Origin of the sequence: Streptomyces sp. NBC_01485, assembly GCF_036227125.1 — a bacterium.
Taxonomy (GTDB): Bacteria; Actinomycetota; Actinomycetes; order Streptomycetales; family Streptomycetaceae; genus Streptomyces.
Map to the genome: position 1 here is coordinate 1 of NZ_CP109435.1, position 115,343 is coordinate 115,343.

Annotated in this window: 74 protein-coding genes and 4 pseudogenes (1 of these 78 running past the window's edge); 34 read left to right on the forward strand and 44 right to left on the reverse strand. The window is 71.7% G+C overall.

Annotation, left to right across the window (positions count from 1 at the left end):
* Positions 1–617 precede the first annotated feature (617 nt).
* The 4 genes from OG352_RS00005 to OG352_RS00020 form a co-directional block, all read right to left on the reverse strand.
* A complete protein-coding gene (locus OG352_RS00005) occupies positions 618–1,037 on the reverse strand; it encodes a hypothetical protein (RefSeq protein ID WP_329212933.1) in 420 nt (139 codons plus the stop codon).
* An 832-nt stretch (positions 1,038–1,869) separates the two neighbouring features.
* Positions 1,870–2,265 (reverse strand): hypothetical protein, encoded by a 396-nt coding sequence (locus OG352_RS00010; RefSeq protein ID WP_329212936.1) that lies wholly within the window; start codon positions 2,263–2,265, stop codon positions 1,870–1,872.
* A gap of 13 nt (positions 2,266–2,278) precedes the next feature.
* Positions 2,279–3,448 carry a nucleotidyltransferase gene (locus tag OG352_RS00015; RefSeq protein ID WP_329212937.1) on the reverse strand — a complete coding sequence of 390 codons (1,170 nt, stop codon included), beginning with the start codon at positions 3,446–3,448 and terminating at the stop codon, positions 2,279–2,281.
* 1 nt (position 3,449) lies between these two features.
* On the reverse strand, positions 3,450–4,415 hold the full coding sequence (locus OG352_RS00020) for a CBASS cGAMP-activated phospholipase (RefSeq protein WP_329212939.1): 966 nt from the start codon (positions 4,413–4,415) through the stop codon (positions 3,450–3,452).
* A 201-nt stretch (positions 4,416–4,616) separates the two neighbouring features.
* Between OG352_RS00020 and OG352_RS00025 the strand changes: the two genes are divergently transcribed.
* Positions 4,617–5,642, forward strand: coding sequence for a helix-turn-helix domain-containing protein (locus OG352_RS00025; protein WP_329212941.1), 1,026 nt, complete (start codon positions 4,617–4,619; stop codon positions 5,640–5,642).
* A gap of 119 nt (positions 5,643–5,761) precedes the next feature.
* Here the strand turns inward: OG352_RS00025 and OG352_RS00030 are convergent, their stop codons facing one another.
* From OG352_RS00030 to OG352_RS00040, 3 genes are all read right to left on the reverse strand, one after another.
* Positions 5,762–6,946 (reverse strand): hypothetical protein, encoded by a 1,185-nt coding sequence (locus tag OG352_RS00030; RefSeq protein WP_329212943.1) that lies wholly within the window; start codon positions 6,944–6,946, stop codon positions 5,762–5,764.
* A 452-nt stretch (positions 6,947–7,398) separates the two neighbouring features.
* Entirely contained in the window at positions 7,399–8,151 is a 753-nt protein-coding gene (locus tag OG352_RS00035; RefSeq protein WP_329212945.1) for an AbiTii domain-containing protein, read from the reverse strand.
* Positions 8,148–9,203: a hypothetical protein gene (locus OG352_RS00040; RefSeq protein WP_329212947.1), complete on the reverse strand. Its 1,056-nt coding sequence runs from the start codon at positions 9,201–9,203 to the stop codon at positions 8,148–8,150. Before OG352_RS00040 ends, OG352_RS00035 begins: the two co-directional genes overlap by 4 nt.
* A 426-nt stretch (positions 9,204–9,629) precedes the next feature.
* Here OG352_RS00040 and OG352_RS00045 point away from each other — a divergent pair, with 426 nt between their 5' ends.
* Complete coding sequence (locus tag OG352_RS00045; protein ID WP_329212949.1) at positions 9,630–9,773, forward strand: hypothetical protein; 144 nt, start codon at positions 9,630–9,632, stop codon at positions 9,771–9,773.
* Between the two features lie 428 nt (positions 9,774–10,201).
* Here the strand turns inward: OG352_RS00045 and OG352_RS00050 are convergent, their stop codons facing one another.
* Entirely contained in the window at positions 10,202–10,840 is a 639-nt protein-coding gene (locus tag OG352_RS00050) for a hypothetical protein (protein ID WP_329212951.1), read from the reverse strand.
* 3 nt (positions 10,841–10,843) lie between these two features.
* Complete coding sequence (locus OG352_RS00055) at positions 10,844–14,191, reverse strand: DnaB-like helicase C-terminal domain-containing protein (RefSeq protein ID WP_329212953.1); 3,348 nt, start codon at positions 14,189–14,191, stop codon at positions 10,844–10,846.
* A gap of 534 nt (positions 14,192–14,725) precedes the next feature.
* Here OG352_RS00055 and OG352_RS00060 point away from each other — a divergent pair.
* Positions 14,726–16,108, forward strand: coding sequence for a DNA-binding protein (locus tag OG352_RS00060; RefSeq protein ID WP_329212955.1), 1,383 nt, complete (start codon positions 14,726–14,728; stop codon positions 16,106–16,108).
* A 170-nt stretch (positions 16,109–16,278) separates the two neighbouring features.
* Here OG352_RS00060 and OG352_RS00065 read toward each other — a convergent pair whose 3' ends face one another.
* Both OG352_RS00065 and OG352_RS00070 read right to left on the reverse strand, forming a co-directional pair.
* The gene (locus OG352_RS00065) at positions 16,279–17,487 is read right to left on the reverse strand and encodes a hypothetical protein (protein ID WP_329223635.1); all 1,209 of its coding nucleotides are present in this window, start codon (positions 17,485–17,487) and stop codon (positions 16,279–16,281) included.
* Positions 17,373–17,999, reverse strand: coding sequence for a hypothetical protein (locus OG352_RS00070; RefSeq protein ID WP_329212957.1), 627 nt, complete (start codon positions 17,997–17,999; stop codon positions 17,373–17,375). Before OG352_RS00070 ends, OG352_RS00065 begins: the two co-directional genes overlap by 115 nt.
* Positions 18,000–18,157: 158 nt before the next feature.
* On the opposite strand from OG352_RS00070, the gene OG352_RS00075 reads away from it, so the two are divergent.
* From OG352_RS00075 to OG352_RS39855, 7 genes and pseudogenes are all read left to right on the forward strand, one after another.
* Entirely contained in the window at positions 18,158–19,024 is an 867-nt protein-coding gene (locus OG352_RS00075; protein WP_329212959.1) for a trypsin-like peptidase domain-containing protein, read from the forward strand.
* Positions 19,025–19,296: 272 nt separating this feature from the next.
* Complete coding sequence (locus tag OG352_RS00080) at positions 19,297–20,133, forward strand: TnsA-like heteromeric transposase endonuclease subunit (RefSeq protein WP_329212961.1); 837 nt, start codon at positions 19,297–19,299, stop codon at positions 20,131–20,133.
* Positions 20,134–20,174: 41 nt separating this feature from the next.
* A complete protein-coding gene (locus tag OG352_RS00085; RefSeq protein ID WP_329212963.1) occupies positions 20,175–22,088 on the forward strand; it encodes a Mu transposase C-terminal domain-containing protein in 1,914 nt (637 codons plus the stop codon).
* On the forward strand, positions 22,082–24,160 hold the full coding sequence (locus tag OG352_RS00090; protein ID WP_329212965.1) for a transposase: 2,079 nt from the start codon (positions 22,082–22,084) through the stop codon (positions 24,158–24,160). The genes OG352_RS00085 and OG352_RS00090 overlap by 7 nt, the downstream gene beginning before the upstream one ends.
* Positions 24,157–25,191, forward strand: a complete 1,035-nt coding sequence (locus tag OG352_RS00095) for a TniB family NTP-binding protein (RefSeq protein WP_329212967.1) — start codon at positions 24,157–24,159, stop codon at positions 25,189–25,191. The genes OG352_RS00090 and OG352_RS00095 overlap by 4 nt, the downstream gene beginning before the upstream one ends.
* A gap of 59 nt (positions 25,192–25,250) precedes the next feature.
* On the forward strand, positions 25,251–26,120 hold the full coding sequence (locus tag OG352_RS00100; protein ID WP_329212969.1) for a TniQ family protein: 870 nt from the start codon (positions 25,251–25,253) through the stop codon (positions 26,118–26,120).
* A gap of 51 nt (positions 26,121–26,171) precedes the next feature.
* Positions 26,172–27,275: pseudogene (locus tag OG352_RS39855) on the forward strand (Wadjet anti-phage system protein JetD domain-containing protein); the annotation flags it as partial.
* 621 nt (positions 27,276–27,896) lie between these two features.
* On the opposite strand, the gene OG352_RS00115 reads toward OG352_RS39855, so the two are convergent.
* From OG352_RS00115 to OG352_RS00135, 5 genes and pseudogenes are all read right to left on the reverse strand, one after another.
* A complete protein-coding gene (locus OG352_RS00115) occupies positions 27,897–30,182 on the reverse strand; it encodes a hypothetical protein (RefSeq protein WP_329212971.1) in 2,286 nt (761 codons plus the stop codon).
* 962 nt (positions 30,183–31,144) lie between these two features.
* Positions 31,145–31,468, reverse strand: a complete 324-nt coding sequence (locus tag OG352_RS00120; protein WP_329212973.1) for a hypothetical protein — start codon at positions 31,466–31,468, stop codon at positions 31,145–31,147.
* A 40-nt stretch (positions 31,469–31,508) separates the two neighbouring features.
* Positions 31,509–31,628, reverse strand: a pseudogene (locus OG352_RS00125) (DNA-binding response regulator); the annotation flags it as partial.
* A 150-nt stretch (positions 31,629–31,778) separates the two neighbouring features.
* Positions 31,779–31,955, reverse strand: a pseudogene (locus OG352_RS39860) (sigma factor); the annotation flags it as partial.
* Positions 31,956–32,299: 344 nt separating this feature from the next.
* A complete protein-coding gene (locus OG352_RS00135; RefSeq protein WP_329212975.1) occupies positions 32,300–33,517 on the reverse strand; it encodes an acyl-CoA dehydrogenase family protein in 1,218 nt (405 codons plus the stop codon).
* Positions 33,518–33,741: 224 nt separating this feature from the next.
* Between OG352_RS00135 and OG352_RS00140 the strand changes: the two genes are divergently transcribed.
* The 6 genes from OG352_RS00140 to OG352_RS00165 all read left to right on the forward strand — a co-directional run bounded on the left by OG352_RS00140 (position 33,742) and on the right by OG352_RS00165 (position 40,632).
* Positions 33,742–34,566 (forward strand): enoyl-CoA hydratase/isomerase family protein, encoded by an 825-nt coding sequence (locus OG352_RS00140; protein ID WP_329212976.1) that lies wholly within the window; start codon positions 33,742–33,744, stop codon positions 34,564–34,566.
* Between the two features lie 127 nt (positions 34,567–34,693).
* Complete coding sequence (locus tag OG352_RS00145) at positions 34,694–35,326, forward strand: hypothetical protein (protein ID WP_329212978.1); 633 nt, start codon at positions 34,694–34,696, stop codon at positions 35,324–35,326.
* The gene (locus OG352_RS00150) at positions 35,323–37,926 is read left to right on the forward strand and encodes a putative PEP-binding protein (RefSeq protein WP_329212980.1); all 2,604 of its coding nucleotides are present in this window, start codon (positions 35,323–35,325) and stop codon (positions 37,924–37,926) included. The genes OG352_RS00145 and OG352_RS00150 overlap by 4 nt, the downstream gene beginning before the upstream one ends.
* Positions 37,923–39,038, forward strand: a complete 1,116-nt coding sequence (locus tag OG352_RS00155; RefSeq protein WP_329212982.1) for an acyl-CoA dehydrogenase family protein — start codon at positions 37,923–37,925, stop codon at positions 39,036–39,038. The genes OG352_RS00150 and OG352_RS00155 overlap by 4 nt, the downstream gene beginning before the upstream one ends.
* Positions 39,039–39,061: 23 nt before the next feature.
* Positions 39,062–39,481 (forward strand): Zn-ribbon domain-containing OB-fold protein, encoded by a 420-nt coding sequence (locus OG352_RS00160; protein WP_329212984.1) that lies wholly within the window; start codon positions 39,062–39,064, stop codon positions 39,479–39,481.
* Positions 39,478–40,632: a thiolase family protein gene (locus OG352_RS00165; RefSeq protein WP_329212986.1), complete on the forward strand. Its 1,155-nt coding sequence runs from the start codon at positions 39,478–39,480 to the stop codon at positions 40,630–40,632. Before OG352_RS00160 ends, OG352_RS00165 begins: the two co-directional genes overlap by 4 nt.
* Before the next feature lie 201 nt (positions 40,633–40,833).
* Here OG352_RS00165 and OG352_RS00170 read toward each other — a convergent pair whose 3' ends face one another.
* Complete coding sequence (locus OG352_RS00170) at positions 40,834–41,487, reverse strand: TetR/AcrR family transcriptional regulator (protein ID WP_329212988.1); 654 nt, start codon at positions 41,485–41,487, stop codon at positions 40,834–40,836.
* Positions 41,488–41,630: 143 nt separating this feature from the next.
* On the opposite strand from OG352_RS00170, the gene OG352_RS00175 reads away from it, so the two are divergent.
* Complete coding sequence (locus tag OG352_RS00175; RefSeq protein ID WP_329212990.1) at positions 41,631–42,245, forward strand: TetR/AcrR family transcriptional regulator; 615 nt, start codon at positions 41,631–41,633, stop codon at positions 42,243–42,245.
* Positions 42,246–42,264: 19 nt separating this feature from the next.
* Here the strand turns inward: OG352_RS00175 and OG352_RS00180 are convergent, their stop codons facing one another.
* The 4 genes from OG352_RS00180 to OG352_RS00195 all read right to left on the reverse strand — a co-directional run bounded on the left by OG352_RS00180 (position 42,265) and on the right by OG352_RS00195 (position 46,414).
* Entirely contained in the window at positions 42,265–43,788 is a 1,524-nt protein-coding gene (locus OG352_RS00180) for a dihydrolipoamide acetyltransferase family protein (protein WP_329212992.1), read from the reverse strand.
* Positions 43,785–44,810 (reverse strand): alpha-ketoacid dehydrogenase subunit beta, encoded by a 1,026-nt coding sequence (locus tag OG352_RS00185; RefSeq protein ID WP_329212994.1) that lies wholly within the window; start codon positions 44,808–44,810, stop codon positions 43,785–43,787. The genes OG352_RS00180 and OG352_RS00185 overlap by 4 nt, the downstream gene beginning before the upstream one ends.
* Before the next feature lie 5 nt (positions 44,811–44,815).
* Positions 44,816–45,826: a thiamine pyrophosphate-dependent dehydrogenase E1 component subunit alpha gene (locus OG352_RS00190; RefSeq protein ID WP_329212996.1), complete on the reverse strand. Its 1,011-nt coding sequence runs from the start codon at positions 45,824–45,826 to the stop codon at positions 44,816–44,818.
* A gap of 105 nt (positions 45,827–45,931) precedes the next feature.
* A complete protein-coding gene (locus tag OG352_RS00195) occupies positions 45,932–46,414 on the reverse strand; it encodes a VOC family protein (RefSeq protein WP_329212998.1) in 483 nt (160 codons plus the stop codon).
* A 247-nt stretch (positions 46,415–46,661) separates the two neighbouring features.
* Between OG352_RS00195 and OG352_RS00200 the strand changes: the two genes are divergently transcribed.
* The 4 genes from OG352_RS00200 (at position 46,662) to OG352_RS00215 (ending at position 50,924) form a co-directional block, all read left to right on the forward strand.
* Positions 46,662–47,936 carry an aromatic ring-hydroxylating oxygenase subunit alpha gene (locus tag OG352_RS00200; protein ID WP_329213000.1) on the forward strand — a complete coding sequence of 425 codons (1,275 nt, stop codon included), beginning with the start codon at positions 46,662–46,664 and terminating at the stop codon, positions 47,934–47,936.
* Entirely contained in the window at positions 47,933–48,757 is an 825-nt protein-coding gene (locus OG352_RS00205; protein WP_329213002.1) for an SDR family NAD(P)-dependent oxidoreductase, read from the forward strand. Before OG352_RS00200 ends, OG352_RS00205 begins: the two co-directional genes overlap by 4 nt.
* A 31-nt stretch (positions 48,758–48,788) precedes the next feature.
* The gene (locus tag OG352_RS00210) at positions 48,789–50,525 is read left to right on the forward strand and encodes a PEP-utilizing enzyme (protein ID WP_329213004.1); all 1,737 of its coding nucleotides are present in this window, start codon (positions 48,789–48,791) and stop codon (positions 50,523–50,525) included.
* An 84-nt stretch (positions 50,526–50,609) separates the two neighbouring features.
* A complete protein-coding gene (locus OG352_RS00215) occupies positions 50,610–50,924 on the forward strand; it encodes a putative quinol monooxygenase (RefSeq protein ID WP_329213006.1) in 315 nt (104 codons plus the stop codon).
* An 83-nt stretch (positions 50,925–51,007) separates the two neighbouring features.
* Here the strand turns inward: OG352_RS00215 and OG352_RS00220 are convergent, their stop codons facing one another.
* The 4 genes from OG352_RS00220 to OG352_RS00235 are packed head-to-tail and all read right to left on the reverse strand — an operon-like array spanning position 51,008 to position 53,994.
* Positions 51,008–52,051, reverse strand: coding sequence for an NADP-dependent oxidoreductase (locus OG352_RS00220; protein WP_329213008.1), 1,044 nt, complete (start codon positions 52,049–52,051; stop codon positions 51,008–51,010).
* Positions 52,052–52,055: 4 nt separating this feature from the next.
* Positions 52,056–52,271: a transposase gene (locus tag OG352_RS00225; RefSeq protein ID WP_329213010.1), complete on the reverse strand. Its 216-nt coding sequence runs from the start codon at positions 52,269–52,271 to the stop codon at positions 52,056–52,058.
* A gap of 5 nt (positions 52,272–52,276) precedes the next feature.
* Positions 52,277–52,603 carry a 2Fe-2S iron-sulfur cluster binding domain-containing protein gene (locus OG352_RS00230; protein WP_329213011.1) on the reverse strand — a complete coding sequence of 109 codons (327 nt, stop codon included), beginning with the start codon at positions 52,601–52,603 and terminating at the stop codon, positions 52,277–52,279.
* Positions 52,588–53,994, reverse strand: coding sequence for an aromatic ring-hydroxylating oxygenase subunit alpha (locus OG352_RS00235; RefSeq protein WP_329213013.1), 1,407 nt, complete (start codon positions 53,992–53,994; stop codon positions 52,588–52,590). The genes OG352_RS00230 and OG352_RS00235 overlap by 16 nt, the downstream gene beginning before the upstream one ends.
* Before the next feature lie 439 nt (positions 53,995–54,433).
* Here OG352_RS00235 and OG352_RS00240 point away from each other — a divergent pair, with 439 nt between their 5' ends.
* Genes OG352_RS00240 through OG352_RS00255 form a run of 4 tightly spaced genes read left to right on the forward strand, consistent with a single transcriptional unit; the run spans position 54,434 to position 59,370 of the window.
* Positions 54,434–55,576 (forward strand): substrate-binding domain-containing protein, encoded by a 1,143-nt coding sequence (locus OG352_RS00240; RefSeq protein ID WP_329213015.1) that lies wholly within the window; start codon positions 54,434–54,436, stop codon positions 55,574–55,576.
* Between the two features lie 38 nt (positions 55,577–55,614).
* Entirely contained in the window at positions 55,615–57,195 is a 1,581-nt protein-coding gene (locus OG352_RS00245; RefSeq protein ID WP_329213017.1) for a sugar ABC transporter ATP-binding protein, read from the forward strand.
* A gap of 1 nt (position 57,196) precedes the next feature.
* Positions 57,197–58,318 carry an ABC transporter permease gene (locus OG352_RS00250; RefSeq protein ID WP_329213019.1) on the forward strand — a complete coding sequence of 374 codons (1,122 nt, stop codon included), beginning with the start codon at positions 57,197–57,199 and terminating at the stop codon, positions 58,316–58,318.
* A gap of 8 nt (positions 58,319–58,326) precedes the next feature.
* Positions 58,327–59,370 carry an NAD(P)-dependent alcohol dehydrogenase gene (locus OG352_RS00255; protein ID WP_329223638.1) on the forward strand — a complete coding sequence of 348 codons (1,044 nt, stop codon included), beginning with the start codon at positions 58,327–58,329 and terminating at the stop codon, positions 59,368–59,370.
* A gap of 57 nt (positions 59,371–59,427) precedes the next feature.
* On the opposite strand, the gene OG352_RS00260 is transcribed toward OG352_RS00255, so the two are convergent.
* From OG352_RS00260 to OG352_RS00270, 3 genes are all read right to left on the reverse strand, one after another.
* Positions 59,428–60,204, reverse strand: coding sequence for a ThuA domain-containing protein (locus OG352_RS00260; RefSeq protein WP_329213021.1), 777 nt, complete (start codon positions 60,202–60,204; stop codon positions 59,428–59,430).
* A 3-nt stretch (positions 60,205–60,207) separates the two neighbouring features.
* On the reverse strand, positions 60,208–60,972 hold the full coding sequence (locus OG352_RS00265) for an SDR family NAD(P)-dependent oxidoreductase (protein WP_329213023.1): 765 nt from the start codon (positions 60,970–60,972) through the stop codon (positions 60,208–60,210).
* A 70-nt stretch (positions 60,973–61,042) separates the two neighbouring features.
* Positions 61,043–62,281 carry an acyl-CoA dehydrogenase family protein gene (locus OG352_RS00270; protein ID WP_329213025.1) on the reverse strand — a complete coding sequence of 413 codons (1,239 nt, stop codon included), beginning with the start codon at positions 62,279–62,281 and terminating at the stop codon, positions 61,043–61,045.
* A gap of 206 nt (positions 62,282–62,487) precedes the next feature.
* On the opposite strand from OG352_RS00270, the gene OG352_RS00275 reads away from it, so the two are divergent.
* From OG352_RS00275 to OG352_RS00295, 5 genes are all read left to right on the forward strand, one after another.
* Positions 62,488–64,023 (forward strand): AMP-binding protein, encoded by a 1,536-nt coding sequence (locus tag OG352_RS00275; RefSeq protein WP_329213027.1) that lies wholly within the window; start codon positions 62,488–62,490, stop codon positions 64,021–64,023.
* A gap of 33 nt (positions 64,024–64,056) precedes the next feature.
* The gene (locus OG352_RS00280; protein ID WP_329213029.1) at positions 64,057–64,662 is read left to right on the forward strand and encodes a histidine phosphatase family protein; all 606 of its coding nucleotides are present in this window, start codon (positions 64,057–64,059) and stop codon (positions 64,660–64,662) included.
* Positions 64,663–64,701: 39 nt separating this feature from the next.
* The gene (locus OG352_RS00285; RefSeq protein ID WP_329213031.1) at positions 64,702–65,889 is read left to right on the forward strand and encodes an acetyl-CoA C-acyltransferase; all 1,188 of its coding nucleotides are present in this window, start codon (positions 64,702–64,704) and stop codon (positions 65,887–65,889) included.
* A gap of 169 nt (positions 65,890–66,058) precedes the next feature.
* Complete coding sequence (locus OG352_RS00290) at positions 66,059–67,072, forward strand: PDR/VanB family oxidoreductase (RefSeq protein ID WP_329213033.1); 1,014 nt, start codon at positions 66,059–66,061, stop codon at positions 67,070–67,072.
* Positions 67,073–67,292: 220 nt separating this feature from the next.
* Positions 67,293–68,003: a hypothetical protein gene (locus OG352_RS00295; RefSeq protein WP_329213035.1), complete on the forward strand. Its 711-nt coding sequence runs from the start codon at positions 67,293–67,295 to the stop codon at positions 68,001–68,003.
* A gap of 381 nt (positions 68,004–68,384) precedes the next feature.
* Here OG352_RS00295 and OG352_RS00300 read toward each other — a convergent pair whose 3' ends face one another.
* Positions 68,385–68,909: a hypothetical protein gene (locus tag OG352_RS00300; protein ID WP_329213037.1), complete on the reverse strand. Its 525-nt coding sequence runs from the start codon at positions 68,907–68,909 to the stop codon at positions 68,385–68,387.
* A 151-nt stretch (positions 68,910–69,060) separates the two neighbouring features.
* Between OG352_RS00300 and OG352_RS39865 the strand changes: the two are divergent.
* Positions 69,061–69,417: pseudogene (locus OG352_RS39865) on the forward strand (HepT-like ribonuclease domain-containing protein); the annotation flags it as partial.
* Between the two features lie 101 nt (positions 69,418–69,518).
* Here OG352_RS39865 and OG352_RS00305 read toward each other — a convergent pair.
* From OG352_RS00305 to OG352_RS00315, 3 genes are all read right to left on the reverse strand, one after another.
* The gene (locus OG352_RS00305) at positions 69,519–70,775 is read right to left on the reverse strand and encodes a cytochrome P450 (protein ID WP_329213039.1); all 1,257 of its coding nucleotides are present in this window, start codon (positions 70,773–70,775) and stop codon (positions 69,519–69,521) included.
* A gap of 83 nt (positions 70,776–70,858) precedes the next feature.
* Positions 70,859–72,337: a class I adenylate-forming enzyme family protein gene (locus OG352_RS00310; protein WP_329213041.1), complete on the reverse strand. Its 1,479-nt coding sequence runs from the start codon at positions 72,335–72,337 to the stop codon at positions 70,859–70,861.
* Between the two features lie 191 nt (positions 72,338–72,528).
* Positions 72,529–72,894 carry a VOC family protein gene (locus OG352_RS00315; RefSeq protein WP_329213043.1) on the reverse strand — a complete coding sequence of 122 codons (366 nt, stop codon included), beginning with the start codon at positions 72,892–72,894 and terminating at the stop codon, positions 72,529–72,531.
* Positions 72,895–73,147: 253 nt separating this feature from the next.
* Between OG352_RS00315 and OG352_RS00320 the strand changes: the two genes are divergently transcribed.
* Entirely contained in the window at positions 73,148–73,741 is a 594-nt protein-coding gene (locus OG352_RS00320; RefSeq protein ID WP_443072114.1) for a YdeI/OmpD-associated family protein, read from the forward strand.
* A gap of 10 nt (positions 73,742–73,751) precedes the next feature.
* Here the strand turns inward: OG352_RS00320 and OG352_RS00325 are convergent, their stop codons facing one another.
* Together OG352_RS00325 and OG352_RS00330 are read right to left on the reverse strand one after the other, a co-directional pair.
* Positions 73,752–74,954, reverse strand: a complete 1,203-nt coding sequence (locus tag OG352_RS00325; protein ID WP_329213047.1) for an NAD(P)/FAD-dependent oxidoreductase — start codon at positions 74,952–74,954, stop codon at positions 73,752–73,754.
* A gap of 122 nt (positions 74,955–75,076) precedes the next feature.
* Positions 75,077–75,682 (reverse strand): TetR/AcrR family transcriptional regulator, encoded by a 606-nt coding sequence (locus OG352_RS00330; RefSeq protein ID WP_329213049.1) that lies wholly within the window; start codon positions 75,680–75,682, stop codon positions 75,077–75,079.
* A 192-nt stretch (positions 75,683–75,874) separates the two neighbouring features.
* On the opposite strand from OG352_RS00330, the gene OG352_RS00335 reads away from it, so the two are divergent.
* On the forward strand, positions 75,875–77,305 hold the full coding sequence (locus OG352_RS00335) for an MFS transporter (protein WP_329213051.1): 1,431 nt from the start codon (positions 75,875–75,877) through the stop codon (positions 77,303–77,305).
* Between the two features lie 117 nt (positions 77,306–77,422).
* On the opposite strand, the gene OG352_RS00340 is transcribed toward OG352_RS00335, so the two are convergent.
* Complete coding sequence (locus OG352_RS00340; RefSeq protein WP_329213053.1) at positions 77,423–78,973, reverse strand: class I adenylate-forming enzyme family protein; 1,551 nt, start codon at positions 78,971–78,973, stop codon at positions 77,423–77,425.
* Positions 78,974–79,114: 141 nt separating this feature from the next.
* On the opposite strand from OG352_RS00340, the gene OG352_RS00345 reads away from it, so the two are divergent.
* On the forward strand, positions 79,115–79,513 hold the full coding sequence (locus tag OG352_RS00345) for a DUF3224 domain-containing protein (protein ID WP_329213055.1): 399 nt from the start codon (positions 79,115–79,117) through the stop codon (positions 79,511–79,513).
* A 92-nt stretch (positions 79,514–79,605) separates the two neighbouring features.
* Here OG352_RS00345 and OG352_RS00350 read toward each other — a convergent pair whose 3' ends face one another.
* The 9 genes in view from OG352_RS00350 to OG352_RS00390 are tightly spaced (at most 3 nt apart) and all read right to left on the reverse strand, a layout consistent with a single transcriptional unit that may run on beyond the window.
* Positions 79,606–80,325, reverse strand: coding sequence for a PIG-L deacetylase family protein (locus OG352_RS00350; protein ID WP_329213057.1), 720 nt, complete (start codon positions 80,323–80,325; stop codon positions 79,606–79,608).
* Positions 80,322–81,116 (reverse strand): thioesterase II family protein, encoded by a 795-nt coding sequence (locus tag OG352_RS00355; RefSeq protein WP_329213059.1) that lies wholly within the window; start codon positions 81,114–81,116, stop codon positions 80,322–80,324. Before OG352_RS00355 ends, OG352_RS00350 begins: the two co-directional genes overlap by 4 nt.
* Positions 81,117–81,119: 3 nt before the next feature.
* A complete protein-coding gene (locus OG352_RS00360; RefSeq protein WP_329213061.1) occupies positions 81,120–82,394 on the reverse strand; it encodes a beta-ketoacyl synthase N-terminal-like domain-containing protein in 1,275 nt (424 codons plus the stop codon).
* Positions 82,391–82,633: a phosphopantetheine-binding protein gene (locus tag OG352_RS00365; RefSeq protein WP_329213063.1), complete on the reverse strand. Its 243-nt coding sequence runs from the start codon at positions 82,631–82,633 to the stop codon at positions 82,391–82,393. The genes OG352_RS00360 and OG352_RS00365 overlap by 4 nt, the downstream gene beginning before the upstream one ends.
* Positions 82,633–83,901: a hydroxymethylglutaryl-CoA synthase family protein gene (locus OG352_RS00370; RefSeq protein ID WP_329213066.1), complete on the reverse strand. Its 1,269-nt coding sequence runs from the start codon at positions 83,899–83,901 to the stop codon at positions 82,633–82,635. Before OG352_RS00370 ends, OG352_RS00365 begins: the two co-directional genes overlap by 1 nt.
* Positions 83,898–84,164 (reverse strand): phosphopantetheine-binding protein, encoded by a 267-nt coding sequence (locus OG352_RS00375; protein ID WP_329213068.1) that lies wholly within the window; start codon positions 84,162–84,164, stop codon positions 83,898–83,900. Before OG352_RS00375 ends, OG352_RS00370 begins: the two co-directional genes overlap by 4 nt.
* Entirely contained in the window at positions 84,154–85,137 is a 984-nt protein-coding gene (locus OG352_RS00380) for an LnmK family bifunctional acyltransferase/decarboxylase (protein WP_329213070.1), read from the reverse strand. The genes OG352_RS00375 and OG352_RS00380 overlap by 11 nt, the downstream gene beginning before the upstream one ends.
* Entirely contained in the window at positions 85,137–106,757 is a 21,621-nt protein-coding gene (locus OG352_RS00385) for an SDR family NAD(P)-dependent oxidoreductase (protein WP_329213072.1), read from the reverse strand. Before OG352_RS00385 ends, OG352_RS00380 begins: the two co-directional genes overlap by 1 nt.
* Positions 106,754–115,343: the 3' portion of a non-ribosomal peptide synthetase gene (locus tag OG352_RS00390; protein WP_329213074.1), read on the reverse strand. The gene runs 4,532 nt beyond the window's last position; 8,590 of the gene's 13,122 nt are visible here — the last part of the coding sequence; the start codon falls outside the window, past its right edge; it ends in the stop codon at positions 106,754–106,756. Before OG352_RS00390 ends, OG352_RS00385 begins: the two co-directional genes overlap by 4 nt.

The window sequence follows — 115,343 nt, forward strand, 5'->3', positions numbered from 1 at the left end:
CCGGAGACATGACGCGCCGTCACTTCGCGACGGAATGATGTTGGGTTGCTCCGCAACCCTCTTGAAGACGTTGAGAGTTGAACGTTACTCTCTGTTGTCTTTGTCCCCGTGGTCTCGGGTGCCGGCCTCGGGTGGGTCACCGTGCCGGCGGAGCGTGGCTCCCGGTCTGGGTGGCGGCCTGATCTTCTGTTTTCCCTGGTCAGAGGCTTAATGCCTCCGGTTTAAGGGGGTTTGTGTCTCTGGTCCGGGTGGGTCCGGGGCGCCCTCCGGGCTTCCCTGCCCCGGTCCGTTGTGGTTACAGTATGGCAGCAACGAGGGGAGGTTGGCAACTGGTGCCGCATCGTTGCTGTCTGACGGTACATCAGATCAATCGTCCATGCTTGGTTCTGAGTGGACTAGACCTCTTTGGAATTGGTGCGCATTCCGTTACGGGTTACATGGCGTCAGAAACTGATTCCGTTTGAATTGAGGGGGCGTCAGTCCCGATGGAATCCCATTAGAGGTTTGTTACGGGTTCCGGAAAGGACGCGTAACACGTAATGGAGTTGCGGGGAGAGAAAGGCAACCCGTAACAGGATAGGGCACGGAAATGAATTGGGGAATTGAGCGTCACGAATTCAGCAGCCGCCGTAGTCGACGGTACGCGCGGGACGGGTGAGGAGCGGGCGGCGGGAGGTGCCGCTGCTGCGGACGGGATCGGTGCGGCGGTCGCGGCGGCTGAGGTCCGGCGGTATGAGCGCTGGAGCGGCGTTCCCGCCGGGCTGGTCACCCGGACCCGGCTGGCCGACGCCGACCCGCCCCGGCGTCCCGGCGGTCCCGTCCGTGCCCGAGTCCGGGACTTCAACTGGCGGGGGAAGGCCGAGACGTTCGACCTGTACGCCGTCGCCGAGTCCGTCCCCACCGCGGCCACCGGCCGCCAGCTCGCCGCCGCGGCGCAGCGGCGGGCGGTCGGGCGGGGGTGTGAGGGGTGCGGGGCCGTTGGTCAGCTGCCGCTGCTCGAGCACGACGGGCGGCGGGTGTGCGCGGCGTGCCGGCATCTGGCGCGGCTGGCCGAGACGCACGAGGCGCTGCGGGTGCGCAGGGCTGAACTGGGCCGGTGGGCTGGGGCGTTGCTGTCGGAGCGGCTGGCGGTGGTGTGGGTGGAGCTGACCGCGGCGCCGTTGACGGGGTCGGGTCGGGCGCGGCCGCCGCTGGCCGGGCGGGTCCAGGTCGCGGACGAGACGGGCCTCGTCCTGGAGGACGTCCTGGTCCGTCTCGCCGGGCCGCGGACCGGCGGGCGCCGGCGGACGCGGTCTCAGCGGGTGAGGGGGCGGGGCGGATCGCGCGGGCGCTGCAGGGGCGCCGGCGGCTGGTGTGGGGGCCGCTCGGGGACGTCACGGCGCGGCTGGCGGTGCTGGGGCATCCCACGGACCTCCACCGCGCCCTGGCCGTGCCCTCCGGGCACGGGATCCTCTGGCCGGACGACGCCGCCTCCCGCTACGCGCAGTGGCGCGGCGGACTCAACCCCGCCACGCGGTGCCGCAGGGGCGGCTCTATCGGCTCAGCGCGGCCGGGGGGCCACAGATTGTCCCGCTGAATCGTCTGGAGGCACCGTTACGTCCGCTCCCCCGCTCACAGCCGAGCCCACCGTCGCCCGCTGCGGCCGAGGCCACCTCCGGCAGGCCCGGTGCGGGCGAGGCGGCGCCGACACGGTCGTAGGTGGGTTGCTGGCGGTTGCGGCGGCTGAAGTTCGGCCCGAGTAGGCCGGTGCCCGGGTTGCGTGTGTGGTTGTGTTCGCTCACGGGGACATCGTCGGCGGATCGGGCATCGTCGACAACCCGCTTTCGCAGGCGTACGCCCCGGTGGGGCCTGCGAGATGGTGCGGTTGTTTCACGGGTAGGCGGTGGGTGGCCAGGCGGTCGGGAGGGCGTGCTCTTCGCCGCTTCCCGTCCAACGGCCCGTGATGAGCCAGAGTTCGTAGTGCAGGAGCCAGGCCGAAGCCCACGGCACGATGGTCTGGGAGAGGAACATGTGGTCGTTCCACTCCCCGGGCAGGTACAGGCACAGGTCGCCGCTGGCGTAGACGTGCGGGAGGTGTGTGGCGTCCGGGTGCAGTGCCAGTGGCGGGTCGGTGATGCTCACACGGGGGTTGCCGCGGTGGCGATAGGCGATCCTGACCGTGTAGCGCCTGCTGACGGGGGTGGGTTGCAGGGTGAGGTTGCAGACGAGTTCACCGCCGCGCAGTGTCGTTTCGGCTGTGGGGACGGCCGCTTTGACGGCGGCCATCTGCCGGGCGAGGTTAATCGCGCGCGTCGGTGTGCTGGCCATGGAAGGTCTGGGGGCGCCTGCGCGGGCCGGCGGTGGTGGTGGAGAGCAGTCCCGTGGTGCTCATCCGCTGCTGGGTGGCCGTGTTCTTCATGCGGTTCGCGTAGCGGGTGAAGGAGTGTTGGAGGGGGCCGGGGTCGAAGGATTTGGTGAGGTGGGAGTAGACGGTGTCCAGGCCTTCGGAGTGCATCAGGGACAAGTTGTCCATGGTCTCCGTGAGCTCGCCGAACCACGTGTTGAAGGCCTGGCGCCGCTGAGGGTATTCGTTCCACTTGTCGGTGAAGTTCTCCTCCTTGTGGGCGGGGTTGGCGACCCACCACTGGCCGTTGCGCCGTTCGATGAAGCCGGGGATGGCGGCGAGTACGTTGCGCAGGGCAGTGAACAGGTCGTCCTCCCCGCGGTAGGCGCGGCCGGCGAGGGTGGTGAGGAGGATGGACGGCGGACGGTTGTCGGTGTCGTCGGCGAAATAGGTCATGCAGTGCCACTTCAGGACCTGTACCAGGCGCTGGAGGGTGCTGCGGATGTGCCAGACGGGCACGTCCGCGATGCTGGCGCGCTTCTCAAGAAGGGCGTGCGAGAGTTCGGAGCGGGCGCTGAACCAGTCCGCGTAGCCGATCGGGTTGCCGTGCTGCCACTTGTACAGGTTCTTGTCCGTCAAGAGGATGCCGTGGGGCTGGTGTTCGTCGTCCGGGATGGCAGGCAGGACGTCGAGGTGGAAGCCGGTGTATCCCAGGGTCCAGCACCGGCGGCGGGATTCCAGGCTGCTGGGGCCATCACTGTGGCCCTGCTGCTGCTTCCAGGACCGGTACGCGATGAGCTGGTCGCCCACTCGCTGCTTGAGATCGTCCTGAGTGGTGCTGGTCTTGTGCAGCGGGATGCGGCAGACGAGATCGATGTCGTACTCGCCGGTGGGTGTCTGGGGGCGGACGACGGTCCCGAGGAGGAAGGACCCCTGCGAGTAGATCTTGTAGTCCGGGCTCTCGTGCAGGCCGAGCCAGCTGCCGACGTCCATGTAACGGCGAACGGCGGTGTCGTAGAGGTCCGGGGAGATGTCGAGGGATTCCACGGCGCCGTCGAGCAGCATGGACAGCATCTGTTCGAGGGAGTCGGTGTCGGCCTCCCCCGTCGGGTGGAGCGTGTTCACGTCATTCCTCGCGGGTGGGGTGGCAGGGCGTGTAGGCGGGGGCTCGGTGGTCGCAGAAGGTGCGGTGGATGGCCGGGGAGACGTCGCGGCTGATGTGGCCTGCCAGTCCGGAGAGGGTCTGGGTGTCGATGTTGTCGAGCGCGACGGCTCCGGTGGGGACGGTCGGGTTGAGGCGCAGGACGTTGTCCTTGCCTATGAAGTGGCGCACCTGTTTGGCGGCGCTTTCGCTCTGGGCCCGCATGAGGACCTCGACGGCGTCGCCGGCCCAGGGCAGCAGGCCGCCGCGGTCGAGGCGGCGGTGGCGGCTTCGGACGTCGGTGGTGGTGCCGAGGCTGAAGACCTTGATGGCCTCGAGGGGGACGGACAGCGGTCCGACGGCCTCGGTGAGCGCGACCATGGTGGGGTTGTTGGCCCACACGCCGCCGTCGACGAGGCGGGCCCCGTCCAGGGGCATGCCGGGCAGGTAGGTGGGTGCGGCGGAGGTGGCGAGCGCTACGTTGACGGCCTTTTCCCGCCAGTCCCGTTTGAGGGTGGGCAGGTGCGGGGTCCGGAAGAGGTAGACGTCGTCGGCGGCGATGTTGTAGGAGGTGATCACCAGGCGTTTGGTGCTCTCTCCGAAGGTCCGCTCGCCGAAGACGTCGGTGAGCGCCGCCCGCAGGGGCTCGGTGCTGTACTTCGCGCGCACAAGGTGGCGCAGGCCGCGCATCCTGGAGCGGTCGCGGAAGATCCGCGGGCCGTGGTCGGTGTAGAAGGCGAGGATCTCGCGGGGTGTCAGGCCCAGGCCGAGGCCGAGGCCGATGATCCCGCCGGTCGAGGTGCCGGCGATCAGGTCGAAGTGGTCGGCGATGCGGATGTCGAGGTCTTCCTCGAGTCGGGCAAGGACCGCCGCGGAGAACATGCCGCGGAAGCCGCCGCCGTCCAGGGCCAGGATCTGGAAACGCTCGGTCAGTGCAACCGCCCCCGTCACGCGGATCGTTGAAGACCCGCTGCCGGTAGGAGCGGATCTTCCCTGTCGGGACTACTTAATATCACAGCATGGATTTCCGCGTATGTTTCTGCGTGTGGGTCGTAGGGTCATGTCGGGCCACGCCGTCCCCGGAGCGTGCGGGGCCTGCGCGATCCGCCAAGATGTGGAGACCAAGATCGGGCAGGGCAGGCAAGGGGAGACATGAGCACGCAGGTGTTCGAGAGGGCACGGCTGCGGACCGCCCGTGAACTGGCCGGGCTGAGCCAGACTCGGCTCGCTCGCGAGGCCGGGCTCACGCCGGCAGCCATCAGCCAGTTCGAGAGCGGCGCCGCGCGCCCCAGCCCGGAGACGACCGGCGTGCTGGCCCGCGTCCTCGCAGTGCCGCCAGCGTTCTTCGGCGAGGCGATGACTGGCAGCCACGACGGCTTCTTCCGCTCGTTGCGACGGACCTCGGTGACCGACCGCCGCCGCGCCCGGGCGATCGCCTACGTTGCCCACGATCTCGCCGTCCACGCATCCTCGGTGGGCCGCTTCCGCGCCGCGGACATGCCACGCCTCCCGGTGAGCAGCCTGCAGGCGCGGCGGGCGGAGATCGAGGCGGCGGCGGCCCGGGTGCGGTCGCTGTGGGGGCTTCCTCCTGGGCCGGTATCGAACGTCGTGGAACTGCTGGAGGGACACGGGGTCGCCGTGACCCGGCTGCCTCTGGACAACCACGATGTGGACGCCTTCTCGCTGCCGTTTCCCGACCACCCTGTCGTCGTCCTGAGCAGCGACAAGAACGACCGCGCCCGCGCCCGGTTCGACAGCGCGCACGAACTCGCCCACCTCGTCCTGCACGGCGAGCAGATCTGGGGTGTCAAAGAGGTCGAGACACAGGCCCACCAGTTCGCGGCGGCCTTCCTCATGCCCGCCGACGACATCCACGACCAGCTGCCGACCACGGTGGACTGGCCGACCCTGTTCCATCTCAAACAGCACTGGCAGGTCTCGCTCGCCGCCCTGCTCATGCGGGCGCGGACACTCGGACGCATGAACGAGAACGTCTATCTCACCGCCATCAAAGCGGCCTCCGCCCGCGGGTGGCGCCGCGTCGAGCCGGTCCCCCTCGGCCGGCCGGAGCAGCCCACGCGGCTGCTGGCCTACCTCGCCTCCACCGACAGCGCCCCCGCCCGCTCCGTCCTGCCGCCCCAGATCGTGGAGAGCCTGCAGACCGCCTCGGCCACCTGACCGGCACTCCCTAGACTTCCGGCGAATCGCGAGGAATCGGCAGGCGGCCGCACCGGACCTTGTGGGCCCGGTCCCAGATCCGTGCGCCGAGGTCGTACCCGCAGCCTGGAGGCCTTGCCCTACGCGCCTGCCCCACCCGTGCGGGACGGCTCCCCGATGCGTTCCTTGTACCTGCGGGCTTCGCTGGCCAATTCGCTTCCTGCCTCGCTCAGTTCACGTGGTCGGCCGCTTACCGTACGCAGGTGTAGGACGTGCTCGACGACCTGTGTGTCGTCCAGCGAGTCGAGCCATGCCCGGACTGTTTCCGCCTCGGGCCGTTCCGTGAAGAAAGCGAGGAACTCGACGAGACCAGCGCGGCCGGTGATGGCCGCGATCCTGTCCCGGCTCCGGACGACGGCGGGTGTGCGATCCGCCGTCGCCAGGGCGGCGCGTATGTCCCGGTGTCCGACGGTGATGTCGAGGTGCGGTGGCAGCGGGCTCACGTCGTGGCGGCCGGTGATCAGAACGGGGATGGCCACGGTGCGTACCCATGCTTCGAGAAGCTCCAGCTCGTTGGCGGCGATGGCCCACACACGGGTGTGGGGCCGCTGCAGGGACACGGTCGGCCATACGGAGAAGGGGATGCGGGCGCCACGCGGCGCGCTGGCAAGGACGTCACCCTCCCGCAGGGGCAGTCCATCACCCGGCTGGGGCCCGTGTTTGAGGGGGAGAGCGACAGTCAGGTCGCTGTGCGGATCGTCGGGGTGCACGGCGCCGAGCCGGGTCGCCGCGACAGCGGGAGTGCGGTGCTTGGCTACGTTGGTGTAGACGGCGAGGAGCCGCAGCGGATGCTCGTCGGGGGTGCGGCGCTGGAACGGCTGCAGCCGCTCGATGCGCTGAGCGAGCGGCGTGCCGACATTCAGCGGCGGAAGCTGCCGTCGCCTGCGGTTGCCGAACCAGTGGGCGAGGGCAGCGGCGTCACACGTGGCCGGCATCTCCACACTCTTCGCCTCCTCATCCGTCAGGGGGCGTCCGAGAGCGGTCTCGACCTCCGCGTACAGGGTGTGTTCCAGCGCGGCCCGCAACTGGGTGAGGGCGTCGGCCACGAGCCGGGGGATCGCCTGCGGGAGCGGAGCGACCTCCTGGACCACGACGTCCACACGGTCACCGTTGCTCACTTCAGCGAACGTGATCGTCCCGTGCTCGGTGTAATCGTGTGTCAGCCGCAACAACCGCTCGATCGTGTGGTCGACGTGAGCCAGCGTCTCCACCACATGGAGTTGGTGGTCGGGCAGCCAGGAACAGTCCGCGTCGCGCAAGCTCATGCAACGACCCTAGCCACCGAACTCCCCGACCTTCCCGTCCCTCTCGCATCCATGCCGTACAGCAGCCGCCTGCAGTCCGCGGTGCTCGCCCTCCTCCCTGCCGTTCCTGAGTCCGCGCGTATGACCTGGCGCTGCTCCCACCAGCCGCCATTGATCTACCAGGCGTCGGCGGCGAGCGCTCTACAGCGCGCTTCCGCGTTGTTGGGGGTGGCCTGGGTTCATGCCCGGGTTGCGATGCCCGGACGCGTTCGATGCCCTCGCCGGGGAGGACACCGGACCTGAAGGACAGCGTGGAGAAGTGATTGCCGACCTGAAGGCCGTAGCGCTCGCCGGGGTTGAGCGGGTCAAGACAGGTTCGCAGCCCCGTGAGGAACGCTGGGGCCTCGTTGGTGCGGGGGACGGATTGCGGGTACCCGTCACCAAAGTGGCCCCTGTCGTGGACGGGGATGGAGTTAGCGCCGTCGTCGCTGCCACCAGCGCTGTTGTACACCGGCTGAGGCGCTGGCTGTTGCGCCGTGGTCGGCGTGGGCGAGCGAAGCGGTGAGGGTGACGGGCGAGTTGTCGCCGGTGGTGATGCTGATGTTCTGAACGGCCCTGTGGACCTGCTCAGGGGTAGGCGTGCCGGATCCGGCCGGCATCGTGGAACGCAGTTCGGCGACGAACTGCGTGAGGCGAGTGCGGACTTGGTCGAGGATGTCGTGCAGGACGGAGGGAGAGACCGCCCAGTACAGGTCGTCGATGATGATGGCTCGGCTGCGGTACTTTTCCATCGCGCTCATCAGCGTGCGCAGTTCGGCCGCACCGGGAAGGCTGAGGTGGACTGCCTGGCCGGGCGGGGTCCGTTCGATCAGGTTCTGCAGCTGGCCGACGCCGTACGGGATGGTCACTTCTTCGTTGATCGTGCCCCGTGTGATGTCGGGGAGGTGCAGGGCGCTGATGGTTTCACCGTGCCGTTGCCAGGTCAGCGAGTGTGAGTCGGCCTGGATGGGCGCGCGCGGGCGCCGGTAGTCCGGAACGCTGGAGGCGGGTTTGCCTCCGTAGCCCTCGAGTTCGCTGAGTGCCCATTGCTTCAGGGGCTGGGAAACGGCGTGGCCGCCGATGACGAGCGCGAGGCGCAGCAGTCCGGCAAGCGGGACGGTGTCGTCGAGGACGCCTTGTTCCAACTGCTCCAGGGGCTGCGGCCCCTGGCGTGTGGACTCGGTCATCTACCCAGCGCAAGGTAGGCGACGACGACACTGGCTACTGTTCCCACAGCGCTGACGGCGCCCCAGAAGATGCCGCTGCGATACCACGGCGCGGGCGTGGCCGCGGCGCTCTGGTCTGCCGGTGTCGGCTGGCCGGCGCTCGCGTGGCCGCCGTGGGAGGCGTGCGCGTAGGGGGCGTTCACCGTGACGGGTGAGTTGTCGCCGGCGGTGACCTGGACCGAAGGGCCTGGCTGGGGTTCCTGCGGTGCGGGCAGATGGCCTCTTCGGCTCATGATGTTCATCAGCTCCTTGTAGCCGTCGAGTACGGTATCGCGGGCGTGGGAGAGATCGCGCAGGGTCTGGGCGTACTGTTCGGGGTCGGTGCGCCGCCACTCCGGCGGGACCTCGGTGTATGCGGCGTCGTGGTCGGGGGTGAAGGTGCCGTTGATCTCGTCGACGAGACGGGCCAGAGCTTCCATGAAGCCCTGATGTGCCGCTTCGAGTTCCGGGTCGACGAAGTCGATGACATCGCGCTGTAAGGCTTCCAGGGCCGTGTCGACGCCCTCGGCGACGAAGTCGGGGATGCGGCGCATCGGCATCCGCCGGGAAAGCTGGACCAGCCAGGCGGCGTCCGCCGGTACCGCTTCGGCTACCCGTGCGGCCTTGGCCCGGTCTGAACCTGTGGCCGTCACCGATACTCCCTCTCGGTAGGCCGCCGCGACGAAGGCTTCCAGCGCCTGCCTGACGGCGTCGGTGTGACGGGTGAAGGCTATGTCGTCGAGAGCACACAGACGCTCCGCGCTGCTGAAGTTCTGCATGTGCAGGTCGAATTGGGCATCGGCGGCAGCCCTGACTGCCGCATGGAGGGACTCGGCCGCCACCGTGACATGAGGGGCGGCCGCCAGTCGCACCTCACGAAGCCGATCCTCCAAGTTCAGGACCGCCACATCCGTGTGAGCAACCGACTCCGGTACAGGCGCATCGGCCGACGGGGCGGGAAACGCCAGCCAGCCGCGGGTAAGAGCCCCTCGGCTTGCCTGAGCCGCCTGCAGAAACGTCGCGTTGTGGCTCATGGGCGGCCTCCCTCGTCACATTGTGATCGGTTGATTCTGCTCCACAGCAGACTCCGCTGTTGCGCGGAGGCACACACGCGACGGCGATGCCCGTCGCCACGCGCGCAGGGTCTCCCGCCGAGAGGCATTCGGGGTTGCTGCGAGGAAACGCCAGGCGAGGTGGCGCGCGTTCTACCCACCGTCAGCGCCATGATTACGACAACTGCGCGGCAGGACCAGCCGAATGCGCTGGGGCGAGTTCCGCGGCATGCCAGCACAGGTCAAGGCGTTGTCACAGCAACTGGCCGGCGGCACACGGTCACAACGTGCCAACACATCACCGGCCCGCGCGACGCGTTCCGTGCCGACGGCGGCACCCTTCCGCTGCCGCCCGCCGCACTCCGGGACCCCGACGAAAACAGGCCACTGCTCAACCAGCGCTCTGCCATGATCTTCCTGCTCGCCGTACTCGCCGGCCTCGGCGCCGGCCTGCTGACCATCCTCGCCACGAACACCTGGCCGGTGGCCGTCCCCGCCGGCGCGGCAGCAACCGCCGCCGCAGTCCTCTTCTTCGACCGGATCATCGAATAGGCCCGTGTGATGCAAGCGGGAAGGCCGTTGCCGCCCTGCGGGTTCACCGGGCACATCGGCGGCCCGCTCCTGCCCGGCACGCACGGGCCACACCGACACCGAACACCACCGAACGTCCCTGCACAGCGCCGGGGACGGACGGTTCACCGGGTCCTGCGCCAGCTACTTTGCGGGACAACCGCCGCTCGAGGACGGGCCGGTCTGAACTGCGGCTGCGCGGGCGGGTGTTACGGGTCGGGTCGGACCCGTAACACCCGCCCGCACACTGCTGCGAGCAGTCAACGGTGCGGCCACGGGCGGGTCCTCAGCCGAGGTACCGGCCCAGCAGGACAGCACCGATCAAAGCGGCGAGAACACCCCCAGAAGGCAGACGAAGGTCATGAAAGGACCGTCGCACCGGCGGCGCGGTGGCATCGGGACACTCGCCTTCAGGCGCCGAGGCCGACGTAGGAGACGTAGGTGTAGGCGCCCCAGTCGGAGTCGAGCTCGGTGATGATGTCGTCCCAGATTTCCTCGAGTTTGCCTTCGTCGCTGGCTTCCATGGCGTCGACCGCGTCGTCCCAGATGTAGCGCACTGCGGGCAGGGTGCGGTGCGCCTGCTCGCCTTCGAGGTTGGGGCGGCGGGCGTGTTCGTCGACCAGGGACTGGTCGACGGGGTGGATCTCGACCGCAGTGCCCTTTCCCTGGTTGTTGAGGTGCTGCTTGAAGGCGCCGAGGTTGTCCAGGATGCGCTGGGTGCGCAGGTTCCAGTACGCGGTGTCGACGAGCTCGAGGTTGGCCGGGTTGGGCTTCTGGGTGCCGGCGAACCAGTTGTTCAGGGCACGGGACTTGACGGTGATTCCTGCCTCGCGCATGGCCTCGACTCCGGCGTCGCTGTTGAGGTACTTCAGGCGCGCCTTGAGGCCGCGGGGGGTGGTGACGGGGGACTTGATGCCGCCTTCGAGGATCTGGCGTTCCAGGGCGTCTTCCAGGGCGCGGCCGAGGGCTTTGCCGCCGCGGACGTTCTCGAGGGAGCGGTTCGCGCCGTAGGTGCCGAAATTCTTCCAGCCGCTGTCGTCGTACGGCATCGGTTAATTCCCCCCGAGGGTGTAAAGGCGCTTCACCTTCATCTGGGTGGGCTTGCGGCCCTCTTCCCAGACCTTCTTCCAGTCGCCTCCGGCGACGTGGAGTTCGTCAACGCCGGATACCTGGACCAGGATAAGGCCCCCCTGATGGGCTTTCCATCCTTTCAGCCAGAGGCTTGCGAAGGCCTGTGAGCGGATAGTGTGGACCCACTCGGGTCGGCGGAGCTCTCGGTTCTTTCCTGATTCACCGATCGTGGAGGTGAAACGGGAATACATGGCCTTGACGTATTCCTCGGTGGCCGAGTCCTCGTTTTCGATCGCGGTCTGACGGGCCTGCTGCAGGACGCGGCGGAATTTCTCCAGGAGGGCTTCAGAGGTGCCGGAGGTCCACGATTCCAGGATCCGGGGCGCCTCGCTCAGTTTGAGTTCATGGCAGCGCATCAGGAGGCGGACGGTGGCCTCGTCCAGGAGGTAGGGGCCGGGCTCCTTGCGGTTGCCGATCGGGTTGGGCAGGTGGGCGTGGGGCCATACGAAGTGGTCGACGCGGTGGATCCCGGCGCGGCGGCGGTCGTAGCCGCCGTTGGGATCGTGCTTGAGTGCGCCGATGGGCAGGTGCGTCTTGAAGGCGGACAGGTAGGCCGCGTTGGTGTCCAGGCCGACCACCTCCAGCGGGTGGTGCTCCCCCTTCTTGATGGCCTCGTAGAGGGGGGCGTTACGCCATTTATGGCGGCCTTCCCAGATTCCGTCAGCCTCGCCCTGTCCGGGTTTCGAGAGGAAATCCAGAGCGGGCGGATAAACGGTGTGGACGTAACTTGCGCCGACCCGGGTGAGTTTGAACAGGGCCATGGAGTCCGGCACGGCTTTCTTCTGCAGCATCTTGACCGCGGCCTCGATGTCGCCGTGCGTCTCGTCGAGGGCCTGGTCGACCGCGGCGCTGATCTTGTTGAGGAAGTACGTGTAGTTCCGGCCGCCGGTGCCGGGAGTGTCCTCGGGCGGAGGCGTGTCGTCGCTGAACGAGGCCGACGGCGCCTCCAACACCACCCCCTCGACCACATGCCGGGCCGGATCGGCCGTACCGGGCGCGGCACCGGAGACCTCGGCGGGAGTGGGGCCTGCCTCCGGCGTGCCGGTGGCAGGGGCCGGCTGCGGCGCCGCCGACGTCGCCGGTGCTGGGGCGGTGGCGCTGGTGGAGGTATCGCGGTGAGCGGCGGTGAACGCAGCCAGCGCGGCTCCGAGCCGCTCCCCTTCCGGTGTGGTCGGCACCGACGGGCGGCGGGTGGCGAGGCCGTCCAGGGCCTGACGCAGCCCGGGCAGTTCACTCTCCCGGGCGGGCGCGGTGGAGGCCTCGCGCAGCGCGGCAAGCGCGCCGGCCAGGCGGGCGGACAGGCCGCTCCGGGCGCCGGAAGTGAACGGCAGTGCAGCGCCGAGGAGTTCGGCCTCCACGACCGCGAACCCCTCGCCCACGTCCGCCGAGACGGCCGGCGCGGGACCGGGCTGCAGGGCGACGCCCGGAGCGGCCTCGGCGGCCGGGCCAGCGGTGGCCTTCTCGCCCTTGCCGTCGACGAACGCGTGCGCGGCCTTCGGGTCCCGCGGGCGGGCGGGCGCGTCGGTGAAGCGGGCGCACGCGACTTCGGCGCGCAGCGCCACGGTCGTCAGCTCGCCGAAGTCGCGTTCGGCCACCGTCACCTGGGCGTCGTTGCCGGTGCGGGTCAGGGTCAGGGTGACGTGCGCGGCGTCCAGCGCGGCCAGGGCGTCGGGGTCGGCGGTGTCGAGCACGGCCACCACCGGCACGTTCCGGGTGCGGGCCAGATGTGCCAGCACCCGGGCCGCCTCCGGCAGCGCGGGACCGGACAGCGGGATGAACGGATCGGCCGCGTGCTGGAAGCGGTCGACGACGACCAGGGCCAGGCCCTCGACGTAGGGGGCGGTCTCGGCGATCGCCTCGGCGCTCAGGCCGGTGCCGTCGTCGACGTGCAGGTCGGCAGCGGCCAGCCGGGCCTGGACCGCGGCCGCGGCCTGCTGCTCGTCCTCGGTCAGGGCGCCCGTGCGCAGCCGCCGGTAGTCGAGCCCGGCCTCACCGGCGATCACCCGCAGTGCCACAGCCGTCCGCGACGGGCCCGACGCCGCGTACAGCACGGGGAGTTGGCGGGTGAGGGCAATGTGCCGGGCAGCATGCACGGCCAGGAGCGAGCCGCCCGCGTGCGGCTCGGCCGCCACCACCGTCAGCACCCCCGACGGCAGACTCCCCAGCGCGGCATCCAGGGCGTGCAGACCAAACCCGAACCGCGGCACAGCCGACGGCGCGACCGCCTCCGTCAGGGCCAGCCCGGCGACCTCTCCCAGACCGTGCAGCCGGTGCAGCCCACCACCCGCGGACGGGACCGGTGGGGGGACCTCGGCCGTTCCCGCTGACGGCGCCGTACCGTCCACACCCCGACCGGCGACGGTGTCCCGGCCGCCGATGGCTTCCTCAGCGGCAGCGTGGCCGGCCGACGCAGCCCCGGCGTCCCGGCCGGCCACGGCGGCGTCGGGCCCGACGGAGTCCGAGCCGGCATCCTGCAGATCCGCAGTGCGGTCGGCGGCTGCCAGCGGCGCGGGTACAGGCGCAGCACCGGAACCCGCCGAGGCCGCGACCGCGGCCTCGGCAACACCTTCGCCAGAGGGCGGGACGGCAGGGTCGGCTGACGCGGACACATCGGCTGACGCGGTGTCCGCGACGTCGACGGCAGGTTCGGCGGAGGCCTCGGGCGCAGCGAAGACCTGGCGGGCAGCGGGCAGGCCCTTTCCAATGGCCTCATGGGCCTGGGGCGCTGCGGACGCACCGGACGGGAGATGCGCGGCGTCCGCCCACGCTGCGGCCGGCGCGGGCGGTGCGGGCGCGCCGCCGACGGGAACGGCAACCAGTGCATCGCCGGGCGGGACCAGGGCAGCGTCCACCAGGACCGCAAGCGGCGTCGTACGGTCCAGCAGCACCTGCGGCACACCCGGCACACCCGGCCGGCCAGCCGCGTCGATCACCCGGTCTCCCAGCTTCGGACGCGCCGCCGTCCGCGCCCACGACGGCCACCCCACCAACCGCGCCCGCGAGGCGGCATCCAGCCGGCCCACCGGGATCAGCGCCACACGATAGGTACGGTGCGTTTTCCCGTCACGCTTGACCACCACCGTCATCCGGCCCTCGTCACGCGCCGCGTCCACCAGCTCATACAGCCGGTTCCGCGCCTCGGTCACCCCCAATACCTCCAGCCCCTCAACCGGCATCGGCGCCGCGGCGGACGGCTCGACGGCACCACCGGCCCCCTCCACTGCGGGCTCGGCTGCGGACGGATCGGGGACAGCGGAGCGGGCAGACATCAAGATCTCCAAACACGAGAAGCGGGACGGCCCGAGCACGGCCCCGAGCCCACCGGCAAACCACCGACCGCTGGACACGACCACGCCCCCGCCTTCGAACCAGCAGCGGGCGGGCGGCGGACTCAGTCAAGACGGGCAGGACACAGCAACAGACACAACACACCTAGGGCGCACCCAGTTGACCCGGGCCGCCAGCAGCAAGCCCCACCCTACCCAACCCGTAACGAAACCCGCCACGCAACTCCGGCATCGACACGTAACGACAAGAGAGGAAAGGGGCGTCGTGACGGGCGCAGGGGAGAACACGTAACGCATTGCCGAGGGGACGCGCGGGGCGGGCCAACGCCGACGTCCGGCAGACGACTCGGGCGAAGGCGGGCTGCAGCGAGCCGCCCATTACCTTGTGGGTCATGCCGGAACGTCGGCGCCGAGCCTGGCAGCAGCCCGACCCGGGCCGCATCTCGGCTATCACCACTACCTTCTTCAAGGTCCCGCATGGGGCTCCGGAAACAGGAAACGGCATAGGGGACAGCTGTGGCAGCAGGAGCGTTGCGGACCGTGCCGCTGGCCGGGGAACTGACCGCGTCGCTGATCATCCGGGTCGCAGCCCGCTACGGTCTGGCGGCCGGGAACGTGCTGCGACTGTGGACGTGCCGTAACTTTCCTGCGCGGCACGACGGCGGCGGCGTGCGGGCCGATGCGGAGGTCGTGCTCAACGATGCGGGTCGGCGTGTGCTCGCCGAGTTATGCGGGGTGGAGCCCGCGGTGCTGGCGCGCGCTTTGCCGGCCCTCACCGTGGACGACCCCAAGATCAGCACCGGCGGAGAGGCCGCCGTGGCGCAGGTGCGGTGGCGGGCGGCGGGCTCAGTGGTAGGACCGGCCGCGTTCGGCTGTCGGCTGTGCACCGCGCGGCGCACCGGACAGGCGGTACGTGCGGTGCGGTACGTGCCGCGCTGGCAGCGGGTCTGCGGCCGGCACTCGCGCTGGCTGCTGGACGCGGACGCCGACCAGCCGCTGGAACACCTCGATCTGCGGGGCATACCGGAGGTGGTGGCCGCGCAGCGGCAGTGGCCCTCGGTGGCGCGGCGTGCGGTGCGGGCCGGAGTAGTACCGGAGCAGGCGTTCGCGGTGGCGCATGCGGTGGTGGCCCGCTGGTGGGAGGAGGCCCTGTTCTGGGACCAGGAGGAGATCTGGCCGCGCCGTCTGCACCAGCTGGCGGGCGGCAGCGTGGGGGCAGAGCTGGAGTGGTGGCGGATCGTGGGCCGGGACGCGGCTGTCTTCCCTGAGGTGGTGACCGTCGCCGGGGCGCTGCTGGAGCCGGCGACGGCCGAACTGGCCTGGAGCGCAAGCGGCGGGAAGCGGCCGCGGGCACGGGACGCCAACGATCCGTTCTGCTCCTGGCTGGGCGAACGGGTGGGCCGGACATGGCTGGGGCCGTTGGCCTCGGCCGATTACGGCAGCCCGCTGAGCAACTGGACGGGGGCTGTCGTGCGCACACGACGCGGTGGGCCCGAAAGATGGCGGGATGCCCCGTGGCGGCTGAAGCGTGAGCTGCAGCCCGCGGCCATGGCCGGCCAGCTGCGCGTGCGGGCGGCAGAGCGGCAGGCGGGCGGCTCGGGCACCCGGTGGCGCGCCACCGTGCCCGCGGAACACCGCCTCCGCATCACCCAGTTGCTCGACGAGAGCCGGGAGCAGCTGGCGCAGCTGCGCGGCGTACAAAGTGGCACCACCGCCGAGGTGGCCCGCACGCTGCTGGAGCACCTCAGCCAGAGTGCCGAGCTGATCGACCGGGCCGTGCTGCACACCGCCACTGCGGCCGTCGCTGCCGGGGTGGCGCTTCAGGACGTGGCCCAGTGGTCCCGCCTGCCCGCCCAGGAACTGGCACAGGTTCTTGCCACGGGCCAGGCCGACCGCTGACGCCCGGGGCTGGTGCGTGGGGCAAGGCCAACAGCTACGCCACACCACAGTGCTGAGGGCGGCGAGCGAGGTGTTGAGGGACTTCATGGGCGAAGGTACCGCTGGCCGGGTGGCGGGGGTGGACACTGTTGCTGTGAGGTGCTCAGCTCCAGCACCAGGTCGGGCATCTGCTACGCGAAGCGCCTGCGGTGGGCGATGTCGTCGAAGGAGAGTTCGGCGGAGGCCATCAGTTCCTGGAGCCGGGTGAGCTTGCCGCCGAGGAAGCCTTCCCGGAGCAGGGGAAGGTTGTCGCCGTGCTTGTCGATCTGAGTCCTGAGCCAGGTGGCGGGGGCGGGGTCGTACGTGTCGAGGTAGCCGTTCTGGCGGATGTGGGGCATGTCGAAGCCCTGGTCGGCGTCGTTCTGGACGAGCAGGCGCAGGTACTCGAAGCGTTCCCACACCTCGCTGTAGGCGGTCGTGCTGAGGGCGAGGTGCCGAGTGAAGACGGGGCGCAGCAGATCGTGGAGGTATTCGGAGGACTCACGGCCAGGGGGGTTGAGGGTCGCGTAGGGACTGAGGGCGGCCACGGCGTAGCGCTTGCCGCCCCATCGGTGCTCCACCTGGGGCTCGGTGAGGACCTGGGTGAGGGTCTCCCAACGTTCGGCGGCCAGCGCGGCGATACCCGCCGTGTAGATCACCATGACGGCGGGACCCTGTGCGAGGTGGGTCAGGGCGGGGAGGCCGCCGGGGGGTTGGGGTGCGGCCAGGGTTTCGATGTCGCGGAGCCACCAGCGGTCGGTGGTGTTGCTGCCCCAGTAGGCCGAGACGGCAACCAGTGCGAGCAACAGTTCCGTCTCGGACTCCAGAGTGGCGATCCGGCGATTGTGTTCGGCCTCGATGTCGGCGCCCATGGCAAGGTTCCACGGCCCCGTGGTGCGCAGGGGGAGGGCGGCGACGCGGTCGAGCTCGCGACGGAGGGTGTCGTGCAGGGTAATGGCCTGGCTCCAGCCGTTCAGGTCGCGCTTGGTCCTGGCCACCGCGATGTCGATGCTCACGGGGTGGCGACGGGCAAGGTCAGCGACTGCGTCGGCGGCGTCGGCGATCTCGGTGAAGAAGGTGTCGGCGTCGGCCGGGACGTAGGTGAGGCCGCGGTGGGTGAGGAGCTTGTGGGCGCTCTCGGGCAGCGGCCGGGGGTCGGCCCAGTAGGAGGCGAAGAAGCGGGTGGTGCTGCGGGCGATGGCCTTGCGCAGGGCCGGGTCCCATTCGGCTGACCAGCCGGAGATGATCAGGCCGTACTCGGTGAACACGCGGTCGAGTAGCTGGTCGATCTCCTCGTCGTACTGGTCGAGTTCGTCGGGGGTGTTGCGCATGCTCTCGTGGTCGAGGTAGTCACCGTGGATGTGAATGACGAGGCCTTGATGGTGTGCAAGGGAGCGAGGCCGCGGGCGTCGTTGGCGTCGGCGACGACGGTGGGCTCGATGCCCACCTCGCGCAGGGCGGTCTCCATAGGCCGGTCGAAGTTGGTCGTCAGCACGATCGGCACGCGGCCGGCGGCGGCCAGCCGGGCGATGGCGCGGTGCGCGGCGGTGGGCTGCTTGAGGCCGTCCTCACGCTCCTGGTCGTTAGGCTCGAAGTAGGCGCGCAGCAGGGCCTGCCGTTCGTTTCGGGTGCTGGTAAGCGCGGTCAGGAGGCCGTCGTAGGTGGCCGAGTGTCCGAAGCGCTCCTGGTACCAGGCATGCAGGTCGACGATCCCGGTGGTGCCCTCGGCGGCCGCCAGGCGCGCGATGAGGTCCTCCTGGACGTTCCACGCGGACGGCATGCCCGCGGAGATCGAAGCGCCGGCCCCGAGCAGGACCGCGTACGCGCGGGGGGTGTCGCGCATGGTGAACGCGAGCTGGACGTGCGGTTCCACAACAGGCCTCCGGGTACGACGGCATGACGGGGCGTTGGTCGCACGGGACGGCCCCTCCCCGCCTTACCGTCAATCTGACGAAAACTGGGGTGGCTGGTTGTTCCAGTCCGGTAGGGGCCCGGTGGGCAGGTTGCCGTGCTTGGCCGTACCGTCGCCGCATGCGAGGCGTTCATGGGGTCCACACGCTGTCCTTCTCCGCCCTCTACATCGAGGCGTGGTTCCGATCCCGGGGAGACGGCCCTGATGTGTATCTGGGGTCGGGGACCGGCTTCCTGGTGGGGGTGCCGGGCGAATTCTGGCTTGTCACGGCGAGGCATGTGGTGAGCGGGCGCAACGCGGAGACAGACGAGCTGGAGGACGATAGGGGGTTCTGGCCTGACTACCTACGCGTGCGCTTCGCCCGGCAGGGAGAGGAAGGAGAGTTCGAGCCCGTCGACCAGGAGGTCGCGCTGTACGCGGACGGCGACGAGGCCCAGGTACCTGTGTGGCGAAGTCCCGCGCAGCAGCGGGCCGATGTGGCTGCGGTACCCATCGGCAGTGTCCCGGAAGGCGCGGTGGATGCCTTCCTGCTCACCGGGTGGCCCACGGTGCGGGACCTGTATCCGCAGGACCGGCGGGCAGATGCTGGCGCCGAGGCTGATGCCGAGCTTCCCCTTCGGGTCATGGACCGCCTCTACGTTCTGGGCTTCCCCTTCGGGGACACGGGCAGCTGGCCCTTCGCCGTCTGGACGGCCGCGCCGGTGGCCAGTGAACCGTTGGCGCGGTGGAATAGGCTTCCCGGCTTCCTGCTGGACTCCAGGACCCGCAGCGGCCAGTCGGGTTCGCCGGTCCTGATGCACATCCGTCCGGGCGAGATGGTGCTCGCCGGTGGCGAGGTGCATGTGCACGAGGAGTGGGTCACGGCCCTGGTGGGCGTCTACAGCGGACGACTCAACGAGAATTCCGACCTGGGCATGGTGTGGACGACCGAGGTTCTGGACGAGATCCTCCCGGAGTTCGCGCCCAAGCGGCCGCCTGAGGGATGAAGAGCCCGGTCAGGCGCTGCGGGGCCGACACCTGGTTTTGTACGTGGGAGCTGACACGGCTTGCTGCTCAGAGCGGAGGGCGCCCCGCGTGGCGCGCATAGTGCTCGCGGGGCGGGCGGGAAGGTGCAGAGACCCGCACTGACACGGGCGGCACCAGATGGCACCGTGGGCGCGCACGCTCATGGCGAGAGGCCGGGAGCCGAGAAGAAGGTGTCCTGGTTACCGCCCGGTTCGCCTGCGCGGTGCGACCGGTATGACGTTGTCTGGAGTACGTGATCATCAACAGCAGCCAGGACGGCGCGTCGGCCGGCTTACCGGCCGTCGCCGGCAGCGTCTACCGGGTACCGGAACCGGGCTCGGTGGAGGCGGAGTTCGCCGAGGCGAACGGCACGCTGGTGCAGCGCCGCTGGGTGGAGGCCGCCGTCACGGTCAGGTTCGAGCAGTTGGCGCCGGTGGCGGCGTTCCCGGTGGTACCGGGGCGGCGGTGGGGCCCGGGCTGGTGGTGGTCGGCCACGACCGGGCGGCATGTGATGCACGGATCACAGGCAATGTGCACGCAGCTGATGATCCTGGACCGCGATCCGCAAGTGGTAGCGCTGTCGGCGCGGCCAGTGCGGCTGATCTGGCGGGATCCGGACAGCGGGCGGGTGCTGACGTGGGTACCGCAGCTGTTCGCCCGCTATGCCGACGGCCGCGCTCTGCTCGCCGACTGCCCCGCCACGGCGGCTCCCGCCGCCGGCCGGGCCGAGCGCGCCGCCGCGGTGCTTGAAGCGGCCTGTGCGGCGGCGGGGTTCACCTACCGGCGCATGGCGCCGCCCGAGAAGGTGGTGGCGGCGAACGTGCGGTGGCTGGCCGGCTACCGACATCCCCGCCACCGTGACGCAGGCGGCCTTGAGCAGGCGGTGCTCGAGGCGTTCGCCGCGCCGCGGCCGCTGATGGCCGGGGCCGCGGCGGCGGGCGAGGTCCTCACTACGCTGCCGGTGCTTTACCACGCGCTGTGGAGCGGTCGGCTGTCCGCGGACCTGACACGGCCGCTGGGTGAGCAGACCCTTGTCTCGCCCGGCCCGGTCGCAGGCGACGGGAAGCGGCGGGAGCAGCAGGAGAGTTGAGCAAGCACGTGGTGGCCGTCCCTGGTGGGCGGTGTGTTGAGGTGGGCGCTCAGGTCACGTTCGAGGGCCGCGCCTGGCAGGTGACCGGTCTGGTCGACGGGCGGGTGTACCTCGTCGCCGAGGACGGGGCCACCGGGTGTGTGCTGGCCGTCCGTCTGGTGTCCGCGCCCGGCTTCTCGGTGACCGGTCCCACGGAGCCGCCGGCCCCGGCGCTGTGGGAGACGGTGCCGCTGGCCGCGCAGGAGCGGGCCCTGGCCTGGCTGCGGCACATCCGCGAGGTCGAGACCGGGCTGCCCGGCGGCCCGGTAGGCGGCGCGCCCCGGCCCGAATACGACCCGCGGCGCTTCACCCTCGCCGAGCGGGAAGAGGTCAAGGCGCGTGAACTGGCGGCGCTGGGCTGGGCCAGGGCCAGCCGGACCACGGTGCAGCGGATGCGGCTGGTCTACCAGCGGCAGGGGCTGTGGGGGCTGGTCGACAAGCGCCACCTGCGCACCGGATCGGCGACCGGGCGTACCGACGAGCGGGTGGTGGCCGCCGTGCTGGAGGCCTTGCGCCGGCGCCGCGGCCGGTCGAAGACCACCACTCTGCAGATCATCGAGCTGGCCGAACAGATCGTGGCGGACACCCACGGGCCGGCCCGGGTGAAGCTGCCCGGCCGCTCGTCGCTGTACCGGCTGGTGAAGGCGCTGGCGGATCCGGCCGAGCCGCCGGGCAGTGCGGCGCGCACCGCCACCGGCCCGGCCCGCTCGGGCGGCCCGCCGCCTGCGCTGCGGCCCGCCGAGCGGGTCGACATCGCCACCGCCCGCCTGGGTCTGAGGGCGGTGGGCGAGGACGGGGGTGTGGTGCCGGTGGCGGTGACGGCGGCACTGGATGCGGCGAGCGGCTGCGTGCTGGCCGCCGTGCTGCACCCGCCCCAGGACGGGCCGGTTCAGTTGTCGGTGCTGCTGGCCGAGATGGCCGTGCCCAGGCCTCAGCGCCCGGGCTGGCCGGCCCTGCTGGAGCAGGCCCATGCGGGCGGGCCTGCCCGGCGGCTGGTGTCACTCCCTGAACGGATCGAGGCCACGGCGGCGCGTCCGGCGGCCGTGCCCGAGACGCTCATCGTCGACCAGTCCACAGCCGCCGTCACCTCCGCTGTCCTGGCCGTGTGCGAGAGCCTGGGCATCAGCCTGGAGCCGGCCCCGCTGCGGACGGCGGGCGCAAAGCGCGGCGCCGTGCGCACGCTGGAGGTCCTCGCCGGCCTGTTCGCGCGGCACGCCACCACGGCGGAAGAGGCATACGGAGCGGGACAGGCGGTCGGGGCGTACTGGAGCATGCCGCAGCTGCAGGACCTGCTGGACGAATGGATCACCGTCAGGTGGCACCAGCGCCCCCAGGAGCAGCTGCGCCATCCGCTGCTGCCCCGGGCGGGGCTCGCCCCCAAGGAGATGTGGGAGGTGCTGCTGGGCGTGGCCGGGATGGTGCCGCTGCCGCTGGCCGGGAAGCACTACGGCGAACTGCTGCCGGCGCGCCGGTGCGCCCTCACTGATTCCGGGATCCGGCTGGGCGGGCGCCGCTACGACGATGCGTGTCTGGACGAACACCGCGGCCGCGGCCAGCGGTGGGAGGTCCACCACCATCCCCACGACCCGCGGCAGGTCTTCGTCCGGCTGCCCGACGGCCTGCTCCACGCGGTCGGGTGGGCACAGGGCGAGCACACCCTGCACCCGTTCGACGAGATGGTCCGGCGCCGCACCGGCGGCGTCCTTGCGCGCCGCGGCGCGGGCGCACAGCCGAGCATCGAGACGAGGGACGGCTCCGGTGCGGCAGGGCGCACCGCAGACGTCGCGGCCGTGGAAGGGATCGCCGGCGCCATGACGGTGCACGACGCTGATGGTGGCGGTGCCGGTGGTCACATTGCCCGGGACACCGGCGGGTTTGGGGTGTACGACCCGCGGGCGGAGGCCGAGCTGTGGTGAGCGCACACGGCGGCCGCCCGGTGGCCGGCGCCCGGCACAGGCAGGTGAAGCTGGGGGCGTACGTGACGTTCGAGGGCCGCGCCTGGCAGGTGGCCGCCGTGGCCGGGGCGTCGGTGCGCCTCGTCGACGATCACGGGCAGACCGCCTCCGTGCTCGCCTCTTTCCTGTTCGCCGACCCCGCCTTCGCCGTGGTGGACTCCCCTGCCGCCGCGGTGCCGCCGTGGGGGCTGCTGGAGTCGGTGCCCGAGCGGGAGCGCGAGCGGGCCCTGGCCTGGCAGCGGCACATCCGCGAGGTCGAGACCGGGCTGCCCGGCGGCCCGGCAAGCGGCGGGACGCCCCGGCCCGAATACGACCCGGCACGGCGGTCGATGGCCGAGCGGGAACAGGCCAAGGCCGACGAACTCGCCCGGCTGGGCTGGCCGCAGGTCAGCCGGGCCACTGTGCGCCGCATGCGCGCCCGCTACCACGCGAGCGGCCTGCTCGGGCTGATCCCCCGCCGCAAGCCGTCGCGTGCGACAGGGCGGGCCGATGAACGGGTGGTGACCGCCGTGCTGGAGGCGCTGCGCCGCCAGCGCGGCCGCTCCACCGGCACGCTGAAAGGGCTGCGGGAGCTGACCGGGCAGATCCTGGCCGACACCCACGGGCCGGGCGCGGTCGAGTTGCCTGCGCCGTCGACGTTCAACCGGCTGGTGCGCGTGATCGCCGATCCTCTGGAGCATCCCGGACGGCCGGCCCGCACCGCCACCACCACGCCGGTACGGCCGTACACGCCGACGGTGGCGCTGCGGCCGGGCGAGCTGGTCCAGGTCGACACCACCCGCCTGGACGTGATGGCCGTCGGCGAGGACGGGAAGCCGGTGCGCCCGGAGCTGACGATCGCTCTCGATGTGGCGACCCGCTCCGTGGTGGCGGCCGTGCTGCGTGAGGAGGGCACCAAGGCCGTGGACGCGGCGCTGCTGCTGGCGGAGATGGCCGTGCCCCATCCCGCACGGCCCGGCTGGCCCGGCCATCTGCGCCTGGCCCACGCCGCCGTCCCCTACGACCGGCTGCTCGCCCTGGACGACCGGCTGGAGCAGGCGGCGGCGCGGCCGGTGGTGGTGCCGGAGACGATCGTCATCGACCGCGGGGCCATCTTCGTCTCCGCCGCGTTCCTGGCCGCCTGCGAGACCCTGGGGGTGAGCGTGCAGCCGACGCCGCCCCGCTCGCCGGCCGCCAAAGGCGCCGTCGAGCGGACCTTCGGCAGTATCAACACGCTCGTCGCCCAGCACATCGCCGGCTACACCGGCTCCCACATCCTGGAGCGCGGCGAGGCGGTGGAGGACGAAGCGCGGTTCACCGTGGCCCAGTTGCAGGAGCTGCTGGACGAGTGGATCACCGCCCGCTGGCAGCACCGCCCCCACGAGGGCCTGCGCCATCCGGTCCTGCCGAAGAAGGCCCTCACCCCGAACGAGATGTGGGGCGCGCTGCTGGGCGCGTCCGGGTACGTGCCGCTGCCGCTGGCCGGCGCCGACTACCTGGAACTGCTGCCCGTGCGGTTCCACCCCATAACCGGCCGCGGCATCCGTATCAACTACCGCACCTACGACCATGCCTGCCTGAATGAGCACCGCGGCCGGTCCTCCCTCACCGGGCCCGGAGGCGGGTGGGAGGTCCACCTCAACCCGCACGACGTGCGACAGATCTATATCCGCCTGCCCGACGGGCTCCTGCACGAGGTCCCGTGGATCCATCGCGACCACGTCCACGCCCCCATGGGCGAGACCGCATGGCGTCACATCCGCGCCGCCCTGAACCGGCGCGGCGACCGCGAACACCACGAGGCCGCCCTGGCCGAGGCCGCCGACCATGTTCTGCGCCGCGCCCGCCCCTTGCCCGGCCACGGCGCACCCGCCCCAGCGGCGGCGGGAGCGGCGAGCCCGCAGACGGCGGACGGCGACGCGGAGGCCGAGGACAGTCCCGACGCCGTCGACGCCCCTGACGCTGACGGCAATCCTGCCGACAGCGATGAACTCTCCCCGCCCGCGGGCCGATACGCGCTGTACAACGCCTTCGAGGAGGCCGAACACTGGTGACCAGCCCCGACACCACGCCCCCCGCCGAGGAGACGTCCGCAGGGACAGTCACCACCTTCGACGCCTTCGCCCGGTTCGCCGCCACCGCACCGCCCACACCGCCGCAGCCGGGCCAGGCACCCCGCTCGCCGGAGGAACGCCTTGCCTACCACTCACAGTTCGTCACCGTGCGCACCCCGGCCATCGAAACCCTCTCGCGCAGTGTGCGCACCCTGATGATCCTCGGCCGCCACCAGAGCGTCACCGCACGCCCGTCCCTGATCGTCACCGGGCCCGCCACGACCGGCAAGACGACCGCGCTGCTCGAAGTGGGCCGCACCTGCCACCTGGCCCACACCCGCCGCGCCGCCCCGGGCGACGACAGCGTGCCCGTCGCCTACGTGCTGGTGCCGCCCGGCGCCACCGCCAAGACACTGGCCGGGGAGTTCGCCCGCTACCTCGGCATCCCCGTCACCACCCGCATGACCACCACACAGATCACGACCGCCGTCTGCCACACCTACACCGCGGCCGGGGTCAAGCTCGCGCTGATCGACGAGATCCACCGGCTCAACCCGCGCACCTCCAGCGGCGCCGAGGCCGCCGACTGGCTCAAAGACCTCACCGAACGCGTGCGGGCCACGTTCGTCTACGCGGGCATCGACGTCACCGACAGCGCCGTGTTCACCGGGGTGCGCGGCGCGCAGCTGGCCGGGCGCGCCTCCCTGATCGACTGCGGGGCGCTGCCCGCGCGGGCCGGCGAGCGGGAGCCGTTCCGGGAGCTGATCGCCTCCCTTGAGCAGGCCCTCGACCTGCACGCCCACCGGGCGGGCAGCCTGCCGAAGCTGGCCTCCTACCTGCACGAACGGACCGCCGGACGCATCGGCAGCCTCTCCCGCCTGATCCGCCAAGCGGCCATCGAAGCCATCCTCGACAGCAGCGAACGCATCACCAAAGGTCTGCTGGACGGCATCGCGCTCGACCACCTCGCCGAAGAGCACTACCGGCCCCGCAACCCCGCCCGCCGCCGCACCCGCCCCAGCAGCCGGTGACCTCCCCGGCCGCAACCAGGCCATCACCCCCGGTGCAGGCCGCCACCATGTGGCCATCCGTGCCCGGCCCGCTACGCGTACGGCCGCTGCCCGGCGAAGCCACCGCCTCCTACCTCACCCGCCTCGCCACCACCTACCGCCTCAGCCCCGCCCAGCTCCTCGACGGCCACGGCATCACTGCCACCGGCACCGAGCACGCCCCGCCCGCCGCCGAGATCCGCCTCAGCGCCGAAGCCGCCCGCCGCCTGTCCGGCTTCACACGCATCCCCCTCACGCACCTCACCCGTGCCCTGCCCCATCTGCGCCCGCCCGCGCCCTCGTCGGCCCACACCGGCGCGCACGGCACGGCCACCGCCCACTGGCACACGGTCGAGATCGCCCTGCAGCCATTACCGGCGTGTACCGCCTGCACCATCCGCCGCAGCCCGCACACAGCAGCCTCCGCGTGGATCCACCCGTCGCCGGGCCTGCCCCGGACCATGATCTGCACCCGCCACCAGCAGGCCTCCAGCGACCCCCGGCATCCCGGACCCCTCGACATCCGAGCTGTCCCCGAACTCACCCAAGCCCACCTTCGCGCGCGCCGCCCGGCGACACCGGTCTCCCTGAGCTGGGCATCGACGATCACGACACGCTGGTACGACCACCAACAGCACGTACACGAACGCTGGCACACACGCCTGCACCGGCTTACCGCCGCCAACCCCCGCATGTCCCCAGGTCCGCCGTCTCCGGCCCTGACCTGCCGCGAGCTGATCACCTACCCGGAGACCCTCACCCTCGCCGCGGCTCTTGACCGCCTGCCCCCTCACCCCATGACCCGCACCCAGCAGACCACCTTCCTCCACCAACTCGCCGGCCGCCTCCAACTGTCACGCCTCGCACCCGCCGACCACGACCTGCTCTGGAAACGCCTGACCACCCACTGACCCTGCTCAGCTACATCAAAGGGCTGCGGTTCAACCGGATGGACCAGCGGCCGCTACCTCACCGCCGCCGCGGGCGGACACCCCTTCGAACCCATCGGAGTGCCACTGAAGGGCCCGACCGCGGCCGATGCTCTGCAGCATTACGAGCAGGCACTCACCTGGGCCCAATCCTGGGCCCCCAGCCGACACCCGCATCTGCGCATCCAGACCAAATCCATCGGAGGCCGCAACGGCACCCCCTCGAACACCGTCCCGGCCCGAGCCTGGGTCGACACCCGCGACCGCCTCTGGACACTGCTCCGCGTCACCACCCAGGTCGACCACTTCCACACCCTGCACGAACAGACCACCCACCAGGATCCCGGCATCGCACGGTGGATGGCCGACCACCCCATGAAGGTCCTCGCCCACGCCGCAGACTGGCACCGGCTCGTGCGCACCACGTGCTGGATCCGCGACCACGACACCGAGGCTGTCTACCTGCGCGAGATCGACGTCCCCGGAGTGGACACCAAGTTCATCGAGACCAACAAGGGAATCCTCGCCGAACTCCTCGACTGTGTGCTCCCCGAGAGCCGCGTCGACACCAGCGCACCGAGAAGCGATCTCGTCGCGCGGTACGGCTTCCGCACCAAGCCCGTCTACATCCGCCTGCGCTACCTCGGCGCCTCTCCCCTGCCCTTCAGCGAACTCGCCGTCCGCGCCGAGGAACTGGCCGGCTGGTCCCCGGGGGTGCGCACCGTCTTCGTCCTCGAGAACGAGATCACCTACCTCTCACTGCCGCCGGTCCCCGACGCCGTCGCCATCCTCGGCTCCGGATACGCCGCCGCCCTGCTGCGTCATCTGCCCTGGCTCGACGATGTCGACCTCTGTTACTGGGGCGACATCGACACCCATGGCTTCGCCATCCTCGACCAGGTCCGCGGACGTTTCCCGCACACCACGTCACTGCTCATGGACCGCGCCACCCTCCTCGCCCACGAGTCCCACTGGGGCCAGGAGAAGACACAGGCACGCGGCGGCCTGACACACCTCACCCCCGAGGAGGCCCGCCTCGACCAAGACCTGCGGGCCGGCACCTACCGACCACACCTGCGCCTGGAGCAGGAACGCATCGCCATCACCGCCGTGCGAGAGGCGCTGACACGGCACTAGGAATGACACCCAAGGCCGAGAACACCGGCGGCCGCAGACCAGGACCGTGGTCAAGGGCGAGACCACGCCCGCGTCCGTCCGGCCGGCCGGGTGGTCCGCAGTTCCGTGACACCCCTTGCCGCCCCAGCCCCACAAGACCGGCCAGCACCGGTACCTATAGGCGCGCCAACCATACTGAGCAAAAACCGCTGCCCCACTCAGCTCACTGAGCAGCACCAAACAGCCAGCTCAGCCCACATATCCTCCGGCGCCGGACACTCGACTCCGCGTAAACCCCACCCACGGAACAGACCTACCGCTCAACACAATTGAGCAACACCAGCCCACAACCAAGATCAATAAGCAAACGCGTCAGCTACGCCACACCTCAGGCCCATCTACATCAGGTCGAGCCAAACCGGGGGCAGGTCGGGGTGATCCTGCAGGAGTCGTCGGCCGACGGCGAGATGCCCGTTCTCGCGGGATCCGTATTGCTCCAGCTGCGCCGGTAGGCGCGGGGCTCGTTCCGGGGTCGGTGGGCTGATGGGCACCTGTGGCTCCTTGGCGAAAGGGGGAGCGCCGCGCCCGCACGACGGCGGGCACGGCGCTCCGGAGTGTGTGGCCTAGTGCAGGGGGACAGCCTCACGGCACGGGCTGTGCAGACGTACCGGGTGGGGGCGGTGAGGTGCTGCTGGCGGTGGGCGGCTGGAGTTCCTGCTGTGCCCACGCTCCCGCGACCACGGTGGCGAAGGCGGTGGCTGCCGCAACGAGCACGGTGCCGAGAGGCACGGTGATGGACGACAGCCGTCGGAAGTTCCGCACCTGGGACCATTTCATCGCGGCGGCCCGGGCCAGCCACCACTCCCAGCAGAGTCCGAGCCCCATGCACACCACGAAGGTCTGGCCCGCGAGCCCCCCGCAGGCCAGGGCCATGTCGGTCCAGGAGGGGTTGGTGGTGTACTGCGGATCGACGGTGAGCACGATCATGGCGAGCAGTTCGGCCGGCAGCAGCGTCACCATGAGCATCGCCGCTTTGGCAATCGGTGTGCCGCCCCTCAGCAGGGCGTAGTAGTAGCCGAAGACGAAGCCGTACAGAGCCCAGTGTGCGAACCTGAGCGCTTTGGAGATCTCCGTCAGGTGGAACGGCATGAAGGCGTCGGCTCCCACGGCGCCACTGGTCATGAGCTTGTAGACCGCCCAGGGGAGTGCCAGCAGCAGGGCGAGGACCGCGCCGGCCGGTCCCGCGATCCGGGGGGCGAGTCCCGCGCTCGAACCCAGCGCGAAGCGTTTCAGGCGGGCCAGCCGGGTGGCCGGGTCACCGCAGCGTCCGGGCACCTCCAGTGCGTCCCAGCGGGCGGCGAAGTCCGACGGGCTCATGCCGTTGTCCTCCGTGAGAGCGGACCGTGCGGCCCGCTGGAAGTCGGCACGCGCGTCCCAGACGAGCTGTGCCCCCACCCACCGGCCCATGAACCGCGCGTGAGCCTGGCGGCCGACGCGCCGGAACTTGGCTGCCGTGGTGTCCGCGCCGACCGGGAGCAGGAGGAGGGAACCGAGCGCGACCCACAGGACGGCGAGCGCGCCACCCCACATCGAAAGGGTCCGCAGGCTCGGATTCCCCAGCGCCATGAGGGTGGCGCAGACCAACATCACCCTGCCGACGGGCTCCACGGCCCGGCCTCTGTCTCCGACGGCACCACGCCGAAGGAGGTACACGAGTTGCAGTGCCACCCCGCACACCGCGATCACGCAGAGCGGGAACCCCAGGTATCCCTTGAAGAAGGAGGTCCCGTAGTAGCTCCACAGGTACAGCCCTCGCTCGGGTGGCTCCGTCGCCCGGGCCATAGCGAACGGGCACAGCAGCAGGGACCAGAGCGCGAAGAAGACGAACGTCCGCACGCCCGGCCCGAGGGTTCGCCTCATCACTGGCCCGGACAGGGCGGTGAGCCATGCCGCGGTCGGCCATGTGCAGAGCAGCGCCATGGTCACTTCGGTCTCGTCCGTCACCGGATGGCGGGAGCGCAGGTCGCCGAGTTGGAACGTGACACAGCCGATCCACAGCAGTGCTCCGGCTGTGGCCGCCCACCTGCGCGCCGACCCATCCGCGCCCAAGTGGCGCAGGACGAGATGTACGCCGAGCGCGCACACTCCGCTGCCGATGAGCCCGTGCCACACGCCGGGTTTCACCGTCGTCCCGTCGACGGCCACCAGGGTGAAGGCGAGCAGGGGAGGCACGCAGCTCACGAGGAGAACGCGGCAGGACGGCGGCCTGCCCGTGGCCACACGGCGGCTGAACCACCAACCCGCCACGGGGAGGACGTACCACAACCATAGACCGAGAGCGGCGCCCGGCTTCCAGATCACGTCGGGACTCGCCACCCCGCTGACGCTGTAAGCAAGGAAACCTCGGGATTGTTCCGGCAGCGATATTCCCGGTGCCTCGACGAGGGCGCAGAAGTACGTGGCCACGGCCGCCCATATGGCTGCCCGCCCCCATCGTCGTAGCGCCGACGGCCCGGCGAGTCTCGCAACCAGGAGAGCCGCTACGGCACCCACCCCGAGGACGCCGATCCCGAAGGCGGTCACCAGCTCGATTTGCGTCTGCTGCCGCGTCGAAGCGGGCTTCGTGGTTGTCACGTCCCTATCCAGGACGACCGAACGGGTGACGTGCGGTGCGCCGCTCACGCTTGTCACCCGCCACGAGACCGCCTCGGCCGACTGGGACTCGATCGGCCCGCGGATCTGGCCGAAGAACCAGCGCGGAGCACGCACTTCGACCGTCCAGACCTCCGGGAGCCCTTCGGGCTTGTCCGTTGACGCCACCCGCATGTCGAAGCCGACTTCGAGTTCCTGCGGCCCGGAGCGACGCGACAGGAAGAAGGCGAAGTCCGACTCCACTCGCGCGGGACGGTCGGGGGACTCCTGACTCACGGTGTTCCTCGCCCTGTCCCAACCATCGTTGGCGGGGTCCTGCCCATCGCGCTTCACGGTGTAGCCGTCGCAGAAGGCGTTACCGTTCTTCCTCAGCGCAGCGAGTGCCTCGCTGCGCGCGGACAGGCTGTACGTGCATCGTGCTCGGACCACGACTTCCTGTCGGGACGCGTCCCAGCCGATCTCGACGACGAGCATTCCGGCGGAACCCCCGTCCGCCCCGCCATCGGCCGCCCAGGCCGGAACCACGCCGGACAGACAGAGATAGAGCAGCGCCAGAAACGCCGCCGCCGATCTCAGAGATCTCGCCCATGGCAGACGGCCGCTCCCCGAATACCCCATGCGGTTGGCACACCCCCGTACGCGGCATGCGGCACGCACCCGCACTCCCCACCGAACGTCGTCCTGACGCTTCCGACGATGATGACCCGATCCCTCGCCCCTCGGGGCGTCTTCGTCGGAAGACTCCCCTTCAAGCGCGTCTACTCTCCTTTGGCGCCGACCGCGGTACAGGCCGCTCTGGAAGCTGACCCGGTCGCGCCCCTCGATCACTTGGAACACCTGGAGACCGAGATTCAGCGCGTCGTGAAGCGGCTGGCCGCCGCCAACCGTGCCGTTGAAGCAACCTCGGAGCAGGTCGGAGTCGCAGCTGGCTGAGAGGCTGGACAGAGGTCAGAAACTTCTGACCTCCCTGCAGCACCATCGGCACCCGCGGCAGGCGAAACAGCCCCCAGAAACACGAAAAGCCCTGTTCCCGGCGCGCGGCCGGGAACAGGGCTTCGGTGTGCGGAGGGGAGATCGAGGCGCCATGGTGCGGGCAGCTCCCCGCGGTCGGAGCTCGGGAGTCCGGCGACGTTTGCCTGCGTGGTGGGAAGGCTGGCCTACACGACAGCGGCTTCCGTCAGGGCAGGCGCCCCTCGTTCGAGGCGGTCGAACGATTTGGAAACTATTGTTTCCGCCGCTTACGCCCGCGCCGCTGGCACTCGCTGGGTGAGTTCGACGGTGTTCTCCCACGCGTCGTGTGCGCATCGGATGAACGGGCCGACCAGATCCGGGGCCAGGATGCCGCGCAGGGCGAACATCATGTGCCATGCCCCCTGACGGCCTTCCCCGTCCTCAAGTGGTCCGAGATGGGTCCGTAGTTCGCGGGCGAAGCGGTCCATGAACGACCGCGGGAAGGGCCAGTTGGCGCTCGGGCACTGGCTGGCGGCATCGGCGCGGAGCGCGGACTGGAGGAAGGCCGCGAAGTCCTCTTCGGAGAGGAGACCCGCCATCGCGCGAGTCATGTGGACCGCCGCCGTGTATGGCGTGGGCTGGGACACCACCTCAAGCCAGCCGCCGTAGATCCTCCAGATACCGCAGGACGGCCGCGACCCGGAGGTCCACCTGGTCCGTCGCAGACAGATCGAGCTTCGCGAAGATGCTGCGGATGTGCTTGTGGACGGCGCATCTGCCTCCTGGCAGCGCGGGGAGAGTGTGGTGGCCGGCATCGACCGCAGCTCCCACCCCCTGCGGACCACGAACCCCACGGGCGCTCTGCGGGACCTCGACGCGCTGGGCCGCATGCTCAAGGGCGCCGGTGCAGGCCGCTCAGCGCCGCAGGAACGTGTCCTGCGCCAGATCGTCCGCCGCCTGCGGATCGTCGCTCAGATGGGCGACGTACCGCACCACGTCCCGGTGCAGGGCGCGCACGAACCCCTCGACGGCCACCGCGTCCCCGCCGCGCGCGGCCAGCGCCAGCGCGGTCGTCGACGCGTCGGCCGCTGCCGCCTTACCGACCCGCTTCGCGCGTCCCGCGCCGAGCGGCGCCCGGTACCTCTCGGCCTCGGCGCCGTCCTGCGACCTTCGGTACTTGTCGGCCTTGTCGTGCCCTGCGTGCCCTGCGTGCCCTGCGGTCATGGCGCCTGATCCTGGCAGCGGGGTCGCGCATGTCTCGCGAGGTTGAGCGAATCCACAGGGCGCGTGCCCGACTCACAGCGGGGGCAGGGGACGGGACGACAGGATGTGAACCCGCGACCCTTTGACGGTCGCTTTGACGTTCGCTGCCGATCCTCCGGGGAGAGGATCCGCACCCGTGGCTCGGCGAGGCGGATGTGACTGTAGTCAATGAAAAGAAACTAGGACGGCGATCCGGCCGAACGCGACTTCCGGTACGGCTTCACCGCGCGACGGGCGATGGCGAACCGGTGGGTCTCGGACGGGCCGTCGTAGATCCGGAACGGGCGCACCTCTCTGATCAGCCGGGCCAGCGGAGCGTCCGCGGCCGAGATGCCGAGCGCCCCGCAGATCTGGACCGCCCGGTCGACCACCCGGCCCACCGCCTCGGCCACGAAGACCTTGGACACCGAGGAGAACTGCGCGGCACTGGTGGAGTCCCGGTCCAGTTCCCATGCGGTGCGCCAGATCAGCGCGCGGCTCGCCTCGATGTCGATCTCGGAGTCGGCCAGCATCTGCTGCACCATGCCGAGGTCGCCCAGCAACGAGCCGAAGGCCTCGCGGGTTCCCGCACGCTCCAGCGCGACGTCCTGGGCGCGGCGCGCGGACCCGAGCCAGCGCATGCAGTGCGTCAGCCGGGCGGGGCCGAGGCGGACCTGGGCGTTCTCGAAGCCCCTGTCCACCTGGCCGAGCACCTGCCCGTCACCCACCACGCACGCTTCGAACACGACCTCGCTGTGTCCGGCGAACAGACTCTCGTCCAGGGTGTCGATGTTCCTGACGATGCGCATGCCCGGGTTGCCGGCGTCGACGAGGAACATGGTCGCCCCGCCCGGACCGCCGGGGCTGCCCCCGGTGCGGGCCATGACGATGGTGAAGTCGGCGCCGTCGGCACCGGTGATGAACCACTTGCGCCCGTCGATGCGCCAGCCGCCGGGAACCCGTACCGCGGTGGTCCGCAGCGCACGGGGGTCGGCGCCGGCGCCCGGCGCCGGTTCGGTCATCGCGAAACACGAGCGGAACTCGCCGGCGGCCAGCGGACGCAGATAACGCGCCTGCTGCTCCTCGGTGGCCACCTTCTCCAGCAGGTGCATGTTGCCCTCGTCCGGAGCCGCGCAGTTCAGCGCCAGCGGGCCGAGCACCGAGTACCCGGCGGCTTCGAACACCACGGCCTGTCCTCGCAGGTCCAGGCCGTGCCCGCCCCACCGCTCAGGGACGTGCGGCGCGAAGACGCCGGCGTCGCGGGCGCTCTTGTGCAGAGCCGCCCGCAGTGCCTGCGGGGCGTCGTGGACGGACCCCCCGCACTCACGCTCGGCCGGGATCACCACCTCGCGGACGAACTCGGCCGTGGCCTCGGCGAGCCGGGCCACGGACGGGTCGACATCGAACTGGATCGGCATGGTTCCTCCCGCCGACGGGCGTACGGGCGCCGGTGCCCGCCGCATCGAGGAAACTGTACAACTGGTGAAGTAACTTTCCCGAGGGTCGGCGACGATGTACTTCCGTAGAGCCCTTTTTCGCGACGAAGGAAGGGTCTACCGTTGCGGAAACTTTAGGGCGGGCTCAGTATCTTGGCCCGGTTTCCGACAGCCGTTCGTTGCCGACGATGGGGAGAAGACCTCCGATGAGCACCCAGCCGGTCCGGGTCGTCCGCCACTCCGACGGGATCGTCGAGCTGTTGCTGGACGATCCCGGCCGTGGAAACGCCCTGGACCTGCCGACCGCCGAGGCACTGCGGGACGCGGCCGCCGATATCGCCGGGGATCCCGGCGGCGCGGTCCTGTTGCGGGCGGCGGGCGGGAACTTCTGCGTCGGCGGTGATCTGCGCGCCTTCGCGGGCCGGGGCGCGGAGACCGGCCCCTACGTGCACGCGGTCGCGACCGCGGCGCACAGCGCCGTACGGACCCTGCACGAGCTGCCCGTGCCGGTGGTGACCGCCGTCCGGGGCGCCGCGGCGGGCGGCGGAATCGGGCTCGCCCTGGCGGGCGACATCGTCGTGGCGGCCCGGTCTGCACGCTTCCGACTGGCCTACACGGCGATCGGGCTCACCCCGGACTGCGGCGCCACGTGGCTGCTGCAACGCCTGCTGGGCCCTCGGCGGGCCGCGGATCTGATCCTCACCAACCGGGTGCTGACCGGCGACGAGGCCGAACGATGGGGCCTGGTGTCCCGGGTCGTGGAGGACGCCGGACTGGACGACACGGCCCACCGGACGGCCGCCGCGCTGGCCGCCGGATCAGGCGCCGCCCTGCGGGCCGCGAAGGAGCTGTCGCGGGCGGCCTCCGAAGCGCCACTGGAGGAGCAACTGGCTGCGGAGGCCCGCTCGATCGCCGCCCTGGCGGGCAGCGCGCCGGCTCAGGCCGCGATGGAGTCGTTCCTCGCCGCCCGGTCCGGCGGCGGGGCGTCGGCCGGGCGGCCGTCGGACCAGGAGCCACAAAGTGTTTCTTGACGACCTCTTCACTAACAGGGTCGCTGGAGCGTAACCTCCGGGCAACACAGATCGCAGTCCCCTGCGACCCGGCATCCGTCGCCGCGCGGCCTCAAGCCCGCGCCCCCACAGGAACAAAGGTGTGGAGATGCATTCTGCTGCCGTGGAGCGGACGGACACCGTCGACTCCTCCCTCGCCGACGCCGTCATCGACCTCGCCCTGCGCGGCATGTGGCGCGGTACGCAGGAGTCCGTGCACCGCCCGCTGGTCGACGCCGGACTCGCCATGGTGAAGGGCCCGATGGTGCTGCCCACCGAGCGCGCCAAGCAGGCCGCCGCACAGATGCTGCGGATCCCGGCCGGCTCCGAGAACGAAGGACGGCTCACCGCCGTCTACGAGGCGTTCCTGCCCGTCAACCGGAAGGTCCGCGAGGTCTGCACGGCCTGGCAGTGCCGCCCGGACGGCACCGTCAACGACCACGGCGACAGCGTCTACGACGCCGAGGTGCGCGAGCTGCTGGAGGACGTGCACGAGGCCATCCAGCCGGTGCTGCGCAGGCTGGAGCGGCTGCTCGCGGGCAGCGGCCGGTATCTCACGGCTCTGGAGGAGGCCCTCGGCCGGTTCGACGACGGCGGCCCGCAGTGGCTGGCCTCCCCGCTGTGCGACTCGTACCACACCGTGTGGATGCGGCTGCACCAGGAACTGCTGCTGGTCCTGGGCATCAGCCGGGCCGAGGACGAGGCCCGCGAGGAGCGGCTGGTCCGAGGGGGCCGGGGTTGAGCGTCACCGACCGCCGCCCCGGCGTCGACGCGCCGCGGCAGGCCCCCGGCCTGGCCCTGGTGCCGTACGGCCAGGGACGGACCCGCGGACTGGACGCCGACGCGCTGGGCACGCACGGCGTCGCGATGGACCGGCTGGTGGCCCTCGGACTGACGGTGGTGCCGGGGCTGACGGTGCCGGCGGGCGCGGCGGTCTCGCTGGGCGAGCCCGGCACCGCCCGTGCGGCCGTCGGACTCGTCGAGCAGTTGTCGGGACGCCGGGTGGGTGACGCGAGCCGGCCGCTGCTGCTGCGGCTGTCGGCGAGCGCGCCGACGGACATCGCGGGGCTGCCGCCCGATCTCGCCTGTCTCGGAGTCACCCCGGACAACGCCGGGGACCTGTGTACCGTCATCGGGCGCGCGCAAGCGCTGTACGAGGTGTGGGCGGCCACCGTCCGGATGGTCGCCGAGTACGGCCTCGGCGTACCGGCCGCGCTGCTGGACGACGCGCTCCTCGACAGCCCCGAGCCCCGGGCCCGCGTCGAGGCACTCCTCTCCCTGGTCGCCCGGCATGCCGGGCGACCGTTCCCCGACGACCCGGCCGAGCAGCTCGCGCTGGCCGCCCGGGCGGTCCTCGCCCGCTGGGACTCGCCGCGCGCCCGACGGTCGCGCCGGGCCCAGAAGCTCCCCGCCGACCTGGACATCGCGTTGCACGTCCAGGCGCTGCGCATCGGCCCCGCCGACCGCTCCGGCTACGGCACGGCGGTCAGCCGCCACCCCGAGACCGGCCGCTTCTCGCCGCAGGGCTCGTTCTTCCGGGGCGTGCGGCGCAGCGCACCGCCCCCGCACACCGGCGAACCCCTGGAGAAGCTCGCGGAAGGCACGGCGCTCCTGGAGCACGCGCTGCTCACTCTCGAACGCCATCTGCACGCGCCGGTCTCCGTCGACTTCGAGGTGCGCGACGGCGAGGTCTCCCTGCTCGCCGCCGCCGTACAGAGCCGTCCGCCGCTGCGCGCCTCGGTGTGTCTGGCGGCCGACCTGGTCCGCGACGGCGCCCTGGACAGGGATGCGGCGGTTCGCCGGATCGGCCCCGCCCAGGTGCAGGAACTCCTGCACCCCCAGCTGAAGTTGACCGGCGACGAGGAGCTGCTGGTACGGGGGCTGCCCGCGTCCCCCGGTGCCGCGACCGGCACGATCGCGCTGTCCAGCGAACGCGCCCTCGAACTGGCCGCCGAAGACACGCACGCCGTCCTGGTGATGCACGAGACCACACCGGCCGACGTCCCCGGGATGCTGGCCGCCGCCGCGGTGCTGACCGGGAGCGGCGGCATCGCCTCGCACGCGGCCGTGGTGGCGCGGGGCGCGGGCAAGCCGGCGGTGTGCGGCGCCGAGGGGCTGCGGGTGGACCGGACGGCCGGCACGGTACGGATCGGAGACCGGGTGCTGCGCGAGGGCGAACCGGTGTCGCTCGACGGCCGTACCGGCGCCGTCTACGCCGGAACGCTGCGGGTCAGTGTCGCCGCTCCCCCGCCGGAGCTGTCCACCCTGCTCGACTGGGCGGACGGCGCGCGGCGGCTCGGGGTGCGCGTCAACGCCGACACCGCGGCCGAGGTGAGCACCGCCGTCGCCCTGGGCGCGGAGGGGGTGGGCCTGTGCCGTACGGAACACCAGTTCCTCGGCGAGCGGCTGCCGCTGATCCGCAGCGTCCTGCTGGCCGCCGACCCGGCGGCCCGTGACGAGGCGCTGGTCGCCCTCGAACAGGCGCAGCACGAGGATTTCAAGGCGCTGCTGGCCGCCGTCGGGGACCGCCCGGTCACCGTGCGCCTGCTGGACGCCCCGCTGCACGAGTTCCTGCCCGCCCCCGGTGAGGCCGAGGCCGCCGGTGATCCGGCCGCGGAACAGCGGGCCGCGGCGCTGCGCGAGGCCAACCCGATGCTCGGGCTGCGCGGCGTACGGCTGGCGCTGCTCCACGAGCGGCTGTACCCGGCGCAGGCGGAAGCCCTCTTCTCCGCCTGGGCCGAGGTGGCCGCCACCGGCGTGCGGCCCCGGCTGGAGGTGATGATCCCGCTGGTCAGCCTGCCGGAGGAGCTTCAGGCCGCCGCCGCCTTCGTGCGCGGCGCCGCCGAGACCGTGGCGGCCCGCACCGGCATCGAGGTGCCGTACCGGCTCGGCACGATGATCGAGACACCGCGCGCCGCCCTGCTGGCCGCCGAACTGGCCGAGCACGCCGAGTTCTTCTCCTTCGGGACCAACGACCTCACCCAGCTCACCTACGGATTCTCCCGGGACGACGTGGAACGCCAGGTCCTCGCCTCGTACCAGGAACGCGGGTTCCTCACCGCCAGCCCGTTCGCCCGGCTCGATCCGCACGGGGTCGGCGCGCTGATCGCCCTGGCGGTGGAGCGGGCCAGGGGCACCCGGCCGGACATCAAGCTCGGCGTGTGCGGTGAGCACGGCGGCGACCCCGAGTCGATCGCGTTCTGCGACAACCTCGGACTGGACTACGTCTCCTGCTCCGCGCACCGCGTCCCGGTCGCGCGGATGGCGGCGGCGCACAGCGCGCTGCGCGGGAGTGGCAGTGGCAGTGGCAGTGGGCACGACGAGAACGGGACAGCACCATGACGACCACCGTGACCGGCCCCGGCGCCACGGAGGCGGAACTCGACGATCTGCGCGAGACCGTGCGGTCGGTGTGCGCGGACGCGGGCGGCGTCGCCGCGGTGCGCGGGCTCGACGAGCGCCTCCCCGGCATCGACGCCGGGCTGTGGGACACCCTCGGCCGGCGGGTGGGCCTCGCGGCCCTCGGTCTGCCGGAGGCGGTGGGCGGCGTCGGCTCGCTCGCGGAGATCGCCGTGGTCTGCGAGGAGCTGGGCAGGACGCTGGCTCCGGTACCGCTGCTGTCCTCCACCGTGCTGGCCGGGCAGGCGCTGGCCGGCTGCGGTACGGCAGAGGCGCCGCTGGCGGAGCTGGCCGAGGGCCGGATCCACTCGCTGGCCGTGGCCGCGCCCGACGGCGTGTGGCGGCCGGACGCCGTGCCGGTGGCCGTCGCCTGGCGGGGCGGCGCCCCGGTGCTGGACGGCACCGCGCCGTTCGTGCTCGACGGCGCGGACGCCGAGATGCTGGTGGTCGCGGCCGCCGGCCCCGACGGGGTGGACCTCTTCCTCGCCGACCCGCGGGAGCCGGGCGTGACGGTCCGCCGGGTGCCCACGCTGGACCTGAGCCGGGGCCAGGCCGTGGTCACCTTCTCCGGTGCCGCGGCGCGCGCGCTGACCGCCGGGGGCGAGGGGGCGGAGGTCGTCACCCGTGCGCTGGACGTGGCCTTCGTGGCGCTGGCCGCCGAGCAGCTCGGCGGTGCGCAGGCGGCCCTGGACATGACGGTGGCGCAGGTGCGGGAACGTACGCAGTTCGGCCGGGCGATCGGCAGCTTCCAGGCGGTCAAGCACACCTGCGCGGACATGCTGCTCCAGGTCGAGTCCGCGCGGTCCGCGGTGGTCCGGGCGGTCCGGGCGGCCGGGTCGCCCGAGGCGCTCGCGGAGGCCGCCGCGGTCGCGCAGTCCTGGTGCGGCGAGGCGTTCACGTTCGTCGCCGCGGAATGCGTCCAGCTGCACGGCGGCATGGGCTTCACCTGGGAGCACGACGCGCACCTGTACTTCCGGCGCGCGCAGTCCGACGCCGTGCTGCTGGGCGGCGCGGACCACCACCGGGAACGACTCGCCGGACTGCTGAGCTGGTGACGTCAGGAAGAAGGCGGGACCTCATGACCACCAGGCTCATCGACGACAGCCTCTTCGACGGCGCGGATCCGCCGCGCCTCGTGGGGGCGCGCTGCACCGGATGCGGCACCGTGGTCTTTCCCCGGCAGGGCTCCTGCCCCAGGTGCTCGGACGGGGCGATGGCCGCACACGTGCTGCCGGAGAGCGGCGAGGTCTGGTCGTGGACGGTGCAGGCGTTCCCGCCCAGAGAGCCGTACCGCCCGCCGGCCGACGGCCACCGGCCGTACGCCGTCGGCTATGTGGACCTCGGAGAGGTCCTGGTCGAGGCCCGCCTGGACCTGCCCCGGCAGCTGATCCGGATCGGGCTGCCGGTCCGGCTGACGACGGTGCCGACGTACTGCGACGAGGACGGGACACAGGTGCTGACCTTCGCCTTCGGCCCGGACGCGGAGGACGCGCGATGAACCGCTCCGAAGAGATCTACGTGATCGGATGCGGTATGCATCCCTTCGGCCGCGACGAGTCCGTCAGCGGTCTGGACATGGCCGAACGGGCCATACGGGAGGCACTGGCCGACGCCGCCGTCCCCTGGGCGGACATCGGGTACGCGGCGGGCGGCTCCGACGTGTCCGGCAAGCCCGACACCCTGGTGGGCCGGCTGGGGCTGACCGGGGTGCCGTTCGTCAATGTGCAGAACGGCTGCGCGACCGGCGCCTCGACGGTGCTCGCCGTCGCCAACGCGCTGCGGGCGGGCGAGGCGTCGCTGGGGCTCGCCGTCGGGTTCGACAAGCACGAGCGGGGCGCCTTCCACGTCTCCGCCGCCCGTTACGGCCTCGGTGACTGGTACGCGGAGACCGGGATGATGCTGACGACCCAGTTCTTCGCCCTGAAGACGCAGCGGTATCTGCACGAGTACGGCATCCCGGAGCGGACCTTGGCGACGGTGGCGGCGCGCGCCTTCCGCAACGGCTCCCGCCACCCCCTGGCCTGGCGGCGCAAGGAGCTGACGGAGGACGAGATCCTGCACTCCGCCGAGGTCAGCCCGCCGCTCACCCAGTACATGTTCTGCTCTCCCGGCCAGGGCGCGGCCGCGCTGGTCCTCGCCCGCGGCGACCGCGCGTTCGACCTGTGCGAACGGCCCGTCAAGCTGGCCTCTCTGGCCTTCAGGACCAGGCGGTTCGGCTCGTTCGAGGTGTTCGCGCCCTGGCTGCCGCCGGGACCGCACCACAGCCCGAGCGTGGACGCGGCGGAGGCGGTCTTCCGCGGCGCCGGCCTCGCGCCCTCGGACGTCCAGGTCGCGCAGTTGCAGGACACCGACAGCGGCTCCGAGCTGATCCACCTGGCGGAGACCGGGCTGTGCGGGCACGGCGAGCAGCGGGAGCTGCTGGCCGCGGGGGCCACCGACCCCACGGGCCGGATCCCGGTCAACACCGACGGCGGCTGCCTCGCCGGCGGCGAGCCCGTCGGCGCCTCGGGGCTGCGGCAGTTCCACGAGGTCGTCCGTCAGTTGCAGGGCCGCGCCCCGGGGGTGCAGGTGCCGGGCGGTCCCCGGGTGGGCTTCACCCATGTGTACGGGGCGCCCGGGATCAGCGCGTGCGCGGTGCTGACGGTCTGAGCCCCGGACGGCGAGCCGCGGTCGCCGGACCTGTACGAGGATCTCCCGCGCCCCCCGCCGGACACCGACGTCGTGGGTGCCCGGCGGGTGGCCGAGGCCGTCGCCCGGGCATGGCGCGGGCCCACTACGGACGGGGTGGTCGACGTCACCGGCGCATACGGCTCGTGCGGCTCGCCGACGCCGATGGACTCCGGCCGGGTCTCAGGCCGGTGCGGCCGCGCTGCCCGGGCCGGCGGCGACGATGCGCAGCGCCAGGGACCTGACGGCCTCCTGCACGGAGCGGGACGGCAGCCCGGACAGCGGCCCACCCTCCGCCCGCAGCGCGGTGACGAGGATGGTCGTACTGATCAGCGTGCGCACCGCGAGCGCCTGTGCCGCATGCCGTGACTTGGCCGCCCGCGGGCTGCGGGTGGTGCCGTCCGGCAGATAGTCGTAGGCCCGCTGGATGTGCCGCTGCTCGAACTCGTCCCGCAGCGCCTTGAGGTTGCCGTTGGCGGAGGCCACCTGGACCTGGTAGAGCCGGGCCTCGTCGGGGCTGCGCTCCACCCAGTCCCACACGGCGTCGATGACCCGGACCAGGCCCTCGGCGTCACCCTTCTCGGAGTCCGGCCGGGCCGCCTCCACGACCGCGTTCAGCTGGTCGAAGACCCGCCGCATGGACAGCTCGAGCAGCTCCTCCTTGCCGGCGAAGTGGTAGTAGACGGCCGTGGGCACCACCTGTGCCTCGTCCGCGATGTCCTGGACGCTGGTCTCGGCGAACCCGTTGCGCCCGAACACCCTGACCGCGGCCGTGATGATGTGCTGCCGCCGCGAGGGTCGATGGGCCGGCTGCTTGCCGTTCTGCTTCGTGGCCATCATGCTCCTGCCGACTGCCGTGACCGGTCACTGTACGCCCGGCGGGTACTGACCATGGTATCCAGTAACTCTTCCTGGTCGGGACCGTAATTCCTGGTGCTTGCCCGGCACAGGCACAGAAGGATCCCGGCATACTTGACACCATGACTACATCCGGAACCCGCGCCGCTCACCGCCCTTCGCGCAAGCAGTGGGTCATCGAGGCGGCCACGGAGCTGTTCGCCACGCAGCCTCCGGACGAGGTGACGGTGGCCGATATCGCCGCGCGGGCGGAGATGACGTCGGCCGCGGTGTACTACCACTTCGCCTCCAAGGACCAGGTCCTGGTGGAGGGCATGCGGGTGTTCGCCGCGGCGCTGCGTGAGCAGGTGGAGACGCTCGCTCAGGCCCATGCGCCGGGTGCGGGCATCGGCCCGGCCGTCACGGCGCTGGTGGCCTGGCTGGGCGAGCACCGCTCCTCCGCCACCGTCTTCTTCGTGTCCTCGGCCGGCATGAGCCAGGAGGCGGAGGCGCTGCGCCACGAGGTCCGTACCCAGTTGCTGGACGAACTGGTACGGCTGGTCCGGAAGGCCGACGGGCCGGTCGCGGACGCGGAGGCGGCGGTGATCGGCCTGGGCGTGCTGGCGCTGCTGGAAACCGCGGCGATCTCACAGGTCCGGGGCGACGACGTGTACCGCTCCCTGGGGCACCGTTCCTTCCTCCGCGAGGTCGGCCGCCTCGCGGAGCGGATCGCCGATCCGACGACCGGAACCGAGTAGGGGTACGGCCGGGGCGACGTCAGACCAGCAGCCGTAGTGGTCTGCGCAGCAGTTCACCGACCGTACGCAGATACTCGGCCGCCGGAGCCCCGTCGACGGCACGGTGGTCGAAGGTGAGACTCAGGGTGAGCACGCGCGTCCGCCGCGGCCGGTCGTCGACCCACTCGACGCCGTCCCTGAGCCTGCCCACGCCGAGGATGGCCACATTGCCGGGATTGATCACCGGGGTGAAGAAGTCGACGCCGTATCCGCCCAGTGAGGTGACGGTGAAGGTGGCGCCGTCCAACTGCGCCGGGGAGATCCGGCCGGCTCGGGCGTTCTCTGCCAACTCCCTTGAGCAGCTGGCGATTTGGGGCAGCGACAGGTCCGCCGCGTCCTGGATCACGGGGACGAGCAGGCCGTTCGGTACCGCGACCGCGAAGCCGACGTGGATGTCCTCGAACAGGTGGATGCCGTCCTCGAACACCCCCGCGTTGAGCAGCGGGTGTTCCCGCAGGGCCAGGGCCGCCGCCTTCATCAGGAAGTCGTTCAGGCTGGGCACCGGCAGGTCGCCGGCCGCCCACTCCTCCTTGAGCTGGGCCCGCAGGGCCACGACGGCGTCCATCCGCACCTCGTAGCCGTGCGTGAGCTGCGCCATCTCCTGGAGGCTGGCGTGCATCCGGCGGGCGATGGCGCCGCGCATCCCGGTCATCGGGAGGACGTCCCCGGGCTGTGGTGCGCCGGCCGGGACGCGCCGGCCCGCCGGTGCGGGGGCCGGGGTGACGGCGTCGAGGTCGGCCCGGCGGATCCGGCCGCCCGCGCCGGAGCCGTGTACGTCGGCGAGGTCGATGCCCCGTTCCTTCGCCAGCCGACGGACCAGGGGGGACACGGGCAGGACCTGGTGGCCGCCCGACCGCGGCTGGGCCAAGGCGGCCGCCGCGATGAGCAGATGCTCCTCCACGTCCTCGGAGACGATCCGGCCGCCCGGCCCGGTGCCGGACACGGCGGTGAGGTCGACGTGTGCCTCGGCCGCCACCCGCCGGGCGTTCGGGGAGGCGAGGAGCCTGCCCCCGGTTCCGGCGAGGCCGGCCGTGCCGTCAGGGGCCCGCGCCGCGGCCACCGAAGCGCCTCCGGCCGCCACCAGCGCCGTAGCGCCCGCGCCCGACGACCCGGCGCCGGCCTGCGTCGGTGCCGGCGCCGCGGGCGCCGGAGCGCCTCCGGCCGCCACAAGCCCCGTGGACTCCGCGCCCGCGCCGGACGACCCGGCCCCGGACCCCGTCCCCGCCCCCGCCCCCGCCCCCGCCCCCGGCGGCTGTTCCCCCTCCGCCAGCAGCCAGCCGATGAGCGCCCCGGCCGGAACCGTCGTGCCGGCGGCGACGGTGGGGTGGAACAGGCCCCCGGCCTCCGCCTCGACATCCACGTCGACCTTGTCGGTGGCCAGCCGCAGCAGCGCGTCGCCCTCCGCGACGACGGCGCCGGTGGGCACGAGCCACTCGTCGATCGTGCCCTCCTGCATGGTCAGGCCGATCTTCGGCAGCAGAACCTCGACCGCCACGTCGCTCACGCCCTTTCGAGGAGACGACGGCAGCCCTGAGCGATCCGGGCGCGGTCGGGTACGTAGGCCTTCTCCAGCACCGGCGAGAACGGCACCGGGGAGAAGGGGGCGCCGATCCGCAGGACCGGCGCGTCGAGGTAGTCGAAGGCCGCGTCCTGGATCTGGGCGGCGATCTCCGCGCCGAGCCCGCCGAAGGTGACCGCCTCGTGCACCACGAGGACCCGGTTGGTGCGCCGGACGGAGGCGAACATGGTCTCGGTGTCCAGGGGCTGCACGGTGCGGGGGTCGATCACCTCGACCTCGATGCCCTCGGCGGCCAGTTCGTCCGCCGCCGCGAGGGCCTCGCCCACCATGCGGCCCAGGGCGACGACGGTGACGTCGGAGCCCTGCCGTGCGGTGTACGCCTGCCCCAGCGGAATGCCGTAGATCTCCTCGGGCACCTCGCTCGTACTGCCCAGCAGCACCTTGTTGAGCATCACGACGACCGGGTTGTCGTCCCGGATCGCCGAGACGGTGAGGCCCTTGGCGGTGTACGCGTCGCACGGCATGACGACCTTGAGGCCGGGGACGTGCGCGAGCCAGGCCTCCAGGCTCTGGCTGTGCTGGGCGGCGGCGCCGAGGCCCGCGCCGGAGGCGGTGGTGATGGTGAGCGGCACCGACACGGCGCCGCCGAACATGTACTTCATCTTGGCGGCCTGGTTGACGATCTGGTCCAGGCATACGCCGATGAAGTCCATGAACATCAGGTCGACGACGGGCCGCAGGCCCCGGGCGGCGGCGCCCACGCCCAGTCCGACGAGCGCGGCCTCGGAGATCGGGGTGTCGATCATGCGGCGGGGGCCGAACTCGTCGAGCAGGTTGTCGAACATGCGGAAGACGCCGCCGTATCCGGCCACGTCCTCGCCGGCGACGAAGACGTTCTCGTCCTCGCGCATGGCCTGCGCGAGTCCTTCGTTGAAGGCCTTGACGTAGCTGAGTTGGCGGGCCGCGGCGCCCTGGTCGACGGCCGGTGTTTCGGTGATCGTGGTCATGGCGGTCATCCCGAGTAGACGTTGAGCAGCAGGTCGGCGGTGTCCGGCAGCGGGCTGGCCTCGGCGTACGCGATGGCGTCGGCGATCGCGTCGCGGGTGCGCTGCCAGGTGTCGTCCAGTTCGGCGCGGGTGGCGGTGCCGTCGGCGAGGGCACGGGCCTCCAGCAGGTCGATCGCGTCACGGGCCTTCCACTCGTCGACCTCCCGCTGCGAGCGGTAGGGGTGGCGCAGGCCCTTGACGCCCTGGTGGTCGTAGTAGCGGTAGGTCTTGGCCTCGATGAACATGGGCCCCTCGCCGGCCCGGGCGCGTGCGACGGCCTCGACCGTGGCGCGGTGCACGGCGACCGCGTCCATGCCGTCGACGATCACGCTGGGCATGCCGTAGGCGGCGGCCCGGTCGGCGACGTCGGTGAGCAGCATGTGCTTGGACTGCGGGGTGAACTCGGCGTAGCCGTTGTTCTCGCAGACGAACAGCACCGGCAGCCGCAGGACGGCGGCCATGTTGGCGGCCTCGTGGAAGCTGCCGATGTTGGTGGCGCCGTCGCCGAAGAAGCTGACGGCGACGCTGTCCTCCTCCTTGTACCGGGCGGCGAAGGCGGCGCCGACGGCGATCGGGATGCCGGCGCCGACGATGCCGTTGGCGCCGAGCATGCCGAGGGAGACGTCGTTGATGTGCATGCTTCCGCCGCGGCCGAGGCAGGCGCCGGTGACCCGGCCGTACAGCTCGGCGTACATGTGCCGGAAGCTGACGCCCTTGGCCACGGCGTGCCCGTGGCCGCGGTGGGTCGAGGTGATCTGGTCGTCGTCGCGGAGGGCCGCCATGACTCCCGCGGCCACGGCTTCCTGACCGACGTAGAGGTGGAGGAAGCCCGGCAGTTTGCCGGCCTCCATGAGCCTTCCCGCCTCGGTCTCGAACAGCCGGATGCGCACCATGCGCTCGTGCAGATCCATGACGACCTGCGCGGATGCCTGATCCGCGGCCGGACCGGCCGGCCTCTTCGATGCCCTTTGAGCCATCGCGCGCCCCTTCGCCCCGAGCGAGGTGTCCCCAGCAATCGGACTTTGTTGTGTCGGTCTACAGTAACCGGCAGCGGGCACCTTACTGAAGAGGTTCTCTAATTACTATGCCTCGGGCCGACCCGGCTCCGCATCGCCTCCGCGCCCGTCGACCAGCTCGAGCGCATTGCCTTCCGGGTCGGCCCAGAAGCTGATCCGGCGGCCGTGCGCCCGGACGACGACCGGATTCGACAGCGGACGGGCGCCACCGGCCGCCAGAGCCGCAACGACCGGGTCCATGTCGTCGACATGGAACGTGAGGTACGCCAGCCCCTGTCGCGCGGTCAGCGGCACGGCCAACCCAGCGGGCGCCGGGGCCGGTTGGGGGCGGATCAACTTGACGCGGCCGCCGGAGGGCACCTGCAGCCAGACGACGAGCAGCTCACCCCCCAGTCCGGCCGGTGCGCCGATCGACGCCGGGATGCGCGAGCGGCGCACCTCGCGGCAGCCGAGCACATCGCCGTAGAAGCGCGCCATCGGCTCCAGTTCGCGCACGACGACGCCCACCTCGAACAGTTCGGGCACCACCTCGGCCATGCCGTCGGCCATCGCACCCACCTCCCCGTCGAGCGTTCGACGACCGACAGCGGCGACTGGAGCCCCTCCATAGAAAGATCCGGTCCCGCGCGGACCTCTCCCCCACACCAAGGCGACGCGACCCGCGGGGGGCCGGGCGGCGACTTACGTACTTTCTATTGACAGACAACACTAACCCCTGTTGTCGTGTCGGTCACAGCCCGGGGGTCGTAACAGAAGACCTTCTCCAGCTCGCGGCTGCGAGGATTGTGAGGACATCGTGGTCCAGACCAGTTCACCGGAGATCCGGGAGGCAGGCGCCGAGCGTCAGCCGCCCCCGGCCCCCGAGTACTCCTCTTGGATCAGCCAGGACCGGTCGACCGACGCGGCCTCCGTGGCGATGCGGCGGGAGGCCGCCGAGCTCGTCGAGCGCGTGCTGGAGCACTACCGCGACAACACCACGCACGAGGCCGACGGCCAGTGGACGGAACCCGTCGCCCACTACCTCGACGCCGGCCGCTGGCAGCGGGAGATGGACGCCGTGCACCGGACCGTCCCGCTGCCGCTCGCCATGTCGGCCGAGCTTCCCGGACCGAACACCTACAAGGCACTCGACGTACTCGGCGTGCCGGTGCTGATCACCCGGGACCGGCAGGGCGCCGTACACGCGATGATCAACGCCTGCCGACACCGCGGGGCCAGGATCATCGAGCCCGGCTGCGGTGTGTCCAAGCGGCTCACCTGCCCGTACCACTCCTGGTCGTACGACCTGGCCGGTGAGCTGCGGGGGGTGTACGCCGAGAAGACCTTCGGCGAGGTATCCCGCGCGGGGCGCGGTCTCGTACGCCTCCCGGCCGGGGAGCGGGCCGGGATCGTCTTCGTCTCGCTGGACCCGGCGGCCGAGCCCGACCTCGACGCCTGGCTGGGCGATCTGCGGCCGCTCCTGGAGGGGCTGCGTCTCGCGGAGTGCCATCACCACTCGACCAAGGAGCTGACCAGCCCCAACTGGAAGGTCACGCTCGACGGGTATCTGGAGACGTACCACTTCGCCTCGCTGCACCCGAAGACCGTGTTCGAGACGAACCTCTCCAACATGATGGCGCACGACACCTGGGGCCCTCACCAGCGCATCGCGCCCGCCCTGCGCCCCATCGCACAGGCGGCCGAGCTGCCTGCCGACCAGCGCGACCCGGGAGACTGCGTCGGAGCCATCTACTGGCTCTACCCCGGTCTGGCGATCGCCGGCGGCTGGCGGCACAAGATCGCCGTCTCCCTGGTGCTCCCCCGGACGGCCACCGAGTCGGTGACCCAGCAGATCATCCTGCTGCGCGACCCCGCGGTGACCGACGAGGAGCGCGAGGCCGCCGACCGCTTCGGCGAGTGGTTCCACGACGTGGTCCGCGACGAGGACTACGCGACCACCTACGGAGTACAGCAGGGGCTCGCGGCCCTGAACGGGACCGACTTCGTCTTCGGACGCAACGAGCCCGGACTCCAGCACTTCCACCGCACCGTTCACGAGCACCTGGACCGAAAAGACAGAGCCGCCAGGTGACGAACCGACAAGACTCGCAGGAGAACAACATGGTGGCTACGGGCAGCCTCGACGGACGCGTCGCGGTGATCACGGGCAGCACGCGCAGCATCGGCCGCGCCATCGCCGAGGCCTTTCTGGCCGACGGCGCCACGGTCGTCCTCAGCGGCCGTTCCGAGGTCAAGGGCAAGCAGGCCCTGGAGGAGCTGGGCGCCGGGGACAGGGCGGTCTTCCACCCCTGCGACGCCGGCAGCCAGGCGGACATCGAGGCACTCGCGGACTTCGCCGCCGAGCGCTTCGGCCGGCTCGACATCTGGGTCAACAACGTCGGCGGCACCTCGGGCTTCGCCCCCGTCCACGAGCTCAGCGACGAGGCCTGGCACGACGCTCTCAACCTGAACGTCAGCGCCTACTTCTACGGCACCCGCCGCGCGCTGCCGAAGATGCTCGCGGGCGGCTGGGGACGCGTCATCAACATCTCCTCCGTCGAGGGCAAGCAGGCCAACAAGCCCGCGATCAGCCACTACATCACCAACAAGCACGCCATTCACGGCCTGACGAAGGCGACCGCCTTCGAGTACGGCACCCAGGGCATCACGTGCAACGCCATCTGCCCCGGCGCCGTCGACACCGACCTGATGCGGGCGGCGGGTCCGGCCGCGGCCGAGGCCGAGGGAATCAGTTACGAGGTGTGGCTTGGCCGCTTCGCCGAGCACGCCGCCACCAAGCAGATCACCACCGTGGAGCAGGTCGCCGCGGTCGCCTCCCTGCTCGCGAGCGACGCCGGTGCGGGCATCACGGGCACGCTGATCAGCGTCGACGGCGGAACCGCGCAGTGGTAGACACCGGCACGAACAGCAGGAGACCCTCGGCATGAAGAGCTGGATCACGGACGGGCACCGCAGTGAGCGGCTGCCGCACTACACCCGCGCCAACGCGGGCGAGACCCTGCCGGAGCCGGCCAGCCCACTGGGCTGGACCCTGGTGTGGGAGCGCGGGCTGCGGGGCTGGCGCAACGGCTTCGTCGGTTTCGGCATCTACCGCGAGGAGGAAGTGGCCGGCCCCTGGCCGCCGTTCGCCGGAATGTTCGGCGGCTACTTCTACCTCAACCTGTCGCACATGCGGCTGTTCGGCATCCGGATGGGGCAGACGGCCGACCAGATGGACGCCGCGTTCGTCGGCCGGCGCTCCGACACCCCGGTCTATGCGGCGCACCCGGAGGACGAGGACGCGGAGCTGACGGCCAAGGCCGGGGCGACGGTGGCGCGCATGCTGGGGCAAGCCGGCTTCCCCGAGGCCGACGCCGACCGGGAGCGGCTGCGCCGCGTCCGGCGCGAGCGGCCCGACCTGGCCCGGTTGTCCGCCGCGGAACTGGTGGCGCACGCCCGTTCACTCCTCGACGACGTGGAGATCACCTTCCAGCGGCATGTCGAGTCGTCGCTGCCGGCGTCCGTCGGACCGACCATCCTCGGCCCGCTGTGCGCGGGCCTGGACCGGCCCGGCGCCATGCTGGACCTCATCGGCGGGCTCGGCGACGTCGACTCCGCCTCGCCCTCGACCGGGCTGTGGGCGCTGTCCCGCCAGGTGGTGGCGTCGGCGGAGCTGACCGCGCTGTTCGACCGGGGTACGGCGGCGGTGGAGCGGGCGCTCGACGGGGCGAGGGGGGACGTGAAAGCGTTCCGTGACTCCTTCGAGGAGTTCCTGGCGGAGTCCGGTGACCGCGGCCCGAACGAGTGGGACATCCACGCGCTGTCCTGGGAGGCCGCGCCGGTCCAGGCGCTGGCCCTGGTCGACCGGATCCGGCACAGCTCCGACGAGGACTCCCCCGCCGACCGCCACCGCCGGCTGACGGAGCGGCGCGAGCGACTCGCGGCGGAGATCCGGGCCGCGCTCCCCGAGGACACGCGGCCGGTGTTCGACGCCGGAATGCACGCCTCCCAGGTGTGGATCCCGGCCCGCGAGCGGACCAAGGCGAACTGCGTGACCGTCATCAACGAGATCCGGATGGCCGTGCGTGAGCTGGGCCGCCGCGGGGTGCAGGCGGGGCTCCTCGCCGAGCCCGAGGACGTGATGATGCTGCTGGAGTCCGAGCTCGACGGCTACGTCGCCGACCCGGACCGCTTCGGCCCCGTCATCGCACGGCGGCTCCAGGAGTACGCCGGCCTGCGGGAGCTGGAGCCGCCGTTCTTCGTCGCCCAGGACGCCCAGACAGAGATCGACACCTGGCCGCGGCGCAGCGAGGACGCGGTCGCGACCGCCGAGGAAGGCGATCTGCTGTCGGGCGTCGGCGGCAGCCAGGGCACGTACACCGGCCGGGTGCGGGTGGTCACCGACCCGGCCTCGTGCGAGGCGCTGGAGCCGGGTGAGGTGCTGGTGGCGCCGATCACGGACGCGGCCTGGACCCCGCTGTTCCTGGTCGCCGGGGCGGCCGTGGTGGACGTGGGCGCGCTCAACAGCCACGCCGTCGTGGTCTGCCGGGAGCTGGGCATCCCGGCCGTCATCTCAGTGGAGGCCGGTACGCGGCGGCTGCGGGACGGCATGGTGATCACCGTCGACGGCACCAAGGGCACGGTCACCGTGGACGCCGTCCCGGCGGCACCCGGCATCTGACCGGCCGTGGGCCCGTCACCCCTGGCACGACGGGGGCGGCGGGCCCACGATCACGACCGTGGCAGGGGAAGGGAAAGGACCACCGTGTCAGAGGAGATCATCGTCGCCGGCTGGATGGACTACGAGCCCGCGGACCGCGACACGATGCTGAAGCGGCTCGTCGAGCTCGGGAAGCGCACCCGCGAGGACGAGCCCGGCTGCCTGGACTACGCCATGACCGCGGATCCCGCCGACGAGCGCCGGATCCGGGTGTACGAGCGCTGGGTGTCCCAGCGGGCCCTCGACGCGCACTTCACCACGGCGCACATCAAGGACTTCCGCGCGGCCTCGGCCGGGTTGAACCGGGTGGGCGTCAGCCTGGACACGTTCAGCGTCTCCGGGTCCCGCTCGATGCGGTAGGTGCGGGCGGGTGCAAGGGAAAGGGGGAGGGGGCGCCGGCCGCGGATGTCGCGGCCGGCGCCCCCTCGCCCGTATCGGGTCCTCTACACGCGGCTGTACGGATCGTCGGCCAGCCGTACGAGCATCTTGCCGACGTTGCCGCCGGCCAGCAGGGACAGCAGCGCCCGCGCCGCGTGGTCCAGTCCGTCCACCACCGTTTCGCGGGCGGTGATCCGGCCCGACCGCAGCCAGTCGGCGACGCGGGTCTCGAACTCCGGGCGCAGGTCGTCGTGGTCGCGGACGATGAAGCCGCGCAGGGTCAGGCGTTTGAGGACCGCCTGGATCAGCTGGTTGATGTCGGCGGACCGCCGGTCGCCGCCGAACTGCGACATCATGCCGCACAGGGCGACCCGGCCCCCCGTACGCAGCGCGTGCAGGGCGGCGGCGAGCTGCTCGCCGCCGACGTTGTCGAAGTACACGTCGATGCCGTCGGGCGCCAGCCGGGCGAGCGCGTCACGGACGGGCTCGGCGCGGTAGTCGGCGGCTGCGTCGTAGCCGAACTCCTCGACCAGCAGGGCGCACTTGCCGGGCCCGCCGGCCGTGCCGATGACGCGTTCGGCGCCCAGCAGCCGGGCGAACTGGCCGGCGGCGCTGCCGACGGCCCCGGCCGCCGCCGACACGAAGACGGTGTCGCCGGGGCGCACCTCGGCGATGCGGGCCAGTCCGACGTAGGCGGTGAAGCCGGTCTGCCCGAGCAGCCCCAACCAGGTGGGCAGGGGCGCGAGCCGGGGGTCGATGCGCCCGGCCGCGTCGGTGTCCGCCGGGTCGAGTACGGCCCACTCCCGCCAGCCGAGCTGGTGGCGCAGGAACGTGCCCGGCGGTATGGAGGGGCAGCGGCTCTCCTCCACGACGCCGAGGGCCCGGCCGTCCAGCGGAGAGCCGGGGGTGAAGTTGTGCGTGTAGTGCTTCTCGGTGCGCTCCAGCCGTCCGCGCATCGACGGGTCGACACTCATGTAGAGGTTGCGGACGAGCAGTTGCCCCTCGTGGAGCGGCGGGAGCGGGCGCTCCTCGACGGCGAAGTCGCCGGGGGCCGGTTCCCCCTCGGGCCGACGCACCAGGCAGACCACCCGGGTGGTGCTGGGTCGCACCGGCTCACTCCTCGGGCTCGTGCACAGCGCGCCGTCGGGCGAGGCGGCCCACCCAGCCGGCCATCTGGAGGTCCGCGTGGCGCAGTTCGCCCGACTGCCAGCGGGCCTGGAAGTCGAAGACGCCCCGGGCGCCGGTCCTGGGGTCGGTCACCTCGACCAGTCCGTCCTCGGTGAGCCGGTACACGTGCCCGGTCAGCGGATGGGTCACTTGCTTGGGCATGGGGCTCACTCCTGCGGTCGGCGGCGTACGCCGCGTTTGGTCACGGTCACCGGGCCCTCGACCCGGAGCCGGCAGGCGAGCCGGGTCAGGCCGTCCACCGGCCTGCGCAGGGCCTCGATGCCCTCGCGCTCCAGCGGTCCCACGGGGGAACAGTTCTCGGCGCCCTCCTCGACCTCCACGAAGCAGGTGCGGCAGGTGCCTTTGCCTCCGCAGACGGTGGGCCAGCGGTAGCCGAGCCGCCGGGCGGCGCTGAACAGGTCCTCGCCGTCGAGGATTTCGAGCTCGACGCCGGAGGGCCGGACCGCCACCCGGTGGGTCACTTGTTCATCCACCGGTCGAGCGTCTGGTTGAAGTGGCGGATGCGGCTCTCCTGGTAGTTGGACAGGGTGATGCCCGGCTTGCGCATCGCCTTCAGGCCCTGCTGGACATAGGGCAGGTTCTCGCAGTCCTGGTCGAAGACCGGCCCGAGCACGCCGAGTTCGGGAATGTCGGCGAAGAGCATGTCGTCCGGCACCCAGCGGATCTTGACCGGAGGCGGCATCTCGTCGGGGTTCTTCGGGGCCGACATGAAGATGATCTCCGCGGTGCAGGAGTCGGGGTCCAGGCCGTGCGGCCGGAACCGGTAGATGATGTTGGACTTGGCGCCGCCCCAGGGGTTGAAGTTGGGGAACAGCAGGTAGTTGATGGCGTCCAGCAGTTCGGTGTCGGCGGTGTGGGAGAAGTCCTGCTGCGAGGTGGCCGCCAACTGGTCGCGCATCCGCTGGGCGAGGACCTGGCGGGCGGTGCCGCCGGACGGGATCGGGGGGAGTTCGTCCCCTTCCCGCATCACCAGGTCCCGGCCCTGGGCCGCCGCGTAGAACGCGCGGGAGTCGTAGAACGTCTCCAGTACGTCCTCCTCGGTAACGGAGTCGGCCACGTGCGGGCTGGGGGCGCCCTGGATGTTGATCATCCGGTTCCAGTGGGGCTGGTCCGCCATCACGTCGTACTGGGAGTTGGCGTCGGCCAGCCACGGCAGCATCTGCGGGTGCGTGGCGATCACGTGGAAGGACTCGATGAACGCGTCCTGGGCGACCTTCCAGTTGCAGGGCAGCACCTTGGCGATGTGCAGCGACTTGTAGCGGTTCTCCAGCGGCCAGATGTAGTAGTCGTCGAAGGTTCCGCGGTAGCTCTCGAACGACTCCGCGCAGGGGTCCATGGTGATGAAGACGAAGCCGCGCCAGGTGGCCACCTGGGCCTCGGGCAGTGCGAACTTCTCCGGGGTGACGTGCGGGAAGTCCCAGGCGCAGGGCGGGCTCTGCATGGTTCCGTCGAGGTTCCAGGCGAAGCCGTGGAACGGGCAGCGGAACTCGCCGGCGTTGCCGCCGCTGGTACGCAGCTTGCGGCCGCGGTGCAGGCAGGCGTTGACGTACGCGCGGATCTCGCCCGGGGCCGTGCGCACCACGATCAGCGAGTCGTCGCCGATCTCGTAGATCTCGTGGTCGCCGACCTCGGGGATCTCGCTCTCCAGGCAGGCGAACTGCCAGACGCGCCGCCAGACCTGTTCCATCTCGCGTTCGGCCCAGGCGCGGGAGGTGAAGCGGTCGGCATCGATGTCCTCGCTGCCGATGTGGTCGTTGCGGTCGAGCCTCAGCGCGTCCGGAACCGGCCGGCTGTCCCGGTCGAGGTAGTCCTGGACGCTGGGTCCGGGGCACCGTGCCGTGCCCGCCTCCGACGTTCCGTCCATCTTCACTCCTCCAGCAGAAACTTTAGAGTGAGTGTAGTTAGCAGTCGCGGCCGGGAGCAACAGTCACGACGTCACCGCTGGTGCCATGACGCCCGATGTTCCGGGACTGGACACTTCCCACCTTGAATTCGTTACGACCGCCCCCTCCCCAAGCCGGTCGGGGCGTGCCACACTCCGTCGCACCCGAGGCTGTAGTGCCTCAAAAGTTTCTATGCGGCCGGGCGGTGTTCCCCTCCCGGCTCGGCTCCAGCGCCGCCCGGTCCTCCCGGCGGCCCGCGCCGTACCCCACGCCGGCGATCCACGCAGCCCTCTCGATCCCCCATGCGTGCCGCCCCGGCCCGGGCGGCAACGGATCCCGCCTGTACGGAGCCGGCCGCCGCGGACGCGGGAGCGACGCGGGCCACGGCACCTCAGGCCCACTTCACGGGAGTACTCAACGATGAGTCCCAGACCCGGCCGCGCGCTCCGTCGCGCGCTCACCGCGATCGTCCCCGTCACCGCGCTGCTCGCCCTGGCGGCATGCGGCACCGACACGGCTCCGGCCGCCGATTCGGCCAGGGCCGCGGCGTCGGACTCCCCAGGCCTGGCCGCGGCCACGAAGGCCCTGGAGAAGTACTCCGAGCGCCCGGACAAGATCCCCGTCACCCAGCCGGTGGGCAAGAAGATCCCCACGGGCAAGAAGATCGACTTCATCCTGTGCGGTGTGCAGTCCTGCAAGGACCTGGCCGACTTCTTCACCGCCGGGGCCGACCAGCTCGGCTGGCAGGTCGATCAGATCGCCACCCAGGGCACGCCGGAGTCCGTCCAGGCCGCCTACGAACAGGCGCTGCGCGACAAGCCGGACGCCGTCGTCGCCTCCGGATTCCCGCGCGCGGTCTACGCCAAGCAGTTGGCCCGGCTGAAGGCGGCCGGCATCCCGGTCGTCCAGTCGAACGCCGACGACGTGCCGGGCGACGGCGTCTCCCTGCTGAAGAACGGGCCCAAGGACGTCGCCGTCCAGGGCGAGATGCTCGCCTCGTGGGTGGTGTCGAACAGCGGCGCCAAGGCCGACACCGTCTACTTCGACCTGCCCGCCTACACCATCCTGAAGCCGGTCGCGGACACGTTCGCGGCCACGTACAAGGAGTGGTGCGAGGGCTGCGCGCTGGACACCGTCGAGGTGCCGATCACCGCGATCGGCAAGGACATGCCGGACCGGGTGGTGTCGTACGTCCGCTCCCACCCGAAGGTGACCCACATCGTCTTCTCGCTGGGCCTGCTCAACGTGGGTGTGCCGACCGCGCTGAAGACCGCCGGCATCACTGGCAAGCACATCGCCGTCAACGTCGGTGACGCGCAGAACTACCAGTACATCCAGAGCGGTCTCAGCGACGCCGCGATGGCGCTGAACTCGCACGAGGCCGCCTGGGTCCAGGTCGACGCGCTGGCCCGCCACTTCACCGGCCAGTCCATGGCCGTGGACCAGCGGGCGGTGCTGCCCAACATGCTCATCACCGGCGACAACGTCCCGTCCGCCAGCGGTGACTTTCCGCTCGTCAAGGACTACCAGGCGCAGTTCGAGGCGCTCTGGGGCCTGAGCTGAGCGGCGGAGGAGGAGAAGGAGGAGGAGGAGGAGGAGCGGTGCACGCTGAAACGCCGGTCCGGTCGGCGGGATCGGACGGAACCGACCGGCCCGTGCTGCGGGTGTCCGGGCTGTCGAAGCGATTCGGCGGCACCCAGGCTCTCGACGACGTCGACCTCGACCTCGCCCACGGCGAGATCCACGCGCTGATCGGGCCCAACGGCTCCGGCAAGTCCACCCTCATCAAGATCCTCGCCGGATATCACCACGCGGCCCCGGGGGCGGTCGCCGAACTCGACGGTGAGCCGTTCGACCTGGGCCAGGTCACCGCCTCACGGCACGACCGGCTCCGCTTCGTCCACCAGGAGCTCGGGCTGGTGGGCGAACTGAGCGCCACGGACAACCTCGCGCTCAGCCGCGGCTTCGCCCGTACGGCCTTCGGCAACATCCGCTGGCCGGAGATGGAACGCCGGACGACCGCACTGGTCGAACGGTTCGGCCTCGGCATCGACGTACGCCGTCCCCTGTCGGCGGCCACCCCCGTCCAGCGCGCGGTGGTGGCCATCGCCGCCGCCCTGCAGGGCTGGGAGGGCCGCCGCGGCGTCCTGGTGCTCGACGAGCCGACCGCCGTACTGCCGCCCGGTGAGGTGGCCCGGCTCTTCGACATCGTGCGGGAGGTCCGGGACGCCGGGGCGAGCGTCCTGTACGTATCGCACCGGATGGACGAGATCTTCGCGCTGGCCGACCGGGTCACCGTGATCCGCGGCGGACGCCGGATCGCCACCCGCCGGGTCGCCGAGCTCACCCCCCGGTCGCTGGCGGAACTCATGGCGGGCGAGAAGACGAAGACCGAACACCGACCCCGGTCGGCCACCGGATCCGACTCCCGATCCGACTCCGGCGAGGCGGCGCTGGAGGTCCGCGGTCTGTCGGCCGGCCCCGTGCGCGGCGTCGGCTTCACCCTTGCCCGGGGCGAACGGCTGGGCATCACCGGCCTGGTCGGCTCCGGCCACGAGGTGGTGCCGTACGCGGTGTGCGGCGCGTACGGGGGTTCCGTGCGCGGTCAGGTGCGGGTGCCAGCGCGGTCCGCGCGCTGGATCGACGCCAAGGACGCGGGTCGGCACGGCATCCCGCTGGTCCCCGCGGACCGGGCGGGCGAGGGCGTGATCGGTGACTTCTCGGTCGCCGAGAACCTCACCCTCCCCCTGCTCGACCGGCTCCGCGCCCGGACCGGACGGCTGCTCCGGCGCCGCGACACCGCACTCGCCGAGGACTGGATCCGGCAGGTGGGCGTGCGCACGGCCGGGCGCCGGCCGGCCGGCGCCCGGATCACCACGCTGAGCGGCGGCAACCAGCAGAAGGTCGTCATGGCCCGCTGCCTGGCCCAGCGGCCGCCGGTACTGGTGCTGTGCGAGCCCACGGCCGGCGTCGACATCGCGACCCGTCTCCAGCTCTACGACCTGATCGAGCGTCAGGCCGAGGACGGCATGGGCGTGATCGTGTCCTCGTCCGACACCGAGGACCTGCTCGCGCTGTGCACCCGCGTCCTGGTGGTACGGGACGGCCGGATCGTACGGGAGATCAGCGGCCGGGACATCACCGAGCCCGCGCTGGTCCACGCCATGGAAGGGACCGACTGACATGACATCCACCCCGACCCGGGCCGCGGAGCTCCGGCCGACCGGACCGGACGAACCCGCGGTCCGCGCCGCGAAGGCACCGGGCGTGCTCGGCCGGCGGGCGGTGGCCGCGCTGTCGTTCCGCAACATCGGCGCCGTCCACGTCTGGCTGCTGATCGTCGCGCTCTTCTCCGTGTGGGCGCCGGACACGTTCCCGACCGTCATCACGGTCAAACAGGTCCTGAACGGCAACGCCGTGGCCGGGCTGGTGGCGCTCAGTGTCGTCCTTCCGCTGGCCGCGCGCGTCTTCGACCTGTCGGTCGCCTACACCATGTCCCTCACCAGTGTGCTGACCGCCCACTTCCTGGTCTCCACGGGCCTCGGCCCCGCCACCGCGATCGCCCTGGCGATGGCCGCCGCCCTGCTGGTCGGGGTGGTCAACGGCGTCGTGGTGGTGATGCTGCGGGTCGACTCGTTCATCGCCACGCTGGCCACCGGCGCGCTGGTCCAGTCCCTGATCACCATGGTCACCGGCGACAGTTCCGTCACCGGCCTGCGGCTCCTGGCGAAACCGTTCTCGAGCATCGCCCAACTGGATGCGGGCGGCATCACGCTGCCGGTGCTGTATCTGTTCCTCGCCGCGCTGGCCATCTGGTTCCTGCTCGAACACACCGCGACGGGGCGGCGGTTGTACGCGACGGGCTTCAACGCCGACGCGGCCCGCCTGCAAGGGGTGCGCACCGACCGGTTGCGCTTTCTGACCCTGGTGACGTCCGCGCTGCTCTCGGGTTTCGCCGGAGTCGTCTTCGCGTCCTCCGTGGGGTCCGGTTCGCCGACCGCGGGCACTCCGTATCTGCTCTCGGCCTACGCGGCGGCGTTCGTCGGGGCGACCCAGCTGCGCGCGGGCCGCTTCAACGCCTGGGGCACGGTGATCGCGGTGCTGCTGCTCGGCACCGGCATCACCGGGCTCGGGCTCGCCACCAGCGCGCAGTGGGCCGCGAGCCTGTTCACCGGCTCGGTGCTCATCGTCGCGCTCGTCCTCACGGGCGGACGGATCGCCCTGCCGCCTGTCCTTCGCCGACGGAGGCCACCCACGGCCGCCGAGGCCGATGACGTACCCGACCCGGACAAGGAGGTCCGATGACGAAGGTGATGAAGGCCGTTCAGTACCGGACGGTGGGAAGCGCGCCCGAGGTCGTGGAGGTTCCCGTGCCCGAGCCGGGACCGGGCCAGGTGCTGCTCAAGGTGACGGCCGCGGGACTGTGCCACTCCGACCTCGCGGTCATGAGCTGGCCGAAGGAGCAGTTCCCCTATCCCCTGCCGATGACGCTCGGCCACGAGGGCGTCGGCACGGTCGCGGCCCTGGGCCGCGGAGCCACCGGCGTGGCCGAGGGCGACGAGGTGGCCGTGTACGGCCCGTGGGGCTGTGGCCGCTGCCGCATGTGCGCGGAGGGCAGGGAGAACTGCTGCCCCCACGCCGCCGGGCTCGGCATCACGCCGCCCGGGCTCGGCTCCCCCGGCGCGCTCGCGGAGTACCTGGTGGTGGACTCGCCGCGCCACCTGGTGCCGCTGAACGGGCTCGACCCGGTGCAGGCCGCACCGCTGACGGACGCCGGTCTGACGCCGTATCACGCGATCCGGACGTCCCTGCCGAAACTCGTGCCCGGCAGTACGGCGGTGGTGGTCGGAGTCGGCGGCCTGGGCCATCTCGCCGTACAACTGCTGCGGGCGTTGACCCCTGCCCGGGTGGTCGCCCTCGACGTCGGCGAGGAGAAGCTGGAACTGGCCCGCGCCGTCGGCGCACACGAGGCGCTGTTCTCCGACGGCGAGGCGGCGACCCGGGTGCGGGAGCTGACCGACGGCATCGGGGCCGAGGTGGTGCTGGACTTCGTGGGGAGCGAGCCGACCCTTGCGGTGGCCGCCGCGTCGGTGGCGGTGGCGGGCGATGTCACCGTCGTCGGCATCGGCGGAGGCACCCTCGCGGTCGGCTTCGGCGGCGGTCTGCCGTTCGAGGTGTCCGCCTCGGCCCCCTACTGGGGCAGCCGCCGGGAACTCGTCGAAGTCCTCGAACTGGCGCGGCAGGGGCTGGTCCGCTCCCGCGTCGAGACCTTCTCGATCGAGGACGCCCCGACGGCGTACGAGCGTCTGCACGCCGGTGAGGTCGACGGGCGGGCGGTGGTGCTGCCGCACGCCTGAGCCGCGCACGCCGTGGGCGTGTCGCGAAAGTCCCGCCCGCCCCTCAGACGGCCGGCGCTACGTTCGCGGCACGCCCACGGTCCGCTCCAGGCACCGCCCGAGCACCGTCAGGAACTCCGGCGTCTCCCAGGGCCCCCGGTCCACCCGCCCGGTGTCGTCCACGCCGAGGTCCTGCACGTCGTAACGGCCCCGGCAGTGGCCGAGGGTGAAGTAGCAGACCTCACCGCTACCGTGCCGTTTCAGATAGAGGACGGGACGCGGTGCTTCGTCCCGCGCCGCCGTGTCGCCCTCCTCGAAACCGCGGCACGGCCCCGTGTACTCGGCGTGCAGCAGCACCTCCAGCTCCCCGTGCAGCTCGCACACGTACAGTTCGTCGGTGACCGTGAACGGTCCGACGCCGGCGACCAGCGGATGGTCCGGCCGGGTCACCCGTACCTCGTACGGCCCGATGGGCGGGTGCGCCAGGAACTGGCTGCCGAGCACCTCGGCCACCTGCCCGAGCAGCCGGGGGGTGGTGAACACCCGGGGTCCGCCGGGGGCGGTCGCCTCGATCACCGCGTTGGTGCCGTGCAGGGCGAGCCAGCGCCCGCCCCGCTCGACGAACCGTGCCAGCGCGGCCCGCTGCGCCGACCGGGGCCGCACGTCGCAGGTGTAGCTGACCAGCAGGTCCGCCCGCTCCAGGGCGGGGACGCAGTCGTAGTCCTGGTAGACCCTGGTGCGCACCCGGGGGTGATCGCCCAGCATCTCCAGCAGCCGCAGCCGCGCGTAGTCGAAGTCGTGCCATCTGCCACCGCAGACCAGTACGGCGTCCAGGCAGCCGCCCGGGCCCACCACGGCTCAGTACTGGACGCGGGTCAGCAGCCCGCCGTCCACCACCAGGTTGACACCGACGCAGAAGGAGCCGGTCCGGCCGAGCAGGAACGCCACCGCCGCGGCCACGTCCTCCGCGGTGCCGTAGCGGCCGATCGGCAGCTTCGCGAGGACCTCCTCGTAGACCTCCGGGCGGCTGGTGCGGATGGTCTCCCACGCGCCGCCGGGGAAGTCGACGGGGCCGGGCGAGACGGTGTTGACGCGGATGCCCCGCGGGGCGAGGGCGTGGGCGAGGGCCGAGGCGTGCTGGACGACGGCCGCCTTCATGGCGGAGTACGAGTTGGCTCCGGCCGGGCGAGCGGTGTCGGAGGCGTTGGTGGTGCCGATGGCCACGACGGCGGCCCGGTCGGAGGCCTCCAGATACGGCAGGGCCGACTCGACGAGTCCCGCGAACGGGATCAGGTCGCCGCGCAGGCTGGCCTCCCACGACTTCGGACCCTTGACGTTGCCCGCCGAGACGTTGGACACCAGCAGGTCCAGGCCGCCGAGTTCACCGGCGGCCCGCTCGACGAAGCCGGCGAGCGCCGCCGGGTCGGTGACGTCGACCGCCTCGGCGAACACGGTCGCTCCCTCGCCGCGCAGTTCGGCGGCGGCCTTGGCGAGCGCCTCCTCGCCGCGGGCGCACAGCGCCAGCGCGCAGCCCTCGGCGGCCAGCGTCCCCGCGATCGCCCGGCCGATGCCCCGGCTCGCGCCGGTCACCAGCGCCTTCGCCCCAGTCAGTCCCAGATCCATCGATGTCACTCCTCGGTTGCGTGCCTGTGGTGCGTGCCTGTGGTGCGTGCCTCTGTTGAGGCGATGGCCTTCAGTTGCCGGGCAGTTCGGAGAACGGCACCCGGTCGACCCGCGGCTCCCCCGGCAGCTTCAGCACCCGCTCCGCGATCAGGTTGCGCTGGATCTGGTCGGTGCCGCCGGCCAGCCGGTAGCCGGGGGCACCGAGCAGGTGCTGCGTCCAGGCGAACGTGTCCGGCTCTCCGGTGTCGGCGCTGATCCGGGCACCCATCAGCTCGGCGGCCGTCTGCCCGGTACGGGTGAGCAGGTCGGAGGCCATGAGCTTGGTGAGCGACGCCTCCGGCCCCGGCCTGCCGCCACCGGCGCTCGCCCGGGCGACCCGGTCCACGGTGGCCGCCCGCAGCGCGCCGCGCACATAGAGGTCGGCGAGTCGCTGGCGGACCAGGGGGTCACCGGTGCGGCCGTGCGAGCGCGCGAGAGCGAGCACGTCGGCGAAGGTGCCGCCCTTGCGCCGGTTGCCGCCGCCCGAGGCCGTCCGCTCGAAGGCGAGGGTGGCGTTGGCCACCTCCCACCCCTGTCCCGGACGCCCGATCCGCATCCCGTCCGGGACGCGTACGCCGCTGAGGAACACCTCGTTGAAGGAGGCTCCGCCGCTCATCTGGCGGATGGGGCGGATCTCCACGCCGGGGTCGTCCATCGGGACCAGGAAGGCGGTGATGCCGGCCTGCTTGACGACGTCCGGGTCGGTGCGGGCCAGCAGCAGGCCGTGGTCGGCGAACTGGGCTCCCGAGGTCCACACCTTCTGACCGTCGATCACCCAGGCGTCCCCCTCCTGCCGGGCGCGGGTGCGCAGCGCGGCGAGGTCGGATCCGGCGCCGGGCTCACTGAAGAGCTGGCAGGCCAGCAGATCCGTACGCAGGAACGCACGCGCGTAGGTGTCGCGCTGCTCGGCCGTACCGAACAGGGAGACGGCCATTCCCACCAGACGCACCGTGACGCTGATCAGCTCGGTCGACGGCGGCACCTCGAACGCCGACTCCTCCTGGGCGAAGGCCGCCGCGTGGGCGGCGCTCAGGCCCGCGCCGCCGTTGCCCTGAGGGAGCGTCAGCGCCTGGTAGCCGGCGTCGAAGCGGGCGCGCTGGTATGCGCGGCAGCGCTCCAGCAGCAGCCGTTCCTCGCCGTCGGAGAGATTGTGGAACACGGCGAGCCCGGCGGCCTCTCCGGTGGGCTCCCGCTCCCGGACCGGTTCGAGCACGGTGGCCAGCCACTGCCCGACCTGGGTGCGCCAGGTGCCCACATCCGGCTGGGACATGGCTCCTCCTCAGGACACTTACCAGATGACTACTTCAGTAACGGCGAGCCGGAGATCTGCACTCCATCCCGCGAATCATGAGGAGATGGCGTCGGCTCGGATCAGAGTGTTCCGCACTTTCTTGATAAACGCTACAGTCTCCGCATCAAGTCTGCTCTGCCCTCCCCGGACTCCAAGGGGAGGACCGAGAAGCCGCCGGAGGAGCCATGTCCCTGCCATCACTCGACCGTCGCGCCCACGAGACACCCGACGAACCCGCCCTGGTGGACGACCGGGAGGTGCTGTCCTGGTCCGAGCTCGCCGACCAGGTCGCGCGGGCGTCGGCGCGGCTGCTGGAGTTCGCCCCCGGCCCGGACCACCGGGTCGCCGTCCTCGGCGACAACGCGATCCCCACGCTGGTGGCCCATCTGGCCGGACTGCGCGCCGGGGTGGGCACCGTGGCCGCCTCCCGCCAGTTGAGGACGGGCGAACTCGTCGACCAGCTCGTCGACGCGGGCGCGACCGGCATCATCGCCGGACCCGCCGGCGCTCTCGTCGCGCTGGAGGCGGCGCGCGAACTGGGCCTGCCCCTCGTGACCCACGGAACCCCGCCGATCGGCCATGCCTTCGACTGGAAGCTGTGGCTGGCGGCGGCGACCGCGGCGACCGTCCGCACGGACCGGCCCGCCCGGCCGCCCCTCGTCTACACCTCGGGCACCACCGGCCGGGCGCGTGGCACCGAGGTGCGCTGGGTGAGCGGGCCGGCCGCCGACAGCGCCGCCTACCTGGCCGCGATGGCCGCCCGGCCCGGCTTCCCGCCGGGCCCCCATCTGGTGTGCGGCCCGCTCCAGCACAACGGACCGCTGACCTCGCTGCGGCACCTGGCGGCCGGCCGGCCGGTGGTGGTACTCGGCCGCTACGACGCCGAGGCGTTCCTGCGCCGTGTCGACGAGTGGCAGGTCACCTCCACCGTGATGGTGCCGACCCACTTCCAGCGGCTGCTCGCCCTGCCGGAAGAGGTGCGCACCCGGTACGACGTCTCCAGCCTGCGGCAGGTCTCGCACACCGGGTCCGCATGCCCGCCGGACGTCAAGCGAGCCATGATCGACTGGTTCGGACCGGTGCTGACCGAGTCGTACGGAGCGAGCGAGGCGGGCACGGTGGCCCGCATCAGCAGCACCGAGTGGCTGGCGCACCCGGGCTCGGTCGGCCGCGTCCAGCCCCCGTTCGAGGTCCTGGTGACCGGCGACGACGGCGGCCCGCTGCCGCCCGGCGAGCTCGGCACGCTGGCGTTCCGGGCCCCGGAGGGCCGGGGGGTGCGCTACCACGCCGACCCGGACAAGACCCGGTCCGCCTACCTCTCCCCGGGCGTCTTCACCCTCGGCGACGTCGGCTACGTCGACCCGGACGGCTACATCTTCATCACCGACCGGGCCGCCGACATGGTGGTCTCCGGCGGGGTCAACCTGTACCCGGCCGAGAGCGAGGCGGTGCTCCTGGAGCACCCCGCGGTCACCGAGGTCGCGGTCATCGGCGTGCCCGACCCGGATTTCGGCGAGTCGCTGCGGGCCCTGGTCGTCACGGCGGCGGACGAACCGCCGGCAGCGGAGCTGGACCGGTTCTGCCGCGACCGGCTGGCCGCCTACAAGTGCCCCAAGTCGTACGAGTTCGTCCCGGAACTCCTGCGCAACGCCATGGGCAAGCTCGACAAACGCGCCATGCGACGCCCCTACTGGCGTTCCGAGCGGACCATCGCCGGCTGACCTGGCCCGGTACGACCATACAAAGGATCATCCATGACCGAACTCCTCCTCATCCGGCACGGTCTTCCGGTGGCGGGTGTGTACGACCCGGGGCTGTCGCCGGAGGGCACCGCCCAGGCCGAGCGCCTCGCCGCCTGGCTCGCGCACGAGGACCTCGACGCCCTCTACACCAGCCCCTTCCAGCGTGCCCGCGAGACCGCGGCGCCCCTGGAACGGCTCACCGGCATGACCGCCACCGTCCTGGACGACCTGCGCGAGTGGGACACCGACGTCTCGCAGCCCTACACGCCGCCGGAGCAGATCCGCGCGGACGACCCCCGGTCGGTGGCGCTGGCCGAGGGACGGTACGAGGACTTCGTGCCCGATCTCGACTGGGACGCCTTCCGCACCCGGGCCACGCGGGCCATGGACACCATCCTGGACGCGCACCCCGGCGAGCGGGTCGCGGCCGTGTGCCACGGCGGCATCACCAACACCTACCTCGCGACGGTGCTCGGCCTGCCGCGCATGTTCTGGTTCCATCCCGACTACACCTCGGTCAGCCGGGTGCGGGTGCTGCCGGGAGGCCGGATCGTGCCGCACACGGTCAACGAGACCGCCCACATGGTCGCCGAGCGTGCCGTCGACGCCGTCGCCTGACCCGCTCACCTCACCCAGATCCACCAGGAGGTCCCGGCCATGCCCGGATCCGTCATCGTCGCCGGGGCCAGAACGCCCATCGGCAAGCTGATGGGCGCCCTGAGCACCCTGTCCGCCGCCGAACTCGGCGCGCACGCCATCGCCGCCGCGCTGGCCGCCGTACGCCTGGACCCGGCCGCCGTGGAAGCCGTCTTCATGGGCCATGTCGTCCAGGCCGGAGCCGGTCCCAATCCGGCCCGGCAGGCCGCCGTCGGCGCCGGCCTCCCGTTCACCGTCCCGGCGAGCACCGTCAACAAGCTCTGCCTGTCGGGTCTGCACGCCATCGCCCTGGCCGACCTCATGATCGCCTCCGGACGCCACGAGGTGGTCGTCGCGGGCGGGATGGAGTCCATGTCGGGCGCTCCGCACCTGCTGCGCGGAGCCCGCACCGGCTGGAAATACGGTGCGGCCACGGCCGAGGACGCCCTGGATCGCGACGCGCTCGTCTGCGCCTTCGACGGCGTCTCCATGGGCGCGGCCACCGAGCGGTACCAGCAGCCCTACGCGCTGACCCGCGAAGAGCAGGACGAGTACAGCGCGCTGTCGCACGAACGGGCCTCCCGCGCCCGGGAGTCCGGCGCGCTGGCCGCCGAGATCACCCCGGTCACGGTGGCCGGCCGGCGGGGGGAGACGGTGGTGGAGTCCGACGAGGGCGTCCGGCCGGGGAGCACCGCGCGGAGCCTGGGACGGCTGACCCCCGCTTTCTCCTCCGAGGGCACCATCACCGCCGGCAACTCCTCTCAACTGTCCGACGGCGGCGCCGCCGTCGTCGTGATGAGCGCGGAGCGCGCCCGCCGGGAGGGGCTCACCCCGCTCGCGGAGATCGGCGCCTACGGCACCGTCGCGGGCCCCGACCCCTCGTTGCTCGTCCAGCCGGCCGGCGCGGTCCGTGACGCCCTGTCGCGCGACGGCCGGTTGAAGGCCTCCGACCTCGACCTGTTCGAGATCAACGAGGCGTTCGCCGGCGTCGCCCTGGCCTCCGTACGGGAGTTGGGCATCCCCCTGGAGAAGGTGAACGTCAACGGCGGCGCGATCGCCCTGGGCCACCCGGTCGGCATGACCGGCGCCCGGCTGGTCCTGACCCTCGCGGCCGAACTACGGCGGCGCGGAGGCGGCAGCGGAGCGGCCGCACTGTGCGGGGGCGGCGGCCAGGGCGACGCCCTGCTGCTGACGGTGCCGGGCACATGAGCCCCCCGCCCGCCGACGGCTGCCGTCCCCTGTGGCCCGCATCGCGGCCGCCTCGGCCCACGACCGAGCCGGCCCGGAAGCCGCACGGGTCCGGCCCACCCGCCCTGTGCCCCGGATGACCCTGATGACCCTGATGACCCGCTCACCGTAAGAGACCGGATTGACGGACATGACCAGCCAGCCGCTCCAGATCCCCCACGCTCCGCCGGTCCCCGAAGGACCGCAGGCCGCGAGCGCCGCACCGGACGAGACGACCCTCGTCGTCGGCACCCGCGCCCGGGCCGCCGACGGCGTCGTCTCCCTCGTGCTGCGCCGCCCGGACGGCGGACCGCTCCCGGCATGGACGCCGGGCGCCCACATCGACCTCCTGCTGGAGAACGGCACCATCCGCCAGTACTCCCTGTGCGGGAAGCCCGCCGACCGATCCGCCTGGCGGATCGCCGTGCTGCGCGAACCGAACGGCAGGGGTGGTTCCGCCCATATCCACGACCGGCTCGCGGAGGGGGCGGCGGTGCGGGTGCGCGGACCGCGGAACAACTTCCGGCTGCGCCCGGCGGACCACCATCTCTTCATCGCGGGCGGGGTCGGCATCACCGCGATCCTGCCGATGGTGGAGGCCGCCGACGCCGCCGGGACCGACTGGCGGCTGCTGTACGGCGGCCGCACCCGCGGCTCCATGGCGTTCCTGGACCGCCTCGCACCCTACGGCGACCGGGTCCTGCTCCGGCCACAGGACGAGTACGGCCTGCTGGACCTCGCCGCCTTCATCGGGCCGCCGCGCGCGGGCACCCTGGTTCACGCCTGTGGCCCGGAGCCGATGCTGCGGGCCGCACGGGAACAGTGCGCCGGCTGGCCCTCCGGAACGCTCGGCATCGAGCGGTTCGCCCCGGTCCAGCCGGTCGAGGCCGCTCCGGCCGGCGCCTTCGAGGTGGTGCTCACCCGCTCGGGACGCACGCTCACCGTGCCGCCGGACCGCTCGATACTCGAGGTGGTCGAGGAGGCGGGTGTCCCCGTGCTGTTCTCCTGCCGGGAAGGCACCTGCGGCACCTGTGAGACGGACGTGGTGGAAGGAACCCCGGACCACCGGGACTCACTGCTCGACGACGACGAGCGGGCGGCCGGCTCCACCATGCTGATCTGCGTCTCACGTGCGTGCGGGCCCCGACTGATGCTCGACCTCTGAGCAGGGACGCACCCAACTGTGCGACATCCCGTGAGTTCTCCGAACCTCTGCTGAGCTCTTGCTCCTGTGGCCAGGGGGTTCTTCCTTTGTCGGGGGCTTGACCGCCTACTGACGTAACTTCGGGATTCCTGAATCGCTCTCGCCTTGTCCGAGCGATCCGGGCTCTGGGTGAAGGCGAGGGTGATACACCTCGGTGCAGTGGCTGGGGGATGATCTCCGTGTGACGAAGGAAGCGGATGCGGGTGCGGGTATTGATGAAGCCCATGCGTGGGACGCGCGGTTGGGCTGGGCGTTCGGGCTGATAGCCGACGATCCCGCCGAACGGGCCGCGGCGCTGGTCCGTCTTGCTGACGTCCAGGGGAACGTGCGGGATGCTCTCGGCCGGTTCAATGAGTTGTGGCGCTTGACGCTGCCGCTTGGCGGACAGGATCGGTGGCGGGATCCTGCCTTCCTGCAGGCACATGAGATGTACGTCGAAGCCGGGAGGTATTCGCTGCCCAACGCGTTGTGGAACCGCCCGCCCGGCGACATCAGGACATGGCAGGGTCTGCCCTATGCGCTCCTCTTCCTGGAGTGGGAGGCAAGGTATCCGCAGGAGTGGACCCGGTATGCCAAGAAGTGGGGCACGAAAGAGAGCCTCATACGGGACGTGGCGGTCGCTGACCACGGCGAGACGGTCAGGACGAAGCTCACCGACCTGGTCGAGATCGTCGTTCACAGAGCCTACCGCTGCAAGGACCGCGAGTACCTGCGCGTTGCTCGAGCCGTCGACAGTGAGGATCTGCGCGGCAGGCTGGAGTCTGCCGCTCGGTCTGACAACCCATGGGCACGGCGGCATGCCGGCTATGTTCTTTGGCTCGTCGATCGCCCCGAGGTGCCCAACACGGTCCACGTCTGGCAGAACTGGATCGCGGCGGAAGCCAGAGGGTGAGGCCTCCATCCGCCCCCTCCGCGAGGCGGTCGCCGACTCGCCGGCGCATCCGCTGGCCGAACACGGCCAACCCCCACCTGCTGATCGCCCAGAAGACCGCCTTCGAACTCGGCCCGGCCGGCAGCTCGGGACCGCCAGGGCCACCCGCAGCCTCACCGCCACCCTCGAACGGCTCCGCGTCGATGGCGAGCTCGAAGAGGCCCTCACCCACGGGCCGACCCTCTCCACCTCGCCCTCGTCTTCGGCATCGACGAGAAGACCGCCATTCGCTACGCGGACTCCGCCGGGGCCCTGCTGGACCAGGCCGCTGAACGGCCACTTCGATGAAGTCTGCTCGACCGGTACACGCTTTGATGGGGGGAGCATGCCGTCAGGGCAGAGTCAGCAGCCGGGGCCGATCGGCGGAGACGATGTCAGGGCGAGCGCGGCGATCCGCAGCTCGGCCGCCCACGTCCGCTGGTCAAGCCCCAGGGTGTACTCAATGCAGCACCCGCATTGCGGGATCAGCGATACGAACAATCGCTCCTCAACGGTTTCGACCTCCGTCTCCCACCAGTCATCCGTCGCCAGGTCGGCGGGAGCGATTTGCCCATTGATCAGCCTCGCCGCCAGCCGACGCAGCGCGTGGCGCCGTGCCAGGCCCCGATCAGGCAACTCGATTCCGGTCTCGGAGAGTGCTTGCTCGAACGCGTCGCGGATATCGCGGGTATCCGCGTTGCGAGGCAAACCGGCGAGCTCGCACAACGTCGGGGTGTCCAGCCCTGCCGCGAGTGCCTCGGCAGCAATCATCGGCAGGTCCTCCGGGCGGATCTCATCCGCCTGGTAGCGGCACGCCACCTCACCCAAAGACGTGAAGCCACTCCGTGTTGAGGATTCCGGTTCCGGTGTCGTTCCTGCTGTTCTCATGACTCGTACGGTGCCAGCACCGGTCCCAAGGAGGCCTACCCAGGGGCGGTCCGCTCGGCACTCACCCCGCATGTTCGCCTGAACCCGAAGGCCGAACCCACGAAACACGACAGCCCATCCGTGGGTTCCCGTAGAAAGACCTTCAGTCTGCGTGAACCCACGGGACTCTGGGGGTGCCGGTAAGAACGCTGTCACCAGCCGCGAACGGCAGTCGCAAGGCGGTCGGTCAACTCGACTCCCTCGGACCGGTGAGCCGCGCGCGCTGGAAAGCGATCCGGAAACCGGGCTCGTCGTCGAGCGGATCCTGGCGCTCCTGATCGACCTGGTCTTCGCGATCGGCAGACACATCTCCGCGGCGGTGTCGGGTGACGAGCCGCAGGCACCCGCCGCCTTGTTCGGCGCGGCCGAGAAGGCCGGGAGGATCGACGCGGAACCGACAACCGCCCTCGCACCGCCGGACGGCCCGCACAACGTCCTCGTACAGCTGTATCTGGACACCGAACCCGAGGAGGTCACCGCGGTCGTGTCCGCCGCGCTGTCCGGATACCGGGAGTACGTACGGCAGGTGGCAGACTGGATCACGACCCACCCTTCGGAGGGTGAACTCCTCTACTGTCCCTGCAAGTTGACCGGCAGATGGCTGAAGCCCCGGTTGCCCAGGCCCGGGTGGCGTTGGGCCGGACCCCCGGCGCACGCGTCGGGGAAGCGTGTCAGGAGTCGGCCGAAGAAGACCTCCGCCTGGAGTCGTGCGAGGGGGGCGCCCAGACAGTGATGGATGCCGGCGGCGAACGACAGGTGGGCGTTCCGCCGGCGCCCGACATCGAAACGGTCAGGGTCGTGGAAGCGCTCGGGGTCGTGGTTGGCCGCACCCAGCAGCATGATCACGCTCTGTCCGGTCTTCAGCTCGGCGCCGGCGAAAGTGTGCGGTCGCAACACGGTGAAGGCGTCGAACTGGGACGGGGAGTCGTAGCGCAGCATCTCCTCCACGGCCGAGCGGAGGAGCCCGGGATCCTCGCGCAGTCGTCGCAGCTCGTCCGGGTGCCGGAACAGTGCGTCCAGGCCGTTGCCGATGAGGTTCGCGGTGGGTGTGTTGCCGGCGCCGAACAGCAGCAGCGCGGTGGCCACCATCTCGGTCTCGTCGAGGGCGTTGTCGGTCTGCGCGGCCGCCAGGCGGCCGAGGAGGTCGTCGGCCGGGTGGGCCCGCTTGTGGGCGATGAGGCCGGTGAGGTAGGCGGCGAGGTGTTCCTGTGCCGCCACACCGCGGTTGATCTCTTCGGAACCGGCGGCCGGCTCCATGAGCAGGCCCAGTTCGTGGATGACCGGGATCAGTTCGGGCCTGTCGGTGCCGGGAATGCCGAGCAGGTCCCCGATGGTGCCGACGGGCAGCGGAACCGCGAGGAGCGTCATCAGGTCCTCGCCCGGCCGGTCGGCGAGTTCGTCGAGGAGTTCGTCGGTGCGCCGGGTCACCGTGGGACGCAGCGCCTCGACATGACGACCGGTGAAAGCCGAACTGACCAGTCCGCGCAGCCGTGTGTGGTCCGGCGGGTTGGCCAGGATCATGCTGCGCTGCAGGAGCTGCATCGTCCCGCGGAGCTTGTCCTTGGACACGTTCTTGAGCTGCATTTTCAGCCACTCGTCGCCCTTGCCCAGCGAACGGTTGCGCAGCGCGGCGTCACAGTCGGCGTGCCGGCTGAGCACCAGGGTGCCGTCGCCGGTGAGCAGGGCGGGGGCCAGTTCCCGCAGCCGGTGGTAGTCGGGGACCGGGTCGTCGACCGGTTTCATCATCAGTGCGTAGAAGAGCTGTTCGGCGTCCGGGTCGGCTCGGGCGGACACGGTGACCGCTTCGGGGGGTGTGTTCGCGGACATGGGCTGTCTCCCTCTCCGGTACGGGGCGCTCCCCGCTCCGGAACCGCGAGGCGCCGGAGACGGGGAGCCGGGGCGTACCGGTGTCAGCTTCGGGTCAGGGTCTTGCGGAGTTGGTGCTTGAGCACCTTTCCCATGACTCCCCGCGGGAGCGACTCGGCCAGTTGGAAGCGGACCGGCCGCTGGTGGGGTTCGAGCCGCCGGGTGACGAACTCCTGGACGGCGGGCAGGTCGTCGGGGCCGGCGAGGACCAGGACCGCCACGAGATCCTGGCCCGTCTTCCCGTCGGGGACCCCGACGACCGCGACCTGCTCGACACCCGGGCACTCGTACAGGGCCGCCTCCACATGGATCGTCGACACCAGCTTGCCGTCGACCGTGACGGCGTCCGAGATGCGGTCGAAGAGGTGGAGTTCGCCGTCCTCGTCCTGGTGGCCGAGATCGCGGGTGCGTGTCCACTCGTCCGTCAACTGCCCCTCGCGTTCGGCACCTTCCAGGAAGAGCCGTTTGGGAGCGGCACAGCGAAGCCAGATCTCACCGGTCTCGCCCGGCGTCACCGGATCTCCGTTCTCGTCGGCGACCAGCAGTTCGGAGCCCTTGACCGGGCGGCCGACGCAGAACGGGCGGGCCACGTCGAAGGTCGCGGCGATCACCGCGGGCACCGCCTCCCGTGCCGCGTACACGCTGGTGAGCTGTGCGTTGGGCATCATCCGCAGCAGCGCGGACGCGGTGGCCGGGGGGAGCGGGGCCGAGGCGGTGGCCAGGGTGTCCACGCAGGAGAGGTCGTGCCGTTCGTGGATCTTCGCGGCGACCATCTGGATACCGATCCACGGGGTGAACATGACCGACTTGATGCGGTATTGAGCGATCAGCTCGGCCATCCGCTCCACGTCGCCGACCGGGCACAGAACCAGCGTCGCCGGGTTGGTGAGAGCGATGGCCATGGTGGTGGCGCTCGACGTGGTGCCGAGCGGGATCGGTGCCAACAAGGGCTTGGGATCGCCGAGTTGGCGGAATCCCTCGGGACCACGACCGAAGGTCAGGTTGCCGTGCGGTGTGCTGATCGCCTTGGCGGCACCGGTCGTTCCCGAGGTGTAGAGGATGTCAGCGAGGTCGTCCGGGCGGATGTCGGCCTTGACGGGCCGGCCGTCGTCGTCGGCCGCGAGGTCGTCGACGGTGGCGGTCCAGCCGGTGAATCCGGCCGGAGGCGGAACCTCGTGGCTGTGGACGAGACCGGTGACCCCGCACTGAGCGATGCGGCGTGCCATTTCGGCCGGTTCGATCTCGTGGTGCATGTGAACGGCGGTCGCGCCGGCGGTGACGATGCCGAGGTAGGCGATCGCGTAGTCGATCCAGTCCAGACCGCCGAACAGCAGGGCGATCCGTTCACCGTGCCCGGTCCCCCGGGCGAGCAGACCACGGGCGACCGAGCTGGACCGTTGGTGCCATGCGTCGTACGTCAGTGTGCGATCACCGTTGACGTTCATCACGATCTGATCCGGATGGTTCTCGGCGCGCAGTCGGAGAAGGTCCGGAACGACGAGCGCGGGCGTGGTTTTACTCATGCGTTACCCCTCGGCCCTGGATTGTCGGTGCCTGGCACGCTACTGCCCGGGACGCAGCCCCCGACGTACAAGATTGAGCAGCGCACGCCAGCGGGATCAGAGCGGTCCGGAGCCGGGGAGGGCACGGGGCAGCCGGCCACTGCACGCTCGCTTCCGAGCTGCGGTGACCGGCTGGAGGAGGCAGGCTGCGGTCAGCCCGTGCTGATGCAGAAGGGGTGTCCCGCCGGGTCGAGGAAGACCCTCCAGCGCTCGCCGCCGGGCTGGTTGTCCGCCTTGGTCCCGCCGAGCTCCACCACCCACTTCTCGGCGGCGTCGAGGTCCTCGGCCTGGAAGTCGAGGTGGAACTGCTGCGGCACGCTCTGCTCCGGCCACTGCGGGGCACGGAAGTCCTCCACCCGCTGGAAGCCCATGGCCGGCCCGCCGTTGCCGTCGAGGCCTGCGAAGTCGTCCGTGTTGTACGAGATCTTCAGGCCGGTGAGGTGCTGGTAGAACTCGGCGAGCTGCGGGGGGTTGGGACAGTCGAGCGTAACGCCGTAGTACTTGGTGAGACCGGGCATACAAGGGCTCCTTTGAACGCGGGCGCGCGGACCGGATATCCGTGCGCGGCGGTGAGGTGAACAACGCACATCGTGGGGCTGGATCCAGCCACCACAAGACCCTGGAAACTTCAAACGTGAAGCCAGGATGGACAGTTATGCCGGTGTCAGGCTAGGGGGAAAGAGCAGTCGGCGCCACTCCCATCGGATTCCTCGCACCCTGACATGGCCGACACCCTTCGACTGCCCCGAATTTGTCCTGACCTACAACAGCATGTGGTTCACTGCTGAAATGGCTGAAGAGTTGGAGATCTCGTCATTCGAATCCGCCGAGGCCTTCGAGGCCTGGCTCGACCGGCACCACGATTCCTCACCGGGAATCTGGCTGAAACTGAGGAAGAAGGTTCGAGGGGTCGTTGCCCTGGACTACGCCCACGCCCTGGATGTCGCCCTCTGTTACGGCTGGATCGACGGGCAGAAGGGCAGGTTCGACGACGAGTACTGGCTGCAGCGGTTCACTCCCCGCAAGTCGAAGAGCAAGTGGTCCAAGATCAACCGCGACAAGGTGGCAGCCCTGACCGAACAGGGCCGGATGCGGCCTCCCGGGGTGGCCGAGGTCGAACGCGCCAAGGCGGACGGCCGTTGGGAGAGCGCGTACGCCGGGGCGAAGTCCGCCGAGGTGCCCGACGACCTGGCGGAGGCCCTCGCGGCGAACGCGGCCGCGGCCGCGTTCTTCAAGGAGCTCGACTCGCACAACCGCTACGCGATTCTGTACCGCGTCCAGGACGTCAAGAAGGCCGAGACCAGGGCCCGGCGGATCGAGAAGTACGTGACGATGCTGGCCAGGAGCGAGAAGATCTACCCCTGACCCGTCCGCCTCAGCGCTGCAGGAGGGCCAGCAGTTCAGGGGTGTAGAGCTCGGAGACCGGCCGGACTCCGGCCACGGTGTCGAAGTAGCGCTGGGTCAGGTCCGCACTGGTCGCGACCGCCCTGAGCAGGGCGAGGCGCTTGTCGCGGGCCTCGGCCTGGGCGACCAGCAGGGTGCCCTGGTAGCTGTCCGTCAGCTGCCCCTGGAGGTCCTCGGCGTACGACTTGAGGGCCTGGTCCAGCAGCGCCTCCTCGTGCAGACCGGAACCGATCCGCTCGGTGAGCAACTCCGCCTGCTGGAAGGCGTCGCCGATACCGCGGGCCGTGATCGAGTCCTTGTGGTGGGCCGCGTCGCCGACCAGTGCCCAGCCCGGGCCGGAGGCCTGACGGAAGAAGTTCTGCTGATCGCCCGTGCCGCGCAGCCGCTCGGTCTGCTCGGCGCGCGCCATCTGCTCGTACAGGGCAGGGGCGTTGACCCGGACGCCCTCGCGGTAGTGGGCGGAGGCGTCCGCCCGCACCTCCTCGAAGCGACTCTGCGGAAAGTACGCCGAGATGAGTACGGCGTCGTTGGTGGGGACGGCCGAGACCCAGCCCTGTCGGCCCTCGTACAGCTCGAAGTCCGTCTCGGGACCCTGCCAGAAGGTGTAATAGGCACAGGTCAAGCGCGGGTGCTCCAGCGTCTTCTCGGCGCCGACCAGTCCGGCCAGTGTCGAGCGCATGCCGTCCGCGCCGACCACCAGCCGGGCCCGCTCGACGATCTCCTTGCCGCCGGGGGCCGCGCAGCGCACGCCGGTCACCCGGCCGCCCTCCTCGAGCAGGCCGGAGACCGAGCAGTGGTCGCGGAACTCGACGCCGGCCGCCACGGCACCGTCCACCAGGATCTGGTCGAGGAGGTGCCGCCGGGGCGCGTACGCCTGCGAGACTGCGCCGATCGGGTTCGCGCAGCCTGCCAGCCGGACGTCGCCGAGCTCGTACACGACTCGGTCCAGGGGCGGGCAACCCGTCTCGCGAACCTTGTCGAGCAGGCCCCAGCCACTGAGCCTGGCCACGCCGGGCTGCTGGATGTAGAGGGTCGACAGCGTGTCCGCGGGGAAGGCCGCCCGGTCCAGCAGCAGCACCTTGTAACCCGTTCGGGCGAACAGCATGGCGGTCGGCGCACCTGCGCACCGAGCCCCGACGACAACGACGTCGTACTCCACTCCGAGCCACCTCACTGCGCGTGTGCGCCGGTCCGGGGCAGCGCGGAATTGCGCGTACCCGACGGGGACCCACGCTAGGCAGATCGCGGCGCGGCAGCCGCACACTATTGAGCGTGCGGGCGGTCAGGGGCTGCCGGTCACGGCCGGATCAGGGGCAGGATCAGGTCGTCCACCACGGCAACGAGCAGGTCGTGGGGCACTGGTGACGGATCGCCGAGGAAGCGCTGGACCAGCATGGCGGGCCCGATGCCGGCCACCAGGGGGCTCACCGATCCCTTGCGCACCTCTCCCCGGGCCACGCCTCGCTCCAGAATCCGCCGGAAGACGTCCTGTCGGGGAGCGAAGACCCGCTCGTCGACCAGCCGCATGAACGGCCGGTCCCGGTCGATTTCGGCCAGCAGGCTCTGCACCGCACGGCCGACCTGGGAGTTCAGCACGTCGGCCTTCTCCCGCAGCAGCTCGATCAGCTCCTCGCGGACGCTGTCGCGTTCGGGCAGCTCGTCCGGCGAGGGCAGCGCGTTGTCGAGGGCGTCGACGACGAGTTCCGCCTTGTTGGACCAACGGCGGTAGATCGCGGCTTTGCTGGTGCGAGCCGTGGCGGCGACGGCGTCCATGGTGAGCCCGGCGTAGCCGACCGTTGCGAGCTGTTCGACGACGGCGTCGAAGATGGCCTGCTCGAGCACCTTGCCGCGGCGGCGGGACGGCGCGGCCGAACTGCCGGTGTGCAGAGCTTCAACGGCCATGTGGTCTCCCGAGGAGGCTGAGAAGTGGAACCTTGCGCATCCCAATGCGACCGCGTACCTTCACACCCAAACTAGAGAACTAGACAGTACCCTAAGTGCGAGTCGAGGATGCCGATGACCGAGCTCACAGCTGCCTCCGAAGCGCCGGCCGCACCACCCAGGTTAGGCCACCGCAGCGGCCTGACTCTGGCGGTGATCGCCGTTGCACAACTGATGGTCGTACTGGACGCGACCATCGTGAACGTCGCGTTGCCAAGGGTACAGACGTCTCTTGGCTTCTCCACCGAGAACCTGTCCTGGGTGATCAACGCCTACACCCTGACCTACGGCGGCCTGCTGCTGCTCGGCGGACGGATCGGTGACATCTTCGGCCGCCGACGCGCCTTCGCCGTCGGCGTGATGGTCTTCGGTGCCGCCTCGCTGCTCGGCGGACTGGCGCCGAGCAGCGGCTGGCTGCTGTTCGCCCGTGCCCTGCAGGGCACGGGAGCCGCCATCGTCTCTCCCGCGGTGCTGGCGCTGATCGCCACCAACTTCACCGAGGAGCGCGAACGCAACCGGGCCTTCGGGGTGTTCGCCGGAGTCTCGGGAGCCGGCGCCGCGATCGGCCTGCTGGCCGGTGGGCTGCTCACCCAGTACCTCGACTGGCGCTGGGTCTTCTTCGTCAACGTGCCGCTGGCCGTCGCGCTGGTACTCCTGGCCCCCCTGTTCCTGGCCGAGTCGGCACGCCGGCAGGGCCGGTTCGACGTCGCCGGAGCCATCACGTCGGCCGCCGGCATGACCGGACTGGTCTACGGCTTCATCCGGGTCTCCCAGCATGACTGGAGCGACCTCTGGGCGCTCGCCTCGTTCGCGGCGGGAGTGGTCCTGCTGGTCTCGTTCGTGGTCATCGAGCGGACCACCGCCAACCCCATCGTGCCGCTGCGGATGTTCGCCAACCGCAACCGGGCCTCGATCTACGTCGTCGCACTGGCTCTCACCGGCGCCCTGGCGGGCCTGTTCTTCTTCCTGACCCTCTACATGCAGAACGTGCTCGGCTACAGCCCGGTCGAGGCCGGACTCGCGTTCCTGCCCATCAGCCTCACCGTCATCGTGACCGTGGGGGTGACGTCCAAGCTGCTGGCCAGGTTCGGCCAGAAGATCCCGCTGGTGTCCGGTGTCCTGGTCAACGCGGCGGCGCTGTCCTGGCTGACCCGGCTGGACTCACAGAGCACGTACGCCGCTGGGCTGCTCGGCCCGATGCTGGTGTTCGGCATCGGCACCGGGATGATGTTCATGCCGCTGACGATGCTGGGCGTCTCCGACATCGACCAGGCCGACACCGGCGCGGCCTCCGGTGTCCTCAACGCCACCCAGCAGGTGGGCGGCTCCCTCGGACTCTCGATCCTGGTCACCGTCTTCGGCTCGGCCACCCGGGGTGAGAGCGGCAGCCCCGCCGACGTGCTGACCTCAGGCGTCACGACGGCGTTCGGCGTGGCGGCGGCCTTCGCCCTCGGAGCGTTCGCCGTCGCCGTCACCGTGATCCGGGCGCCCGCCGTGCCGATCACTGCGGTCATGCCCGGCGCTGCCGGGACGGCGCCCGACGCGGACGTCGCCGTCGCCAAGGACGCCCCAGGGCCGCGCTGAACCGCCGGCCCGGGGCCCGGACGCCCCGCGGACATCACCATGTGCACGCGGGCCCCTGGGTACCCCGCCCTTACGGGGTGCCCAGGGGCCGCCTCCGAACCTTTCGGAGCTTTCGGATCACGCCGGTGAAGTGCCCTGGGCCGCAGTCGGCGTGATCCGCGGCGACGGGCCCTGGTCCCGCCGCTTCTCCGCGAGTTCGGCCAGTTCCTCGCGCAGCACCCGTTTGAGCGGCTTTCCGGTGATACCGCGCGGCATGCGGTCCCTGACCAGAATCTCCGCGGGCACCTGTGAGGGCGGCAGCCGCTCCGCCAGGAAGCCGGGCAGCTCCTTCAGCGCCGCCGGATCCGTCATCACCACCACCGCGGTGGCCATGTCGTCGCCGTCGGGCCGCGCCACGCCGACCAGGGCCGCCTCCGAGACGGCCGGGTGCTCGTACAGGGCACTTTCCACGGCCACGGAGGAGAGCAGCTCGCCGTTCACCCGCAGCACGTCGGCGCCGCGGTCGAAGAGATGGAGGTAGCCGTCCTGGTCGATGCTGCCGAGGTCACCGGTCCGGGTCCAGCCGTCGACCAGCGCGCCGGCGTCGCGCTCCGGGTCGAGGTAACGGCGACGGGGCGCCGCGGAGCGAAGCTGGATCTCGCCCACCTCGCCCGCCGGCAGCTCCGTACCGCTCTCGTCCGCCACCCGGACCCGGGAACCGGGAGCCGGCCGGCCGAGGGTCGCGGGGCGAGCCGGGTCGAAGGTGTTGACCACCACGGCCGGCACGGCCTCCGACTGCGAGTAGGCGGTGTTGAGTTCGGCCGCCGGGAACAGCTCCAGCAGGGCGCGGGAGAGCGCCGGCGCCAGCGGGGCCGAGGCGATCGCGACGCGCTCGACGCAGCGCAGGTCGTGGCGCTCGCCCAACCGGGCCGCCAGCATGCGCGTCGCGATCCACGGCGTGATCATGACCGAACCGGTACGGTGCCCGACGATCAGCTCGGCCATGCGCTCGACGTCGTCCACCGGGGCCAGCACGAGCGCGGACGGCGAGGTCACCGCGATGATCGCGACCGTGGTGGCACTGGAGGTGGTGCCCAAGGGCATCGGCGCCAGCAGAGGGGTGGGGTTCTCGAACTGCTGCAGACCCGCCGGCCCCCGGCCGAAGGTGAGGTTGCCGTGCGGGTTGGTGAACGCCTTGGCGGTCCCGGTGGTCCCAGAGGTGTAGAGGATGTCAGCGTTGTCCTGTGCGCCGACCGGCACATGGACAGGACTCTCGTCGCCGCTGTCCAGGTCCGCGACGGTGACGGTCCAGTCGGCGAGACCCTCGGGCGGGCGCAGCGCCTCCCCGTGGATGATGCCGCGCACCTCGCACTCCGTCAGCCGGCGCAGGATCTCCTGCCGCCCCAGCCGTTCGCTGAGATGGACGGCGGTGGCTCCGGAGCTCAGAACGGCCAGGTAGGCCACGGCGTAGTCGTTCCAGTCCATGCCGTCGAACAGGAGGCCGATTCGCTGCCCTCTGGTCACCCCTGCCGCCAGCAGGCCGTGCGCCGTACGATCGGTCCGGCGCTGCCAATGTCCGTAGCTCAGTCCGTCCACCCCGTCGATGTTCAGAGCCACCGTTTCCGGGTGTCTGAGGGCGCGTTCCCGCAGCAGATCCGATACCAGCACCACCGTGCCGACTTCATCCATTTCCCGGCTCCTTCACACAGACTGAAATTCCACGCTACGAAGGCTTCACCGGGTTATCTGCTCAGAATTGCGCGGCCCTGCGGAACCGCCCGCGTTAGCCTCCTCAAAAGCTTCGATCCGAATCGACCGAAGAGAGCCCGAATGACTCAGCGTGCCAATTCCAGGTGGGAGACGGCTTCATGGGAGGAGTCGAACTACTTCGAGCCGGCGGACGGGCCGCCGCTCATTCGAGTTGATGTGAAACGCGCCTTCCAAGGTGATGTCGAGGGTACGGGCGAGGCGATCCTGCTCTGCTGCCGGCCCGACGAGAAGTCGGCGGGTTATGTCGCGACGGAACACGTCGTGGCCACGCTGGCCGGCCGGTCCGGCACCTTCGTCGTGCAGCATGCGGCCTCCATGGGGGGCGACGATCCCCAGACGATCGGCTTCGTGGTGCCCAACTCCGGCACCGGCGGCCTGACCGGGCTGAGCGGATCGTGCTCCTTCGGCCACGACGAGGAAGGCAGCGCCTACTTCCGACTGGACTACGACCTGCCGTGAGCAGGCGTCACTCACGCATGCCGGTGGCGCCACACCGTCGAGGGGTGTGGCGCCACCGGCATGCCACGCCTTCTCGGGGCAGGCGGGGCGGTTCAGCGGGCGACCGACTCCAGGGCCACGGCGGGTCGGCCGCCGAAGCGCTTGCCGATCAGCTCGGCGTAACCCGTCATCGGTGCCCGGACGTCGGTGACCGGCGGGGTGAGTCCGCCGAGGTACGCCCGGTGCGCCTCCAGTGAGGCGATGCCGAGTTCCAGGGTGTCCGTCACGTCCACCGCGTGGGTGGGCTCCGGCGAGTTGGCCATCACCACATGGCGCACACCGTTCCAGGGCTCCTGGCCGAGGTCCTCGAACACCCAGCGGTTCCCGGCGTCCCCGATCGCGTCCAGCAGGGCCCGGCCGGTGTGCCGGTGATCCGGGGAGTTCCATTTGCCCGTCGACGTGGTCTCCCGGTGGTTGAAGCCCAGTACCAGCTCCGGGCGGTGGCGCCGGATCGCCGCCGCGATGTCCCTTCGCAGCGGCAGACCGTACTCGATCTCGCCGTCGCGGTGATCGAGGAACTCGACCTCCGTCACCCCCACGATCTTGGCGCTCGTACGCTGCTCCGCCTCGCGCACCTCGGCGGACCTGGCCGGGGACAGGCCATCGATCCCGGCCTGACCGCGGGTCACCAGCAGGTAGACGACGCTCTTGCCGGCGGCCGTCCACGCCGCGACGGCGCTGGAGGTGCCGAACTCGATGTCGTCCGGGTGGGCGACCACGGCGAGGGCGCTGCTCCAGTCGTCGGGCAGCGGCTGGAAGTCCGGGTCCGTCATGGTGACACTCCTAGGTTCGACACAGTGGGGATCTCTGGTGGCGTCTGCTCGGGAAGACGCAGATCAGCGCTGATCTCCCGCAGCAGCGCCGTCTGTTCGTCCTTGAGGTAGAAATGGCCGCCCTCGAACATCCGGAGCCGGAAGGCCCCGCCGGTGACCTGCGCCCAGGCGGCCATCTCGTCGGTGCTGGCCTCCGGGTCGCCCCGGCCCAGGAACGCGGTGACCGGCCAGGTGGGCCGGGGGCCGGGCAGCGGTGCGTAGGTGTCGTTGAGCTCGAAGTCGGCGCGCAGGGCCGGCAGGAACAGCCGTACCAGCTCCGGCTGTTCCAACACCTCGGCCGGTGTGCCCTCCAGGCCCGCCACCGCGTCGAGGAACTGGGCGTCGGTGAGCCGGGCGTAGGACGGCCGCCGGGAGGGCAGGTGCGGCGCGCGGCGGGCGGAGACGAACAGCCTTCGCGGCGCCGGGAGCCCCTCGGTGACGCACCGGCGCGCGACCTCGTGGGCCAGGGCCGCGCCCATGCTGTGCCCGAAGAAGGCGAACGGCCGGTCCAGATACGGCCGCAGTGCTTCGGTGAGCGGGCCGACCGCCTGCGCCATCGTCACGTAGGGCAGTTCGCGGAAGCGGCCCTCGCGCCCGGGCAGCACCACGGGCCGGACGTCGACCCCACCGCCCAGCGCCTGCCGCCAGGGGCGGAAGAAGCCGCCTCCGCCGCCCGCGTGCGGAAAGCAGAACAGTCGCAGCGCCGCATCCGTCCCCGCCGTGTCGGCGCCGCCGAGCCGTGGTCCGGCCATGTTTCAGGCTCCCTCGTCGGCGAAGACCACGGCGGAGTGGAAACCACCGAAGCCGAAGCTGTTGGACAGGGCGTACGCGCTCTCGGCGGGCATCGCCTTCGCTCCGGTGAAGCGCAGCCGTGGCTCGATCGGGTCGGTCAGATACGGGTTGGGGTGGACGAAACCGGCGTTGAGCTGGGCTACGGTCGCCACGGCCTCCACCACACCGGCCGCGCTCAGACAGTGGCCGGTCAGCGCCTTGGTCGCGTTCACCCACACGCGGTCCGGCGAGTCGAGCACCCGCATCAGGGCTGCCGCCTCGGTACGGTCGCCGAGCGGGGAGGCCGTGCCGTGCGTGTTGACGTACCCCAGGCGCGCGGAGGTGGTGCCCGCACGCGCGAGAGCCGTCCGCATGACCTCGACCTCGGCGTCCTCACTCGGATCGGCGAGACTGGTGCCGCTCAGTTTCCAGCCGTACCCGGCAAGGCCTGCCAGTACCCGGGCACCACGGCGGCGGGCGGACTCGGCCGATTCCAGCAGTACCGCGGCGGCGCCCGCCCCGTCGGTGAAGCCCCGGTGGCCGGTGTCGAAGGGACGGCAGAGCGGGTCCGGGTCCCGCGGCCCGGGGCCGTTCGGCGCGACGGCCATCGCCCCGAGCGCGCGGTACGCCTGACGTTCCATCGGTGTCAGCTCGGCCGGGGTGCCCACCACCAGGCAGGCATCGGCCCCGCCGGCCGCTATCGTGCGCGCCGCGGTGATGAGCGCGAGGTTCCCGCTGGCGGAGGCCCCGCCCACGGTGCAGCCCTCCCCGGTGATGCCGAGCACCTCGCTCACCACGCCGACGTGGTCGGTGTCCTGCATGTGCAGCGCGTACCGGCCGGGTACGGCGTCCGGCCGGCCGCGGTAGCGCTCGGCCGTCCGGTGGGCCGTACCGCCGGTGAGGTTGTTGCCCGCGATGACCAGGGCCACCCGGTCGCCGGGCAGCGGCGACGCGGCCAGCCCCGCGTGCGTCCACGCTTCCAGTGCCGCCAGTAGCGCCGACTGCACCGCAGCCGGGGAGCGGGCCGCCGTCCGCGCCGCCCTGGCCGCCTGGGGCTCTCCCCGGGAGGCGAGTTCGGCGGCGAAGTCGTACGGCGGCAACGGGGCGCCCGGCTCGTCCGGGTGCCGGTCGTCCGGTGGGCGTATGCCGCTGCGTCCGGACCGAAGGGACTCGGTGAACTCCTTGAGCCCCGTCCCGATGGCGCACCGCACTCCCAGCCCGGTGATCACGGCCCGGCCGACGCCGTGACGAGCCGTCATCGGGCATGCCTGCCCAGCAGGGCCACCAACGACCTGATGTCACGGGCCTGTTGGAACTCCATCACCGGCACGCTGATGCCCATGTCCTCCATCGTCATGGTCACCACCTCGGCACGGTCGATGCTGTTGCAGCCCAGGTCGGCGAGGCTGTCGTCCTGGGTGACCGACCCGGTGTCCAGGTCGTACACCACGGTGCCCAGATTGCGCCGGACGGCTTCGAAGATCTCGCGTTCGTCCATCAGCGGTTCGTCTCCTCCTCGACCCACTCGTACCTGCGGTGATAGCCCTCGACGCCGCGGTAGACCAGCAGCCGTTCCCGGCCCGGCCGGGCCTCGAAGAAGCGCTGGAAGCGCTCCACCTCGATCTTCCGGTCCGGCACCGGCACCAGACATCTGCTGTTCTCCGCCAGCAGTTCGGCGTACTCGGCGAAGGACAGCGCGACCCGGGCGTCCAGCCGCGCCGCGATGCCCATCCGGGCCATCTCCGCACGGGAGCCCTCGTCGATCAGGCCGCTGAAGAACTCGGAGGCGCAGCCCGATCCGTAGGAGAACAGCCCGACCCGGGCACTTCCGCGGTAGGGCGCGTGGTCGATGATGCTGGCCAGCGCCAGATAGACGGATCCGGAGCACAGGTTGCCCACCACGCTGGGGTACACCAGTGAGGGGCGCAGCCGGGCGGTGAAGTCCTCCTCGATCTCCTCCGCCGGTGCCCTGGCCTCTCGCATCAGCTTGCGGTGGCCCGCCTTGACCAGTCCGGCGAACGGCGTGTGCAGGGCGAGTTGGTCGAAGGTGGTGCGCAGGTCCGCCCCGGCGACCTTGCCGCAGTAGTCGCTGAAACTCTGCGACAGGCAGTCCAGGTAGGCGAAGAGCGAGCCGTCGACATCGGCGATGTCGTGGTCCGGCAACGGCCGGGCGGAGTCCATGGTCTCGTAGCTGTAGGTGCCGAAGGCGCCGAGGTCGAGGGCGAGGACCTTCGGATCGTCGCCGACGAGCATGGCCGCCGCTCCGGTCCCGGTGGCCGGCTCGGCGTAGTCGGCGCGGGCGTCGACCATCGACACGTCGGTGGCGATCACCAGGGCTTTGGCCCCGGGCGAGAGGCCCGAGGCGATGTACCCGGCGGCTATCTGCAGAGCCCCGGTGGCCGCATAGCAGGCCTGTTTGACCTCCATGACCCGGCAGTGCCTGCTCAGGCCGAGGTACTCGTGGACGTACGAGGCGATGGACTTGCTGTAGTCGACGCCCGACTCACTGGAGGTCAGGATCAGTTCGATCCGGTCGCGGTCCTCCCCCGTCGCCGCCACGATCGGGGCGGCGGCGTTGACGGCGTTGGTGACCGGGTCCTCGCACGGCAGCGCGATCGACCGGGCGTCCATCATCAGGTGTCCGAGCCGGTCCATGTCCAGGCCGCGGCCCTCGAACAGGTCGCGTGTGGACAGCCGGGCCAGCCCGGCATGGACGTTGAGGGCCTCTATGCCGACGCGGGGGGCGCCGTCCGTCGCGGTGGTCATGTGCGCTCCGCGTCGACCAGGAAGTCCACCAGTGAGTCGATGTCCGGCAGATTGCTGAAGCAGGCCATCGGTGCGTTCACACCGAGCGTGTCGATCAGTGCCAGGACGATCTCGACGCGGTCCACCGAGTCGGCCCCCAGATCCTTCAGATGCTTGTCGCCGGTGATCCGCCCGGTGGGTACCGCCGGCAGGATGCCGGCAACCGTCTCGTACACGACCCGGGTCACCCGCTCCCGGTCCCCTTCGCTTCGTTCATTCGCCACGCGGACTCCCCAGACTGACGTTGAGCGTGCACACGGCCAGGCTGCGCCCGGTTCCGGCGTCCTCGACCACCGCGTTCCAGATCTCGTCGGCCGGATCGGAACGCCGGCTCCAGGACCGCGTCCGGATCCGCAGCACCGAGTCGGCGTCGGCGTTGCCGAGGTAGCAGAGCCGGTGGTCCCGGACCACCCGGTTCAGGAATCTACGGTCGCCGCGGCCCTGGTTCCGCCACATTTTGAGCAGTGCGCCGTCGATGATGGAGAAGTACGAGGCGAAGTAGAGAAGGCCTGCCCCGTTGATGTCCCGGGTGATGTCGATCGGGTACTCGGTCTCGTGGTCGTCGACCAGCGGCTCCCACCCGCAGTCCTGCGGGTCGTGGAAGGTCTGCCGCACGCGCGCCGTGCTGTAGGCCGCCCGGGGCGAGTACTGGACCGGCAGCCGCGGCAGGTGCGTGTGGCGGAAGTCCACCGGCGCCGACGCGACCAGCGCCTCGTTGCTGTCCGCGCGGCTGCGGCTGACCCAGCGGTTGAAGTTCTGCACGTACACGCAGTCCGCCCGCTGCTCGGCGAAGAACTCGTGCGGGTCCAGCGCGGTGTCCGGATCCGGCTCCGTGGCGGGCGGGACCCGGCGGATGCGGTGGAGGGTCAGGACGGATTCGCTGCCGAAGCCGAACACCCTCGAGGTGACCTCCACCCGGTCGCCGAAGGTCAGCGCGCTGGGCTGCAGGGTGCCGCCGGAACGGACGTGGAAGTAGTAGAAGGACAGATAGGTCGGTGCCCCCGCGGCGTTACGGGCGTTGAAGGCGTCGGTTCCGCAGACCTCGCTGACGGTCTCCCAGGTCCAGTCCCCCAGCTGGCCCATGAACAGGGAGTTGTGCCCGCACATCCCCGGTTTGACCGTCGCCAGCCGGCACACCGATCCGTCCGAGCCCCGCCAGACTTCGGGGAGGAGCACATGTGCCCCGGCTTCGGTCATCACTGCTGCTCTCCGTCGTGTTCGGACAGGAATCCGGTCAGAACCGCGTTGAAGTCCTCAGCCCGGGTCAGGGCCGGGAAGTGGCCCGCCCCGTCGATCTCCTGGTAGCGCGCGCCCGGAATGGCGCCGTGCAGCAGGTGCGCCGTCTTGACCGGGATCACCGAGTCGTGCCTGCCCTGGACGACCAGGGTGGGCACGCTGATCTCCGGCAGCCTGGCCAGCAGGTCGGGCTCCTGGGCGAAGACGTCCAGGTAGCGCAGGCCGGTCTGCGGGTCCATGCTCTCGCAGCGCGAGATCATGGCCTCCAGGCTGCCGCGGAGTTCGGGGGTCGGGCCGCACGGGCTCTCGGCGGCGATCTTGTCGAAGTCCTCCTGGAGGACCACGTCCAGGCGGTTGACCTCTCCGACCCGGTTGGCGCACTTGTAGGAGCTGCACACCAGGGTCAGCGAGGCCACCTCGTCCGGGTGTCGCAGCGCGAACATCTGGGCGGTGAGCCCGCCGAAGGAGGCGCCGGCCAGGTGTACGGGTGCGCTCACTCCGAGTTCACGCAGCGCGGCGCGGTGCACCTCGGCCAGCCCGCTCAGCGTGAGGTCGGCCGAGGCGGTGGTGGCCCCGACACCGGGTGCGTGCAGCACGACCACCCGGTAGCGGTCGGCGAGCCCGGTGAACTGCCGGGTGAACACCCCGGCACCGATGTTGAAGGGGTGGATCAGCAGCAGCGTCGGGCCGTCGCCGGCCGTGAACGCCTCCACCTCGCCCTCCGGCAGTCGCACCAGTCGGTGTTCCACCCGGGCGCCGCCGTCCTGGAGCACGCCGAGGTTGTCGTCCTTCGCCCGTACCCCTTCGCGCAGTGCCTCCCGGATGTCGTCGGGGACCGCCTCGGCCAGGTGGTAGACCGCCTGCGACGGCGGCGCCGCGGGATTCACCGGTATCAGCTCGACGGGCGCCGGGCCGGAACGGAACAGCGACTCCATCGACTTGGAGATCAGACGGATCTGGGACGTCTCGGTTCCCACCGGGACCGCGAGCCGGATCAGCGGCGCCGCCTCGGGTCCGGTCGCCAGGTGCGGACCGCCCCGCACACCGGTGTGCTCGTACAGCCAGGCGAGACAGGACGGGACGGGGTGTTCGAAGTCGGCGAACTGTTTCATGGCGCCGACGTCCAGCAGGACGCAGTGCCCGGCTGCCGGTCCGATCACCGGTATCCCGGCGCGGGTCAGCCGGTTCCAGAGCATTTTGACGGCGGCGCGGCGCCTGCCCACCTGTCCCGCCACACCGCCGGGGTCGGTGAGCGCGGCCGTGATGACCCTGCGCCCCGCCAGGTTGACCTGATGGCCCCGGGTGGCGGTCTGCTCGCGAAGGCGCGCGGCCAGGGTCGGACTGGAGGTGGCGACCAGGCCGCCGAAGTCGATGCCGAAGTCCTTCGACAGTCCCATCGTCACGACGTCGGCGGTACGCGTCAGATCGGCGACGATCTTCCAGATGTTCCGGCCCTGCTGACCCTCCTCGTGCTCGGCTATGAAGATGGCGTTCTCGACGATGCGCGTGGCGTCCAGAACCAACGGCACGCCGACGGCGGCGAGTCGCTGCCGGACCTCGCGCAGGTTGGCCAGGGAGATCGGGTACCCGCCCTGGGCGTTGTCGCTGAGTTCCAGGCAGACCATGGAGACACCGCCGGGCCGCGAGCCGAGGGCTTCGTCCAGGGCCGCCAGGTCGACGTTGCGGAACGGGTCCGGCCGGGTCACCGGCTGGAGGCCGGGCAGCGCGACCGGTTCGAAGCCGTTGTCCGCCAGGCTCATCAGCAGCGTCGGGAACAGCGAGTTGTGCACGGCGGCCTGCGGCAGCCCCGACCACGAGCGGCAGAGCAGGGCCTCTGCGGTCCGCCCCGAGGGCGTGGGCACCACACAGTCGAAGTCCAGCCAGGGCACCGCGGACAGCCCGTCGCCGTCGGCGTCCGTCCCGGCCGCCCGTTCGGTGAGTTCCGCCATCCGGACCGTCATGGCCGGGCCTTCGAGTTCGGCCCACGAGTCGGTGATCAGGTCGTGGGTGACCGCGGTGGTCGGCAGGGTGAGAGGGTTACGGACCGGGTCCACCGTCTTCGCCGTGTGCGGCCCGTCGGCGACGGCTGGAACGGAGGCCGCGGACGCGGCGGGCAGCGGGTCGGAGTCTGGAGCGGATTGCGGGGCGCAAGCCCCTGTCGGTGCCGGGGCAGGGACGGGCTCCGAGGACGAGGTGTCCGGAAGTTCCTCGGGGGCGGTCGCGTCCAGGTCCGGGCTGGCGATCATCAGGATGACGTCGGCCACCGCACTGCGCCGATCATCGTCGCGCTGGCACAGGTAGACGGGTGTGTTGACGGGCCTGAACTTGTTCTTGAACTGGAAGTTCCCCTCGTCGAAGATGCCCACCGAGCGCAGTTCGGCCAGCCCGTTCTCGGCCTCCGCCGAGGCGTTCGGCGACTCTCCCGCCTTGACGCCGAAGCTCGCACCGAAGCTGAAGATCTCGACGCCCTCGGCCGCCAGATGTCCGATGATCTCGACGATGGCGTACTCGAGACCGCCGATCGGCGCGTCGCCCGGATAGAACTCCAGGTCCAGCAGATAGCCGGGCTCGGACGGGATCTTCGTGACGATGATCGCGCTGCTCAGTTTCCCGTCCATCCTGGTGAGGAACATCCGGTGGCGTTCGGCCAGTCGACCCTGGCAGATCTCCTCCCGGACCACGGCGACGTACGGGTTGACCATCTGTTTGGTCTCGCCCCAGCGGTCCATCAGCGTCGCGATGCCGCGGTCGACGGCGGGGTCGGTGCCGACCCCGTACTCGGCGGTCTCACAGGCGCCGGCCGCTTCGAAGCGGTTCACCATGTAGCGCAGCCGCCGCATCCGCGAACCGGCGAGCGTGAAGGAACTCAGGTCGTTGAGCCGCTGCACCGCCCCGAAGGGGGTCGAGGTGAACCGTACGTCCGCCACGCTCTCGATGCGCTCGACCGACAGGAAGCTGGGTTCGAGCCCGTGCCGGTCCGCGTAATCCACGTACTCGGCGATCAGCATTGGCAGGTAGGCCCGCGAGCCGACATAACTCCAGGCGAAGAGCGTGCCGTTCTGTCGCGAGAAGTTGAAGTACCCCTCGCGGTCCGCTCCCATGAACAGCAGCGGGGCGATGTCACGGCCGGCCAGCCCGCCTTCCTTCGCCCAGCGCCGGTCGGCCTCCTCGACCGCCCGGGCCAGCTCCGGGTGGGTTGCCAGCAGGCGCTTGCGCACCACGACGCAGTCGCCGCGCCGCGTACCGCCCGCGCCGGGAGCGAGCGCTGCGGTCTGTCCGGCCGGACGTGGCGCGAGGGCACCACCGGAGCCGGCCTCACGCAACCGCTCGACCGTCAACGGGCCGTACTCGGTGAGCAGATGGGTGGCCAGCTCCGGGACGGTCGGCCGGTCGAACAGCAGGGTCTTGCGCTGGGCACCGAACCTTTTCTCCAGCACGCTGACGGTACGGAGCATGTCGAAGGACGTCAGTCCGTTGTCGGCGAACGCCCGGTCCGGGACGAGGGATCGCCCGGCGATGCCGGAGATCAGCTCGACGAGCAGTTCCTCGGTGTCCTTGCGGACATCGCCGGCCGCCGGGGCGTCGGTCGCCGCGGGAGCGGGAACAGGCGCGGGCGGAACGGCCGGGGCGGTTCGTACGGGCGCCGGCATGGGAGCAGATGGAGGAGTGGGACGAGTGGGCGCGGTCGCGGCGACGTCCGGTACCGGATCCGAGGCGGCGGGGGGTGGCACGGGAGCCGAGGCGGCAGGAGGTCCGGCGGTCGGTGTCTCGGGCGCCGGTTCGTCCTGAGCTGCGGCCACGATCGCGGTGAGCTGCTCGATGGTGTCGTAGTCGTACAGCTCCGAGGCCTTGAGGTCCAGGCCGTACTCGACGTTGAGACGGCGGGCCAGCTCCATCCGGAAGATGGAGTCCAGCCCCAGCGCGACGAACGAACTGGTCGGTGAGATCGCCGACGGGTCCAGTTCGAGGACCTCCGCGAGGCTGCTGTGGATGAGCTCGGCCACCTCCCGGCGGGACGCCTCCCGCCGCGATACGGGTTCCGGGGCGGGTACGGCCACGGGTTCGGGCGCGGCAGGAGCAGCGGGAAGGGGCGTGGGCGCTGTCGTCGGCGTGAGTGTGATCAGTCCTCCCGACGGCCGGGCGGCCGGGGCCTTGCGCACCGGTTGCGGCAGCACGGACGAGGGCCCGCGTTCCGGGGCGGCCACCTCACGGCCCTCGGGCCCGGACTGCGCGGGGGTCGGGTCGGGCAGCCCCGCCTTGAACCAGTGCCTGACCCTGGTCCATGGGAAGCCGGGGAGCGGCACGCGCCCGGGTGACCGGCCGGACCAGCGGGCCGCCCAGTCGACGGACGCTCCCGCGACCCAGGCCCGCGCCACCACCTCCGGCGCGTCGTGTTCGGTGACGGCCGGCGCGGACGGGGACGGCTTCGCGGCACTGCCCCGGTGGATGCCGGTACCCGACTCCTCACCCGCGGCCACGGCCGTCAACTGCTCCACGAGACGGTCCCGGCCGGAGGCGAGCAGGACCAGCCGCTCGGTGTGACTCTCCCGCCCGGTCTGCAGGGTGTACGCGATCTGCCGCAGGTCCGCCCCGGTGTCCGAGCGGACCGCTGCGGCCAGATTGCGCGCGTACGCGCCGAGCGCCTCGGAACCGGGCGCGGACAGCGGGAACAGGAGGACCTCGTCGTCCTGTGCCAGGTTGTCCGGTGCCACGGTCCGCTCCTGGGGCCGGTACTCCTCCAGCACCACATGGGCGTTGGACCCGCCGAAGCCGAAGGAGCTGACGCCCGCCCGGCGGACGGTACGCCCGTCGGCGTCCACGGCACCGGCCCACGGCCGGGTCTCGGCGTTGATGAACAACGGCGTGCCGTCCAGCCGGAGATACGGATTGGGCTCGGTGAAGTGCAGGGGCGGCGGCAGCTCACGGTGTTTGAGGCACAGCAGGGTCTTCAGCACACCCGCGATGCCCGATGCGGCCTCCAGATGGCCGATGTTGGTCTTCACCGCCCCGAGGGCTATGTGCGGCTCGGCCGCCCCCGGCAGGCCCGCCTCGGCGTACAGGTGCTCGAACGCGCGCTTGAGACCCTCGATCTCCACCGGGTCCCCCAGGGCGGTCCCGGTGCCGTGGGTCTCGATGTACGTCACGGTGTCCGGTGAGACGTCGGCCCGGGTCCAGGCCCGGATCAGGACGTCGGCCTGCGCCTCGGGGTTGGGGGCGGTCAGCGAGCTCGATCGCCCGCCGTGGTTGACCGCACTGGCCCGGATCACTCCGTGGATGTGGTCGCCGTCGGCCTGCGCCCGGTCGAGCCGCTTCAGCAGCACCGCACCGGCGCCCTCGCCCCGGACGTAGCCGTCGGCCGATTTGTCGAAGGTCTTGCACCGGCCGTCGGGACTGAGCATCCCGGACTTGCCGAACGCCACGAACAGTCCAGGGCTCAGAGTGACGTTGACTCCGCCCGCGATGGCGGTGTCGCAGTCCCCGTCCAGGATCGCCCGCGCGGCCCGGTGGATCGCCACCAAGGCGCTGGAGCACGCGGTGTCCACCGCCTCGCTGGGGCCCCGAAGATCGAGCAGCCGGGACACCCTGTTGGCCAGGATGCAGTGCGAGAGGCCGGTCGCGCTGTGCGCCTGGACATCGACGTGGTGCCTGCGCTGCAGATCGTCGTAGTCCGAGGTGGAGACGCCGGCGAAGAGTCCGGTCGCCGTTCCGGCCAGGGCGGAGGGCCGGTAACCGGCGTCCTCCACCGCTCGCCAGGACGCCTCCAGGAAGAGCCGCTGCTGTGGGTCCATCAGCGCGGCCTCGGCCGCGGAGATCCCGAAGAACGCCGCGTCGAAGTCGGCGATCCGGTCCAGGAATCCGCCGCGCAGTTCGCCGGTGAGGCCGGTGAGCTGGAGGTCCCGCAGATCGGTCCGGTCGTCGGGCACCGGCCCGACGAGGTCGTCCCCGGCGGCGAGGTGGCGCCAGAAGGCTTCCGTGTCGGGGGACTTCGGCATGATGCCTGCCATCCCGATCACGGCGATCGGCGCCGGTCCGTACGAGCGGCCCGGCTCGGCGGCGACGGCCACCGGCCGCGGGTCCGCAGCCTCGCGCCGTACGTCGTCGGTTGTCGGATGCCCTGTTGCCGGGGCCGGTACCGGTGTCGGAAGCGGTCGCGGGGCTGTCGATGCGCCGTGGTTCTCACAGAGGTGGCGCGCGAAGATCTCCAGGGTGGGGCACTCGAAGAGGACGGTCGGCAGCAGGTCCAGGCCGTACGCCTGGTTGACCTCGACCGTCAGCTCGGTGAGGGAGATCGAGTCGAACCCCGAGTCGAGGAGTTCCGCCGACATGTCGACGTCACTCTCGTCGACCAGCAGGAAGCCGGCGGCGAACCGGCGCAGGTCCTGCTCCACCCTGATGGCCAGGTCCGGCTCCGGCTCCGGCTCCGGTGTGTACGGGGCGGCCGGGGTCTCCGCGGTTCCCGCGGTCTCCGCGTCCTCCTGTACGGACCCGGCGAAGGAACCGGCGACGGCCTCGCCGACGGACGGGGCGACGGGCTCCATGTCAGCCGTGGCCGAGGCCGCGCCCTCGACCGCCAGCAGGACCGGGTCCTGGCCCGCCAGTGCCCGGCAGAACACCCGCAGACCGGTCTCGGTGCTCATGGGCAGCATGTTCCAGCGCTGCGCGAACAGCCGAAGCGTGCCCTCGTCCACCGTCATCCCCCCGTCGCGCCAGAGCGGCCAGCCGATCGAGACGGTGCGGCCCTGCCGGCGGCCCTCGGCCCGTTCCCGCTCGCGGTTCTCGGCGAACCGGTTCAGGAATCCGTTGGCGAAGGCGTAGTCGGTCTGCCCCCGGTTGCCGACCTCGCCGGTCAGCGAGGAGAAGACCACGAAGAAGTCGAGCGACCGGCCGCCGACGGCCTCGTCCACGTGCATGACCGCCAGCTTGGGGCCGAGTACCGTCTCCACCTCGGGTCGGTCCTTGGCCGTGGCCAGGCCGTCCCGGACGGTGCCGGCGGCGTGGACGATCCCGTGCAGCGCGCCGTACAGCTCGATGGTCTCCTCCACCAGGAGCCGGGTCTGCTCCGGGTCGGTGACGTCGGCCCGTTCCCAGTGCACCGTGACGCCGTTGCCGGCGAGTGCGTCGAGACGGCGGCGGGCTTGCGGATCAGGGCCGTTCCTGCTGACCAGCACGAGGTTCAGCGGGCGGCCGTGGAGGGCCATGAACTCGGCGAGGTGCAGTCCGAGAGCGCCGGTGCCTCCGGTGATCAGATAGGTGCCGCCGGGCCTCAGCCCGATCTCCGCGGCGTCACCGGCGCCCGCCGGCACGACCGGTGCCAGCTCCCGGCGGCGGCGGACGCCGTCGCCGTAGCCGGCCTCCACCACACCCGTGTGCGCACCCATGAGTTCGGCGATGGTGCGGTCCGCGGCGGTCTCGGCGGAGGCGTCCGGTCCGAGCGCCACACCGACGGCGGAGAACCGGCTGTTCTCCAGTGCGAGGGTACGCAGCACGGCGATCACGGCGGTGTCCTGCGGCCGGGATGCCAGAAGGCTTCCCCGGTGGGTGAAGACCACCCGCAGGGGCGTGCTGCCTCCGGCCTTCAGCAGGGCGGCCGTCGACCAGAGCAGCGGGTAGAAGCCGGTTTCGAGTCCGAGGGCGACGCTACGGGCGTCGAACGGGCCCGTCGGATCGCCGTTGACGGCGTGCACCAGCGCCTGCGGGAGCGGTCCGTCGGCCGCAAGTTCCGCTACCAGCCGGACGTGGTCGGCCCGGACACCGGGCGCGATCACGTAGCGGTCCGTCCCGGTCCGTGCGAATCCGGCACCGGGCCGGACGAGTACGCCGCGTATCCCTCGGTCGGCGAACCGGCGCAGCAGTGTCTCGCCGGCCCCGGCTTCGGTGGCGAACACCAGCACGCTGTCCGGAGGTCCGCCGCTGTCGTCGAGCGGCGCGGCCTCCCAGACCGGGCGCAGGTAGCGGCATTCGGTGGCCGGGGCCGTCTCGGCGGGCGTCGCCGCGGGGACCCCCGGCTCCGGAAGGGGCGAGTCGACCGACAGCCAGTGGCTGCCGCGCTCGAACGGGTACGGCGGCAACTGGACGCGCCGGGGGTGAGGCGATGGCCACCATGCACGCCAGTCCACCGGTACACCGGCAGTCCAGATCCTGGCGAGCTTGGCCCACTGCCGCCTGGCCAGCAGCGAGTCCACGAAGGCCGCCCCGTCCTCGTCGGCGAGCAGCGCGCGACTGCCCTCGTCGGCCCCGGCCGTCCCGGCCGTCACCTGCGGGCGGTTCTCGCCCCGGGCGAAGGCCCGCAGGGCGTCGGCCAGTTCGGCGGTGCTCCCGGCGAGGACGGCGAGCCGCTCGGCCATCTCACGGCGCCCCACCTGGCTGGTGTAGGCCAGCCCGGCCAGCGGGCGGCCCGCACCGCCGGGTGACTCCAGCAGCTCCGCGACGCTCTCGGCATACCGGAGCAGTTGGTCCCGGGTGCGTGCGGTGAGCAGGAAGAGGTGCCGTTCCTCGGGGTGCTCGGCGGCTGCGCCGTGGGCGGCCGGTCGCACGTACTCCTCCAGTACGACGTGCGCGTTCGCCCCGCCCGCGCCGAAGGCGCTGACGCCCGCCCGGCGGGGCAGTTCGGTCCCCGTCCGGGAGTCCAGTGGGCGCGGCCAGTCGGCGGCCGTGGTCGGCGGGTAGAAGGGCGATCCGTCGAATCCGATCTTCGGGTTGGGTTTTTCGAAGTTCACACAGCGGGTGATCCGGCCGTGCTTGAGCTGGAGCAGGGTGCGGGTCAGACCGGCGATGCCCGCTGCGCCCTCCAGGTGGCCGATGTTGGCCTTGACCGAGGAGACCGCGCATCGCTCGGGCGCGGCGCCGATCTCTTCGAAGGCCCGGGTGAGACTGGCGATCTCGATCGGATCGCCCAGTCCGGTGCCGGTGCCGTGGGCCTCCAGGTAGCCGATGGTGCGCGGGTCGACACCCGAGTTCCGCAGCGCCCTTGCGATCAGGGTGGACTGCGCCGCGGGGTTGGGGACGGTGTAACCGCCGGTCCTGCCACCGGCGTTGACCGCGGTGCCCTTGATGACCGCGATGATCTCGTCGTCGTCGGCCACCGCGTCGGCCAGCGGTTTCAGCAGAACGGCGCCGACTCCCTCGCCGGGGACGAACCCGTCGGCCCGCTCGTCGAACACCTTGCAGGCGCCGTCCTGCGCCAGCATGTTGAGCGAGGAGAGCGCGACGTGGTGCGAGGGGTGCAGGATCAGGTTGACCCCTCCCGCGACGGCCATCCGGCATTCGCCGCGGCGCAGGCTCTCCACGGCCAGGTGGACCGCGGTCAGCGAGGAGGAGCAGGCGGAGTCGACGGCGAAGCTGGGGCCCTGCAGATCGAAGTGGTACGAGACCCGGTTGGCCACCGACCAGTAGGCGGAGTGCGCGCCGGCGAGCCTGCCCTGCGCCCAGCCGGCGGCGGCGAGCCGTCCGTAGGAGCCGTACATGATGCCCGCGAAGACGCCGGTCATCGGCTCGTGGGTGTGCTCGCCCAGGTAGCCGGACTGATCGAGGAGGTCCCAGCAGGTCTCGAGGAAGAGGCGCTCCTGAGGGTCGATGTCGGCGGCGTCCCGGGGCAGGATGTTGAAGAACGCGGGGTCGAAGCGGTCGATCCCGTCGAGGAATCCGCCCCAGCGGCTGTAGGTGCGGTTGCGCCTGCCGGGCTGCGGATCGAAGTGCGTGCGCCAGTCCCAGCGGTCCGACGGCACCTCGGTGACACTGGTCCTGCCCTCCGACAGGTTGTTCCAGAAGGCGTCCAGGTCGGGTGCTCCGGGGTACCGGCCGCTGACGCCGATCACCGCGATGTCGGCGTTCCGCGGCCGGTCCGCGGGCCGTCGGTCCGGCTCGCGCACCGGGGACGGCACCGCGGTTGCTTCGCGGACGTCCGGATGCCGGGTCGCGGTGACCGGGGCACCCAGCAGCGCGGTGAGCTGTCGCGCACGCTCCTGCCTCAGATGGTCGGCCAGCAGGCTGATCGTCAGATGCTCGAAGAGCAGGGTGGCGGGCAGCGCCCCCAGATCCGTTTCCAGGCGGGAGACGATGTTCTGGCTGACCAGCGAGTCGACCCCGAAGGTCTCGAAGGTGGCGTGGTCGTCCAGCTCGGCGGGCTCGAACTTCAGCACCTCGGCGAAGACCTGCCGTATGTACGAACGGACCGCCTCGGCGGGGACCACGGGGTTCTGCTCGGCCGTCACCATCGCCTTGCGCTCTCCCATCAGCAGACACTGTTCGAGCTCGTTCTCGGGTGTCCCCGGTATCCCCCGGGCCCCGGTCACCCGGAAGCCGGCGGAGTCCAGGGCGCGGCGCCACTGGGCGGGGCTCAGCAGTGCCGAGTGGGGCAGCCTGTGCTCCGGGTCCCCGAAGCGCCACCACCCTTCGGTCAGGCCGAACGTGAGGGTGACGAACTCGGAGGAGCGCGTCACCTCGTTGACGTACAGCAGGCCCTCGGGCCCCAGCAGCGCGCCGACGTGCCGCAGGGTGCGGGCTATGTCGGTCGTCGCGTGCAGGACGTTGGTCGCCAGCACGATGTCCGCCGAGCCGGGTTCGAAGCCCTGGGCCGCAGGGTCGCGTTCGATGTCGAGCAGTCCGAAGGACACGTGCGGATACCGCTCCGCGAAGGCCGACTCGCCATGGCTCAGGAACGCGGGCGAGATGTCGGTGTACCGATAGGCCACCGGCAGGCCGGCCTCGGCGCAGGCCTCGAGTACGAAGCGGGCTCCGGAGCCCGTTCCGGCTCCGATCTCCACGATCCGCACCGGTCGGTCGCGTGAGCCGGTGAGCAGGCGAACGGAGCGGACGGTCTCCTCGGCCAGCCGTCGATTGAAGAAGTCGGTGCCCGGCTGGCCGGCGTAGACCGGCTCGACCAGCGCCATCGAACCCTTGGGGAACAGGATGTCGGTGGCCGGAACGCGGCCCGCGAGGATGCCGGGCAGGCCCCGGACGCACGCCTCGAGGAGCAGCACGTGCGGCGCCATGCCCGGATGCCGTGCCAGGAACTCCCCGACGGGCAGCCGGGGCGGATCGGACAGGGCCGGGGTGAGGACCACGGACCCGTCCGGCGCGACGGTGGCCGCTCCAGCGCGTTCCAGCACGCCGAGCACGGCCGGAAGCAGTTGCCGCAGCCTGCCGGACACGCCGAGCGCCGCGGACAGTTCGCCGGGAGTGACCCGGCTGCCGGGCGGCGGGAGTGCGGACAGCCCGGCGAACTCCGAGCGCAGCAGGTCGGCGGCCACCGTGTCCAGGGCCGCGAACCCCTCCCTGGCCCGGGCGAGCACCTCGGGCGCCGTTTCGGCTTCGATACCCGGGCCGCGCCCAGCGGTCGGGGCTTCCCGGCGTTCGGCCGGTGTCCGGACGCCCACCCGTGCGAGTCCCTCGGGCCCGGCGCTGATGACCATCGCCTGCGGCACGCCCGACACGAGCACCTGCTCCAGCGCGGCGAGTCCCTCGGCAGGGTCGATGGACGTCACCCCGTGCGCGGCCAGGCGCCTCTCGTAGTCCGCCTGCGCCACCACGCCGACGCTGCCCCAGTAGCCCCAGTTGACGACCTGGACCGGGTAGGGCGACGAGGCGTCCAGATACCGCGCGTAGGAGTCCTGGAAGGTGCTGGCCGCCGCGTAGTTGCCCTGTCCCGCGGCCTGGGTGAAGGAGACCGCTGACGAGAACATCACCAGGAAGTCCAGGGAGTCCTCGCACAGCGCCCCCGCGAAGGCCGCGCTGCCGGCCACCTTGGGGGCGAGCACGGCGCGCAGGGTCTCCTCGTCCATGTGGAGCAGGGAACGGTCGCGCAGATCGAGGGCGGCGTGCACCGCGCCGTTCAGTGCGCCCCAGCGTTCGCGGGCGGCTGCCACCGCCTGCCGGATCCCGTCCGGGTCCGTGGCGTCGGCGCGGAGGTAGACCGCCTCGCCGCCCAGCTCCGCGATCTCCCGCAGCGCCGTGTCGATCGAGGCGTCCTGCGGCCTGCGTCCGATGAGCGCGATCCTGGCCCCCACGGTACGGGCCAGGTGACGGCTCAGGGTCAGTCCGAGGCCCCCGGCGCCGCCGAGGATCACGTACGCTCCCCTGTCCCGCCAGGGCGAGGCCCCGGTCGGTGCCCCGCCGCCCGGCCGGGTGGCGGGTACCAGCACACGGACCAGCCGCCGGTCGCCGCGCAGCGCCACGAGAGGTTCCGCGGCCGTCTCCTGCTCGACCGACGCGGCCAGACGCCGCGGGTCGGCCGGACCGGTGCCCACGTCCAGGCAGCCGACCGACCAACGGGGGAACTCCGCGGCTGCCGTCGCGCACAGGCCCGGCACACCGGCGGCGTGCGGCTGCACCGTCTCGCCGTCCCCGACCGCCACGGCACCGGCCACCACCGCCTTCAGGACGAGGTCCCGGTGGGCGCCGCCGACCGCGAGCAGCCCCTGGACGACCCGCAGGAGCACCGGCACGCTCGGGTCGTCCTGCGGCGGGTACGAAGGTGCCGGGTCGGTGAGGAAGTACACGACATCCGGTACACCGGCCGGCACTTCGGGGCCGGAACCGGCGGTGTCGTAGCGGATCGCGACCGCGTCGTCGTCGAGGTGCCGGGCCAGCAGAGCCGCCGCGAGGTCGCCGGCGGCGGCGGGGTGCCAGACCGCCACCCGTCGACGGACGCTGTGTGCGGCGGGCTGTGGGGTGTCCTGCTCCTGCCACTGCGGCACATAGACGAGTCCGGCCGGATCGTGCCGGGATGTGCGGGGGCGGAGCGAGACGCCGTCGAGGTGGGCGCGGATCCCGCCGTCGTCGTCGACCAGCGTCACGCCGAAGGAGTGCTCGCCCGTGCGCCGGACGTAGGAGTGGCGGGCGGGTGCAGGGTCCCCGAACACGGTGAGGGCGTCCACCGCGAACGGCAGGCGAGCCCGTTCGCCGTCCGCGCGCAGCAGCGGTGCGAGCGTCTGGAGAGCGGCGTCGAGCAGGAAGGTGAGGGAGGTCCAGGCCGGTGCGGCGGGGGCCCCGCCCGCGGCGGGCGGACTCAGTGTGCCCAGCGCCTCGCCGTCGTGGGCGAGCACCTGCTCCAGCCGGCGGAACGCGGGGCCGTAGGCCAGTCCGGACTTCCGCAGCGCCTCGTAGAGTTCGGAGCCGGAGAGCCGCTCGGTACACCGTCCGGCGATCCGGGCGAGGTCGACGGTCCGGTCGGCGCTCTCGGCCTCGTCGGCGCTCAGAGCAGCGAACCGCCCCCTCATGTACGGGCCTTCGTCGTCCCCGTCCGCGGTGAGCCGGAACGACCATCCCTCGGGCTCCCGTTCGTACGACAGCCGGACCGACCGTGGTCGGGACAGGTCGCACGTACGCAGCCACCGGACGGCGGACAGCCGGTACGGGGCCGTCACCCCCTGGTCCGCGGCGGCCTCCAGAGCCAGGGCCAGGCCCGCGGCGCCGGGCAGTACCGGCACACCCGCCACGACGTGGTCGGAGGCGACCGGGTCCTGCGGTCGGATGGCATGGGCCGCCTGTGTCCCGACGGGTGCGGCGGTCACTGCCGGGGCCGTGGTGGTACCGGTCCAATAGCGCTCCCGCGCGAACGGATACGTCGGGAGGGGGATCCGGCGTCCGCCCCGGATGTGCGGGGTCCAGTCGGGCAGTTCGCCCCGCTCGTACGCCGCCGCCGCCTCCTCCAGTACGTCGTCCGGGGCGGCCGTGCGGGCGGGCGGCCGGCCGGAGGCCAGGGCGCGCAGTTGTGCGACGAGTTCTGTCCGGTCGCCCGCGATCAGGAGGGCGCGCACCGCGAGGTGGGTGCGACCGACGGCGCAGGTGTAGGCGATGTCGACCAGTTCCGGGCCGGACTCGGTGTCCACCGCATCGGCGAGTGCCGCCGCGACGGCGGTCAGGGCCTCGGGCGTGCGCGCCGACAGCGGCACCGGCCGAAGTGTCCGGCCGGGCTCCGTGGTCGCGGCCTCACGGGCCGGTGGTTCGGCCACCACGAGATGGCAGTTGGTGCCGCTGAAGCCGAAGCTGCTGACGGTGGCAATCCTGGCTCTGCTCGGACCTGGTTGCCACGGCGACAGCTCGCGGACCACGTAGAGCGGGCTGTCCGTCAGCTCGAGTTTCGGGTTGGGCGTCCCGAAGCCGGGGAGCGGAGGCAACTGCCGGTGGCGCAGCGCCAGGATCACCTTGAGCAGGCCCGCGATGCCGGCCGCCGACGTGGTGTGCCCGATGTTGGCCTTGACGGAGCCCAGGCCGCAGAACCCGCGCTCCGGGGCCCGGCCGAGTACCTGGTTGAGCGACTTCACCTCGATCGGATCGCCGAGGTGGGTGGCGGTGCCGTGCGCCTCGGCGTAGCCGATGTCGCCTGGTTTGACGCCGCCGCGCTCGTGCACCGTCTGGAGCAGTTCCGTCTGTGAGGCCGCGCTCGGAGCCGTGATTCCGTTGGTGCGTCCGTCGCCGTTGACCCCACTGCTCCTGATGACCGCGTGGATGTGGTCGCCATCGGCCTGCGCCCGGCGCAGGCTCTTGAGGACGACCACGCCGACGCCCTCGCCGAGCACGATCCCGTCCGCGCCGGCATCGAACGGTGTGGACCGGCCTGTCGGCGAGAGCATCCCCGCCTTGCTCGTCCACAACTGCATCTGCGGGGTCGTCATCAGCGCCACTCCCCCGGCCAGCGCCATCTCGCAGTCGCCGCTCCTGACCGCCTCGGCCGCCAGGTGGACGGCGGTCAGCGAGGAGGAGCAGGCGGTGTCGACGGTCATCGTGGGACCGCTGAGATCGAGCAGGTAGGCGATACGGGCCGCGAGGATGGCCATGTTGGTACCGAGGAACGCCTGCCCCGTGTCGGCCTGCCCGGCCTCGCGCAGCAACTGGTGGTAGTCGCCGCCGCTGGCTCCCACGTACACGCCGCATCGGCGCCGGGCACCGGGCACCGCGTAGCCCGCGTCCTCCAGTGCCCTCCAGGCCTGTTGCAGGAACTGCCGCTGCTGCGGGTCCATCGCCTCGGCCTCCATCGGCGACAGCTGGAAGAACCGCGGGTCGAAGGTGTCGAGGTCCGCGAGCAGCGCGGCCCACTTGCTGTACGACCGGTCGGGGGCCCGGCGGTCGGGGTCGAAGTACTCGGTGCCCCAGCGGTCGGCGGGCACTTCGGCGATGCTGCTGCGACCGGCGGCGAGATTCGCCCAGAACTCGTCGAGGTTCTCGGCGTCGGGGAAGCGGCCCGCCATGCCGATGACGGCGACCGCGTCGTCGCCCTCGGTGGCCGGGCGGCGGGCGGGTGCGAGGGCCGTCGACACGGCCGGGTCCGGTAGGGCGGTCTCCGGCTGCGTGACGACCGGGGCGGGAGCCGGGGCCGGTCGCGTGGACCGCAGCGGCCGCAGGGTGACCTGTCCCGGCGGCCCGGCCGAAGGGCCGGGCCCCGCGGGGGCGGCCACCGCAGCGGGCCGCGCGGGCTCCGCCGGGGCGGCAGGCGGGGCAGGCGACGGCACCGGAGCCGCCGACGCGAGCGGCGACGGCGCAGGCACGGATGTCACGGATGGCACGGATGGCACGGATGGGACGGTGGCCGACGGCGAGAGCGCCGAGGTGTGCAGGGACCGCGCCTGTTCGGCCGTCCTCAGAGCATGGTCGGTGAGGCGGGCGATGGTCGGATGGTCGTAGACGGCGACCGAGTCGATGTCGAGGCCGAATTCCTGGTTGAGGCCGCGAACGATCTCGACCGCGCCGATGGAGTCCACGCCCAGCTCGTTGAAGCTGAGCCTGCCGTCGATCTCCTCCGGGGTGGCGTAGACGATCGCGCACAGAGCCTCGGTCAGGATCCGTTCGACGACGGACCGATCGAGCGGCCCTGCCCCGTCGGGCACCGGTCCGGCGTCCGGCACGGCGGGCGGATCCGCCGCGCGCCGAGACCTCGGCTCGGAGGTCTCCGGAGGCGTCCCGGCCGGTGCGGTGAACTCCTTCACCTTGCGGAAGTGCGTCTGTACGAGGTCCAACGACTCTGTGCCGAGCACCCGTTCGTGCATCCGCACCTCGCGTTCGACGACGGCGGGCAGCTCTTGGAGCAGCCGCCCGGCGAGTTCGGCCTTGAGTGCGGCGACCGCTTCCGCGGGCTTCTCGGCGATGGACCGGGCGAGGTCGAGGGCCGTCGGCAGGACGTCCGCGTGCGGGACGACCGGCACGGACGCTCCCCGGCGGGCCAGTTCGTCGCCCCCGTACGCCCTGCTCGTCAGGAACATCTCCGTGGCCAGGGTTCGGCCCAGCCGCTGCTCCAGGATGTGGGTGGCTCCCATGCCCGGGGTGAACCCGTATTTGAGGAAGTTGGCGCTGTAGACGCCTTCGCGGTCCAGGACCACCAGGTCCGCGTAGAGGCCGAAAGCCAGTCCGCCGCCGGAGGCCCGGCCCTGGAGGGCGGCCACGACGGGGCGCGTGCAGCGCGCCAGACCCTCGTAGACGAAGGGGGTGTCGGTGAAGCGGGTGCGCCTGGCCGCGAGTTGTTCCAGCGCGTCCGGGGTGGCACCCAGGTTGAAGACGGTGTCGGTACCGGTGAGGACGACGGCCCTGATGTCCTCCCGGGTGCCGATCTCGGCGAACGCCGCCTCCAGGCCGTGGGTGAGACCGGCGGTGAACATGTTGCTGTGGGCACGGTCGCGCATGGTCACCAGGGCGATGCCGTGCTCCAGGACCCGCAGTTCGACCTCGTCGCCGGCGTACGGTTCGACGGGCCGTGTCTGCGAGTTGCGTACGGCCGGCCCGGGTTCCCGGGGCGCTGCGGCTGCCGGTGCCCGCGCCGGTTCGGTCGCGGGGGCGCCGGTCCGAGCCGTCTCGCCCTTCCAGCTTCCCAGCCAGTACCGCTCCTCGCGCAGCGGTGGCGCCGGCAGGGCCATCCGGCGCAGTCCGGCCCGCGGCGGCACGGGATCCGCCCATGACGCGTCGGCGCCCGCCACCCACGCCTCGGCCGCCTCCTCGAGACGTCCCGCGCGGAACAGGGCGGCGCAGTCCTGTTCCGGCTCTCCGGCGGGCGCTGCCGTCCCCGTACCGCGCCAGTACTGTCCGGCGGCCGGGGCCTGCACCGCGAGGTAGCGGTCCAGTGCGGCGATCAGCCGGGGCACGTCCGCGGCGATCACGGCGAGCCGGGCGGCCAGTTGTTCCCGCCCGACGCGCAGCGTGTGGCCGAAGTTGCCCAGATGGACCGCGCGAGCGGCGGGCGGGGCGGCGGACAGGCGCACGGCCAGCACGTCGACGGAGTCGGCGCTGTCGGGCGGGAGCGCGCCCTCCGAGCCGGGCCAGCGCTCGTCGATGCGCTTGCGCAGCAGGGCGAGGCCGGTCCGGTCGATGCCGAGGTCGACCAGTGGTTCCGCCGGGTCGATGACGTTCGCGGGGACGCCGAGCGCCTCCGCGGCACCGGCGGTCAGCACCGCCCGCAGTTCGGCGGCGTCCATCCCCGACTGCCCGTCACCGTGCTCCAGGAAGGCCCGCATGCGCTGTACGTAGCCGCGCAGCGCGTCCTCGTCACGGGCCGACAGGACGACCAGCTCCGGGCCGTCGGCGGCCGGAGAGCTCTCCGGGGGCATCCGGTACTCCTCCAGGACGACGTGCGCGTTGGACCCGCCCGCGCCGAAGGCGCTGACGCCGGCCCGCCGGGGTGTGCCGTCGGACGGCTCGGGCCACGGCTGCGCCTCGCGCTGGATCCGGAACGGCGTCCCCGTCAGATCGATCGCGGGGTTGAGTACGTCGGCGTGCAGGGACGGCACGAACCGGCGGTTGCGCAGCTGGAGAAGGGTCTTGGTGACCCCCGCGATACCGGCCGCGCTCTCCAGGTGCCCGATGTTGGATTTGACCGACCCGATCGCGCAGCTGCCCGCCGGCGCCGGGTCTTCGGTCGAGAACGCCTTGCGCAGGCCGTCGATCTCGATCGGGTCGCCGAGCGCCGTGCCCGTGCCGTGTGCCTCGATGTACCCGATGCCGGACGACCCGATCCCGGCGGCGGCCAGCGAGTCGCGTAGCAGCGCGGCTTGGGAGGTGGGGCTGGGTACGGTGAACCCGCTGGTGCGGCCCGTGTGGTTGAGCCGGGTCGCGCGAATCACCCCGTGGATGTGGTCACCGTCCGCCTCGGCTCGCGACAGCGGCTTGAGCAGCACGGCGCCGACGCCCTCGCCGGGTACGTAACCGCTGCCTCCCTCGCCGAAGCTGCGGCAGCGGCCGTCTTCGGACAGGAAGCGGCCCTGCGCCAGCTGGAGGTACTTCTGCGGATGGACGCTGGCGTTGACGCCCCCGGCCAGCGCGAGTGCGCACTCTCCGCGGCGCAGGCTCTCCACGGCGAGGTGGATGGCGGTCAGCGAGGACGAACAGGCGGTGTCGACGGCCATGCTGGGGCCGGTGAGATTGAGCGTGTACGACACCCGGTTGGCGACCGCCGCGTGCATGGCGGTGGGGCTGACGTCCTCCGCGCTGCCCCGGACGAGCTGGTAGTGGTTCCACATCACCCCGGCGAAGACCCCGACCTCGTGCGCGGCGAGCCGCGAGGCCGGATAGCCCGCATCCTGGAGGGTCTCCCAGCAGGTCGTCAGGAAGAGACGTTCCTGCGGATCCATGCGCTCCGCTTCGCGGCGTGAGATGCCGAAGAACGAAGGGTCGAAGCGGTCCATCCCGTCGAGGAAGCCGCCCCACCGGCTGTAGGTGGTGCCGGGACGGCCTCCTTCCGGGTCGAAGATCGCCTCGTGGTCCCAGCGGTCGGCCGGCACCTCGGTGACGCAGTCCCGCCCTTCGGCCAGATTCCGCCAGAAGCTCTCGAGGTCGGGGGCCTGCGGATACCGGCCGGCCATGCCGATGACCGCGATCGCCTCGGCCCGGGGGTCGCTCTCCCCGGGCCCGGCCGCGGCCGGAGCGCCGACGGAGGCCGGTACCACGGCGGTGCGGGAGGACTGCGCAACGGTGCTCACGGCCCCCGGGGTCGCCTCCCCGGGGGCCCCGTCCACCCCGTTCCAGTCGGCCACGCCGGCGGGCAGCCGATCGTCGGGGCGGTCCGGATCCCCGTGGGTGACGACGATCCGGCTGTCCGAGCCGTCCAACGCCCGCTCGAACAGAGCCAGTCCGGCCGGTGTCGGCAGTGGGCTGGTGCCGTACGCCCGGGCGGCGTGTCCGGTGACCTCGGCGGTCACCCGCATCCCGCCCTCCGCCCAGAGCGGCCAGGCGATCGACAGACTCCGTCCCGACCGGTCGGCGCGCGCCTCCCGGGCCGCCAGGAAATGGTCGAGGTAGGCGTTGGCGTAGGCGTAGTCGCTCTGTCCCGGATTGCCGACGGCGGCCGAGAGCGAGGAGTGGGCGACCAGGAAGTCCAGCCGGTCCCCTGCGGTCGCCTCGTCCAGAAGCCCGATGCCCCGGACTTTCGGGGCCAGCACCTCGCGGATCTCGTCGGGTGTCTTACCGAGGAAGATGCCGTCGCGCACCGTTCCCGCGCTGTGGATCACACCGTCGATCCGGCCGAAGAGTTCACGGGTGCGGGTCACGAGCGCGTCGACGTCGGCGGGTTCGGTGAGGTCGGCGCTCAGATAGTGGGCCTGCGCCCCGTGGCTCTCCCAGCCGCGCATCCGCTCCCGCAGGGCAGCGGGCAGCGTGGAGCGGCCGGACAGCATCAACCGGGCGCCGCGGGTGCGGGCCAGGTGTTCGGCGAGCAGCAGCCCGAGACCGCCGGCCCCACCGCTGATGAGGTACACGCCGTGCGCGCGCAGCAGGGAGGAACCGGGGGCGTCGCCGAGGGGGGCGGGAGCGAAGCGGCGGGCCTGACGGACACCGCCGCGGTGGCGGACCTCGCTCTCCCCCGACCGGTCCGCGGTCTCGGCGAGGACGATGCCGGAGACTTCCTGCGGGTCGGCGCGGCCGGTCACCTCGACCGTGCGGACCCGCAGCGCGGGGCGCTCGGCCGTGATCGTACGGCCCATCGCCGCGGCCGCCGCGTACTCGGCCCTCGGGAGCGCCGAAGGCCCGTCGGGATCCCCCGCCGCGTGCAGGACGAGCACCGAGCGCGGACGTGCCGAGCGACTGTCGCTGATCGCGGCGCAGACGGCCCACACGGCGACAGCGGTCTCGGCGGGGGAGGCCGGGCCGTTGAGCCCGGCCGCGTGCACCACGGCCCACTCCCTGCCGCCGGACACCGGCAGTTGCGTCATCATGCGGGCCAGTTGCTCACGGCTGCGGGTGTCGAGCCGGTAGCTGTCCGGGCCGGTGGCCGCGTAGTGCGCCTGATGGTGGACCGCGACGAGCCGCCCGCCGCCCGCCGCGACCGCCGGGGCGAGCTCGGCGAGCAGCGCGGGCGCCGCGTCGATCACGATGAGGTCGGCGGGCTCCGGCGCCGCCGTCGGCGCGGCCGTCCACACCGGGCGCAGCGCCTGCGCGCGATGCGGCCGTGCGGGCTGGGCGGGGGCCTCGGCCGGATGCGGATCGGCGTGCGGAGCCGGGGAGCCGGGCGCCGTACGCCCGTAGGTCTCGTCGAGGTGGCGGGCGAGACTGTCGATCGTCGTGTGCTCGAACAGCAGGGTCGGGTAGAGCGACGCCCGTACGACCTCCTCCAGCTCCTGGCTGACGAGCAGCATGTCCGCCGAGGCGAGGCCCATGTCGTAGAAGCCGAGCCCCGTGTCGATGTCCTGGGGCGCCCGCTCCAGCAGTCGGCCGATCCGGGTCCGCAGCCAGGTGGCGTGGCTCTCGGCGGCGGTTGGCCCGGCCGGCGCCGATCGCTCCTCCCGCGCCGGTTCCGCGGGCTCCTCCAGCAGGTCGCGGATGGCTTCCGGACGGCGGATCCTCTTGCAGGTGAGCCGGCCGACCTCGGCCACCGGGCGGCCCTGTTCGTCGTGGAGGGAGAAGCTGCTGTGGAACAGCTCACCGGACGGCGCGAGTTCCTCCGGCCGCGGAACGTACACGTGGAAGGCTCCGTGCAGGGGGCCGAACGCCCGGAACCGTTCGATGAACATCGGGATGAAGGGTTCCGCGGCGGTGATCGCGGTCTGCCCGTAGGCGACGATGGTGGCCGCGTCCAGTTTCGCCGGGTGCAGATGAAAGGCCAGGTCCTCCTCGGACTCCGGCTCTCCGCGATCTGTCCGGTCGAGGGTCAGGTCGCCCAGAAGATAGCCGGTTCCGATGTGCAGTTCGCCCGCGCACCGCATCGGTGGTCCGTGCACTATCTCCCGGGAGCGGGTGTGCGCGTACATGTCCGCCAGTGAGCGCGTGCGCACGGCGCCGGCGGTGAGTGCCACCAGGTCCAGAGGGGTGGCGTCGGCGGCGGAGACGGAGACGAGTTCGGCACGGAAGTTCTCCTGCCAGTCGCCGTTCGGTTCGTCCTCGTGCAGCCGGCGGCTCTCGGCGGTGACCGTGCGGCTCTCTCCCCCGGGGGCCGAGACATGCACCCGGATCTCGCGGTCGCGCCCCTCGGCGGTGACGATCGCCGAGGCGAAGACGATGTCGCGGAGCTCCGCCGTGCTCGTGTCCAGGCCCTGGGCGGCCAGGATGCGGTAGACGATGTCCAGGAACGTGACTCCGGGCATCACCGACACACCGTGGACCCGGTGGTTCTGCATGATGAAGTCGTCGTGCCGGAGCACGAGTTGACAGTCGATGTCGGAGTCGCTCAACGGTTCGTCCTCTCAGAGGTGCCCGGAACGACCCGTGCGGCGGGGCCGGGACGGAAGTTCAGAGTCAGGATCGAGGCAGCGGCACGCCGTGGCGCGGGTGTGGTCGCCGCGTGGTCGGCGGGTCGGGCCGCCGGGGGCTCCAGCCAGTGACGGCGGCGGTCGAAGACCGGGCGGGGCAGCGGCAGGCGCGGGTACGGGTGGGCGGCACCGGTCCCGGCGGTGGGCTCGCTGACGATCAGATGGGCGTTCGTGCCGCCGAGTCCGAAGGCGCTGACGCCGGCGACCCGGGGCCGCCCGTCGTCCGGCCAGTCGCGCAGGACCGTGTTGGGGTAGAACGGCGAGTCGGCGAAGTCGAAACGGGGATTCGGTGTCGTGCAGTGCAGCGTCGGCGGGATCTGGCGGTGTTTCAGGGCGAGGACCGCCTTGGCCAGCCCCGCCATGCCCGCCGCGCTGAGCAGGTGGCCGATGTTCGACTTGACGCTGCCGACGGCACAGAAGCCACGGCGGTCGGTGCTTTCCCGGAACACGTCGGTCAGCGCCCGCACCTCGATCGGATCGCCGATCATGGTGCCGGTGCCGTGCGCCTCGATCATCCCGATCCGGTCGGCGGTCAGGCCGCCGAGGGCGAGCGCCCGCCGGACGGCCTTGCCCTGGGCCGTCGGGTTGGGTGTGGTGAGGCCCATGGTCCGGCCGTCGTTGTTGACGGCCACCGCGTCGATGACGGCCAGGACGCGGTCCCCGTCGGCGAGCGCCCCGGCCAGCGGTTTGAGCAGGACGACCCCACAGCCTTCGCCGGGTACGAAGCCGTCGGCGTCGCGGTCGAAGGTGGCACAGCGGCCGGTGGGCGACAGCGCCCGTACCGCACTGAACTCGAGGTAGGGCTTCTCGTCGAGGAGGACGTCCGCCCCGGCGACGATCGCCAGTTCCGACTCGCCGTCCAGCAGACTGCGGCAGGCGAGCTGGATCGCCACCAGTGCGGAGGAGCAGGCGCTGTCGACCACGAGGTTGGGTCCGTGCAGATCGAAGTGGTGCGCCACCCGGGCGGCGGCGAAGTTCTGGTCCGTGCCCAGACCCGCGGCGCCGGTGCGCAGTCCTACCCGGTCGCCGTAGTTGCCGAGCCGGGTGCCGACGAAGACGCCCACCTCGCGGCCGCTCAGCTCGTCGGGCCGGTATCCGGCGTCGGCCAGGCAGCCCGCGGTGCCTTCGAGTACCAGCCGTACGGCCGGATCGAGGCAGGTGGCCTCCTCTTCGCTCATGCCGAAGTAGTGGTGGTCGAACTCCTCGATGCCTTCGATGAAGCCGCCCCAGCGGCTGATGCTGTGGCCCAGTTCGTGCCGGGGGCGGTAGAGGGCGTGGTGGTCCCAGCGGGTGGCGGGAATCTCGGTGACGGAGTCCCGGCCGGCGGCGAGGTTGGCCCAGAAGGCCGTCGCGTCAGGTGCTCCCGGGAACCGGCAGTCGAGCCCGACGATCGCGACCCTGCGGTCGTCGGGCGGCTCCGTACCCGCCTGAGGGGGCGTGGGAACGGGAACTCCGGCCGGTGCCGAGTCGGGGGCCGGTGCCGAGACCGCGGGCGGGGGCAGGGGCTGAGGCCGGTCCCCGGTCCGCTGTCCGCGTTCGACCGCTGTCCGCGCCGTGGGGTCCTGCGCAAGCATGCCCTGCTCGCGCAGGTACGTGCCGAGCCGGTCGAGTGTGGGGTGGTCGAGCAGCACGGCCGGCTCCAGACTGCGGCCGGTCCGCTGCTCGATCTGCTGGACGAGCTCGCCGAGCATCACGGACTCCAGCCCCAGGTCGCCGAAGGGCACGGTGCTGTCCAGCCGGGGCAGCGGAATCGCGAGCGCCTGCGAGAACAGCTCGGCCAGCCAGAGCGGCGGGGCCGGGTACCTGTTCGCCTCGGCGGCGCCGGGGGCCGCCGGGGACACCGGGGGGCGGTGGGCGTGCAGGAGCGTGGCCGGGTCGAAACGGTCGTCGAGCGGCACGCACGGCACCAATGCGGCCGGTCCGGACGTGGTCAGGACCGACTCCAGTACCCGCAGTCCCTCCTCGTCCGTGATCGCGTCCAGCCCGGCGGGCGCTCCCGCTTCCGAGTGGGCCGCGCCCATTCCCGTACCGAGCCAGGTGGGCCAGTGCACACAGCGGTAGCGGGTCGGCCCGGTCCGGCCCGGCCGGTCGGCGAAGTAGTCCAGGAAGGCGTTGGCCGCGGCGTAGTCACTGACACCCGCGCCCAGCCGTGGCACGACGCCGCTCACCGAGGACATCAGCACGAAGAACTCCGGCGAATGGGCGGCGCAGAGCCGGTCCAGCTGCTCCGTCAGGGTGGTCTTCGGTTCGAGGACGTCGTGCAGGTCCCCGAGCGTCTTGTGGATGAAGGAGGGGCGGCCCCGGCTGGGCAGCCCGGCGCAGTGGATCACGCCGCCGACCGGTCCGAGGCGGTCCCTGACACGTTCGAGGAAGGCGGCGAGGCCGAAGTCGGCCGTACCGGCGGTGGCGGTCGCGTGCAGCAGGACCATGGCGCCGGCGCGTTCGAGCGCCTGGATGCTGCCCACCGCCGTCGCCTCGACGGCGGACAGGTCCTCGTCGGCCCAACGGTGGCGCGGGGGCAGCGGGTCGGCGCTGACCAGGGCGAGCCTGCGGGCTCCCCGGTCGACGAGCCTGCGTGCCACCAGGGCGCCGATGCCCCGGGTTCCGCCGGTGACGAGGTAGACCTTCGCGGGATCCGCGCGGTACACGGCGGCGGACGGCGCGGCGACCGGGCTCAGCACGGGCAGGTAGCGCTGCTCTCCCCTGTGGCACACCTCGGCCGTCGGGTCGTCGCTCGCCCATTCGGCCAGCAACTGGCGGGCCAGGAGGGGCGCGGTGGCGTCGCTGTCGCAGACGGTCGCCCGGACGGAGCGGTACTCGGCACCGAGCAGGCGTACGAAGCCCGCCGTGCGGGCACCGGCCGGGCTGGGCGGCTGCTCCCCCGCGGCACTGCGGGAGGGATCCTGCCGGAGGCCGTCCTGCGGGGCCCGGAGGCCGCAGACCGCCTGGACGACCCGCAGCCGGGTGCCGCCCCGCCGGGCGATGAGGCGCTGGAGCATCGCCGGCCGGGCGAGCCAGGGACCGGGATCCCCGCCGTCGCGGTCCAGGTCGCACAGGTCGATCCAGCCGGCCAGGTCGGGCTGTCGGCCGGCCAGCGCGTCCATCAGCGCGACGCCGTCCCGCTCGTCGGTGAACCCGGGGGTCGTGCCTGTCGGGCCGCCTTCCCTGACCAGCGTGACGCGGCCTTGCCCGAAAGCTGCGGCCACCTGGTGGGCGGCCTCCCAGGACCTGTCCGTGTAGAGGCAGACGATCCGGCCGTCCACCGGCGGGCCGGCGCTCACGGTGGAGAGTTCCGCGGGCTCCCAGGTCTTCGCGTACAGCAGCACCTCGCGGCCTTTCTGCTCCTGCCCGGAGGCGGCGACCGTCGGCCCGGACTCACGGATCGGCGGCGTCGGCGTCGGCCTCGGGCCGAGAGCCGGGGTCGGTGTCGAAACCGGTGTCGGTGTCGGTATCGGTGTCGGCCAGTACCGTTCCCGGGCGAACGGGTACGCCGGGACTCCCACCAGGCGGGGCCGGTCGCCCCGGTGCAGGCGGGCCCACTCGATCCGGCCGCCGACCGCCCAGTGGCGGGCCAGCTCCCTCAGGTCGTGGTACGCGCTGTCGGGCGGCTGCGCGGCCCGTGGGGTCGCGGTCCCCGGCGCCCTGCCGCGGACCGTCTGGGCGAGGTCACCGTCGAGGAAACGGGCCAGGAGGGCGCGCAGTTCGGCCGGGCCGGAGGCGACCACGGCCAGCCGCTCGCTCATGTGCTCACGCCCGGACTGCAGGGTATGGGCGAGGTCGGCCATCGAGGGAAGACCGGCCCGGGTCAGGAACGAGAGCCAGCGGGTCGCCAGCTCCGCCAGCCGCTCCTCGTCCCGGGCCGACAGCACGATCAGCTGCTGCCGCTCCGGACGGCCCGCGGCCGGCACCGATGCGGGCAGATACTCCTCCACCACGACATGCGCGTTGGCGCCGCCCGCGCCGAAGGCGCTGATCCCGGCCCGCCGGGGACCGGAGGCCGGGGCCGCCCAGTCGGCGGCCTCGCGCTGGACGACGAAGGGGCAGGCAGACCAGTCGATGTCCGCGTTGAGCTGCTCCGCGTGCAGCGACGGCACGAGCCGCCGGTGGCGCAGTTGCAGGATCACCTTGGTCAGGCCGGCGATTCCCGCCGCCGCCTCCAGGTGACCGATGTTGGACTTGACCGAGCCGATCGCGCACGTTCCGGCCGCCACCCCGTCGAAGGCCCGGGCCAGACCGTTGATCTCCACCGGGTCGCCGAGGGCCGTGCCGGTGCCGTGCGCCTCCAGATAGCCGATCGTCCGGGGGTCGACTGCCGCGTCACGCAGCGCGTCCGCGACCAGTTCGCCCTGGGCGACCGGGCTCGGCACCATGTATCCGTTGGTCCGTCCGCCGTGGTTGACGGCGCTGCCCCGGATGACCGCGTGGATGCGATCGCCGTCCGCGACGGCCTGTGCGAGCGGCTTGAGGAGGACGGCGCCCACCCCTTCTCCGGGGACGAACCCGTCGCCGCCCGCGCCGAAGCTGCGGCAGCGGTGGTCGCCGGAGGCCATGCGCAGCCGCTGCTGCTGGCGGAACTTGTGCGGGTGCAGGGAAAGGTTGACGCCGCCCACCAGGGCCGCCTCGCACTCTCCCGCCCGCAGCGCGCGGACCGCCAGGTGGAGCGTCGTCAGCGAGGCCGAGCACATGGTGTCCACGGTCATGCTGGGTCCGTGCAGGTCGAGGAAGTACGAGACCCGGTTCGCGATCCCGGCGATCGCGGAGCCGGTGTCCGAGTGCGTACCGCCGAGTGACTGCTCGACCCCGAAGAAGGGGTACTCGTTGTACATCGCCCCCGCGTACACCCCGACCCGTCCGCCGTGCCGCTCGCGCAGCCGGGCGCGGGTGTAGCCGGCGTCCTCCAGGGTCTCCCAGGCCACTTCCAGGAAGAGCCGTTCCTGGGGGTCCATCAACACGGCGTCCCGGGGGGAGATGTGGAAGAACAGGGGGTCGAAGCGGTCGACGCCGTCGAGGAAACCGCCCCACATCAGATCGGCGGGCCAGTCCGGCCGCAGACGGTCGTGCGGGAGTCGGCCGATCGCGTCGCCGCCCCGGAGCAGCAGGTCCCAGAACCGGTCGAGGTCGAGTGCCTGCGGATAGCGGCCGGCGATGCCGATGACTGCCACGGCGTCCTCGGGGACGGCCTCGTGCGCTTCTTCGGGCCCGGTCACCGGCTCGGGCGCAGTCACCGGCCGCGACAGCGGCTGCGGCTGCGGGGCGTTCACCGCCGTGGCCCGTTTCCGCTGCCAGGGCCCGTCCGTCCGGGCGGCGAGTTCGGCGGCGATCCCCGCCAGGTCGGTCCGTTCGAAGAACAGCGTGCGGGATACCGGCTCCGAGAAGTCCTCGGCCAGCGAGCCGTTCAGCCTGCCGATCAGGTAGGAGGTGAGGCCGTAGTGCTCCAGCGGTGTGTAGGGGTCGAGCCGCTCCACCGGGATGCCGGAGACTTCCGCGTAGATCCGCAGGACGTACTCCTGGGCGGCGGCCCCGCCCTCGGCTGCGGGTATGCCGTCGGGGCGGTCCTGCGCGGGACCGGTCGGCCTGTGCTCGTCGAGGGCGAACGGGTAGCCGGGCAGTGGCACCCGGCGCAGGCCGGGCGTGCGGAGCGCGCCCCAGGCGACGGGCCTGCCCGCCAGCCAGACGGCAGCGGCCCCGGCGGCATCGGCCGGGACGATCTCTTCCCCGGACTCGCCCGGCCCGCCGACCACCGCGGTTTCCGTTCCGGGCTGCGGGCGGCCTCTGCCGAACGCGTCCAGCGCGTCCCGCAGTTCGGGCAGTCCGGCGCACACCACCGCCAGGCGGTGCGCCATGTGGACCCGGCCGTCCTGGAGGGTGAAGGCCAGATCTGCCAGATCCGGCTGCCCGTCGCCCGTCGCCGCCGCGGCCAGATGGTTCGCCAGCCGCCGTGCAGAGATGCGGAGTTGGCCGGCCGACGCGGCGGACAGGACGACGGCCTGGTGTTCGCCGCCCCGGCCGGGCGCCGCCGCGGACACCTCGGCCCGGACGACCGCGTGCCCGTAGGAGCCAGAGGCGCCGACGGCGTTGACCAGCGCCCGCCGCCCGGTACCCGGTGACGGCCAGTCCCGTATCCGTCCGGGAATCTCCAGGGGCAGCTCGTCCCAGTCGACCAGGGGGGTCCGCACCTCGGCGGCGAGCGTGGGGGCGATCCGGCCATGGCCGAACTGCAGCAGGACCTTGACGAGTTGGGAAAGGCCGGACGCCGACTCCAGGTGGCCGATGTTGGGTTTGACCGTCCCGGCCAGGACCGGGCTGCCCGCGAAGACCTCGCCCAGCGCCTCCAGTTCGGCGGCGTCGGCGATGCTCGCACCGGCCGCCGCGCACTCCACGTAGTCGATCTCCCCGGGCCGTACGCCGGCCCGGGACAGCACCGTGGCGACGGAGTCGGCCAGGGCCTGCGTATCCGGCACTCCGTAGCGCCCGCCGGCGCCGGAGTGACCCGCCCAGGTCGCCTCGACCACCCCTTTGACCGTGTCGCCCGACCGGCTCGCGGTACGGGCCGGGACGAGCAGGACGGCGGCGACTCCCTCCCCTGGGCACCAGCCGGATCCGTCGGCCGCGAAGGCCCGCACCGGCCCGTCCAGCGCGAGCAGGCCCGCCTCCGAGAGCAGGGCGAGATGGTACGGGTGTGTGATCAGGTTGGCGGCGCCCACGACCGCCGCGTCGCAGTCCCCCCTGCGGAGGCTCTCGACTGCCAGATGGAGTGCGGTGAGCGAGGACGAGCACGAGGTGTCGACCGCGATGCTGGGCCCGTCGAAGCCGAAGAAGTGGGAGATGCGGCTCGGCAGGTCGGCGGCCAGTGCGGAGACCCGTGCCTCGGCCCCCGATTCCCAGAGCTCCTTGCCGAGGTGCTGGTAGTCGTGCCACATCGTGGCGGTGAACACGCCCACCCGGGGTGCGGTCGCCCGCAGCGAGCCGGGGGTGTGGCCGGCGTCCTCCAGACACGACCACACCGTCTGCAGGAGCAGGCGCAGTTGGGGATCCAGGGTGGCCGCCTCGGTGGGGGCGATCCGGAAGAGGAGGCTGTCGAACCGCTCGACGTCCGCCAGGAACCCCCCGTTGAGGCCTGAGGGCAGACGGCCGTCCTCCGCCAGCCCTCGGCCGGAGGGCAGAGGCCCGACCCCGCAGTCACCGGCGCTGAGCCGCTGCCAGTACTGCCCCAGGTCGTCGGCTCCCGGGAACCGGCCGGCCATCCCGATCACCGCCACCTCGGCGCTTGTGATGCCGTCCGCCGTGTTCCCGTGCTCCGCGGTCGGCTCGCTCTGCGCGTCGGCCGTGGTCCCGGCGTCGGCAGCGGTCCCGGTGTCCGTCGGCCGGTCCCCGTACGGCGGTGTCAGCCCGGCGAGGGCGTGCTCGACCCGCCCGCCCATCAGGGCGTGCAGGAACACATGGCCTTCGTCGAGGCGGAACGCGTCCCGGATCTGCTCGAACGTCAGCGTCCCGACCGGGCACAGTCCCACTCCGCAGGCCGCCTGACCCGTCATCAGCAGCTGTCCCAGATATCCCGCTTCGAGCATCAGGAAGCGCTCGGCGACTTCCTGGTAGAGCGGCTCGATGCCCCTGGTCTGGCCGATGAGGTAGATGCCGAAGCCCGAGCCGTCGAAGACCGGCCTGTTGTAGTAGAAGTGCACCGAGCGGTCGATCCCCGGGTCCGGATCGATCAGTTCCAGCGCGTGCTCGCGCGGGTGGTAGTAGTGGATCCCGCCCGCGATCCCCTCGATCGCGCCCGGCCGCACGTGCAGATAGACCTGCACGGCATACGTGTCCCCCGCCGACGGGTAGAGGTGGCGCCGTCCCCCGGCCACCGGTGCCTCGCGCAGCAGCGAGAGCAGCCGGGCGAAGGACTCGGCCGGCAGCGGTGTGTCCAGGAAGTCCCGCCGACTGCCGCGCCAGTCGTAGCAGGCCTCGTCGACGGGCACCACGGGCAGGGGTACAAGCTGTGCGCCGGGCGCGGTACGGCGCAGGTTCCATGCCGCGGCCTTGAAGGCGTCCCGCTCCTGGGGGGAGAACATGTCGACGGCCCCGGGGCCTTCGGTCCGGTCCGCGTCGTGCCCGGGAACGGGTCGGGACCCGGCGGGCTGCTTCGGCTCCTCCGTCCTGGAGTCTTCCGGCTTCGAACCGGCGGGCGGCTCGGACTCGGCCGCCGTGACGCCCAGGGTCGCGGCGAGGATGCGGGCGATCCCGGCCGTCGTCGGCTCGGAGATCAGCGCGGACACCGGCACCCGCTGCCGGTAGCGCTTCTTGAGCGCCGCCGAGACCTGGACCATCGTGAAGGAGGTGGCTCCCTGGTCCCAGAGGTCGCGCAGCGGATCGATCGACGGCAGGTCCAGGTGCCGGGCGAAGAGGTCCGACACCTCCTCGGCCAGACGCGCCGGGCTCGGGGTCGTGCCGCGCGCCGCGTCCACGGCGGTGGCACGGCCGGCGCCGCCACTCCCGTCGCCGGCGTCGGCAGTGGCG

Bases quoted from the DNA above. Each gene is read 5' to 3' on its own strand.
- OG352_RS00005 (WP_329212933.1), bottom strand. From the start codon at position 1,037: ATGCCGGCACGCCGCGCACACCCGCCGCCCGTCGTGCTCGAGCAGCGG.
- OG352_RS00010 (WP_329212936.1), bottom strand. From the start codon at position 2,265: ATGGCCGCCGTCAAAGCGGCCGTCCCCACAGCCGAAACGACACTGCGC.
- OG352_RS00025 (WP_329212941.1), top strand. From the start codon at position 4,617: ATGAGCACGCAGGTGTTCGAGAGGGCACGGCTGCGGACCGCCCGTGAA.
- OG352_RS00030 (WP_329212943.1), bottom strand. From the start codon at position 6,946: ATGAGCTTGCGCGACGCGGACTGTTCCTGGCTGCCCGACCACCAACTC.
- OG352_RS00035 (WP_329212945.1), bottom strand. From the start codon at position 8,151: ATGACCGAGTCCACACGCCAGGGGCCGCAGCCCCTGGAGCAGTTGGAA.
- OG352_RS00040 (WP_329212947.1), bottom strand. From the start codon at position 9,203: ATGAGCCACAACGCGACGTTTCTGCAGGCGGCTCAGGCAAGCCGAGGG.
- OG352_RS00045 (WP_329212949.1), top strand. From the start codon at position 9,630: ATGATCTTCCTGCTCGCCGTACTCGCCGGCCTCGGCGCCGGCCTGCTG.
- OG352_RS00050 (WP_329212951.1), bottom strand. From the start codon at position 10,840: ATGCCGTACGACGACAGCGGCTGGAAGAATTTCGGCACCTACGGCGCG.
- OG352_RS00055 (WP_329212953.1), bottom strand. From the start codon at position 14,191: ATGTCTGCCCGCTCCGCTGTCCCCGATCCGTCCGCAGCCGAGCCCGCA.
- OG352_RS00075 (WP_329212959.1), top strand. From the start codon at position 18,158: ATGCGAGGCGTTCATGGGGTCCACACGCTGTCCTTCTCCGCCCTCTAC.
- OG352_RS00120 (WP_329212973.1), bottom strand. From the start codon at position 31,468: ATGACTCGCGCGATGGCGGGTCTCCTCTCCGAAGAGGACTTCGCGGCC.
- OG352_RS00135 (WP_329212975.1), bottom strand. From the start codon at position 33,517: ATGCCGATCCAGTTCGATGTCGACCCGTCCGTGGCCCGGCTCGCCGAG.
- OG352_RS00140 (WP_329212976.1), top strand. From the start codon at position 33,742: ATGAGCACCCAGCCGGTCCGGGTCGTCCGCCACTCCGACGGGATCGTC.
- OG352_RS00145 (WP_329212978.1), top strand. From the start codon at position 34,694: ATGCATTCTGCTGCCGTGGAGCGGACGGACACCGTCGACTCCTCCCTC.
- OG352_RS00155 (WP_329212982.1), top strand. From the start codon at position 37,923: ATGACGACCACCGTGACCGGCCCCGGCGCCACGGAGGCGGAACTCGAC.
- OG352_RS00160 (WP_329212984.1), top strand. From the start codon at position 39,062: ATGACCACCAGGCTCATCGACGACAGCCTCTTCGACGGCGCGGATCCG.
- OG352_RS00165 (WP_329212986.1), top strand. From the start codon at position 39,478: ATGAACCGCTCCGAAGAGATCTACGTGATCGGATGCGGTATGCATCCC.
- OG352_RS00170 (WP_329212988.1), bottom strand. From the start codon at position 41,487: ATGGCCACGAAGCAGAACGGCAAGCAGCCGGCCCATCGACCCTCGCGG.
- OG352_RS00175 (WP_329212990.1), top strand. From the start codon at position 41,631: ATGACTACATCCGGAACCCGCGCCGCTCACCGCCCTTCGCGCAAGCAG.
- OG352_RS00185 (WP_329212994.1), bottom strand. From the start codon at position 44,810: ATGACCACGATCACCGAAACACCGGCCGTCGACCAGGGCGCCGCGGCC.
- OG352_RS00190 (WP_329212996.1), bottom strand. From the start codon at position 45,826: ATGGCTCAAAGGGCATCGAAGAGGCCGGCCGGTCCGGCCGCGGATCAG.
- OG352_RS00195 (WP_329212998.1), bottom strand. From the start codon at position 46,414: ATGGCCGACGGCATGGCCGAGGTGGTGCCCGAACTGTTCGAGGTGGGC.
- OG352_RS00210 (WP_329213004.1), top strand. From the start codon at position 48,789: ATGAAGAGCTGGATCACGGACGGGCACCGCAGTGAGCGGCTGCCGCAC.
- OG352_RS00225 (WP_329213010.1), bottom strand. From the start codon at position 52,271: ATGCCCAAGCAAGTGACCCATCCGCTGACCGGGCACGTGTACCGGCTC.
- OG352_RS00235 (WP_329213013.1), bottom strand. From the start codon at position 53,994: ATGGACGGAACGTCGGAGGCGGGCACGGCACGGTGCCCCGGACCCAGC.
- OG352_RS00240 (WP_329213015.1), top strand. From the start codon at position 54,434: ATGAGTCCCAGACCCGGCCGCGCGCTCCGTCGCGCGCTCACCGCGATC.
- OG352_RS00250 (WP_329213019.1), top strand. From the start codon at position 57,197: ATGACATCCACCCCGACCCGGGCCGCGGAGCTCCGGCCGACCGGACCG.
- OG352_RS00255 (WP_329223638.1), top strand. From the start codon at position 58,327: ATGAAGGCCGTTCAGTACCGGACGGTGGGAAGCGCGCCCGAGGTCGTG.
- OG352_RS00265 (WP_329213023.1), bottom strand. From the start codon at position 60,972: ATGGATCTGGGACTGACTGGGGCGAAGGCGCTGGTGACCGGCGCGAGC.
- OG352_RS00270 (WP_329213025.1), bottom strand. From the start codon at position 62,281: ATGTCCCAGCCGGATGTGGGCACCTGGCGCACCCAGGTCGGGCAGTGG.
- OG352_RS00275 (WP_329213027.1), top strand. From the start codon at position 62,488: ATGTCCCTGCCATCACTCGACCGTCGCGCCCACGAGACACCCGACGAA.
- OG352_RS00280 (WP_329213029.1), top strand. From the start codon at position 64,057: ATGACCGAACTCCTCCTCATCCGGCACGGTCTTCCGGTGGCGGGTGTG.
- OG352_RS00285 (WP_329213031.1), top strand. From the start codon at position 64,702: ATGCCCGGATCCGTCATCGTCGCCGGGGCCAGAACGCCCATCGGCAAG.
- OG352_RS00290 (WP_329213033.1), top strand. From the start codon at position 66,059: ATGACCAGCCAGCCGCTCCAGATCCCCCACGCTCCGCCGGTCCCCGAA.
- OG352_RS00300 (WP_329213037.1), bottom strand. From the start codon at position 68,909: ATGAGAACAGCAGGAACGACACCGGAACCGGAATCCTCAACACGGAGT.
- OG352_RS00305 (WP_329213039.1), bottom strand. From the start codon at position 70,775: ATGTCCGCGAACACACCCCCCGAAGCGGTCACCGTGTCCGCCCGAGCC.
- OG352_RS00310 (WP_329213041.1), bottom strand. From the start codon at position 72,337: ATGAGTAAAACCACGCCCGCGCTCGTCGTTCCGGACCTTCTCCGACTG.
- OG352_RS00315 (WP_329213043.1), bottom strand. From the start codon at position 72,894: ATGCCCGGTCTCACCAAGTACTACGGCGTTACGCTCGACTGTCCCAAC.
- OG352_RS00320 (WP_443072114.1), top strand. From the start codon at position 73,148: ATGTGGTTCACTGCTGAAATGGCTGAAGAGTTGGAGATCTCGTCATTC.
- OG352_RS00330 (WP_329213049.1), bottom strand. From the start codon at position 75,682: ATGGCCGTTGAAGCTCTGCACACCGGCAGTTCGGCCGCGCCGTCCCGC.
- OG352_RS00340 (WP_329213053.1), bottom strand. From the start codon at position 78,973: ATGGATGAAGTCGGCACGGTGGTGCTGGTATCGGATCTGCTGCGGGAA.
- OG352_RS00345 (WP_329213055.1), top strand. From the start codon at position 79,115: ATGACTCAGCGTGCCAATTCCAGGTGGGAGACGGCTTCATGGGAGGAG.
- OG352_RS00350 (WP_329213057.1), bottom strand. From the start codon at position 80,325: ATGACGGACCCGGACTTCCAGCCGCTGCCCGACGACTGGAGCAGCGCC.
- OG352_RS00355 (WP_329213059.1), bottom strand. From the start codon at position 81,116: ATGGCCGGACCACGGCTCGGCGGCGCCGACACGGCGGGGACGGATGCG.
- OG352_RS00360 (WP_329213061.1), bottom strand. From the start codon at position 82,394: ATGACGGCTCGTCACGGCGTCGGCCGGGCCGTGATCACCGGGCTGGGA.
- OG352_RS00365 (WP_329213063.1), bottom strand. From the start codon at position 82,633: ATGGACGAACGCGAGATCTTCGAAGCCGTCCGGCGCAATCTGGGCACC.
- OG352_RS00370 (WP_329213066.1), bottom strand. From the start codon at position 83,901: ATGACCACCGCGACGGACGGCGCCCCCCGCGTCGGCATAGAGGCCCTC.
- OG352_RS00380 (WP_329213070.1), bottom strand. From the start codon at position 85,137: ATGACCGAAGCCGGGGCACATGTGCTCCTCCCCGAAGTCTGGCGGGGC.